The organism is Pseudoalteromonas simplex (assembly GCF_015278155.1).
GTDB classification, from domain to species: domain Bacteria; phylum Pseudomonadota; class Gammaproteobacteria; order Enterobacterales; family Alteromonadaceae; genus Pseudoalteromonas; species Pseudoalteromonas simplex.
The window spans coordinates 1-100,721 of sequence record NZ_JADILN010000012.1; the positions used below are offsets into that span (position 1 = coordinate 1).

The following is a 100,721-nucleotide window of genomic DNA, read 5'->3' on the forward strand; positions in this document are numbered from 1 at the left end:
ATAATACATCCTTAATTTTTCGAGTCAACACTTAATTTTAAACTTTCTTTTTAGACCGTTTTAAACCGAAGTTTTACTTAACTCTGTGTCACTTTGTTCAGCGCTTTTCATTGCTGCCCGCCGTGTCAGTGGATGCGCATTATAGGGAGATGGATTTTTAACGCAAGAACTTTTTGAAGGTTTTTTTGAATATTTTCAAATTAATCACATACCCACCAAATGCAAACAAGTTACCCACAAACACCTGTGGATAACTGATGTTTTTTAGCAGAATAACTAAACTCTCCTCGCTTGTTATGGTAACTTGCGCCGCAGATTTTCCACTCGCTCACAAGGCAAGAAAAATGACAGACATTATAAATAGTATAAGTGGTCTCCTTTGGGGTCACATTCTGGTTTACCTTTTAATAGCTGCGGGGCTATTTTTCACTCTTCGACTCGGTTTTATTCAATTCACTCAATTCCCACATATGATCAAAGTGATGTTTCAGAGCCGCCAAGGTTCTGGTGATGGCATTTCTTCATTCCAAGCTTTTTGTACTTCTTTAGCTGCGCGAGTTGGTACGGGTAATATGGCAGGTGTTGCCGTTGCACTTTATTTAGGCGGAGCCGGTGCAATTTTCTGGATGTGGCTTATTGCATTAATAGGTATGGCGACAAGTTTTGCCGAGAGTACCCTTGCTCAGGCATATAAAACGGTCGATGAAGATGGCAACTTTCGTGGTGGCCCTGCTTATTATATGGAATATGGGTTAGGTAAACGCTGGATGGGTGTGATCTTTTCTCTTTGCCTTATTCTTGCTTTTGGCTTGGTATTTAATGCTGTTCAATCAAACTCTATTGCTGCTGCATTTAATGTTGCATTTGGTATTCCAAACTATGTTGTAGGCATCGGCTTAGTATTAGGGTCAGGTATTATCATTTTTGGTGGCTTAAAAACTATTTCACGTTTTGCAGAAATGGTTGTGCCATTTATGGCGCTGGCTTATTTGTTAGTTGCACTTTATGTATGTGCCATAAACTATGATTTATTACCTAATGTATTTATGCATGTTATTAATAGTGCCTTTGGTATCGAGCAAGCGGGTGCGGGTGCAATAGGTTATGGTGTAATGCAGGCCATGATCCAGGGTATTAAGCGTGGCTTATTCTCTAATGAAGCTGGTATGGGTAGCGCTGCAAATGCTGCTGCAACGGCAACACCTAACCCACCGCACCCAGCCTCACAAGGTTATGTACAAATGCTCGGCGTATTTGTAGATACAATTATTATATGTACTGCAACTGCAGCCCTTATTTTATTATCACAACAGCTTATACCTGATTCAGGTGTGACTGGCATTGCGTTAACACAAGCTGCCCTTGAAGAACATGTTGGTAGCTGGGGTGCCACCTTTGTTGCAATTGCAATTTTGTTTTTTGCATTTACCTCGATTGTTGCTAATTATTCTTATGCCGAAACCAATTTATTGTTCTTAGAGCATAACCATGCATCGGGTATGTTGATCTTCCGATTACTGGTACTTGGTATGGTGATGTTTGGTGCGCTTGGAGAATTACCACTAGTATGGACCCTTGCCGATGTCTCTATGGGTCTAATGGCTATCGTTAACGTCATCGCTTTGTTTATGTTATCGGGCGTCGTTATTTGGCTCGCGAAGGATTACAACACCCAACGTAAGGCAGGTAAATTACCTACTTTTGATCCTTCGCAAAACAAAAAGCTAGATCAAACCATTCCTAAAGGCGCATGGCGTAAATAATCTAGTTAAGTAAATTCTTATTTAGGGAGCGTTTGTGCTCCCTTTTTTGTATTTGTTAACTTTTCGAAAACAGACAATATGAATGTAATTTGTTGCTCGTTAAGCTTTAACTCAAGCTTAGTAACAAGCTGATCTTTAATTTGCGCTTTTAATGCTTGTTTTTGCTCTGCGGTTAGTAATGGCTGCGATTGTTGCTGATAAGATTGCACAGCATTAAGCATATCCATCACCACGTCATTATCAAAATCGGTTAGCGCTGCTTTGGCATTACTAATTACTTGTTCTGATTTATCGAAGACGGTCGATACTTTATCAACAAGCACGCTCACCTCATGAATTTTAAGTACGTCGTTAATGTTCGACATAATAATCGCAACAGGAATAAGTACTAACGAGATCGCTAGACAAAGACCAAATACTGCGCCTACCCAGAACTGATTTAAGCCACGTTTAAATTGCTCCATTCTCTTTCCTTGATCCTATTTAGTGAATTCAGTAGTGCTGAAAACTTGAAAACGCATTTGCTTATTTAAAAAGACTAAGGAAACTATAGAGCTATTTTGGCAATAAAAAAATAGTTAGATGAGGTTAAAAAAAGAAATAAAAATGAAATAGAGAAGAGGTATTTTATATAAATGGTGCCCGGGGCCGGACTTGAACCGGCACGCTGTTACCAGCGAGGGATTTTAAATCCCTTGTGTCTACCAATTCCACCACCCGGGCATCGGGTCGCTCCAAAGAGCATGTGGAGTATTATATGGAGGCGGAACCCGGAGTCGAACCGAGGTAGACGGATTTGCAATCCGCTGCATGGCCACTCTGCCATTCCGCCTTATCGCTTCCAAATAATTGGAGCGGCACACGAGGCTCGAACTCGTGACCTCAACCTTGGCAAGGTTGCGCTCTACCAACTGAGCTAGTGCCGCAAATTTGTTTCTTTCAGTATTTTGTCCGTTGGTGCACAACCTTGGGGTTGCGATGATAACGTTCTGGCAACTGAACTAGTGCCGCAAATTTTTCTTTATCAAAATGGTGCCCGGGGCCGGACTTGAACCGGCACGCTGTTACCAGCGAGGGATTTTAAATCCCTTGTGTCTACCAATTCCACCACCCGGGCATCGGGTTTGCTATTTAAAGCAAGTGGATAAAGCTAATATGGAGCGGCACACGAGGCTCGAACTCGTGACCTCAACCTTGGCAAGGTTGCGCTCTACCAACTGAGCTAGTGCCGCATCATATTAACTCTAATATTATTTTTATAACTACATTTGGTATTGTAGTTAACCACAAAATGGTGCCCGGGGCCGGACTTGAACCGGCACGCTGTTACCAGCGAGGGATTTTAAATCCCTTGTGTCTACCAATTCCACCACCCGGGCATCGGGTTGCTCATAGAGCGCGTGGAGTGTTGAATGGAGGCGGAACCCGGAGTCGAACCGAGGTAGACGGATTTGCAATCCGCTGCATGGCCACTCTGCCATTCCGCCAAATTAGATAATTGGAGCGGCACACGAGGCTCGAACTCGTGACCTCAACCTTGGCAAGGTTGCGCTCTACCAACTGAGCTAGTGCCGCTTTCTTTATCTTGGGGGCTATGCCCTCTCAACACGGACGCATTCTACAGAGATTATTAAACGCGTCAATATAAAAAATGCTAGTTTTGAACTGTTTGCTTATTTTTTATCTAAAACGGTGTGTAATTAAACGTTTAGGATCAATTTTTGGTCAATTCTGACCATGCCGCTATTAAATACTGCAACATAGAACTAAGCGTTAAGAATGTTGCAATGTATAAAAGACCATAACTTAAGTAGATCATCCATGTATCAAACTGCCAAATCAAACCAATAATGGCTAGCATTTGTGCCGCAGTTTTAAACTTGCCCATGTTTGATACAGCTACGTTGTCACGTTTACCCTGCTCTGCCATCCATTCGCGTAAAGCAGAAATAACAATTTCACGGCTAATAATCACTAATGCCGGAATAGTCATATACAAGGTTTGATAATGACTCGATAAAGCAACCAGTGCCGCACACACCATTACTTTATCTGCAACCGGATCTAAGAACGCACCAAATGGCGTTGACTGATTTAAACGACGCGCTAGATAGCCATCAAGGATATCTGTGATTGACGCAAGCCAGAAAACAAACGCAGCTGCGAAAAACGCCCATGAGAAAGGCAAATAAAATATCACCAAAAAAATGGGGATAAGAAAAAGTCTAAAGGTTGTGAGTGTGTTTGGAATATTCCACATAACTACTTGGAGATGTCTTTTTTTCTATATTCGCACGAAGGCTACGCCTTGTCATGCAAATGATTAAATATCTTTTCAGCCATTTCAGGGCTGATCCCAGGAACTTGTTTTAATTGGTCTATATTAGCAGCTTTTACCCCTTGCATGCCCCCTAAATATTTTAATAATGCTTGTCGGCGCTTTTGTCCTACGCCGGTAATTTCTTCTAACAATGATTGTGTGCGTTGTTTTTGTCGTTTATTACGATGCCCTGCAATGGCAAAACGGTGCGACTCATCACGAATATGCTGAATTAAATGCAGCGCTGGTGCATCTGAATCAAGTGGTATTGTTTTACGTCCGCCATCAATTAATAGCGTTTCTAAACCTGGTTTTCGGCTAGTACCTTTTGCAACACCCACCAGCAATGGCATTTTATTATGCGGCCAGTTTTCAAAATATTGCTCAGCACGAGATAATTGACCTTTACCACCATCGATGAAGATGACATCTGGAATTTTTTCTTCATCGACTACTTTGTTGTAGCGTTTATTAAGTGCAAATTCCATCGCAGCATAATCATCACCGCCGGTGATACCAGTAACATTAAATCGACGATATTCTTTATTATTAGGCCCTTGCGAATCAAACACCACACAACTTGCTACCGTGTTTTCACCCATTGTATGGCTGATATCAAAACATTCCATGCGATTAATATCATCGAGACGTAATGTTTCTTTTAATTGTGCGTAACGTTTGTTGATTGAATCCTGCGTGCTTTGCTTAACACTAATGCTGTTAAGTGCATTTTTATTAGCAAGCTTTAAATACTGTGCCCGCTCACCGCGATTAGCAACTTTTAGACTCACTTTACGTCCAGAGATTGCCGTAAGCGCTTCGCTTAATGGCTCACTTTCTTCAATACAAAACGGTAAGATAATTTCTTTGGCAATGCGCCCCGTTGCACCGGGTGCTAAATAATATTGACCTAAAAACGAGGTTAGAATTTCTTCTTCACCGGAGTCTTTTGGTACTTTAGGGAAATAAGTTTTACTGCCTAGCACTTTGTGGTCGCGGATCATTAATAAGTGAACCGCATTTAAACCATTTAAATGCGCAAAACCCACTACATCCATTTCGGCATGATTACCTGAAATAGATTGTTGCTCCTGCATTTTTCGAAGCAACATGATTTGGTCACGGACTTTGGCCGCAAGCTCAAATTTAAGTTCTTTACTTGCTTGCTCCATCTTTGTGACTAAATCGGCGATAACTTCATGAGATTTACCCAGCAAAAACTTACGGACAAAATCAACTTCTTGTTGGTACTCTTCATCGGAGATTTTATTTACACACGGTGCTGAGCAGCGCTTTAACTGATATTGTAAACAGGGACGGCTTCTCGCTCGATAATAGGCATCTTCACATTGGCGAACCGGAAAAATTTTTTGCATTAAACGCAAACTTTCAGAAACCGCTCCCGCACTTGGGAATGGACCAAAATATTCGCCTTTAATTTTTCGGCTACCACGATGAAAAGCAAGTCGCGGGTGCTTATGATCAGTTAACAGAATATATGGATATGACTTATCATCTCGCAGCAAAATATTATAACGAGGCTGATATTTTTTTATTAGATTGTTTTCGAGTAATAAGGCTTCGGTTTCGGTGTTAGTCAGGGTGACTTCAATACCGCAAATATTACTGACTAAGACACGCGTTTTACTATCAGTTACATTGCTACGGAAGTAACTACTGACACGCTTTTTTAGATTTTTTGCCTTACCGACATAGATAACTTGCCCTTCACTATCAAGCATTCGGTAGACACCGGGCTCACTTGATAGTGTTTTTAAAAAACGGGCTGGTTCGAAATCAGACATTGAGCAAATTAATGCGAGCTATCAATGTCGATCATTTTATGACGAATTGCTAAATGGGTAAGTTCAACATCCCCCCCTACATTTAGCTTTTCAAACATGCGATAGCGATAGCTATTCACCGTTTTTGAACTGAGGTTCAAACGCTCTGCGATGTCTTGCGCTTTCTCACCTTTAGTGATCATCAGCATGATTTGCAGCTCACGCTCGGACAAACTCTGGAAAGGGTTTTCATCTGTTCGCCCACTTACCTGGGCAAGCGCAATTTGCTGCGCAATTTCAGGCGCAATATAACGTTGTCCTGCATTCACTGCACGAATGGCATTAACCATTTCGTCAGAACCGGCACCTTTAGTTAGATAACCGTGTGCACCGATTTGCATTACTTTACTTGGGAATGGGTCTTCACAATGCACAGTAAGCACAATAATTTTTACATCTGGGCAATAACGACAGATTTTCTTTGTCGCTTCTAAACCGCCAATACCTGGCATATTCATGTCCATCAACACGATATCTGGTGAATGTTGACGGCAAAATTGCACCGCTTCTTCACCGGTTTTAGCTTCACCCACCACTTTAAAACCGCGAACATCATCAAGTATACGTCTGATCCCTGTCCGTACAAGTTCATGGTCATCAACTAAAAGTACATTAATCAATGGAACACCCTCAAATAACCAAATAGCTGCTTTCGCACAATTTAATGTGCCACATTAGCACAGAAAAAGTGAAACGATAAATCAAAATATCGTTTCACTAATTAAATTTAAGCTGATGCTTTCTCGCTGAAACGATCAACCCATAGGGCAATGATACCATCACCTGTTACATTACAGGCAGTACCAAAGCTATCTTGTGCTAAATAAAGTGCAATCATTAATGCAACTGCACCTTCATTAAAACCAAGCATACTTGTTAAAAGACCCAATGCCGACATAACTGCCCCACCTGGTGCGCCAGGAGCAGCAATCATTACAACGCCTAGCATCATAATAAATGGCAACATACCAAATAACGATGGTACATCCATATTCGGTGATAAGAACATTACAGCCATTGCACATGTCACAATCGTAATTGTTGAGCCCGATAAATGGATAGTTGCACATAAAGGTACTGTAAAGTTAGCAACATCTTCTTTTACGTTATTTGCTTTGCTTGAGCGAAGTGAAACTGGAATTGTTGCTGCACTCGACATTGTACCTAAAGCAGTAAAATAAGCGGGTAGCATATTTTTTACAAGCTCTAAAGGATTACGCTTTAGTAAAAGGCCTGTAGATACATATAAAACAGTAAGCCATAGCCAATGCATAATTAATGCAGCTAGCAAAACAATACCAAATGTTTGCAGCGTATCAACCACGGTGCCAGCAACTGTCATTTCCGCGAAAACACCTGCAATGTAGAAAGGTAACGCAGGAATAATTACTTTTGCTAACAAGCCATCAATCACATCACGGCCCTGATCAGATACTTTCTTTAACGTATCAAGCTGTAACTGGCTCATACCAATACCAAAAATGAATGCCGCAGCAAGTGCTGTCATTACACTCATAAGAGGTGGGATTTCTAAATCAATAAAGCTGCCCACTTCGGTAGCAACTTCTGCTTCAAACGTTAAACCGCCATCAAACAATGGGATCATAGCGCTGACAAGTAAAAAAGCTAAGGTTCCAGCAATAACGGTTGAACCATATGCAAAGCCAACTGTTTTTCCTAACAAGTGGCCTGACCCTTTTGGTAAACCAGCAATACCTGATGCGATAAAAAATAAAATAATTAACGGGATGGTAAAGGTGATCAACTGACCTATTATTTCTTTTACTGTGTAAAGGAGTTCAACACCTGTTAGTGGCACATATAAGCCCACTAAAATACCGGCAACAATACCAGCAATTAATTTTAGAATTAAATTCATAACGATCACTTCAATTTTTAGGTGGTAATCTTTTACCACGTTTTAGTTTACTTTTGTTATAAAACAGCCAAATTAACGTTTAACTGCGCAAATTACCACCACAGCTTGTTAGAATCTAATTTGAACGTAAATATATGCGCCCTGTCGCGTTGCATTTGTTAACAAAGTTGCAAATTAATAACATGCTCGCAGTTTTGAATACCCGTATAGTGCTTATGTATAAATCAATGTTAAGTGCCGCTCTATTGAGCGTGCCTTTTACTACCTTGGCCACCAGCCAACCTGTCACCCTCCCTTTTATTGCGGAGCAAGCAACAATCGACGGCCAGCTCAATGAGCCAAGTTGGCAACGTGCCAAAAAAATTACCATAGACAACGTTACTTGGCCTTACGAAAACAGTAAAAGCCCAGTTACCACCCACGCTTATGTTTATGAGGATGGCGAAACACTTTTTATTGGCTTTGAAGCGAATGACCCAAACCCAGAACTTATTCGTGCTTTTTATCGTGATCGTGATGCCGCCTGGGATGATGACTTAGTTGGCCTAAAAATAGATTCATACAATAACTCTCAATTAGCCTATCAATTTTTTATTAATCCTCTTGGCGTACAGCAAGACTCAATAGAAAATGAACTAACCAAGCAAGAAAGCTCATCATGGGATGGTATTTGGGATAGCGTCGGTGTTATTCATGATAAAGGCTATACAGTTGAAGTGGCCATTCCATTACGCGTATTGAATTTTGACGACAGCGTAGCGACTAAAACGATGGCAATGGAGTTTTTACGCTTTTTACCGCGCAGTGAACGGTTACGTATCTCAAATATGCAGATTGACCACGGGAACAATTGTTGGATTTGCCAAATGCCAAGTTACCAAGGCTTTGAACAAGCAAAGCAAGGCAATAACGTAGCGATTATTCCATCTTTGGTGCTTGGCAAAAATGAGACCCGTGATATTGATGGCGCTCAAGTAGCTGATTGGGAGTCAGAGAACAATACTGAAGCCAGCCTAGATGTTAAATGGGGGATCACCCCAGATATCACCTTAAATGCGACGATTAATCCTGACTTTTCTCAGGTTGAAGCAGATGTTGCACAATTGAGTGTGAACAATAACTTTAGTTTATTCTTCCCTGAAAAGCGTGCCTTCTTTTTAGATAACGCTGACTACTTTGCCTCTACACTTAACCTTATTCATACCCGTAATATTGCCCAGCCAGATTACGGCACGAAAATCACCGGCAGCAAAAATGGTCATACATTTGCCGGCTTCATTGCCAATGACACGCAAACCAATGTGTTGATCCCTGGCAATTTAGGTTCATCTCTTGTCGCCCTAGACGAGAAAAGTGAAAACGGTGCCCTGCGTTATCGATACGATTTTGAATCAGGCTTATCACTTGGGTCAACTGCAACACACAGACAAAGTGATGACTATAAAAACACAGTTTATAGTTTGGATAGTAAATACAAACCAACAGTAAACGATGTGTTCTTAGTGCAAGTATTAAAGTCACAAACGCAATACAGCCAAGATTTTATCGACGAGTTATGTGATGGTGATAACTGCTCACAACCCGAGCAAGTGAGTTGTGAATTAAATGGTGACTGCGACTACAACGAAGGTGTACTTCGTGTTTTAAGTAAAGAACAGCAATCAGGTACTGGTTACTACCTAAAGTATCAACACGACGAGAAGTACTGGCGCGCATTTGCCGATTATAATTACCGCGATGCTGATATGAGAGCTGACTTAGGCTTTATCTCACAAGTTGATTTTAAAAAGTTTACGACTGGTGGCGAATACCGCTGGTATGGCGATAAAGGCAATTGGTGGAATCGCGCTAACCTATATGCTGATTGGGATATTACTCACAACGAAAATAATGAACTTCTCGAAAAAGAAGCACAAACCAGCTTTTCAGTCAGCGGCCCGTTACAAAGCTTTTTTGAGGTCTCTGTTGAGCATCGTAATCGCACTGGCCTTCGCCACGACAAATCACGTTTAGATATCGACGGCAACACCGACTTGTTTAGCGAAAATGGCGTTGGCTTGTACAGTGACTTTAAACCCACCGCTGGGGTATTTGCTTCTTTATATATGTACACAGGTAATGCCGTTGATTTAGCTAATAACCGCGTTGGTGATAAGTTCCATATACGCCCTGTGCTGAATATGAACCTTGGTAAGCATTTTGAAGTGCGTTTACGTCATACTTATGAGCAACTTGAAGCCGATGGCAGTGAAGTATTTACCGCCAATTTAAGTGATGTGCGTTTAACTTACCAATTCAACGTGAATAGCTTTTTACGCCTTGCAGTCATTTATACCGATTTAGAACGCAATCAGGCTAATTACATAGATGATGTTGATAGCCAATATAAAAAGTTAGCCACTCAGCTACTGTATTCTTACAAGCTGAATCCGCAAACTGTATTCTTTGCTGGTTACTCTGATAATGGCTATCAAGATGATGAGCTGTCATCAATGACTAAAGAGCAGCGCACGTTATTTGCTAAATTTAGCTACGCTTGGTTGCTTTAAGACCTTATCAGCGCACCTTTTGGTGCGCCCTCCCCTTACTTTGTTTGCTTGCTCCTAAACTATATTAATTCCAACTGAAACTCGCACCTTGAGATGGTTTGGGTATCTAAGCCTATTCGCTATATGTTATAGCCAAACTTTACTTTCGTTTTTTATTCACCACAGTAAAGTGTGACTATTACAGATCAATAGCCTAAGCTCATTGATCACGATTGAATAAATTGCTTCCAAGGGAACAGTATGTCTAACATTTTTGAAGATAATTCATTAACGATTGGTAATACACCAATTGTAAAGCTTAACCGCGTAACATCAGGTAATGTTTTTGCTAAAGTAGAATCACGTAACCCAAGCTTCAGTGTTAAATGCCGTATTGGTGCTTCAATGATCTGGGAAGCAGAAAAGTCAGGTGTCTTAACTAAAGACAAAGAGTTAATCGAGCCGACTTCAGGCAACACAGGTATTGCACTAGCATTTGTAGCGGCTTCTCGTGGCTACAAACTAACTCTAACTATGCCTAACACAATGAGCCTTGAGCGTCGTAAATTATTAAAAGCGTTAGGTGCTAACCTAGTTTTAACTGATGGCGCTAAAGGCATGAATGGCGCAATTCAAAAAGCAAAAGAAATTCAAGCAAGTGAGCCTGAAAAGTACATTCTTTTACAACAGTTCGAAAACCCAGCTAACCCAAAAATTCACTTTGAAACAACAGGTCCTGAAATCTTTGAAGCAATGGACGGAAAAATCGACATTTTCGTAGCAGGTGTTGGTACTGGTGGTACTATTACAGGTGTTAGCCGTTACCTCAAACTAGAGAAAGGCTTAAATGTACAATCGGTTGCTGTTGAACCAACTAACTCGCCAGTTATTAGCCAAACTTTAGCTGGTGAAGAAATTAAACCGGGCCCTCATAAAATCCAAGGTATCGGTGCAGGCTTTATCCCTGGCAACCTTGATTTAGAAGTTGTAGATGCTGCAGAGCAAGTATCAAATGAAGATGCCATTGCCATGGCTCATGAACTGATGAAAAACGAAGGCATTTTAGTGGGTATTTCTTCAGGTGCCGCAGTAGTTGCTGCAAAGCGCCTTGCTGAAAAACCTGAAAACGCAGACAAAAACATTGTGGTAATTTTACCAAGTGCAACTGAGCGTTACTTATCAAGCCCATTATTTGCTGAAGAGTTCAGCGATAAAGAGCTTGTTCAGTAATCACCAAGAATCTCTTAGTTTTTAAAAAGGATGCAAACATGCATCCTTTTTTATTATCCTAAATAAATAAAACTATTAATTTTACCGAGTTAACTTTACATCATGCTCATTTAGTCACACACTTTATTTTAAGTTCACTCGAAAAACTACAACAATGAAAAATATACTTTTAATTTTTATCCTTTTAAGTAGCAGCATTCTTTCCGGTTGCGGCTCTGAAGATGCACCAAAAGGTGAAAAAAACACCCCAGGTAATGTAGCGACCCTCTATTTTGATGCTTTGTATAACCAAAACGATTTAAATAAAGCGATGGAATACGCCACGCCGAAAATGGCGCGAATTATGAAATCTTATGGTACCGCTGGGCAGTTCGCTCGCAACTTAGTCAATATGCAATACGATGAAGTGGTGATTGAAGTCGATATGACTAACATGAGCTTGCGCGAACAGTATGGCGATAAAGCCAACATCAATTTGATTTTTACGGGTTATTTTAATGGTAAGAAAATTGATGATATGCGCAGTGTGAAAATGATGCGTAAAAAAGGCAATTGGTACATAGAAAAAATAAATGCCGATCCGTTTGCGCGATAATTGATTACTAAAACTAAAAAGGGCCTGATGGCCCTTTATTGTTTTAGAGTATTACTGCGAACTGATATTCGTATTACTCTTCGTCAAACTCTTGATGTTGACGTTGTGCAGGACGCGCTAAGATTTCAACATAAAACGATGTAAGCTCTTTTGCTTCAATATCGCTAATACATTTATTAATCTCTGCCACGTGAACGACATTGGCCTCATCCGCTGATTCACCAAACTTACAGTCAAACGCCCAATAGTCGGCACCTGCTGGGAGTGTTTTATTACGCTCACGTTTCAAGTATTTTTTTACTTCGTGCTTGGCTGCATCAACCATACGAGGGTATTTAATTTTCTCGTGGTTTAGCGTGAATGTTTTCTTCATTATAGTCCTAGTAACTTGGTTCAATGACAATGGCATTAAGCCATAGACTGCTATTATAACAAGCGCATCTTAATTTAGCTGTACTTTTTATTAAGTTTATTCATAGTCTATGACAATTCGATTAAGCCTCGAATGCTAAGCTGTCGCCAAATGCAGAGGTTGATGTATCGCCTCATTAGTAAGACTATCATAAAATGCGGCAGCGTCGATTTGTGGGCGCTCAACGGGTTTGTTTTTTTCATAAAAGCGTTTTCTAACTGCTGGCTCACAGTTATCAATCACTTCTAGCGGCACATGTTGCTTATCATCACGAACATTCAAAGGCTCTGGATTTAAGCAATGACGTAATTTTATATCTGATAAACCACCTTGCAATAGTCTAAATGCATTTTCTTGCCCAATTAGCATATCAAACTGTTCGGGAGCTAATGGTTGTGTAGGGCCAGCACCTAATTCAGTACGCAGAGCAGACTCAGATACTTCAGGATTGCTTAATTCAGTTTTTGGTAGGTGGAACTGGCTAAAATCGAGCGCATCATGAGAAAGCATTGCGAGTAATAAAGCAAACTCTCCAGAGCGGTGCTCGTGAACACTTTTATTTAGACGATTATCGAGTTGACTCTCTGTGAGCAACAAACCATCAATTTGCATAGTCTTTAGCCAAATAGTTTCTTGATTAACCAGTTATCGGCATTTATGCATTTTTCTTTAGTTTTTTTCTTTACTTAAATAATCAGTTTGCTATTATCAGCGCCGTTGCATTGGAGGGGTTCCCGAGCGGCCAAAGGGATCAGACTGTAAATCTGACGGCTCAGCCTTCGCTGGTTCGAATCCAGCTCCCTCCACCACTTTTCTTCTCAGTGAAGTGGGGCCAAATGCAATAGTAAAAATTTGTGTGGAGGGGTTCCCGAGCGGCCAAAGGGATCAGACTGTAAATCTGACGGCTCAGCCTTCGCTGGTTCGAATCCAGCTCCCTCCACCACTCTTACTCTTTCTAGCTTTACTCTTTCTAGCTTTACTCTTTCTAGCTTTACTCTTTCTAGCTTTACTCTTTCTAGCTTTACTCTTTCTAGCTTTACTCTCGCTAACTTAATCTACCAACTCAAACTGCTCCCATTCGCTTTTAACCATTGCTCTGCTTTTTTATAGTCTGGATAAAACTGGCTCACACGTTGCCAAAACTTAGCGCTATGATTCATATGTAAAAGATGCGCAAGCTCATGGACAACTACATAATCAATCACCCAGGTTGGCGCACTTGCTAAATGCAAATTAAAAGTCAGCTCACGGCGTTTGTTACAACTGCCCCAGCGACGTTTATAATGTTGAATTTTAAGCTTTGTAGGCAACGTCTCAGACATTTGCAAGCAGTAATCATGCACTCGCATTTCGATATAGCTCTCAAGCTTTTCATGCATAAACTGCTCAAGCAAAGCGAGGTAGTTAGCCTCTTGATGTTTGACACGTGATGATATTAGTAAGGTAAGCTGAGGCCGCGCATCTTGTTGCCAAGTGTTTTTCGGGCCTGTGCCGAATACTATTGGGACGTTTTGCCCAAACAACTTAATAGTGGCGTTTACTAATGGCAATTGGCGACGCTCAGCTTGCATAGATTGCTTTGCTATTTGTTCAGCGACCCAATCTTGCTTAGTGTTTAGCCAGGCATCTATTTCAGTTTGTGGAACATAAAAAGGCGCATACACAGTGAGTTTCTGCTCAGCAACTTTAATTGCCACGGTTGTTCTGCGTTTACTGCGCTTTAGGGTGTAATCCAACAAAAGTAAGCCAATTCAATTAATAAAAAAATGAGAGATTCCATTTTACCCTGCTAAATAGCTGCTAATCTATAAAGATGACTCACAAATAAGTTTTCATCCTTATGCCTGACAAACCATGTTGTAGTTATACCTCACCAACAGGTAACAAGTGCCAAGAAACAGATATGGGCTCTGGATTTTGCTTTTGGCATGATAGTAAATTTGATAAATCAGGGCTAGATCTAACCCAAAAATTAGAACGCTATGCCAAAAAAGGAGGCTTACTAGAAGGGTTACAATTAAAGCGAGCAAATCTTTCTGGGCTTAACTTAATCAAACAGGATGATGAAGAGGGCTATAACCTTTCTTACTGCAACTTCTATCGAGCAAATTTAACGGGCGCTCATTTATTTAATAATAAGATTGCTAATGCCTCACTAATGAAAGCTAACCTTCACAGTGCTAGTTTGCATTACTGTGACTTAAGAAATACCAACTTATTAGGTATCAAACTCAACGACAGCAGAATTGATAATATCGAGCTAGGCGACCAATTACTGCAAGAAACGGCGGCCATTAAAGCCCGCAAGAATAAGCACAACTCAGAAGCACGAGACTTATTCGAACAATCTGAAGAAATATACCGTAATTTAAGAAAAGCTTCTGAAAATCAAGGACTATTTGAGCTTGCCGGTAACTTTACTTATAAAGAATTGCGCATGCGTCATGCGCAATACCCTAAAGGTTCAAGTAAACAAATAACTTCAAGCTTTATCGATATGTTATGCGGCTATGGCGAAAAGCCTGAGAATGTCATTCGTTTTAGTTTGTCGCTTATTATTTGTTGTGCACTCTGTTATTTTTTATTTGGGGTGAATTATCAAGATACGCTAATAAGATTAGATTTTTCTAACTCTATTGAAGACAATTTATTTGCATTTCTAAATAGCATTTATTTTAGTGTTGTTACCTTTACGACTCTAGGTTACGGTGACATAACACCTATTGGTTTCTCTCGATTTATTGCAGCAGTTGAAGCATTTTGTGGGAGCTTTTCACTCGCTTTATTCGTTGTCGTATTCGTCAAACGCATGACGCGTTAACAGTATCTATTGATAAAAAGTGATGGATAAAAAACATGAATTTAAAACTAAGCATTTATAGCTAATATAAAATAATTAAATTCATTAATTTCACATCTTTTACTCTTAATAAATTTTAAATTGTATTAGACTGAAAGCACATGCAGCCTTTAACTTATTCTATGCTAGCAGAATTTTTTCTTACTGATCAAAGTTCAGATTTATTAATAAACGGTACCTACGACCCGACTCTAGTCCTTTTGTCGATTACCACGGCCGTCTTTGCCGCTTATTTTTCTTTACACCTTATTGATCTTGCAAATAAAACTAACTTTAATTCTTACCGTCAACTCGCCAATGGTACTGGCGCACTGGTTTTATCTGGTGGTATTTGGAGTATGCACTTCATTGGCATGCTGGCATTTTCACTATGCACAACAATTAACTACGATCCGACTTTAACATTCTTTTCGTTTGTACCGGCATTTTTCGCGTGTTTAACAGCATTTTCTTTTCTTCGGCGCAAGGGTAATACCCAGATCCCAAAAACGTTAAAGCTTCTAGTCAGTTCTGTATTATTAGGTGCAGGTATTGGCACCATGCATTATACAGGCATGGCTGCGATGCAAATGAGTCCATTGTTACGTTATGACCCTTGGTGGTTCGCTGCATCTATTGTTGTCGCTGTTGGGCTGTCATTCATAGGCTTATACACTCGCTTTCATTTGAGTGACCATTTTAAGCGTTTATCTAACTTTCAAAGTAGAATAATTTGCAGCATTATTCTCGGTTTTGCCGTTGCCGGTATGCATTACATGGGAATGGCTGCGACTCGCTTTGTTGCGACTTCGCCCCTCTTATCCGATAACGTTGATACATCACATATTGAACTTATTGCTATCTGCGTCGCGTTTGCCACCGTTTTATTAACTGCACTCGTAGGCATTATCAATGGAATGGTTCGCTATCGTATGCTGTTGGTGGAGAAATCTGCCGAAGAATCTCGTTTAGATGCTATTTTAAGTACAGCTATTGATGGCATTGTGACTATTAACATTAAAGGAAAAATTTTAAGCTTTAATAAATCTGCAGAAGCTATTTTTGGCTGGCAGCAACAGGAAGTTCTCGGACAAAACGTTAAAATTTTAATGAATGATGAAATTGCTGCACATCATGATGATTACTTATTAAATAGTGGCAATCATGAGCTTAAAAAAGTAATTGGCATCAACAGAGATGTTTGCGCAAAACATAAAGATGGCCATTTATTTCCTATTCGTCTTGGCCTTGGAGAAGTGAAACAACCAGGTGAAGAGACTCTATTTGTAGGGTTTATTACTGATTTAACTCAGCAACGCGCCCTGCAACAGAGTCTAGAAGAAAAAGAACTACAATATCGTACCTTGATGAATAATACACCCGGTGCTGTGTTTCGTTGTTTACTTGATAAAAACTGGACGATGCTGTTTATTAGCCCACGAGTCTTTGAATTAACCGGTTACACAGCACAAGAGTTCACATCAAACGAAGTAGCATTTGCAGATATCATAAATTCCAAGGATGAGCAGCACATAGCAGATGCCCTAGACGACGCCATCTCAAATTCTAACCAATACGCTGTTGAATATAGAATTAAACACCGTAATGGCCAAACAGTTTGGGTACTAGATCAAGGCACAGTTAACCATAATCCAGATTCCAACGACAAATGGATAGATGGCGTGCTAGTCGACATAACCTCACGTCATGAATATGAGGAGTCATTAAAGACAGCCAAGCAAGAAGCTGAAGCCGCTGCACAAGCCAAACAAGCATTTATGGCGAATATGAGTCATGAAATCCGCACACCAATGAACGCTATAATTGGCTTTAGTGATATTTTGATGGATAGCCCGCTTAGCAAAGAACAACAAAAGCATATAATTACTGTTAATAGTTCGGCCAGGTCATTATTACATTTGTTAAATGATGTACTCGACTCCGCAAAGCTAGAAAAAGGTAAATTAGATATCACGCTTGAACACTTTAATTTGCAGGCTCTACTAGATAATATCGTTTCAACCTTTTGGCTTGAAGCGAAACGAAAAAACTTACTTCTCGATTTAAAAATAGCCGAAAATGTTGCGCCAATATACATTGGAGATGATTCGCGTATTCGCCAAGTATTAAACAACCTAATTGGTAATGCGATTAAATTTACTGAAACAGGCTCTGTGACAATTAGTATCAGTAAAACGCAAAACAACCAGTTGTTTTTTGAAGTGCAAGATACAGGCATTGGTATCGCAAAACATAGACTAAAAGCAATTTTCCAGCCATTTGAGCAAGCTGATGGAACTATGACTCGCCGTTTTGGTGGCACAGGGTTAGGAACAACGATTAGTAAGCAACTAGTAGAGTTAATGGGTGGCAGCATTAGTGCTGTGAGCACAGAAAACAAAGGAAGTTGTTTCTTTTTCTCTTTACCTCTAAAAGAAGGTGATATTAATAAAGTTGATAAATTAAGTAATAATATCTTAAACCTGCCGCCTCTGAGAGTTCTAGTTGTTGACGATATAGAACAAAACCTCGAGTTACTGAATATTTTACTTTCTCAAGCTGGTCATGTTGTTACAAAAGCGAAGAATGGCTTAGAGGCTATCAGCGCCTTCGAAAAAAATAGCTTTGATGTAATTTTAATGGATATACACATGCCAGAGTGCGACGGGATTACAGCGTGTAAAGTGATTCGAGAAAAAGAGCAGCAACAACAACTCAAAAAAACCCCTATCATTGCCCTAACTGCCAGTGTTTTACAGCAAGACAAATTAACCGCAAAACAAGCCGGTATGAATGGCTTCGCTAATAAGCCCGTTGATATTCAGCAAGTTAACCATGAAATAGCAAAGGTTTTAGGGTTAGAAGTTAATACAATATCTCAACAACAGCCAGATAAATCTAAGCAGCATATCAACTATGCAAAAGGCCTGAAAATGTGGGGAAGTAGCGAAAAACTAAACTCAGAAATAGCAGCGTTTTTATCTGATCATTATACCAATATGATTCGTTTAAAAGAGCTTAATACTGATAGTTCTGAGGTGAAAACAATTTTGCACACTTTAAAAGGCGTTGCCGGGAATTTAGCGCTAGGAAAACTGCTACATTTACTTTCTCAAGCAGAGAATGAACTAAGAGGGACTCGTTTTATTTCACTCATCCATGCATGTGAAGATGAATGGCATTTTTTACGCTCAAAAATAGCCGAAACAAAAACTCAAGATCAACAAACATCAGTTACTATGATGCCTACGAGTGAGCTAAATAAAGCCTTAGTCACACTGCTAGAGCACGCAAAACATGCCGAAATTGACGATGACTTTTTGGCTCAAGTGGCGTCGAACACCCAGCCTGCTTTTAAACCGCAAATAAATGAAATTTGTGAACATTTTGACAATTTTGATTTTAATGCTGCACAGGAAGCGATTGAAAAATTGCAACGTGAAATAACTGCAAGTGAGGAGAAATCATGAGCGAACTTATTGAGCGCGAAAGAATTCTTATCGTAGATGATGAACCCGCTAACCTTAAAGTAATGCGTGAAGTATTAGGCAATGACTACCGCTTATCATTTGCGAAATCAGGTGAACTTGCATTGCAACTTATTAAGAATGAGCCGCCAAGATTAATTCTATTAGATGTGATGATGCCAGATATGAATGGCTTTGAAGTCTGTGAAATACTGAAATCTACACCAGAAACCGCTCATATTCCGATTATTTTTGTAACAGCTTTATCACATGAACAAGACGAATCAGAAGGCTTTGCGCTAGGTGCGGTAGACTACATTACAAAACCCATCAGCCCTGCAATTGTCCGAGCACGAGTTAAAACTCATTTATCATTAGTGCAAGCACAGCAATTACAGCTCGCTCATATTGATTTGATAAACCGTTTAGGACGTGCAGCAGAATACAAAGACACAGATACTGGTGAACACATTGCGCGTATGAGCCGTTACAGTAAAGTACTTGCACTTGCCTACGGAATGACTGAATTTCAAGCTGAGCAACTAAGACAAGCAGCACCGATGCATGATGTTGGTAAAATCGGTATTCCTGACGCCGTGCTTCTGAAGCCTGGGCGCTTGGATGAAAATGAATTCGAGCATATGAAGCAACATGCAACAATCGGGGCGAAGATTTTAGAAAACTCTAGTTCGCCTTTATTACAGCTAGCACACAAGCTGGCACTTGAGCACCATGAAAAATGGGATGGAAGCGGCTACCCTTATGGACTAAAAGGTGAAGAGATTAGTATTGAAGGCCGGATAGTGAGTATTGCCGACGTGTTCGACGCACTAACCTCAACAAGGCCATATAAAAAAGCGTGGTCTGTTGACCAAGCTGTCGAACTGCTCAAATCTGAATCTGGTAAGCACTTTGATCCGCAGTTAGTCGACTTATTTATAGGTCAGCTGGATGCAATTATAGAAATAAAAAATACATTCACTCGATAAATAGAGCCTCCTATCTGGAGGCTCTTTTATTACTAAGGTAAAGACTTAAGATCTATTTTAGGAATGTCTGTAGGGGTTCTTTCAAACTCGCTGCCATAAGGAGTGGGAGCGGAAAAAAAGCCTGTATTTTTTAGGTAAAACCCTTTCTCTGTCGTACCGCCTTGATAGTCAAAACGCGCATTTTTTTTGGCTGTGGCATCGTAAGTAAATTTAGCTTGGGTCACTTCTTGCCATTCCCCTCGCTCAGGTTTAGCCCATTGGTTTGTATAAATTGCACGACGTTCAAATTGCCCTGCCCCAGGTATGAAGTTCTCTAAAAATGAATAGGTGCCTTGATGATATATACTCGTCTTTGGGCGCCTGAAACTTGCAATTAACTGCCATTTTTCAACCATAGGATCATAAAAGTATGCTGTGAAATCAGTACTTTCAGTTCCTTCAACTGGCCTAATGTGAGTTAGAAAACCATATCGCGTGTCAGCTTTCCAATCGTATCGCATATAGCTTTGTCCGCCAGAGCCTTCATTGCCAAATTTACCTACATGCACATTTTTACCATGCTTTAAGGTCTGTATTCGGTACTCAGGTGGAATTAATGAAGGATCATCTGTTGAAAATGGACTCCAAATAGAGAATAACACTCTGCGCTCACTATCAGAGTTTACTTGTATACCAAAATAGCCCCCATCAAAACCATTCGCCATGTAATACGAGCCTATTGCATCGGCTCCTTTTGGCACTTCTATTTCGCTATAAAACCACGGGTAACTCATCGTTTGAGAAGGCAACGAGTATTGCAGGTGAACCGAAGGGCCTCGACGTCCCCAGTAAAAGTCATCTTTAACATAACTAACTTTACCTAAAGCCACTTCGCCGCCGATTTTAATCTCACTTATGGCTGGTAAAAGCGTTTCTGCTTGCTCTAATCCCGTGATGGTTAACTTTTGATAACCTAATTCATCAAGGTTAAATGTACCAACAGGTACGCTCATTGGTTGATTATTTTTTACTGTAACAATTTTGCTTTGCCCAGCTATCGAAACTTCAATTGTTGCAGGTTTGTCTTTCACAAAGGTTTGCAAAGAAACGGCTAACTCACCTGTTTTAGATGTGTAAAAATAAGTGCTTAAACTGCCTTGTTCAGCAAACCAATGGGTCACACCACTCTTGTCTATCAGCTTATCTGACAGCTCAACATTATTATCAATCCAACTGTTTCCTGCCACTGGAATACTGATCGTTGTTTCTATCTTTTTATCTTCTAACTGTAACTGCTGATTTCCACATGCGACCAAGGAGGTCAAAAAAAGTGATAAAACAGCCGTTTTTATTCTGTGATTGTTCATTTTCTTTCCCACAAAAAAGCACTATCCGTAATAACGAATAGTGCTCCTTAAAACAGTTTATGGATTTATACGAACAGAGAACTCTGCCGCAGATGCCCAAGCACCACCACCTTGCTCCTCAAGAGCAACAAATTTAACGTAACGCCCATTTGTCGCTGGAAGAATGGCTGATTTTACATCACCATTTGAAGCCCATTCACCTTGTGCAACAGGCTCACCAAATTCAGTTGCTGTTTCACTTACGTACACTTCATATTTAACTACAGTACCATTACCGCCACCTGGGCGAGGCGTGTAGTCAAATTGAGCAACCTCATAAGACTGCCCTAAATCAATAACAACGTCGTGTGGGTAAGTAACTGAACTGTCACTCCATGATGTATGCCAGTGCGTGTCAATATCACCATCGAACGCAAGCTCAAGTTCATTTCCAACCTCAGCTGCAGAGCTTGATGTTGCAGAAACGGAGCTCATGTCAATTGCTTGAGTTAAATTAACTCCCACATTTAATTCTCTTGCTGCCGCCCAAGGGTTACCACCGCGTTCTGCGAGTGCAACAAACTTAACAAAACGACCTGTTACATCATTAAACGTAACCGTTTTAACATCGCCATTATCAGCAAAGCTGCCACTTGATACAGGTTCGTCAGCAAAAGCCTGCTCATCTTCGCTTACATATAACTCATACTGCACCACTGTACCATTACCGCCACCATCTCGTGGCGCATAATCAAAGCGATTGACAGCATAATTCTCACCTAAGTCAATGACCACCTCATGTGGATAAACAACGGATGTATCATCCCAATTGGTATGCCAATGCGTGTCATCTTGGCCATCAAAAGCAAGCGCCAACTCATTGCCTGGTTGTGCAGGAGATGTTGATGAGTAGCTAAATGTCGTATTATCTAAAAGCGTACTATTTACTTCGACCGCTTCAGTAGCAGGCTCTTCAACAGGTTCATCTTCATCACCTGTGCCTGAACCATCAATAGGTTCATATACGTTGCCATCATCAATGCCGACTCGCAGTTCAGCAGCTGAAGCCCATGCACCACCACCACGCTCTTCTAAAGCGATAAATTTAACAAATCGGCCAGTCACAGGGCCAAAGACTTCTAGCTTCAAGTTAGTGTTATCAGCCCAGGTACCTGAATGAACTTTTTCACCATAATCAACTGACGACTCTGAAACATAAATTTCAAAGCTAACAATCGTTCCGTTGCGTCCGCCGTCTTGGCGTGGCGTGTATTCAAAGCGATTTACATCAACTGTTTCGCCTAAATCGATAACAACTTCATGAGGATACTCTTGCATATCATCACCCCAAGAGGTGTGCCACATGGTTGAATCATCGCCATCAAAGGCATATTTTAAGTCATTACCCGGTTGTGCAGGTGTGTTGCCCGTGACTACAAAATTAGCACTATTTAGCATGCCATTTTCTTCGCCATCATGTGTAGCTGTTAAACTCAAACCCTCAACATCAGAGCGTGCAACAACAAGGATTGTATAAGGCGTCTCTTTACGTACATTTACAGCAACGATGCAAGTTTCATTGCTCGTGCCACCATAGCCGATACATTCTGCATTATCAGGGTTAGCAGCTTCTTTTGCAGTGACATAAATATCTGCATCACCAGCATTACCACTTAGTTCTACGGTTAGTTTATTTGCAGAATCTATAGCCATGACCTCATACAGACGCGTTTCTCCTTTACTCATTGCGTCAATTGTCATAGCTTCACCACTAATTAAAGGCTCTGATTCAGTATCAAAAAGTACTGTATCATCATTATTTGTAAGTCCATCAGCTACAGTGCCTGTATAACTAGTAACTTTGCCAAGAATGTTTTCAAGTTGTAACTCAACCACAGCATCTGTTGCAATCGCGCTGAAACTTGCTTCACGCACTGATAAATCTTGCCCGCTACTAACTACCTCACCATTGACGATAACCGTGTACTTATACATAGGCGTAGATGTTGCCGGAATTGTCCAACGAATACTTTGAGTATCAATAGAGTCAATCGTTGCTGCCAAAGGGCTATTTTGCGGTGAGAAAGAAGAATAAGGACGAGATAATACATCTGCTGCTTCAATTTCATCAGGAGAAATACTGCCGCCAGAGCTCATCCGATAATATTCACTTGTTGATGTCGCATCATAGCTTTCATTGTATGCTGCAGTTGCTTCCTCTTGAATGACATTAAAATCTGCTTTAGTAAACCCAGCCCAAGAACCATCCAACTGACGTTTATGACCAGCGGTAAATAATGCAGTGCGGGTTTGATCGCCCGTCCCCAGCCAATCCTCTACAAACGAGCCTGTATTGCTATTAAAGTAGACATTTTCAACTGGGTAATCCATGGTGACTATATGTGTCCAAATACCCGTTTCTTTATCCATTGACCAATAGCCAAATTGCGTATGGCCATCTTTTTGCCAAACTTTAGCCACCAGCGTATACCAATGATCAGGCTGCCATCCAAGTTCAAAATTCCATGATTTTAACCCTGTACCTTCGCCACCAAAGTTCACTACTTTAGTACCTGCACCTTGATATGGTGCAGTGATAAGTTCACCATTTGAAGGATCCCACAAAGAAAATATAAAATTACGGCCATCGGGATGATCTTGTATGCCAGCATAACCGCCCCCTTCCATACCTGCGTTCCAATTTAGAACCGAATAGTATGTATAAGGTGTTAAACCTTTTGCTGGAATATACACATCTTGCATGATGATGTCCCCAGCCGCATTATCATTAAAGCGCAACCATACTGAAGGGGCTCGATCAATCGATCCTGGGGTTGCAACAACTTGCTTTCCTGTAGATCCTACTGAGCCTTCAGGCTCTTCGGTCCCGCAACCGAACAGTGTTGCTGTTATTACCGCAATACTGAGCACAGATAATTTATTTGTTAAGCTCATAAATTTACTCACTTATATTTATTCTTTTTAAATTAGGCAATACAACTATTGCCGTGAATTTATCTACTGCTATTAAAACCTGACATTTACCCCAAAGGTAAATAGGCGCCCAGCACTATCAAGTTTATGAACCTGATCAGAGCGAGAGATATAATGCCAGCCACGTTCATTGGTTAAGTTATTACCTGAAACATTTAAATTGATTGATTCAGTAATATCGTAACTAGCACTGAAGTCTAACTGGCCATAGTCTGCAACCCACTGCGGGCCGCCCCATGCATCTGCATTTGCAACATATTCATCGCGCCAGTTATAGGCAAAACGTAATTGAAAGTCATCCGTCTCGTAGTACACGACTGCGTTATAAGAATGCTCGGACATTCCTTGATAAGGAAGGCCAAGGCTTCTAAAGTCGTATTCAGGATGATCTTGAGGAACCTGATCATACCCTGAGTCAACATAGGTGTAGTTAAGTTGTACCCCTAAATTATTAAATGGCGCTGGAAGTAATTCCGTAAAGGCATGCTGATAGGCAATCTCATAACCTTCAATGGTACCTCCACCGTCACCATTGATAGATGACTGTACTTTGAAGGTTTCTCCATTGATATCTATTGATCCATTTTCACCATTTATGACAAATGACTCGATATCTTTATAAAAATAAACAGCAGTGAGTGCACCATTCTCAGAAAAATACCACTCAAGAGCTAAATCTGCTTGATTAGCACGAAGCGGTTCGAGTCCAGGATTTGAGGCGTGATATTCCATTTTATTGAAGTTGATGTAACTCCAAGCCTTGAGTGATTGGATACTTGGGCGAGTAATTGCTTTTGAAGCTGTTGTTCTAAGTAATAAAGTATCTGTTAAATTTAGTTTTAGATTTAAACTTGGTAATACATCCGTATACGTATCCTCAAATTCCACAATATCTTGATAATCTTCAACTTTACCTTCGTAGCTTGGATTACCTTGTTTATCAGGAACAAATACAACTTTGTCTAAATTAAGTGAATAACCTTGGCTACCTACAGTTGTTTCAATAGCCCGAACACCTAAATTTAAAGCATAAGGAAAGCCAAAAACTTTGTCTTCTATATTCACGGATGCGTAAATTGCATTGGTTTGCTCATTTACTTCATATGAGTCTTTAGGGCGCGGAAGCGCTTTAATTAACTGATTAGCAGCTTCCGGACTAATAGATTCATAAAATGCGAATAACTCATCGTAGTCAAAACGAGGCCACGGATTAGGGTGCTGACCGGGTTCACCTTTAAAGAAGTTCTCAAAGTCACCATCAATTAACACACTTTCAGGGAGTCTAAATAGGTCAAAGCCGTTAATATTTTCAACTGATGAGTAATCTACGCTGAAGTGATCATAACGTTCAGAATCAAGTTGCGCTCCAGCATTACTAAATGCACTGGCATTTTCTGACGAATTAACATTTGTGGTCTTCGTTTGATCGCCAATATTTAAACCAAAATCGATTGATTTGATCCAATCAACATTTGGCATCCACTGTGCGTCAATACGAAGTTCATTTACGACATCTTTAACACCTGTTCCACTGTTATAACTGTAGTGGGCGCCAAAAGGAGAGTTCGCAGTTAAGTTAGGAGAAATTGATACATCAGGTAAAAGGTTATTACCTGATTTATCTAGCATAATTTCATCAACAAAACCACGTGCTACAATGTATCTATTGTGACCATCATTTTTATTTTCTGAACTCGAGTGCGCAACATCGAATGCAACACTAAAGTTATCAGCAACAAACCATTTTGCATTCACGCCAACTTGATACGTTTCGGTAACTCGAGGCGACGATACATTAAGTATTTCAGCCATCGCTCCAGTACCAAATAAAGTCATTTTATTAACTAAACCCTCATCATTAAAACCAACATCTTTAACGCCAGGTATGCCTTCGGTCCAACTTTCATCATATGTAACAAACGAAATTTGCGACTCTGTTGCATCCGTTTTATATGATGAATAAATGCTATCAAAATTCATTTCAAAGTCAGAGTTCGGGATCCATTGTAATGCTAAACTTCCGCCAATACGCTCACGAGTATCTTCTTGGTTACCATAACGCATATAGCCCGGTATGATTGAGCCCCACTCGTTATCAACTAACGGATCAAATGCCCCATCACCATTCACATCTTGGCGAACCGTAATATCTGACTCCGTTGTTTCATTCCAAAAGCCTTCACCTTCATAACTGTCGATCCTTAAAGTTCGCTCAGAATAAACTGCAGTGAAAAGGGCACCAAATGTGTCGTCGAAAAACGTGTCGCTTAATAGAAATGAAGCTTGAGGTGTTACATCTTCGGTTCGATCTTCGTAAATACCTTTTATAGAACCTGATGCCGTGAAGCCATCAAAATCCATCGGTCTACGTGTTTTGATATTGATAACAGATCCAATTCCACCTTCTTGAGTGTGTGCAACGGGAGACTTATATACTTCAACGCCACCTAACAGCTCAGCTGCAATCAAGTCGTAATTAAAGTCACGGCTGCTATGCTCTGAAGCCATACGTCGGCCATTTATGGTTGTAATGTTATAGTCCCCACCTAAACCACGCACTGTGACATTTTGCCCTTCTCCGGCATTACGCGTAATCGTAATACCCGAAATGCGTTGTAATGCTTCGGCTACGTTTTGGTCAGGGAACTTACCGATATCTTCAGCAACAATTGCATCAACAACCTGTATTGAGTTTTGCTTAATAAATAAAGATTCTTTCAAACTGTTACGAATACCGCGAACTTCAATTACCTCAACAGCATCATCGTCAGTCTCTTTTAGTTGTGGGTCTTGCTCATTTGCCGCTAATGCGACTGCTGACGAGGTCGAAAGTATCGAACCTATGAGCAAGCTTAGGTATTTCTTATTGTAATTTACCATTGCACTTCTCCGAATTAGTTATTCCATGAAAGAACATCTGTAGATGTATAACAATTAATTTACACCTTTCGAAAGAAAAAAATCAATAGAAAACACAATAAAACTTTCATTTTCTTTTAATTTAATAGTCGCATTTTTATCGCTAGATAAAAAACTAGTTAAAAATCAACACTCAATCAATATGGAACTAAAGGGAAAATATTTGGACTTAAATCGAAAGTCTTCGAAAAAGGAACTACGTAAGTAAGGTACCTCACCAGAAGCAGGATAAGCATAAAGTAACAAAATTGAATCTATTATCAGCTGAAGCAGCCATTTTTGACTGACAAGAGTTGGACTTTCAACTTCAACATGATTCTTTTTAATTTTTACAAATAAAACAACAAAGTGAATTTGAAATACTTTGAAAGACTGATAATCTAATTTGAAATATTATGAAACAAAATTAAGGTAAATCAATTTATGATTAACTTAATAAATAACCGTGTTAGTTTAATCAAACGAATATTAATCGTCTGTCTTTGGTCTAACTGTGCCTTTGCAGCACTTAGCAATGATTGGGAAAATCCAAAAGTTGTCGGAATAAATAAATTACCCGCTAGGGCAAGCTTTTTTCCCTATACCGTTGCAAATTTACAAGCGCCAGATCAAGCGCAAAACTATTTGAATTTAAATGGTATCTGGCGTTTTCATTTATCTAAGAACCCCGCATCAAGATTGAAAGACTTTGAGAGCCCTACTTTTAATGATAGTGATTGGTCAACAATCAAAGTGCCAGGAAATTGGGAGTTGCAAGGTTATGATCGTGCTATATACGTTAACCACCCCTACGCTTTTGCGAAAAACCCGCCTTTTATTCAACAACACGACAACCCAATTGGCCATTACCGTAGAACATTTAATTTAGATGAACTGTGGACTGATAAGCGAGTAATTCTACATTTTGGCGCCGTTAAATCAGCGTTCTACCTTTGGGTAAATGGACATAAGATAGGCTATAGCCAAGGAAGTAAAACCGCTGCAGAATTTGATATTTCTGATTATGTAAAGTCAGGGTCAAATACACTGGCAGTTCAGGTGTTTCGCTGGAGCGATGGTAGTTATTTAGAGGCTCAAGATTTTTGGCGGATCTCCGGCATTCAGCGTGATGTATACCTGTACTATACACCTAAAGATTATATTGAAGATGTGTTTGTAAATGCCGGCTTAGTTAATAACTACAAAGATGGAAATCTAAACCTTGCTGTTGATTTAAGCCCATCAAATAAAGAGCAGACACTGCAAATTCAGCTCAAAAATCCTAACCATGAAATCATTTTCGAAACCCAGCAAACTTTAGCCAAAAAAGAGCTCAGCCAAACAGTTCAATTCAACAAACAATTTAAAAATATAAAAGCCTGGTCTGCTGAATCGCCCACTCTTTACGAATTAAGCATATCACTTTTTGATAATAAGAAGCTGTTAAGTCAATACGTTAAGAAAAAGATTGGCTTTAGAACCTCAGAAATTAAAAATGGCCAACTGCTTATTAACGGCCAAGCTATTTTGATCAAAGGGGTCAACCGGCATGAGCATGACCCTATTACAGGGCATGCCGTTTCCCGAGAAAGCATGGAATTGGATATAAAACTATTCAAGCAATTCAATATTAATGCCGTGAGACTCGCTCACTATCCTAACGATCCTTACTGGTACGAATTATGCGATAAATACGGCATTTATGTGGTTGATGAAGCCAATATTGAATCACATGGCATGTATTATAATTTGGCAAAGGGCCACACATTAGGAAATAACCCCGACTGGAAAAAAGCCCATCTTGCACGAATTTCAGCCATGGTCGAACGTTCAAAAAACCATCCTTCAGTAATTATTTGGTCACTTGGCAATGAAGCTGGTAATGGCTACAATTTTTATCATGGTTATGAATGGGTAAGATCTCGCGACCCATCTCGTCCTATCCAGTACGAACGCGCTGTTTTTGAATGGAATACCGATCTCTATGTACCCCAATACCCTACTCCGCAATATCTAAAAGAGTATGCAGAGTCAAACCCTGAGCGCAGTATGATCATGAGTGAGTATGCGCATGCTATGGGCAATAGTGTGGGTAACTTTGCTGACTTTTGGCATCAAATACGTAAGTACGACAAGTTACAAGGTGGCTTTATCTGGGACTGGGTTGATCAAGGTATACAAACCACCACCTCTGAAGGCAAAACTATCTATGCTTACGGTGGGGATTTTGGTGTTCCAGGCACTCCTTCAGATGGTAATTTTCTTTTAAATGGTATTGTTTTACCTGATCGCACACCGGAACCTGCTCTATATGAAATTAAAAAAGTTCATCAATCTGTTTTGTTTTCTTTCAATGACAAAGAGTTAACTGTATTTAATGAAAACTTTTTCAAAAACCTCAACCATTACCGTTTAAATTGGCAATTGATGAGCAATGGTAAGGTGTTTAAAGAAGGCCGCATCAATAAACTTGAAATATCACCACAGCAATCCGCTAACTTCACGCTTAACTATTCAATTCCAAAAGAAATCAATGATGAAGTATTTTTGAATGTAAGTGTAGTGACGCGGCTTGATGAGCCACTAATAGGAAAAAGTTTTGAAATCGCAAAAGAGCAATTTTTAGTACAAACAGCACGTGCGAAAGAACAACAAACTGATTTAAGAAAACTCAATGTTTATCGAACTGTTACCGATAGCGAGATTATTGGTAATAACTTTGTAGTAAGATTTAATCACGCGCGAGCAGAGTTAACAGGCTATCGCTTTAACGAGGTTGAATTAATTAAAACACCTGCCAGAGCCAACTTTTGGCGCGCTCCTACTGATAATGACTTCGGCGGAAATTGGCAAGATAAGTTAAGGGTTTGGAAATACGCCTCAGACCGTCAACAGCGTACAAAATTCACTTTAGTAGAAGCAGAAAACCAAGTTGTTGTTACCACTGAGTTTGATGTGCCAGATGTTTCTGGAAAATTAAATATTATTTATATCATCACAGCTGATGGCAAAGTAAAGGTCGATTACAAGTTCAGTTCATCTATGCAAGATATGCCTATGATCCCTCGCGTCGGTATGAACTTGGAATTATTTGCCGAGCTTAACAATATTACCTACTTTGGCCGGGGACCACAGGAAAATTATCGTGATCGACATACCGCAGCACATGTTGGTTTATATCACTCTAAAGTGTCACAGCAATATCATCCTTACATCAGACCGCAAGAAAGTGGCTATAAAACGCAAGTACGCTGGCTTCACTTGACCAATCAACAAGGTGTAGGATTAAAAATTACTGGTGCACCTCATTTTGGTATGAGTGCTTTACACTACAGGATCAGTGATCTAGACCCCGGCATGCGACGAAGCCAAACACATTCCGGTGAACTTCAGCCTCGTCCACTCGTTTCACTGAATATTGATTATGGGCAAATGGGTGTTGGCGGCGTTAACAGTTGGCATACAACAGCACTGCCAGAATACACGCTGACAGCCTCAGAGTATGAATATAGCTTTACTCTGCAAGGAGTTAACATAAATTAAAATGTTGGATAAGGGCTCTTTTGAGCCCTTATCTCTTATATGGTTTCAATTACTTATAAACAGCAATCTCTGCTGCACTTGCCCAAATACGACCATTAATTTCACTTTGTGCGACTAAACGAATATACCGCGCAGTAACAGGTACAAACTGTGTTTGCTTGATTTGTGTATTCGCAGCCCATGTACCAACAGCGATGGGTGAGCCAAAGTTGATACCATCGTCACTCACATACACCTCATAGTCTGCAATAGTGCCGTTTACGCCAATGGTTCTTGGTAGATAGGTAATTTTTGAAAAGCTTTGCGGGTTACCTAAGTCTATATCAACCGAGTGAGGGTACTCAGGCACTGTGCTGCCAGACCAATTCGTGTGCCAAATGGTGGCTGGATTATTATCAAAGGCGTAGATAACTTCTTCGCCAAGCTCTGCCTGCGAGTCGCTACTCACAACAAAGCTCGAACTATCAAGTTTTCCAGTGTGATATAGCTCAATCTCTGCCGCACTAGCCCATACATTCTCGTTTACTTCTGACAAGCCAACCAATTTTATAAAGCGCGTTTGCGTATTATTCAGTGCAACCACTTTGCCTTGTTTGCTGGCATCCCAAGTACCCGCAGCAACTAATTCATCATAGGTTACACCATCATGACTTACATACACTTCATAGTCTGCAATTGATCCATTTTCGCCCACAGCGCGTGGCGTATAATGAAGCTCTGATAACTCATAGTGTTTACCAAGATCAATGATGACATCGTGAGGGTAACTAGACACTTGTGGAGTTGACCAACTGGTGTGCCACAGCGTGGTTTTGTCTCCATCAAATGCGTTTGCCAATTCATGATAAGGCTCTGATTGCGAGTTAGAACTTACCGTCAATGTGGCGCTGTCGATCAGGTAGTGTTGTGCTGACGTATTATCAATCGTGACAGTCGCTGAGTGCGAAACTGTTCGACCGAAAATATCTTCGAGGGTAATGATAACGTTGTCATTTTCACTCGCAATAATATCTACTTGGCGCTTTTCTGGTTGGCTTGCTGATGCAACGAGTACGTTGTTTATCATCACAGAATAGCTAAATTGAGGGGTGCTCGTTTGCGGCACTTGCCAACTTACGCTTCGCGTAGTGGCATCAGTGATGGTGAACTCAATATTAGGTTGATTGGGGGTATCCGCTACATTGTTTCTTGTTAACGGAAAAAGTGAATTTCTCCCGCAAAACGCTGTCAAGTTACCATATGCATCCCTACAGGTTTGATTGCTAATACTTAACGTAGGTGAGGTTGTCCCGCCAGTTGTCATAGTAAAATAACTTGGGTTTGCGCTTGCATCATAGTTATTGTCGTAATTACGTTTTGGTTGGTGTTGGACAACACTAAAATTTGCAGAATCAAAGCCAATCCAGCTACCATTTTCGAGCTTTTTATGGCCATTTTTGAGCCTCACAGTTCTCGCGTTTTCGCCGCTATACCACCAATCTTCAACAAATGACCCTGTTGTCGTTTCAAAACGTACATCAGCTACAGGGTAATCCATGGTCACCAAGTGCGACCATTCTCCAGCAGCCTGATCATGCACCCAATAGCCGAAATGAGTATGTGAACCTACCGGCCATGCCTTTGCCACTAAGGTATACCATTGGTTAGCTTGCCACCCTAAATCAAAGTTCCATGTTTTTAGCCCTGTACCCTCACCGCCAAAATTTTCAGATTCCGTACCATGACCAAGATAGCGGGCTACAATTGGCTTTGAAGAGCTGCGCGGATCCCATATGGAAAATATGTAATTGCGCCCATCAGGGTGATCTTGTATGCCAGCATAGCCCCCACCTTCTATGCCCGCATTCCAGTTAAGCACTGAATAGTAGGTGTACTTAGTAAGTCCATTGCTAGGCACATACACATCCTGCATGATCGTGTTACCGCGACCTACATCATTAAAGTTAAACCAAATCGACGCGGCCCTGTCTTCAACCGTATTAGCTTGGGCACTCCAACTACTCAACATACCGACTACTGCCAATTTTATTGTCATTTTTCTCATGCTAGCTCCTGTAAGTGATAAAACTTAATTTCTAGATTCTGTGGACTTATCCTTTAGTAGCAATAAAGAACCAAAAAATATAAACCACCGAGTAATTAAGGTTCAAAAACGAAAGAATCGCAATTAAAAAACATAAAATGAAAAATATCGAATGAAAATGAAGCTAATTGAAAGTTAATAACAACGTAAAAATGAGTGAAAAAGCCGTATGAAGGATAGTGAAAAATGTATTGCTTGATTTTTATAAGGCGAAGTGGCATGAAGGTTAAAATACACTATGAAAAGTGCATTTATTAAAACCTTTAGGTAAGAGCTGATTTTATAGCTTCATAATCATGAGAGGTTATTTCATGGCTGTTACCAGCACAATCTTTAAAGTACATTGAGTAAGTAACACCATGATCGGCAACAACAGTTTTAATCTCAAGCTGAGCTAGATGCTCAAGCCATGCTAAAAACTGTGTTGCATTTGCGCCAAAAGCAATACCTTTGCTTCTACCGTCAGCTTCAAACAGTGCCAAACGAATTGTTTTTGCTTGATCTTCTAAGGTTAAAGGGCCTTTTCCCTCATCCCAAAATGCAAGTTCCGGTATCACATTAAAACCAAGTACTTGTTGATACCATTTTACAGCAGCCGCTAAATCATCAACATTTAAGTGGCAATGATCAACACCACACAAAGCTGGAATAGCCATGTTACTCACCTATTTCTGTTTTTAACTGCTCTAAAAAATCGAGCATGTAATCTGTACGTCGTTTGGCTTCATCTTTTGCTGATGGCGTGTTCATACTCTCACCAATGTGTAACAGCTTAATAAAAAAGTGATCGAGGGTGTATTTTGTATCGTCAGGTTCGCGGTTTAAACAAAATGGATCGTCTTTATGATACAGATAGCGACCAATTGAGCCCCCTACTTTCATGCAGCGGCTCACCCCGATTGCACCTAATGCATCCATTCGGTCTGCATCTTGCACAATTTGCGCTTCGACACTTTGTACTTTGATATTGGCACTAAAGCTATGTGCGGCAATAGCATGATGAATAGCACTAAAATACTGCTCAGGATAATTAATTGAGGCTAAAAAACTTAGCGCTTTGTCTGCGGCCATGGTCGATGCTTTTGCCCGATCTGGGTGGTTCTTTGCAACCGCAACACAATCATGTAACCAAGCTGCGGGTAACACCACGGCCATTTCTGCCTGCTCGGCAATACACAATTGTTTTGCAACCCTCACTACTCGTTCGATATGACTAATATCGTGTGCGACATCGGCATGGAGTAAAGACAAAATAAAGTCTCGACATTGAGTTTCTAACGCTGCAAAGTCTATTTTTGGCTGCATATACTGGCTATCACCATTTACTGATTGAAATTATGCTTACTTTAGCGTGGTTGCTAGATTTGTTCAAAACATTCATTGTATGTTTGCCAGTGCTTCATTAAACTATGCCCCCTTTTGTTTGACGCGAGAATCCCTATGTCATCTGCTATTTACCTGCAAGCTGGACGAGAAAAATCATTAAAAAGAAAACACCCATGGGTGTTCTCAAAAGCCATTAAAAAAGTAAAAGGTAAGCCAGGACTAGGTGATACTGTCACTATCTATGACAATGACGGCAAGTTTTTAGCCATTGCAGCTTACAGCCCGCAATCGCAAATTCGCGCTCGCGTATGGAGCTTCGATCAAAACGAAGTAATTGACCAAGCATTTTTTGAAAAACGTTTACGCCGTGCCTATGCTGCGCGTGAACAGGTGATCAGCGAAGGCGGTTTAACGGGTTTTCGTTTAAGCGCTGCTGAGTCTGACTACTTGCCAGGCATCACTATCGATAAATTTGATAATGTATTGGTGTGCCAACTACTTAGTGCCGGTGCAGAGCGCCATAAAGGTGAAATTGTTGCTGCATTAATGACTATTTTTCCAGGCTGCGATATTTATGAACGTTCAGACGTTGATGTACGCACTAAAGAAGGCCTTGAGCCAATCAAGGGAATACTTTGGGGCAAGGAACCAACTGAGCCAGTCATCATTGAAGAAAATGGCTTAAAACTCGAAGTAGACATTCTAGAAGGCCACAAAACAGGTTTTTACTTAGACCAACGTGATAGCCGTGCAGCCCTTGAGCGCTTTGTTAAAGACAAAACGGTGTTAAACTGCTTTAGCTACACAGGTACTTTCTCACTGTATGCTTTGCGTGGTGGTTGTAAGCACGTGACTAACGTTGATGTGTCACAGCCAGCGCTCGATACAGCAAAGCGTAACGTTGAACATAACAACCTTGATTTATCGAAAGTTGATTTCGTAAAACAAGATGTTTTTAAGTTGTTGCGCCAATACCGTGATGAAGGTGTGCAATTTGATACTATCGTTATGGATCCACCAAAATTTGCTGACAACAAAGCGCAGTTAACCGGTGCCTGCCGTGGTTATAAAGATATTAATATGATTGCGATGCAAATCTTAAAACCAGGTGGAACCTTACTTACATTCTCGTGCTCTGGATTAATGGAACAAAATTTATTTCAAAAAGTGGTTGCGGATGCAGCCCTTGATGCAGGTAAAGACTTGTTGATCATGGAACGACTAAACCAAGCTGCCGACCACCCGATTGCTGGCAGCTACCCAGAAGGCTTTTATCTGAAAGGCCTGATCTGTAAGGTTTACTAATTAAAACTTACAATTTCTAACCCAGCACTCAAGGAGCCATCTTGCTCCTTGGTTGCCCGAATTACACGGGCTGTTGCATCAAATGAAGTAATCGCCGTGCTAGTCGAAGCAATTAGCACCCGATAAAGACTACCAATTTCTAAAACTTCATCAAGGTGTATTGCCAACCCTGTTGCACTTAAGTCAGTACACGTAACCTGAATTTCTTCGCCATTAACTGCATCTAATGGGATCAGTTTTGCAGGGGTATGAATTTGCATGCGGCGAAAATCGCGTTTCTCCTCATGAAACATATGGCCTCCTATACCAGTGTTTTTATTTTTTCTATTAATGTTTTAACAGAAAAAGGCTTCACTACATAGGCGTCGCAACCGGCATCAAACCCCGCTTTTTGTTCAAGCTCGGTTTCAAGACCAGACACCATGACAACAGGAATTTGCGCTGTTTCTGGGGTGTTTTTTAGTAAGCGGCACGTATCATAACCATCTAAGCCTGGCATACAAACATCGAGCAGTATAGCATCTGGTGGCTCCGCAATGGCAGACGTTAAACACGATGCGCCTGAATTTGCATAACTTAACGAAAACTCATTTCCAAGGCTTGCTTTGAGCATTTCAAAATTAAAATATTCATCATCGACGACCAAAATAGTTGGTCGCGGTCGATTTACCGCCCGTTCAGGAACTGAGATTGGTCTTTCCTTTTCAATGCCCACATAACCTCCTTTTAGCATCTGTGTTTTAGCGTCAAGCAAGGAGGTGACACCTCCATTGCTCATTCCTTAGTATTATAACTCAGATTCTTTAATTGCGTTTAAAACACGTTTAGCAGATACAGGATAAGGTGTCCCTAGTGTTTGTGCAAATAAAGAAACACGTAACTCCTGTTGCATCCAAAATATCGCACTGATCTCTTCAGGAATTGGCATTCCCTTAGGGATTTTGTTCGCTAGTTTTTGATATTGCTCGGCTACTTTTTCAAGCTCAAGTACACACAACCTATCGCGGTTAGGGTCAACAGGTAGCTTTTCTAAGCGGCGTTCAATGGCTTTTAAGTAACGAATTAAATCCGTCATCTTTGCTGCCCCATGCTGGCTAACAAAGCCTTTGAACACTAAGCTTTGTAACTGTGATTTAATATCACCGTGCGCTGTTATCATGGTTAGATCAACGCGTCCTTTCATCCGTTTATTTAAGCCATGTGCAATACTTAGCACTTGCTCTACTTGGGTGGCAATCTCAACCACCGTGTCACCAAGCTCACCACGAATTTGCTCTTTCGCTTTTACAAACGCATCTGCAGTGCGGATGTTGCCATATTTAGTTAGTAGGCTATCGACGGCTGCAGCGATACAGTCATCAATTAAGTCATTGACCTTACCAAACGGATTAAAGTACAAACCTAATTTAGATTTATTCGGTAAATTTTGCTGTAAATACTTAATCGGTGATGGCACATTTAATAACACTAAGCGACGTAAACCTTGTTGGTGCGCCTGCTGAGCTTTGTGTTCATTATCAAATAACTCAACCGCTGCTGAGTCTTTTTTATCCACCAGCGCTGGAAACGCTTTGATTTCGTATTGACCTTGCTTTTTCACGTAAGAACTTGGTAACTCACCAAAACTCCACTCGGTCAAATCAGCTTTCTCTATGCCCTTGTCGGCTACTTTCGATAAGGTATCCGTTACCTTACCTTGTAACTGAGCTTTTAGTTTAGATAAATTTAAACCGCGAGCGAGTAACTTATCGTGTTCATCGCGTACTTCAAACTGTAAGCGTAAATGCGGAGCAAGGGTTGATAAATCCCATGCATCTGGCTCAACACGCACACCTGTCATACGTAATAAGCGCGTGCTAATTGCATCAATTAAGTTGCCTTGCATCGGCTCGATTGCAGCAAGTACCGCATCGGCGTAGTTTGGCGCAGGCACAAAGTTGCGACGGATCGTTTTTGGTAGCGACTTGATAAGCGCACAAATTAATTCATGTCTAAATGCAGGAATATGCCAATCAAAGCCAGTTTCTTGCACTTGGTTTAACAGTGCTACCGGAATTTGTACCGCAACACCATCAACGGCTTGCCCTGGATCAAAGTGATAAGCTAGTGGTAACAACAAGTTCTCTTGCTGCCAAGTATCTGGGTAATCAAACTCAGTGACATGATCGGCACCATGCTGCATTAATTCTTCTCGAGACATGTGCAAAAAGCGCTTATCTTTTTGTTTTTGTCCCTTCCACCACTTATTAAACGCAGCACGATTATTTACATCTTGCGGAATTTTCTTGTCGTAGAATTCAAATAAGGTTTGTTCATCAACCAAGATATCACGGCGGCGAGATTTATTTTCAAGAACCTGAATATCTTCAATTAACTCTTGGTTATAGTGTAAAAACCCTTCATTTTGACCCAGTTCTTGCTCTACCAACGCCGAGCGAATAAACAACTCGCGACTTACTTTTGGATCAATATTGCTATAAACACAGCGGCGCTTATTAACAATTAATAGGCCATACAGGGTTTGCTGTTCAAACGCGATAACTGCACCCGGCTTTTTCTCCCAATGCGGTTCGCTGTAGCTGCGCTTTACTAAATGCTGTGCAAAGCCTTCAACCCATTTTAGGTCTATGCGTGCGTTGATCCGCGCATAAAGTTTGCTGGTTTCAACAAGCTCAGCCGACATAATCCATTTTGGGCTCTTTTTAAATAATCCTGAGCCTGGAAAAATATGAAACTGGCTATTGCGTGCGCCTTTATAAATTTGTTTTTCATCTTTAAAACCAATATGACTTAGCATACCGCTTAATAAAGATTGATGGATTCGTTCGCTATCAGCAACATTGGTAGTGGCCTTCATGCCCATTTCATTACACACCGTTGATAGCTGATAAACAATATCTTGCCATTCGCGGATCCGCATATAGGCTAAAAAGTCTTTTTGGCATAACTTTCTAAATTGGCTATTGCTCAATTCAGATTGCTGCTCTTCAAGGTAATTCCATAAATTTAAAAAGGCGATAAAATCTGAATCTGGATCGTCAAAACGGCCGTGCTTTTCATCCGCTGCACCGCGTTTTTCTTGTGGTCGCTCTCTTGGGTCTTGAATCGACAATGCCGCAACAATAATGATCACTTCACGCAGTGCACCTAAGCCATCGGCAGTCAGCACCATTTTCGCTAACCGTGGATCAACCGGTAAACGGCTTAAGCTTCTGCCTGATTTAGTAAGCTCAGTCTTTTTATGACGTTTAGCTGGCTTAATGGCTTCGAGTTCTTCAAGTAGCGTTAAACCATCGTTAATATTTCGGCTATCTGGCGCTTGCACGAACGGGAACTGTTGCATGTCGCCAAGCCCTAAACCAAGCATTTGCAAAATAACAGAGGCTAAGTTGGTGCGTAAAATTTCAGGATCAGTAAACTCTGGACGCGAATTAAAGTCTTCTTCGCTATATAAACGAATACAAATACCCGCTTCAATACGACCACAGCGGCCTTTTCGCTGATTGGCACTGGCTTGTGAAATTGGCTCAATCGGTAATCGTTGTACCTTGGTACGATAGCTATAACGGCTGATACGCGCGGTACCTGGGTCGATAACATAGCGAATACCCGGCACCGTTAGTGATGTTTCAGCCACGTTGGTGGCTAAAATAATATGACGGCGGCTATGCGGCGCAAAAATTCGGTTCTGTTCAGCGTTTGATAAACGCGAATATAGCGCTAAAACATCGGTGCCTTTGAGGTTTCGCTTTGATAACGCATCGGCGGTATCACGAATTTCTCGTTCACCGTTCATGAAAATTAGAATATCGCCGGGACCTTCATCACACAGCTCATCAACGGCATCAAAAATACCCTGCAATTGGTCACCATCCGCTTCCATCTCGTCTTTATTGATTTCAGTGGTTGGTCTGTAACGAACCTCTACTGGGAAAGTTCGACCTGATACTTCAATGATGGGTGCATCGTCAAAATGTTTAGAAAAGCGCTCAGGGTCAATTGTTGCTGAGGTAATAATAACTTTTAAGTCAGGACGTTTTGGCAGTAAATTTTTTAAATAGCCTAAGATGAAATCGATATTCAGACTACGTTCGTGGGCTTCATCGATGATGATGGTATCGTACTGATTTAGGTATCTGTCTTGTTGAATTTCAGCCAGCAGAATACCGTCTGTCATCAACTTAATGTAGCTATTGTCAGAGACTTGGTCACTAAAGCGAATTTTAAAACCCACTTGTTGACCTAGCTCGCATTGCATTTCTTCTGCAATACGATTCGCGACACTTCGAGCCGCGAGTCGACGAGGCTGCGTGTGGCCAATGTATCCATCAACACCGCGGCCAAGCTCTAAACACATTTTTGGGATCTGCGTCGTTTTACCAGAACCTGTTTCACCGGCAATGATCACCACTTGGTTATTGGCAATCGCCTGTTTAATATCATCTTTCTTTTGGCTAACAGGAAGTTGCTCTGGGTAGGTCACTTTAGGTAAGGCAGTCAAACGTTGCTCGCGCAATTGCTGCGAACGGCTAATATCTTCAGCTATTTTTTGCGCTATGCTCGCTTGCTTAGTTTCATCGTTGATTTTTTTGATGCCATGAAGGCGTTTTTTGAAGATGAATTGATCTTTGCGTAAACACGTTTTTAATTCGCCAAACAGCGGACCTAGGTTAACCACCCGATACCCTTATATTTCTTAACCAATAGACTGATATTGTATCAAATAATCTATCAGGTGGTCATGGCTTTATTTAATCCGTTCGGTTGGAATTGGCATTGCACACACATCGATAAAATTGGGGCTTTCAACAAACCACGCTTCTACTCGGTTTTTACGTGCTTCGATAAGGGCTTTAAATGCATTTGAGTCTGTTTTCATTACCCGAAATTCACTGTTATCAGTGTCTTTAATATCTGCTAATACTTGCATATCGGTGATGGGGTTAAATGCCTGACCTTCAGTGGCTGTACGCTGCAATAAATTAAAGTGTTCCATGCCTTCTAAAACACGACCAAACACGGTGATATTACGGTCTAAATAGCGCTGGCTATTGCCAATGGTTACATAAAATTCGGTACCACCCGAATTGATATCATTATCGCGGGCCATGGCAAAGACCCCTGGGCAATGTACTTGCCATGTTTCTGTTTGGCTTTGGTTTTGTGCCACAGCAAAGCCATTTAAAAAGCCCGTTTTAGTGGCATAGCCATCAGGCCCTTTAAGCTCTGTAATCGCTAAAGGCGTCTTTGTGCGTAGATAAAACTCAGCAGGTAACCCTTTTTTGGCATTTTTAACGGGTTTACTTTCGCTAGCATCCCCGCCCTGCGCGACAAACCCTTCAACAAATCGATACACACTTAGGCCTTGGTAAAACCCTTCTTTGGCAAGCTGTCGCATGTTATTTGCGTGAATGGGCGCTAATTCATCGTTTAGTTCGATATAAGCCGCCCCCGTAGGTAAGGTTAATTTAATGACGTTTTCGGCACTGACTTCTCGCCACTCACTGCTACTTGCGGTCATAATGATTTCGCCAGCAGAACGTTTTTGACTAGTTTCTTTTGCATCAACATCAATTGGTGCAGCTAAGAAGGCACCAAGGCATAAGGTTAATAGACTTAATTTCATTATTATTATCTTTTAAGTAATTGACAATTCAGCCTATTAACTTAAACCTAAATAAGCAAGTAAAAGCGATGTTTGATCACAAGCGTAGGTATTAGTCCCAATCAAACTTGTAAAGAATATCAACATTTTGATTCAAGCCACTGGTCACCTCAATATACAGTTGCGACAGCAGTTGATAGCGAACCGCCACTTCACTTAGTGAATCAAAAATGCCGACACTGTATTTCACTTGAATACCCGGAGTAACATAGCCTGATATTTCAACTTTGGTGTCATCGCCACTACCACTTGAACTTAAGCTGACATCTGACAAACCAAAGCTTTCGCCAATCTTAGAAACCATTCCTTCACTACGGTTAACACCTTGGGCAAGCAATAATTGAGTGAGCATCGCATCGGTCGAGCTATCTCCTTCATCAAGAGGTTGCCCATTTAATAAATAAGCCAATGCTTGTGCTTGATCCATCGCAGGCTCTGAGAATACTTTTAACGAAGGTTGTTCAACATTACCTGTTAAGGTAATACCTGCAATCACACCATTCGAGGTGTTATCAGGGTTACGAATTGCCTTAATATTTAGGTAAGGCTTCTCAATTGAGCCGCTAAAACCAACTTGTCCAGTTCGGATTATCAAATCTTGACCAAAAGCGCGATAGGTGCCCTGAACAAGGTTCAATTCACCCGTTGCTATCATCGGTGTAACTTGGTCCATGCTGATGTTGATGTCGCCTTCAACTTTCGACTGTAAGCCAAACGAGTCAACGCGCACATCATTTTCAACCAACACCTTTAAGTTAATAGCATAATCAAAAGGGACTTTTTCTGACTGTTGCTGCTCAATATCAACAATGACTTCATCATCGCTGACTTGCACAGCACCTTCAGGCAGCTCTTCAATGGCGATACGCCCCCATGGCACGACGACTTGGCCATCAAGATTAAACGCATTATCTTTCAACGACATAGTTAAATCTGGAGACACTTTAAAGGTAACATCTTGCTGAGCACGAACAAAAAACTCTTTACCATTTAACTTCACATCAACGTCTGGTAGTTCTTGCTGCCAATCAATCCCACCTGACAAATCGAGCGCGCCTCCTTCAGCATCTTTGAGCTCCCCCTTGAGCGTTGCACTTTGATTATTAAAGGCAATGTTCACATAAGAGTTTTGCAGCGATACAGGCAAGGTTGCCCCTTCAAGATTGATTTTTTCGACATCAAAGTCACCATTGAGTAATGGTTCTTTCAAGGTGCCTGCAATAGCTAATCGGCCTTTAATGTCGCCTGTTAATTGCTCAAGTGACGAAATAAAAGGCCGTAAGTTTGTTAACTCAATTTTCTCAATAACCAAGTCGCCCGCTAAGTTCTGCTGATTTTGAATATCATCAATGTTTAGCTCGGACGTCACTTTACCTAACACAGAGGAGTCAAGGGTAGCATTAAGTTTACCAACTTGCGCGTCACTCATTGCCGAGACCTCTAAAACCTCGACTGGTAATTTATAAACATTTGCCCCATCAATTAAAGATGCTTCTAGCTGCTGAGTTTTGATATTGGCACGGATGGTTTTTAATGCGCCATTATTCCAATTAGCAACAAACTCCCCGTTTGCATTGCCAGTTACTTTCAAGTTATCGGGTAAGAAGTGTTTAAATTCAGCAATAGATAACGCAGCAAGCTGTGCATTTAACTGACCTAATTGTTTAGTTTGCTGCAAGGTCTCAAAACATAGTTTTGAGTTATCGCTTTGCCAGCAATGCGCGCCTACATTAAAGTCAAAGGTTTTGGTATTCACTTGAATATTAACTGGCTTATTAGTGCCAAAACGCACCTGATTATCAGTAACAAGAATTTGACTTAATGCACCTTGCCAAGTTTCTTTATTAAATTTACCGTCAACATCGAATGATGCCTTGCCTTGATCTGCATCGAGTAAAAAAGTTAAATGGTGATCTGTTTTATCGCCACTGGCATCTAACTCAATTTGATTAATTTTGTGCTCTGCGATCGATGCGGAATCAAGCACCAGTGATACATCCGTTTGCCAGTTTGCGGCGTAATCAAATTGCCCTTTTAATGTTAAACCGTCAACCTGAATATCTTGATAACTCAAGGTATTCAGGACTAAACTTAAATCAACAGTAGGCTCAAGACGCTCTCCACGCAAACTCAGATCAGCAAAGCCCTTGCCTTGCATAGGCAAAACATCTTGATCACTTGCATCTAAACGCAATTTACCGTCGACACGCCATACTTTATCCACCTGTCCCGATAGCGCAATTTCATTTTTACCGCTTTTTATTTCAAGTTTTTTAAAACTTGCATGCAAGCTACTATCAAGCTCAAAATCCGACAACAAAGTCACTGGAATTTGATTCACAGAGCCATTTAATTGTGTGTTATCTAACGCAAGCTGCCACTCACCTGCCTGTAAGTTAAATGAACCATTGAATTCACCAGATAAATCACTACTAAGAGCATCCGTTAAATATTGGGCTTTTAAGTGGCTTAAAGCCCCTTTAAATTCGCTTTTTACCCCATTCGACCAATCAACAGATGCGTTAATATCTGCTTTACTGTCATTAGCATTGAGGCTTAATTGCTCAAGTTTTGCATTTGTTAAACTACCCTGTAATTTTGATTTCACAGTCATCGCAGGTAATGCGTCTAGTTGCGTGACTAAACTCAAATCGACAGCATAAGCATCGGCATGGCCTTTGGCTTTTAAATCAAAGTCCGATAATTGCAGCTGCTGTGTGTCTGTGGCAATTTGCCACTTTGCTATCTGGCCTGTTAAATCAAATGGGTAATTTGTTTGTTTTAGATTCACAGCCCCTTTTAACTGTGCAGGGTATGTTCCTTGCATTACTAAACTTAACTTTAAATCCGCAAGCGGGCCTGAAAGCGACAAATTAGCTTGATGTTCAGTGCTTTTTACAGACACGGCCCCCTCAATAGTGTTTTCACCAGAAAGCTCAGCCGTTAAATTAGTATGCAATTGCCATTGCTGATAGCTTGCAGCAAGCTTTTTAAGATTAATATCGCTCTCTTTGGCTAAGGCAACCAATTCAATATTTTCAATAAGCTGAGCCTGTTCTGCGCCATAAGGGGTAATGGCAACTTTACTTATTTGAAATTGCTTTAGCTCAACATCAATCGGGACCCTAATATCAATTGCGGGCAATGCTGGCAACTCAGTTAATGGGGCTGATTTAGGCTGCTCTTTTGTTTCGTGCAGCATTACAGCAACATCAGCAATAGTCAGTGTATCCACTGTTAAATCCGATGCTTCGCCGCGAGCACTTAAGTTTAGTTTGTTGACTGTTACATCGGCACTCGGGTGCGCTAGATTAAAGCGATTAATTGCAACACGCTTAACAACGACCTTCATAGGTAAACTAATTTGTGTGACTTGCTCAACATTAGGTTCTGTTTCAGTGCTCTGCTCAGTTGATGCAGCCTGATTTTTAATATTTAAATCAATCGATTGGGCGCTTAAATTATCAAGACAAACCCCATCACAACGCCACCAAAATAAATCAATTTTTAGCTGCTTTGCATCAAACTTGATGCTTTGATTTTCAAAGTGAACATCAAACGCATCGTTATATAAAAAACGACCAGATGGCAACTTGATTGATAAGCCATCAACTAACTTATTCGCCGTGAATGCAATAAAGTGATTACCAGGCGCGGTGAATAACAAACAAAACACAATAACTAGCAAACTTGCCAGCGTAATTAATAGAACCTTGGTTATCTTTTTTAACATCTTCATTAGATTTCAGGCCCTATGGTAATACTTAATCGGGTACTTTTACTTTCTTTTGTTAAACCCCAAGCATGGTCGATACGTACAGGACCAACCGGTGTTAAATACCGAAAACCAAAGCCAGCACCGACTTCGACGCGGTCGCTAAAATCATTTGTTGCGGTACCACTATCGACAAATAAAGCTGCTCGCCAATGCTCGGCAAATTGATAGTTATACTCAATTGTACCGCTTATTAAGTATTTACCACCAATTAAACGACCTTGTTCATCTTCAGGTGAAATAGATTCATAAGCAAAACCACGGACACTTTGATCCCCCCCCGCATAGAAGCGAAGCGATAACGGTACGTCATTAATATCTTCAACCAGCATGGCACCTAAATTAGCTCTTAAGTACAGTAAATGACGATCGGCGAAGGTATTCAACCATGCGTTTTGCAGTTGTAAACGTAGGATATTAGTTGAAGACATCATGTCCTCTAACCCAAATTCAGCTGACAGCAGCCATTGGTACCCCTCATAAGGAGTCGTTCCGCCCTCAGTGTCTTTTTTCGCGTAGCTGATACCCGGCATCAACATTTTTGCACTTTGTTCTTCTTCTCCAATTCGGTAGGTTTCATAATCACGGCGGATAAATGCGGTTCGCACCCAATCATCTTCGGTTAGCCACTGGCGCTGTAATTGGCCAGTTAAAATTTTACTGTAAAGGTCATTTGTTACACCATCTTCGAGTTTATAGCCTAACGAAAAACGCCAAAGATCATCATTAGGGTCGTCTACTGGGACGGTATAACCTAGCGAAATATCTTGCTGCCTCTCTGACACATTTAAGTTGCTTTCAAGATAATGACCGTCTTCCGTTATCCATGGCTTAGTCCATTTAAAGCGAACTTTTGGGCCAAAATCTGTATTAAAACCGCCACCCACTTCATAGCTATTGGCTGGTTTATGTAATACGTCAACATTAACAGGCACTTGGTTGTTTTTACGTTTTGCAATGTCTGCATACACACGGACACTGGCAAAATAAGGGGTGCTCGACAGTGCTAAGTTGTAATCAGAAATGTCAGTCGCTTTATATGGCTGACCTTGTTTAAATTCAGCCAGCGAGCGAATGTATTTTTCAGCCGGGGTCTCAGTACCAATAGTGATATCACCAAACTGATAACGAGGCCCAGTATCGACATTAAAAATAATCTTTGCGCTATTATTTTTTAGCGATACCGCCAATTTATGCTCATGCCATTTTGCATCAAAATAACCTAAGTCTAATAGTTGGCTTTCGATGCGCTTTCTCGCGGCCTCATATTTGCCGTGATTTAAAAAGTCACCTTGTTTGATTTTGATGCTGTTGACGGCAGACATAAATTCGGCGTCATCTTTACCGGCACCTGTAATGGTTACATTGATATCTGCGATTCGAGTAACAGGACCACGCTCAACATCGACAATTAATAGCTGTTGTGCGTTATCAAAACTAATTTTGATAGTCGGCTTATAATAACCAAGCGCTTTTAAACTCATTTCTACTTGGCTTTTAGCATGACGCTTTAATGCCTTTGAGGTTTTTTCATCAATTAGTTGCTTAATGTAAAGCTCAACGTTTTTTTCGAGCTCACCACTGATCCCCTGAATTTTGTAATCTTTAATAACAGTTGAGGCACTAATCGCGTGCTGGCTGTATGAAAAGCAGAAAAAAACAAAGACAAAAAAGAAATGCCGAGTATACAAAAAATATCCTTACTTTTTTGGAAGAGTCATAATCTAAAATGAGTACAAAAAGATACTAGCACAGTGCCATAGCCACTGACATAATTGAAATGTTAAAATTAGTACGCGTTAAACAATTATTTTCGCTACAATAGCGGATAATACCTAGATTTATAATGAACGAGCGACTAAATGCACTTCCCTAATGACGAAAACGGTCAATTATTAGCTGAAATTGCTGACGCTGGTGTTGATTTAACCAGTATGCAAACTATCGATTTCTATATTCTTTTTGAACAAAAGCCTGAAGCAGAGAAATTTGCTAAAGCGATAACAAGTGATGAGCTTGCCCCTTCAACAGAATTAACCAAGTGCCCAGATACAGGGGTGTGGGAAGTCATTACCCGTGTGAAGATGGTGCCAGAACACACCTTACTTAGCCAAACAGAACAATACTTAGAAAGCATCGCTAATGGCCATAATGGATATGGCGATGGCTGGGGTTTAATGGCCGAAGAAGAATAAGCCACTCCTACATCTCGTAAGGGGATCAACTTAGTTGATTCGCCTTACGAAAACTGCCCTGATAATCAAAAAGCTTTTCTGCCACTTTCCAACCGTATTTTTTATTTTTACGCGCAATCACAAAATCGGGTGCAAGTAGTTGCTGTTGTAAATTAACAACCTGCTCCGCGCTTTGCCAATCCATTGGGGTAAAACCGGGTGCTGCTCGTTTACCAAACTGCTTATTAAAAATAAATCGCCCGGTGTCATTTGCTAAGTTAAAAACCTCATCACAACTAGCTCCATCTTCATCATAGTAGCTAATTTTAAGTAAACCTTTTGCGAGCAACTGTGCCGACAAACCACTACACCTTAATACCAAAGCATCTTTTAAATTAAGCGCTTCCCGCAGTTTATCATCAGGGTCTGCCATCATGGCACCACAAGACTGACACTGCCTTGCTGCAATGTCATTTTGCTCACCACACTGCTCACATTCTTTAAAACGAAAACGATAATCACACTGTATTTGCTCTTCACCATCGTCCAGCAAGCCTTGGCAGCGCCTACCAAAATGCTCAATCACTTTGCCTTCGCCATCTGTTTTACCCCAAAAAATATTCGCAAATCCACAGCCAGGGCATAGCACTTGAACTGGCTCATTATCACTTTGCGCTTTTTTACTCCCTACCTCTGGGTAGAACAAATCAAAGCCATTACCAGCATAATCAATAACTAAGCAGTCTTTTTTTCCTTCGCTTAAACGAAGGCCTCGACCCACTATTTGTTGATATAAACTGACAGATTCGGTGGGCCGTAAAATCGCAATATAATCAACGTGAGGGGCATCAAAGCCCGTCGTGAGTACGGATACATTAACCAAATACTTTATTTTTTTGGCTTTAAATTGATTAATAATTCGATCACGCTCGTTATTATCAGTATCACCGGTGATAAGTGCCGTACTACCCTCAGGTAAGTAGCCAGTAATTTCTTTGGCATGCATCACGGTTGCAGCGAAGATCATCACACCATGACGCTGTTCACTGTACTCTATTACTTGCTTGATAATGGCTTTTGTCGCGCGCGTGCTGTCTTTTAATAACGCGTTCATATTCTCAATGCTGTAACGACCAAATGAATCACTCGGCAGTGATGAAAAGTCATAATGGCTAATAGCTGCATCGACTTCATGAGGCGGCGTTAAATAGCCGTTCTTGATCATATAGCGTAGCGGTAACTCAAAAATACACTTTTTAAATGGTGCGTCTTTATCACCTCTAACAAAACCATGATAGTGATGATGGTAAACCCAACCCATCCCCATACGAAATGGTGTTGCGGTTAAGCCAAGTACTTTAAGATTGGGGTTTTGTTTTTTTAGACTCGTTATCACCTGCCCGTACTGACTTTGTTCATCACCACTGACACGATGACATTCATCAATGATCAACAAAGAGTAAGCATCGGTAAGCTTATCGGTATTACGTGCCAATGATTGCACACTCGCAAAGGTCACTTGCTCCGTTAATGACTTTTGTTTTAATCCCGCAGAAAAAATACTTGCCTTAAAGCCAAAGCTAATATACTTCTCGGCGTTTTGTTCTACTAATTCTTTAACATGCGCAAGCACCATTATTTTTTGTTTGGCAATACGCGCAAGTTCAGCAATAACCAGGCTTTTTCCAGCCCCTGTTGGTAACACAATTAGTGCTGCGTCATCTGTTTGTCGAAAGTGAGCAACCGTGCGCTCTACGGCCTCTTGTTGGTAGGGTCTGAGTACGTACTTCATGTTATCGGACTATAATCGACATAAAAAAGGGAAGCATACGCTTCCCCTGGTATTCTTTAAAGCAAAAAATTAAGCAAGGTGTTTTGTTAAATCGACACCTTGGAATGCTTTAGGTCGTTTACCACGGCCTGTCCATTCTACAATTTCGCCATTAAATTCGATGCGGTACTTCGGTTTTACCTTAGTGCGTTTGTCTGTTGTTACTACATCCTGTAGATCTTCTAATGTAAGTCCTTTTTCTTTTAGTAAATCGAGTACCTCTTTTTTAGCTTCTTGCTGTTGAGTATATTTCTCGATAGCTGTGTCGATTAGCTGTTTTGCTTTTTCTAATTCAGATAATGACGCAGATTTTACAAAAGATCGGATTTCTTTCATTGAGAGCTCTCTTTAATATTAAAGTTAAGTAAAATGTATAAACATGAGTTAGTATATGCCCTATTCATAAAATAATCTATTCGACTCTAATTCTTTATCCTAACTTTTTATTATACCCATGCTCTGATCTGAACAATGACGTCTTTTAACTCAGTAATTAAATCAATAACAATGGCAGTATCATGATTATCAATAAACGTCTTTTCCGTATCTACAATTAGTTTTGAGATAGGTGGATATTGAAGCATGACAAGCGCTCCTTTCAGTTTATGAATAGCAGCAGACACTTTATCCAACTCATCACTATTGAGGTGACCTTCTAACGTACTCAAATCATCCTGCAAACTATTTATAAATACCTCTGCCAACATTTTTGCATCACTTTCGTTACCAAAAACATTAAGCCAATGCTGTATATCTTTGATCCCTTCTAAACTTACATTCTTACTCTCTGTAATAATGTTTTCATCGTCTTTATTAAGATCAATAAATTCTGCAAGCCGATTATACAATTCATTAAGTTTATACGGCTTAAACAAAACACTGTTCATGCCTGAGCTGAGAGCTTTATTTAAACAGGTCTTAGAGTCATCTGCAGTAAAACCGATAATTGGCAAGTTTTGGAATTTTTCTATCGTCCTGATCTGTTCGGCTAACTTAAAACCATCTAAGTGAGGCATATGGCAATCTGTTAAGAGTAGATCAAAGTCCCCTTCTTCAAGCGCCCTTAAAGCAGCTAATCCATCCTCGACCATTACAGCTTTTATACCTAATTTTTGACATTGTTTTTCAAGTAATAATTGATTAGTTTTATTATCTTCAGCAATTAAAATCTGGCCATATAAATGCGCTTTATCTGGGCTAATTATATCTAAGGTGGTATGAATATTATTAAGTAGCTCTCGTAATGAATCGGGATAAAGTGGTTCGATAGGTAGTAAATGACAATTACAATCATTTACTTGTTGAGTATTTCGGCTTGATGGCACAATAGTATACTTAGCAGCAATGCCTGCTTTTTTAGCACGCCACTGCTCTCCTAGTAACTCAACCATGTATTGCTCATCAATAATTAAATTTTCAGTCTGACTAAGTTCAGATAACTCCAAGGGCCAATCAAGTATGGTATGTTTGACTGCCATGGTTCCAAGCAGCCGGACCAGCTCTTCACTTTTACTACAAACAATCCAATACCCAGATGATGTGCTTAATTGAGGCTTTTTAGTATGTTGCAATGGGATAGATAAATAAACATGCGTCCCCTTGCCGTATGTGCTAGACAAAGTGATACTGCCTTGCATCGCGTCCACCAGCTGTTTTACTAGCGCTAAGCCTAAGCCTGTTCCGCCAAATTGGCGTTGAAAAGAGTTATCGGCTTGCTCAAATGGTTTATAGATTTGAGCAAGCTCTTCAGTTGTCATCCCCTTACCGGTATCTGTAATTGTGATATTTAACAACTGTTTCTCAAACTTTACCTCGCAAGTTATTGAGCCCTGACTTGTGAATTTAACTGCATTACTTAGTAGATGTGATAAAACATGCATTAAATGATTAATATCAACCGATGTCGATGTGTAAGCAGCAGTCAGCCAATTTAAATTGAAATGAAGTCCCTTCTGTTTAGCCTGATGTTCATGTGCTCGTAGAATGCGACACAAATGAGTTTCCAAATCAACATTCTCAACCACTACTTCGATGTTACCCGTACTAGTGTCTGCAAAATATAGAATATCATCAACTAAACCTTGTAGTTTAGTTACTGAAACCTCAATGTGTTCGATTAAAGTAGATTGCTCACTGTCTACTTGTGATGATTTTAAAAGCTCAATAAAACCATTTACCCCAGATAAAGGCGTCCTTAATTCATGACTCATCGTCGCAATAAAACGACTTTTAACTAAATCAGCTTGAAGCGCCTGTTGGTTGGCCTTATTTAATTCAACTTGATGATGTTTGAGTAAGCTAATATCTAATAAGATACCATTCCACCTAACCCCTTGTTGTATATCATTGCCTTTTGTTTGTGCATTGGCAATATAACGACACCAAACTTTTTGGCCAAGATTATTAATTCTAAACTCAATATCAATCATGCCTTTGCGCCTACTTGCTTGCTTAAAGGCTTTAGCTATTTGCACCCGGTCTTCATCAACAATACAAGGGGAAATACATCCGGTCATACCGCGGCTATTGAGTTGTCTTGATGTTACTCCCAATAAACTTTGCGCCCCTTTGCTAATATAGGTATAACACCCTTCACCATTATCATAATATTCATACTGAAATACCCCGCCAGGGATAGTATCAGTAATCGTTTGTAATAATTGTTGAACCGCTTGGTTTTCCCTTTGAAGGTTATGATGTTCAGTCAAATCAGTGATGACGGTCATAATCCCTGCCAACTGACCATCAACTCCAAGATATGGCTTTTTAGTGTAGAGAAGCTCAAGCTTCTTTCCTACTTTATTGGTAAAGTTCATTTGACGATTAAAAACTTTTCCAGAGTGCAAGCTTTGCTTATTCTGCGTCAATAACTGGCTAACTTGTGCTAACTCGTCACGTAAATACCGTTTTTTTTCGTCCCATAAATGAGCAAAATTATCCTTATAGGCTTTGTTCCACATTATCCTTTTTTGCTCAGAATCTTGTATCACTACCATTGTAGGTAAATCGTCGATGAGCTTTTGAGTAAAGTTCAATTTACTTAACGCAACTTGCTCAGCCTCTTTTCGTTTTGAAATCTCACGGTTTATGGTAATCCGCCAGCTAACAAAATAAATAATCGAAATACAGATAAGAATTAAGGTTAAAATTGCAGTTGTATTAACGGTGGTTTTGTCATATCCACGCTCGATATTAAAAATACCATGGCGATTGACAATATGATTGAAGTCATTGCTCGTTAGTGTTTTGAAAAGGCTTTCAAGTAAACTGACTAATTCAGTAAAGTTTTTATTCACAAGGAAATAGATCGGCTGATTATATCGGTATTTAGGGTTGATATAAAATTCGCCTATGTAAAACTGATTCAATTGATATGCCGCAATGCTTTGCGGTAAGATAACACTATCAATCGTGTCGTTCCTCAAAGCATAAAAAAGTGTCACAATTGAGCTAAATGACACCGTTTCTAAATTCTCAGCACTTGGCAGCTTCTTTTTTGGATCTGCAAACAGATCTATATAACCAATACGCTGAGTTTTACTCGAACGTTTAGAAATTAAAACCATTTCTACGCTTACGTGCGGCGGTAAAGCAATCAAAACACCTTCATTAATTCTTGTTGGTGTCATCGTCGGAATGAGATCGATCTTATTCGCTAAAAATAATCTTTCTAATTCTTTGGAATTTGCAGCAGGGATATATTTAAACTGGAACCCACTTCGTTCAGATAGTAACTCAAGGGTATCATTTAAATAGCCTGTAGCTTCGCCAATTTGATTTGTGTCATTAATTGGAAACAAACCATCAATAAACGAGAACGTAAGTAAATAATTATTGTTGCCTTTCACACTTACTTTATTGAATTCACGTTTGAATTGACTATAGGCTTTTGCGGCCAAATATTCTTCACTTGCCGAACTTTCCCATAATTGTTTCGTGGTTGGAGAGATAGATGCTAAAAAAGAATTAACTTGATTACGTAAAGCCGTTTTCTGTTGGTTGAACATGACATGAAATGTTTCACTAGAAAGCCAGATAGGACTTACAACTTTAAGACCGTCTTTACCACGGTTTTTTAACTGATGAGACAAAACTGAATAATCACCTAAAAAAGCATCAAATGAGCCATCGGCCACTTTTTTAAACGCATCATCTGGTTTTATAAACCGACTTATATAAAGCGCACCATTTTCAGCTAGATATTCGCAATGCGAACTCCCAGTGATACAAACCCATCGTAAACTAGCAAAGTTCTTTAAGGCACTATTTGCAATAGATTGATTTACAACTATTCCACGTGGACCTTCCATAAAGGGTGTTGAAAATAAATAATGTTTTTTGCGCTGCGTAGTTTTATTCAATCCAACCGCAAAGTCTATTTCACCAGCTTTAAGTCCGTCCAGAAGCTCGTCAAGACTGTCGTAAACTCGGTACTCTAAATCGGCACCAGCTAAACGCGCTATTTCGTTACTGTAACCAACAATTACACCAGTATATTGACCATTTGCGTCTTGGGTGTGATAAGGAAAAAAATTATAACTTACGATACCCGCTTTGAGTTGCGTCGCAGAAGCAATACAAGAGAATAAAAGCGTAATAGCATAGAGGTAAAAGAGAAATCGTCGTTTCAGAACTAAACCAAGCAAAAGTAAATAACTAGCTACATTCTAGCAGTGAAATTTAAATACTCAATTTTTGTTTAAAACTAGCTACTATAAAAATTAACAAATAGAAGATTCGATACAGACGTACAGTCGCCATTCGAATAAAGATTGCGTTAATTATTTAAAAATAGCATGCGCATATTTTCCACCTCTAAACTATTGCAAAAGCCAATGGGTATGAAGTAAGAAATAATCAAGAGCAGTTAATTAAACTAAAAAAAACCCACTTTAGTCAGTGGGTTTTTATTTTTATTTACACATTAAAAGCTTTGTGAGTATCGGAAGTACAATTGACGACCAATATCAAAGCCACCGTAATATGAATAAGTAGAACTTGGGCCTGAGTACATAATAGGACCACGTTTATCAAATACATTGTTAGCACCAATAGAAAGCTTAGATTCCCATGGCGTATTATAAGTGAACTGTAGGTCGTTAAATGTAGTAGAGCCTACTTTATTTTTAGGCACAACTACACCATTAGTCCAATCACGTTGGAAGTTTGGATCACTACAACGGTCTTCAAAATAACAGTCCTCACGCATTGAAGAGAAATAACGCATCGCCCAGTTTGCACTGAAATCTCCATACGTCCAATTCAAGCCAAAGTTAGCACGTGTTCTAAATGTATCTCCATGACCTACATCTGATTCAACTTTAGTTGTTGGATCATTTGTCGATTTTGAATCATATTTTAGTAAGTATGTGCTATCTAGAGTTGCACGGAAGTCACCAAAACCAGTTTCAAATGCATATGCTAATGATAGATCAATACCTGATGTTTCAGTGAAACCAGCATTGCGCGTACCATATGTTAAATCGTTAACAATTGAGTTGTTCGGATCACGTGAAAACATTGCACATCGTGATTCATCACCGCCAATATAACAATCTTTTAAGATCTCATTTGGTGAGTCAGAAACTACCGTGTCAGTGATTTTAATACTCCACCAATCAAGGATGATATCAAGGTTTTCAACATAACTTGGGTTGTAAACAAAACCAACGGTTTTACTGACAGACTCTTCTGGTTGTAACAGTGGATTTGAACCACTATTGAATGGCACTGGTGTTTGAGCTGCAGGGCCAGTCGTCGGCACAAAGCCTTGTTGTAACTGACGGTAATCAGCTGGTACATCTTGTAAACAGCGCGCAGAGCCAGCTGCTGTACCATAAACTGAATCACATGGATCGATAAAGCCTGTTGTAAAAGTTTGAGAACCACCACCATACAAGTTACTAATTGTTGGAGCTCGGAAGCCTTCAGCCCAAGTACCGCGAACCAATAAATCATCAGTTGGACGCCACTCAATGCCTACTTTACTGTTCGTTGTATCACCAAAAGTACTGTAATCTGAGTAACGAGTCGCAAGACTAACGTTTAGAGACTTAGCACCAACAACATCAGATAAAATAGGAACATTTAACTCTGCGTAACCTTCAGTAACATCGTAACCGCCACCCGTTGCACCAGATGCAAGAGTAGTACTTTGACCGAGTTGCGCTAGTGCATCAGGATTATACTCACCCGACTCTTTACGATACTCAGTACCAACAGCGAAAGTTAATGAACCTGCAGGTAACTCTGCAAGTAAACCACTTATGTTAGCAAAGTACATTGTTGTTTGAGTTTCACCACGATAATGCAGTGTAGGATACAAGAAGTCTTGTACATCAGGATCTGCTAGCGAGTTTTCAACAGGCCCTGCACCGAAGCCTGCTAAAGGATTCCACGCAACACACTCAGCTGATGAAATTGGATCATCTTCAGTACCACACTGAACTTCTCCCGATGCGTTTAAAAATGAAGGGCCAGTAGCGGCTTCAATAGCAGGCTTATAGAAGTTACCGTTGTCTACTTGAACAGTTGTGCTCTTGCTGTAAACACCACCAACATCCCAGTCAAAATAACGATTAGCTAACTCGAAAGAGCCTTCTAATGCGGCAGTAAAACGTAAAGTATCTTGATTACTTTCAGTTGTACGTGGAACTTCCCAACCACGACGAGTAAATGAAACATCTTCGCCAACTGGGTTAAAATAGCTATCACCACTTAACACAAAGCCATCTGACGCTGATTGATATGGATAACCTGCTACCTGACGTAACGCTTCACGTTCACTATATCCGATATCACTTGTAAAACTAACACTATCAGTAATATCGTAGTTAGAGCTGATATAAAGAGAGCGTGCACTTAAAGGCGTTTCTAAATGCATTTGGTCAATTGAATTACTTGAACCATTTTCATAAGTTTGCGGTTCAAAATCGTCAAAAGATGAAGCATTGCCTGGGCGCTTAGCAACCCACCATTGATCATTATAATAAAAACGACCATATTGACCCACTAAAGTACGGTTATTTGGAATATCATAACCTGGATATGATACTTCTGAGAAAGAACGGTCTCTCGCCCATACATCACTTTCATCACGCCACTCAGCACCTAAAGTAATTGAACCCTTTTCTCCCGAAAAGCCAGTGACCATACTAATGTTTTTCTTCTCACCATCACCATCGTCATAGCCACCGCCGTATACTGTGAACTCAAGACCTTCATAGTTTTTACGAGTGATAATATTAACAACACCAGCCATTGCATCTGAACCGTACATTGCAGACGCGCCATCTTTTAACACATCAATACGTTCAACCATTCCCATTGGAATAGCCGAGATATCTTGATAACCAGAGGTAGTAATACCCAAACGCTTACCATTGATTAAAACTAAAGTACGGCTGGCGCCTAAGTTACGAAGGTTGACGTAGTTACCACCCACATTCTCACCAGACACTAATGGCTCAGAACGACTGATTGGCGGTGAACCAGCTGCAGACATATTTTCAATCAAATCAATAACAGATGTGAAACCTTGATTAGCAATATCTTCACGACTTATTGTTTGGATTGGTTGTGCTGTTTCAAGGTCAGTAGAGCGAATACGTGACCCCGTTACTTCGATACGCTCTACTTTTTCTGCACCTTCATCTGCAGCTACTGCAGAAACTGAAAATGCTGACGTTGATGCTGCGCCAAAAGCAATTGCTAAACGCACTGCTTTTGAAACTTTATTATTTAACATTTGAATCTCCCTGGTCATATCCATGTTATGACTCTATTAATTTATTTAAACCCATAAAAGGTACTAGTACCCTTTAAGGGAATTAAATACTAATAGTATGGAGAGTTTTTGGTCAACAGCTTTTTAACTCATTATTTTCAATGTAAATTTTTTAAACAAACAACATCCCACAATTAGAGATAATAAGTTTACATAATTTAAAACCACTCATTAACAAATAAAATTAAAAGCATAAAAAGCAGGTGAAAATGGTTTTTTTATAGATATAAAATAAAATTTTTAGATTTACTATTCATGTGAAGAATTAACAAAAAAGACTTTATCGCATTAAAAAAATTAAAAAATAATTACCAAATTGTTTAAACCCAGAAAAGGCAATTACAAACTTAAAAGTGGTTGCAAAAAACCGTAAATTGTAAACAAAAAGAAAAGGGGTTAACAGCAATGTGGTTTTTTAAATCTACTGATAAATGAGCTTTTGTCAGTATGATTATTTCAAGTGACTTTCGAGTTATAAAAACTTACATACTCCTAAAATCAAGAGAGCAACAGTCAAGAAAGCAACCACATGGATAGGAAGGAAAAAACCTCATAAGATTTATGTGGTGAGCAAATGAAACAACCATTTAAAAATTCATCATACTGGTATTTAAAAAGTAAAAAAAAGCCACTCTAAGAGCGGCTTTTAAATCGTTTAAGTTACTAAATTAGAACTTGAATGTTGCACGTAAATAAACAAAGCGATCCATGTTAACGTCATACTCTGTTACAGAGAAGTTGTTAGTTGAGATAGCTAAGTCATTATTTAGGTACTCAGGAGATGGCTCTTTTGCAAATAAGTTTTCAATACCTAGAGTAAACTTAGTATTATACGCATCCATCGAGTAACCTACTGAAACATCGTGTACTGTGTATGAACCGATTTCTGCCGCCATACCTGGGTAGAAAGGTGTGTAGCCTAAAACGTCATAGTAGTTTTGCATACGATCTACATAGCGAGTTTGCCAATGAGCATCAAAGTCACCTAGTGCCCAATCAAGTGCGAAAGTACCTTTATACTCTGGGTAACCAGCATCACCATATTGGATACCAACTTGGTCTTCACCATCAAACTCATTTGTCATTACGTAAGAAACGTCTAATGAAGTACGGAAACTACCATATTCAGTTTCGAATTTATACGCAGTATAGAAATCGATACCTTCAACATTGTAAGTACCAGAGTTTTGCAGGAAGTTACGTAAGTCAGTTACGTTACCATTAGCATCACGGTCGATGTAGTCACAAGATGCTTCATTATCACCTGTAGCACATTCATTAAGAATACGTGAAGCACCATATCGACCGATAGAGTTAGTTACTTCGATGTCATAATAATCAACAGTAAACTCTAAACCTTCAATTGCGCTTGGGTTATAAACAAAACCGAATGTTTTAGACTCTGATTCTTCCGGTTTTAGATCCGGTGAAGAAACATTCGTGATACGGATTTGAGTATTAGCTTGGGCGTAACCATTTGGTACACCAGCACAGCCAGGTAAATCAGGAGTAGACCCATCTACTGAGTTACACGGGTCAGTAAGTGTAGGATATGAATCCGAGTTACCAGCGTATAAATCAGAGATAGATGGAGCACGATAACCTTCAGCCCATGTACCGCGTAACAATAGATCATCGATAGGACGATATTCAACACCAACTTTAGCTGTTGAGTTGCTACCGTATGCACTATGGTCTGAGAAACGAATTGCAGGAGAAATTGATAAGCCATCGATTACAGGAATTGAAAGCTCCACATATGCTTCATCAAGACGGAAGCCACCAGAAGTTGCATCACGTTGGTTACCTGAAGTTTCACCGCTTTGTGTTAATGGATCTGGAGTGTCATAGCCAGATTCTTCACGGCGCTCAAAACCAACAGCCATACCAACAACACCAGCTGGAAGCTCAAAAGCATCGCCTGCAAAGTTTAATGTGTAATCTTTCAGTTCAAGACCTTCACGAGAAACACTATCAAAAGTAACATAATCGATCATTTCTTGAGTTAGTGAACCTGCTCCGCCAAATAGATTTAGAGGCACACAAGAAGTCGCAGCATTACAGTTATCGCCTAAAGCTTGGTTGATACGAGTCAGGTTTAATAGACCTGTAGTATATACATCTTGGCTATTCTTACCATAGATGTAAGATGCATCCCAAACCCAAGAAGTGTCGCCGATACCACCTTCAAGACCGACCATTGCACGGTATGTAGTATCATTTTGACGATAAATACGGTTACCAGCTTCAACAAAACGACGTTGACCAGCAAACGGGACATAACCTTCTACACCAGAGCGCGCAGCATCACCATAAAGTGTTTCACCAAATGGGTTATAAATGTTGTTTTCATGAATATCAACACGGCTGGCAGCTGCACCAAAAGATGCACCTATAGTCAAAGGCATTGCCGCAAGTAATTGAGATGATTCACGATTAGTCATCATGAAATCTGAAACAAAGCGAACATCGTCGCTGATGTCATAGAAAGCTTGAACGTAGAAACTATTACGCTCTTGCGGTGTAACTAAATAGTTTTCTGGAGCGTAGTTGTATACATCACCGTCACGATCACGGAATGAATCAAGACCAACAGATGAACCGGCACCATTAGGTACTAGATCAAAACCTGCATTTGATTCACCAGCATTGTTCTCAGTGTAACCTTGTGCAATTAATTGATTACGAAGATCAGAGCTAATAGAGTTAGAGTTCAGGCGAAGGCGGCCTTTTTCTGTAGTAGAGCTGTTACCCATAGAAGAAATGTCACGGTCACCTGCCCAGATTTCTTGTTGAGTTACGTGGCTTAGATTTAGCATTAAACCACCACGTTCAGAAGTAGTACCAACAGTCAAATCAGCAGAGTACTGACGACCATCGTTGTACTTCATATTTTCACCGCCATAAAGAGATAGCTCAACACCATCGAAATCACGGCGCGTGATGATATTTACAACACCAGCAATTGCATCTGAGCCGTAAATAGCTGAAGCACCATCTTTAACTACCTCAACACGCTCTATTGAGGCAGCAGGGATTGAGTTTAAGTCAACAGTTGAGCCTAAAGAAGAAACCCAGCGCTTGCCGTTAACTAATACTAATAAACGTTGTGCACCTAAATTTCTAAGGTCCATATTGGTAGCACCATTACCACCGTTATTGAACGCTGTGTTTAACGCAGCACCAGCTGCAGGAATTTGTTGAAGAATATCACCAATGCTTAATTCACCGGTTGCTGCAAGATCTTCACGGCCAATTACTAAAACAGGGCTCGCACTTTCTAAATCGGTTCTTTTAATACGTGAGCCAGTTACTTGAATACGTTCTACTTTTTCAGCGCCTTCTTCAGCAGCAATCGTGCTTGCTGAAAATGAAGCGGCTGAAGCTGCACCAAAAGCAATCGCTAAGCGAACTGCTTTCGAAACTTGATTATTTAACATTTGATTCTCCCTGGTCATATTCATGTTATGACTTTATTAATTTATTTTTAACTCTAATGGGCCACAAATAACCCTTTAGAGGTAACAAATACTAATAGCAGGCAGAACTTTTGGTCAACTTTTTTTTAACCTTTGTTTATAAAGAAATTTTATAAAGTTCACATTTAAAAAACAATCCAAAAAACTTGTAACTTTAATGTTTTTGACAATTGCAAAAAGCAGCACAATAACCACTTAAAAACCAATGAAACTGAAAAAAAGATGCAAAAAACACAACCAACCCAAATTATTAATTTCACTTTTTAGAATAAAATAATTATACAAAAAAAGAATACACTGAACTAGAAAAGTAACATTGATTTTCTAAACACGCTGTTTATTTTGTCTTTAAGGATTATCATGAATTACATTTACTTCCATGAATATAAGTAGCGAGAATGTTGCAACTTTCATAACCAAGAAGCTGACCACCCTCCACTTCAATACTTAAAGCTTTTAATTGTTCTAAAATATTTTTTGTGTTTTTAGCAGCTGCAACTAACTCAGAAAGTCTTTTAATTAACAAATCAAGTTCTTCCATAAATAAACGATAAGCTTCTTCAAAGTCTAAATTCCCGTGTATATTTTGAAGTAAGAATTCTATAAAAGCTGGAAGGTTTGTACCTTTCAACGCTTCTTGCTCATACTTAAAATGAGTGATTACCTTAGCTTCAATCTCTTCAACAATTTGCTTTGATAGTAAAAGATTAGAAGAACGAACCGATTTGACGAGCCTTATCAAGTGATTTTCAATATCACTTTTAATGAAGTTTGCGGCCTTTAAAATTTTTTTGTTTGGTTTAACAATTATAGACTCTGGATGATGACAAACAAATGTGAAAGATCCACCACTTGAAAGTACACGATAGATTTCATCAATACTTTGACTAACTTGACTATACTCTAATGAAAATTGCGCTATTACATTGGAAAATACATTATCATTGAATGGTAAGCACTCGACCGAAGTCTTAGCTAAAAAGGTACCATTAATGCTTTGGGTGACACCTTTGTGCATCTCAGCTTTGTCTATTCCATAACAATTAAACTGATTATTATTTTGAATCAGTTCTATCAAAGCGCCATTTCCAGTACCGACATCAAGAACAGTTGAGTTTTCTCCAAATTTTTTAGCTGTAGCCTCCCAAAATTCCTTTAACTCACCTTCATAATTCTTTTTAAACCCACTCCCGAAAGACGTTAAGTGACCTCCGCTCCAATACTCGGACCAATGACTACTCATTATTCACCCAACTTTAGCTGTAATTTTTTATATATGGTCATTTTATAAACTTACTAATAAAGGCCTCAGGGTACTTAAAAAGCCCCTAACGGGGCTTAAAATTTAAAGTGATTAGTATTAGAAGCTTATGCTATAACCAGCAAATACTTCACGACCAATATGACCTGCATAATATAAAGTATCGTCATTCCAAAACCCGTCATCATCTTTAACAACACCTTTGTCGAACAAATTACGTGCGCCTAAAGTAAATGTGCCAAATGATTCTGTGTAATACTTAATATTGATATTATGTGTTACATATGTTGGATCGTGATTCTCACCTTTGTAACGGAAGTTTTCAGGGTTACCGTCACCTAGGTCAAGATACTGATCTTCATATACCGATGAAATCAGGTCAGTTGTCCATGCAACAGATAAGTTATCCATCGAATAATTAATGTTAAACTGCGAGCGCCAATCAGGTGTACCTGGCATACCTATGAAGTCTTGAGAAGGTCCTGAAAAGTAAACATCCCCAGCAGATTCAAGCAAGTAAGTTGTTGTATTTCCGAAGGTAAAGTCACCAAAACCTGTTTCAAGTTTATACTCTAAATTTAAGTCTAAACCTTTTCTAGACATATATGCGCCATTTTCAGAACGTGTAATCACGTCACCTAAAACAGCACCATTTTCGTCACGCTCTAACTTAACACCTGGGTATTTAGCCATCAGGTCATCAAGTTGACCCCCAACTTCAGCATTAATTAAAGACTGTACAGTAATAGATGAGATTACGTTTTCAACCTCTAAAGAGAAGTAATCTAGCTTTACTGCAAAGTTCTCAATACCTGAATAAACAATACCCGCATTGATATATTCTGATTCTTCAGGACCTAACTCGTCATTACTTTGAATTAAGTTATCAAACTGACGAGATTTACATTCTGAGGCAGAAATTCCTTGAGCTTCACAAGCTACATAATCTGTAGCACTTGTTGCACTAAACGAAGTTGCTGCTAGCAATTCATCAAGAGATGGAGCGCGGAAACCTTCTGAATATGAAGCACGTAATAAGATGTCATCTGTTGGGCGATACTCTAACTTAACGCTTGGATTAGTTACTGAACCAAAATCGCTGTAGTCATCGCGACGCAAAGCTGCGCTAACGATTAAATTATCAGTGAATGGCATTGAAATTTCATAGAAGAAAGCTGTTGTGTCACGCTCACCCATTGCTGAGTTACCTGCTGAACCACCTATAAGACCAGCTTCAGATTGTGCATCATACTGCGAATCAAACTGTTGATCGAAATACTCACCACCAAAGTAGTGCTGGATCTCACCGCCTGCTAATTCACCTAAAGCAAAACCAACACCAAAGAAGTAATGATCCATTTCGTTTTGGTTTTCTGTATAAGTTGTTGAACGAAGATTATTAATACCTTCTTCAGAACCTAAATCAATGCCATATTTCTCATTGTAAGCTAAACCTGAATAGCTCAAGTAGTAACGACCTACTGAACGGTAGTCTAATTTAGCTTTATGATATGCGAATTCCCAATCTATTGAGTCACCTGCGATACCTTTTAAACCAATCATATAGTCTTGCTGGTAATCTGTAACAAGACCATCGCGATTACCGATACCGTACCAGCGGAAGTAGCCAGTTACTTCTTCATCATATGGATTGTGCTCATTTCCAGCAGCCATATTATTCCATTTAGCTGCAGGCGGAGCGTAACGACCAAATGAGTCATTTCGGCTAAGCATAGCACGCGCATATAACTCAATATCGTCCGTTATATTATAGTTTGAGCTAACCATAATTGAGTCTTTGTTAGTCGAGGCCATGTTAGCTGACACATTAGCGTATGCATAGCCACACACCTCACCGCCACCAACACCACCAAGAAGTGAGCCTTGGTCTAATACCCCAACAAAACCAGGTACAGAACTTGCTAACTCATCACATTTCGCTGAAGCAACAAAGCCGTCAGGGCCTAAAATAGTTGCGCCATAATAACTTACACCAACTGTTTCATCATAAATTGAAACTAGGCCATCACCATTAGTATCTTCCCAAGAAGCAGCTGTATACTCACGATCTTTATCGAATATTGCGCCTTGCTCTTGATGGTCATAGACAAATGTAATGTTACCCTTTTCAGAGCTTACACCAAACGAAACTGACATTTGTTTAGTATCGGCACCTTCATTTGATGGACGACCGAATTGAACATCAAAAGATGCACCTTCAAAGTCTTTTTTAAGAATGATGTTGATAACACCCGCAATTGCGTCTGAACCATAAATAGCAGAAGCACCATCTTTTAGAATTTCGATGCGTTCAACTGCAGCCATTGGAATCGAGCTCAAGTTAGCTGCTGAACCACCTAGAGAAGGTGAACCGGCAACACGTTTACCATCAACAAGTACAAGAGTACGATCACTACCAGCACCTAATAGACTAACTGTTGATTGCGACTGAGCTGAAGAGCCTGAGCTTGGAACAAATGAGCCGAAGCTGTTAGAAGTTACACTGCGTAGAGCATCCGCAACTGAGATACGCCCCTGCTCTTCAAATTGAGCTGTTGTAATCACTTCAACTGGGCTAGCGCCCTCAAGGTCTGTTCTTTTGATACGTGAGCCAGTAACTTCAATTCGCTCAACCTTTTCAACCTCATTTTCATCAGCAGCAACAGATGATGCAGAAAATGCAGCTGTCGATGCAGCACTAAAAGCAATCGCTAAGCGAACAGCCTTAGAAACTTTATTATTTAACATTTGATTCTCCCTGGGCCACATAGTGTGGCTTTTTTTAGCATAAGCTTGTTTATTATTTGTTACCACAACTGTACTGCGGCCAACAAATAATAAACAAATCAAAATAAATTTCCAGAGTTTTATTAATAAAAACACAACAAAAAACACAACAAAAACCCAAAAATTAACAAAAAAGAATTTGTTAAACTGAAACAACTACAACATAAACATGAGGTTAAGGAAGGAGATACAAAAAGAATATCAAATGAGAATTATCTGACCATTGGGCTGAAAGGGATTGTTACAAACTAAATCATTAACAATTACCCTCACAATTGGTAATAACTGCTTATTGACATAAACTAAATAGTCATAATTATATTTACCCATGTAGTACTCGACACCCTGAGTTGTATAAACATATTCAATTATTTGACCACGCTGAAATGCAAAATGTGGGTTTTCAGCTAAATACTGCTTAGCTGCTTTTGCATGAGGAGGGATGTTTTTTTGATAATCAGCTAGGTGCCGGCCTAATCGTTTGCGATACACGAGTAATGAGTCAAACTCTCCCGCATAGAGTTTTTTAACGTACCTATCAAAGGCTTGTATTATTAATTCTTGACTGTAATTTTCGGAGAATAAAATCTCAAATAATTCTATTTGAAACTTGTGGGCAAGCTCTGTCCAATCACTCCTAACGGTTTCCATACCTTTGAAGACTAATTTTGAGGTGCCATCTTTTTCGACTTTTCCTACATAGCGCTTTTTAGACCCTGTTGTTTTTCCTCTAATTGTGGGCATAAAAAATGGGCTATAATGGGTTTCGTACTCGATCTCTAAGAAACTGTCTATTCTATAATCTTGCTGTAATACACGCTGCCAGCGTTTGTTAATTTTTCTTGCCAGTACCGTACCAATTTCATTACAGTTTAGTGAATTTAGATCATCATCAAGCTTAACAAAAGTCGAATCTGTATCACCATAAATGACTTCATAACCCCACTCTTCAATCCATTGCTTGGTTGTTTGCATAATTTCATGGCCGCGCAAAGTAATTGAACTCGACAATCGCGGGTCATAAAAGCGACAACCTTTCGAGCCAAGTACACCATATAAACTATTCATGATGATTTTGATTGCTTGAGAGAGCATAGGTTGTTTTTTGTCTTTTGCTATTTGTCTGGTCACTGACAGCTCACGAATAAGCTCAGGTAAATGATGCGCAGTGCGTGAAAAGTGCGCCTGATTAAATCCTTCGATTGCATTATCTGGACTTTTTAAACCTTCAATAAGACCGAGAGGGTCTATGCAAAATGTTCGCATTATTGACGGATAGAGACTTTTGTAATCAAGCACCAAAATATTCTTATATAGGCCAGGCTGCGATGACATGACATAACCACCAGGGCTATCAAAACTTAAGCCATGATCGCCTAAATTAGGGGCTACATAGCCACTTCTATGCAGTAACGGCAGATAAAGGTTAGTGAAGGCTGCAACTGAGCCGCCCATTCGTTCTAATTCAAGCCCTGTAAGCTGGCTTCTTACAACTGCAAAATCAAGTAACTTAAGTTTCTCAAAGATCCTCATCACTAAAATACAATCTTGCCTGTTGTAGTTAGCAAGAGACAGTTTGTCTTCATTAAACTGGCGAATAATTTCTTCAAGACGATTATCTGTATTTATTAGCTTCTCTTCGCCAAGCTCAATACTCGCTACATTGGCAAGACTAAAACTATCGTAATGATAAGTAGCGTTTTTTAAGGTATCAATACCATCAACAACTACGCGTCCTGGTATTGTAAGACGGGTAAAATTACCTTGCCGCAGCTGCATTTTTTCTTTATTGCGGCCAAGCGGCAATTCGACACCGAGTGCTTCTGCACGGGCATGTAACACGCTGAAGTCAAACTCAATCACATTCCAGCCAATAATCACATCAGGGTCCACAGTTTCAATATGTATACAAAGCTGATTGAGTAAATCAATTTCATCTACACACCAATGAAGATTAAATTCAAGTTCACTGGTATCTTGTGGCTGGCCTATCATCAATACGGTATCTATATTTGCCCCAACTAGACCTATTGAAAATAGCACTCCTTCACCATTACATTCTATATCGAGTGACAAACTTGAAAACTGCGGTGTAAAATCGCTATTTTTTTTGAACTTAGTATCCGTTAAAACAGGATATGGGTGGCTTTTTATTTGTCTTCCTTGAGCCCAAACTGCCCCTTTAATGAAACGTTCCATTAAAAATCTACCTATAGGACGAATATCATCTTCATATACTTTTATATGCTGTGCTTTGAGTCGTTTCGCAGCATTGTAATAGTGCTTTAAAGAAGAAAAATAACAAGAAACAACTTGTTCCTGCATAAAGCTCTTCAGTGCCACAGGTTTCATTTCACAAAAAATACCATGCTCTGAAAATACTCTATTCGCAGCGTCTATTTGTGATTCATTAATAAAGAACACTGCTTTTTGTGGTGTGCTTATTAATTTAACTGGCCCTTGCTTAGATAAAATCCACACCACAATCGAAATACCCTTAGCACTATCGTAGCATTGCGTGGAGAGAATAAAGCCGGAGGCTAACTGCATGTAATTAAACCTTTTTAATATAATTTAGGCATATCAGTTAAGCAAAGCTAAGTTGATTAACTAATTAAAGTAACAAGTCGCTTGTAGTTGCCCAGTTAAATCTCTAAAATTCATTACTGTAATTATATACATACTTTAGGTTTTCTGGGCATGCTTTCTGACTCTTTAAAAAAAACAATTCGGCAAATTCATAAGCATGTTGCTGATAACCTCACCGATTACCGCCCTCGAAGCAGTCAAAACTATTTAGTTGCCGAGATAGCAAAAACATTGGCTGGCGAATATCACAAGAGCCAACGAATTTGTGTAATTGAAGCAGGCACCGGGACCGGAAAATCGTTAGCGTATTGTTTAGGGGCATTGCCCTTAGCGATGGCCAAGAAAAAGAAATTAGTGATTTCGACGGCAACCGTTGCTCTACAAGAACAGTTAATTAGTAAGGAGCTGCCTTTTTTTAAAGAGCACTCTGGCCTCGACATCAAGTTTGATTTAGTGAAAGGTCGACAGCGTTATATTTGTGCACAAAAACTGAGTGCCGCCGTCAATGGTGACAGTCAAACGCAAATGGAGTTTATGCCGACCCTATCATCGCCCCTTTCAGATATGGAAACCAAATGCTTAAAGCAACTTTATGATGCTTATTCAAAAAAGCAATGGCAAGGCGACCGCGATAGCTGGGCTGATACAATTCCTGATAAAGTGTGGAATTTAATTGCTTGTGATAAGCATTCATGCCAACGACAAATGCGCGCTCATCAGCTCTGCCCTTTTCATATGGCACGTCAGCGTCTGATGCAAATGGATGTGCTAGTGATCAACCATTCTCTATTACTGGCTGATCTTGATTTAGGTGGCGGTAAGATTCTACCAGAACCTGACGATACGATTTATGTTATCGATGAAGCACACCATTTAGCGCACATCACCCGCGACTTCTCTTCTGCCGCAGCAACCATTAAAGGCACCATAGACTGGCTCGACAAGCTGGTTAAATTTGCCGGCAAAATGGCCAATGTGCTCGTAGGTCAAAAAGCGATTGGGCAAAATTTTAAGCTCAGTGACAGTATCAATGATGCCGGTAAAAACTTAAAAGTAGTGCGTGATATTCTTGATAACGCAGACTTTAATTATAACAGTGATGACACCTATCGTTTTGAACATGGTGAAATCCCAGCATCTTTACATGCCAAAGCAAAAGATATTAGCGATGCCACCCTTGATGCCCTAAGAGCACTCAACAAGATGCACGATACCTTAGTGCAAGACGTAAGTGATGGCGATATAAAACCTTATGTGGCCGATCCAATCCTGGCTGAAAGTGGTCAGTACATTAATCGTCTAGAGTTATTAAACAAGCTGTGGTTTAGTTACGCCACAAAAGGCGAAGGTATTCCCCATGCGCGCTGGATCAAACGCTTAGAATATAAGAACCATCACGACCATTTACTTAGTGATTGCCCTATTGAAGTTGGCTATTACCTTAAAGATAAATTATGGAATCAATGTGCAGGTGCCGTGCTTTGTTCAGCCACCTTAACTGCATTGGGTTCATTTGATCACTTTGCTTATGAATGCGGTCTTGCCAAAGAAGAAGGCGTAAAATACATAAAAGTCCCTTCTCCATTTGATTACCCTAAACAAGCGACGCTGCATATTCCTGCAAGTCATATTGAGCCAACCGATAAAGCGTTTAGTGATCACTTAGCTGAGCAATTGCCCAAATTCCTTGATGATAAAAAAGCAAATTTAGTGTTATTTGCCTCTTATTGGCAGATGGATCATGTTGTTAAAGCATTACGTAGCAAAGGAATTGAGGTCTTAGTGCAAGGAGAAATGTCTCGTGAAGCCCTGCTTAAAAAACATAAAGCCAATGTGGATTTAGGCCGTGCTAGCTATTTATTTGGCACTCAAAGTTTATCTGAGGGTCTTGATTTACCAGGTAAATACTTAGAAAACCTAGTAATTACAAAAATTCCATTTGCGGTGCCTACCTCACCAATAGAAGAAGCGCAGGCCGAGTTTGTGCAAAGTAAAGGTGGCAACCCGTTTCTTTCGATAACCGTACCTGATGCGGCAAAGAAATTAGTACAAAGCTGTGGTAGACTGCTGCGCAAAGAAAATGATCAGGGTCGCATTACTATCCTTGATCGCCGACTAGTGACCAAGCGATATGGCAAAGCCATGCTCGATACCTTGCCACCTTTTAAAAGACAAATTGATTATTAATGTTTGAATTAGCTTTAGACCCAACAACCTGGGCACTATTATGTGCAGTTGCACTAGCAGCCGGCTTTATTGACGCAATTGCAGGCGGCGGTGGCATGTTAACGGTACCTGCACTATTAACCGCAGGTTTGCCGCCTCACCTCACATTAGGTACCAATAAACTTGCAGCAAGTTTTGGTTCATTGACAGCCAGCGTAACGTATTTTCGTAAAAAGTTGTTCAACCCACGGTTTTGGGCTGCGTCCATTTTAGCAACAGCCATTGGGGCGCTCGTAGGTACTTTAGTGGTAGATTACTTAAGTATTGAATTTTTAAATAAATTACTACCGGTGGTGATTATTTTAGTCGCTTGTTACAGCTTATTTGGCAGTTTAAGTACAACTGAGCATAACGAGTTACCAGAGCTTGATAGTAAAACTAAAGTTAAACAGTGGCTGCAAGGGCTTGGACTTGGGTTTTTTGATGGTTTAGCAGGCCCCGGCACTGGCACATTTTGGACCGCATCAAATAGCCTTTTATATAAAATGAGCTTATTGCTTAACTGTGGTCTTGCCCGCTCAATGAATTTTGTTTCAAACTTTATTTCATTGATCACTTTCGTTGCACTTGGCCATGTAAACTTTCTACTTGGTATCACAATGGGTTTTTTCTTGATGCTTGGAGCATGGTTAGGAGCACATTCTGCAATAAAGTTTGGTAGTAAAATGATCCGCCCAGTGTTTAACACTGTGGTTATAGTGTTAGCATTAAAGTTAATCTATGAGGCTTATTTATAAATGCAATCGACTGCTTTTGATAAACTACGTTCACAAATTGAAAGACTCAAACAATTAGCCACACAATTTGATAAGGGTAATTTATTTGCTAAAAATCGCTATATGCAAGCCCAGCCAAGTTTGTTTGATAAAGCCGTGTTTAGTACGAAAAGTATGATGCTGGCTGACTATGTAACCGAAATCGAAGATGAGCTTAACAGCCTGCCGCCAGCTGAGCATCGCCATGCTTATCAATATGCGCTTGAGCGTATTGCCATTCAAGTCGAAGCGGTATTCAATGTAATCAAATCAACCCCAGTATGGGCTAAAGAAAATAAATACAGCTTTAAGCCGAAAGCTAAGCCACAAGTTTATAAGCAAGCAGTAAAAAAAATCATGCAGTCATCCCATGAACTGTATGACGAACTAAAACAAACCCATGAGTTTGAACGCCGCTTAGTTTTGATGATCGAAGAGCGAAAACTTAAGCTCGACGCTGCAAATGCACAGCAAGCAACCGAAATTAATAAAGAAATATTAGCTTTACATGCAAGACTTGGCCGTTGTCGAAAGGCTATTTCAGCCACTGAAGACAAAATTCAGCAAGTCGAAAAGCAACAGCTGAGATAATGTTTTACTATCATCCAAATTATTCAGCGTTAACTTTACCCGAGCGTCACCGCTTTCCCATTGATAAATACCGCATGTTAAAACAGCTTGTTAGCAACTTTATTGATGAGCAGCATTTTATTACCCCACAACAAGCCACTAGAGCGCAGCTTGCTCTGTGCCATAACCCCGAGTATATCGACGCTTTTTTAACTGGTAGCCTTGATAGCAAAGCAATTAAAAAAATGGGCTTTCCTTGGTCCACTGAGTTGGTTGAGCGAACACTTTACTCTGTTGGCGCAAGTATTCAAGGCGCTGAGTTTGCTTTGCAACAGGGTGCTGCTTTTAACCTAAGTGGTGGTTATCATCATGCTTTTACGAGCTATGGTAGTGGTTTTTGTATTTTTAATGACTTAGCGATAGCCGCAGCACACTTAATTAATACCGAGCAAGCCGACACCGTATTAATTTTTGACTGTGACGTCCACCAAGGGGATGGCACAGCCGAAGTTACACAAGCACATCCCCAGATCATTAGCTGCTCAATTCATTGTCAGCAAAACTTCCCGCGTATTAAACAGCAATCAAACTACGATTTTGCGTTAGAGCATGGCACTACAGATGATGAATACCTAGAAACAGTCAAACAAGCTTTAGCCTTAACAATTAGACTCCACCAGCCAGATATCATTTTGTATAACGCCGGCGCAGACATCGCAACAGATGACGAATTAGGACACTTTCAAGTGAGTTTAGAAGGCGTGTATCAGCGTGACCATTTTGTATTAAACCAAGCCAAGGAAGCAAAAATCCCAGTGTTTTCAGCCATGGGCGGTGGCTACCAACGAAATGTAAGCCGTTTGGTTGAAGTTCATAGCCAGCTTTATAGGGCAGCTGTCGATTTATTTTAAAGCTTGGTATACACTAAAAGTGACTTTTAAATAAGGCTAACTTTGTATGAAATTGCATGACGACATTCATAATTACTATGAAAAATTGGTTGTCGAAGACATCTCAAAACGAAACTTAGAAGCGACCTATAGTGATGATGTTATGGCAGATTTATGCTGCACAGTATTAAATCAACTGCCTGCTCGTTACATTCGCTACGATGTCGATATGGAATTTTATTTACCGCAAAAAGAACGTATTAGAATGGAGCAACAAGTGCAAACAGCTATTGATGTAGCGATCAGCCAAGTCGCTAAGAAAAAGGAATTGCAAAAATGAGCAGTGAGTTAGAAGGTGCGCCTAACTATATTAAAATTGCTGTTGACCTTATTATGCTATTAGAGCAAAACGATGTCCCCGCCGAAGATGTATTAGCAGCTTTAGAAATCGTTAAGTCTGATTTCGAAAAGAAACTTCCAAAATCAACCGATTAATAGTCCGAAAATGGCGAGTATTAGAGCAGAAATTTGTTATGCTCAGGTTTTATAATTCAAGAATGTAAAACCATGTCATTGCCAAGTTTATTACGCTTATTCATCCTTGCTGCTATTTGGGGCGCTTCCTTCTTATTTATGCGCATGGCAGCGAATAGCTTAGGCCCTGCAGTATTAATTGAGTTAAGAGTTGGCTTTGCTGCAATTACACTGTTTATTTTTGCGATGTACTTACGAAAGCAACTCGCTTTCACGACCCACAAAAAGCATTTTTTCATTATTGGCGCACTTAATTCCGCCCTTCCCTTTTTATTGTTTGCCTATGCAGCGCAAACAATTAATGCCTCAACCTTATCCATATTAAATTCAACGACCCCTATTTGGGGTGCCATCGTTGGTATTGTATGGAGTAAAACGAAACCCACCAAAAGTATGTTACTTGGCTTGCTATTAGGTTTAACGGGCGTAGCCATTTTAGTAGGGCAAAATAGCCTGATTATCGACACGCAAGCAATCACAGCAATTGTAGCTGCATTGTGTGCCTCGCTCAGCTATGCCATTGCATCTCATTACACAAAACATGCACCTAAGTTATCTGCTTTCGATAATGCCCATGGCAGTATGTGGGCGGCAAGTATTATGGTTCTACCACTTATTTTTGTTATTCCTGCCAGAGAAATTCCAAGTAATGAGGTGATGCTTGGTGTGGTGGCACTCGGTGTGCTATGTACTGCGGTGGCATATATCCTGTTTTTCCGTTTGATTGATGACATTGGCCCAACCTCTGCGTTGACTGTTACCTTTTTAATTCCATTATTTGGCATTGTTTGGGGCAATTTAATTTTAGATGAGCAAATTGGACCTAATACCTTGGTTGGCGCATTGTGTGTTATCGCGGGTACCATGCTGGTCACCGGCTTTATTCGTATCAAGCCATTTTTAAAACGAAACACCTTGTAACAGAATCACCTTTGCAATTAAAAAATCAGGCTATAATCTATACATAATTTTTAAATAATAAGGAGAGTGCTATGTCAGGGACAACCATGGTGGTATTGATTGTCTTGATTTCTGTGGGTTCAGGTGTGATTTATGATATGTATAAAAAACATTTAGAGTTTAAATCTCGAACATTAAAAGACAGCAAAGAAGCGAACGAACATGTCGCTGCAGTAACAAAAGAGCTTGTAGAGCTAAAAGAGCGTGTGCAAACGCTCGAAGCCATTGTTACTGATTCAAGCTATAGCGTAAAACAAGAAATTAATAAACTCTAATTAAGTTAGCTCTTATTAAGTTAATAATGCACTGTATTGTTCAAGCACAGGCTGATAGTAATCGGCGTCTTGATTTAACATACGTTGGTAATGAGCACATAACTGCTTTAGATAAGCTTGGTGCTCTTTACTTGTTAGCTGCCACATTTGCTGGCCAACTCGAGTGATCGACTGCGAAGCAGACGCACTCATGGCAATAACTTCATAAAATCGTTTGTTTTCACACACCAACTGCTCAGATACGAGCCCCAATGGCAGTGTCTGCAAATAGCTGCGAACTTGATAACTGTGATGTACAGGGCAAACAATAAAGTCGATATGCGTATTTGGCTGTTGACTAACAATCCGCGCTAAAAATCGCACTAACAACTCACCTCCCACCCCCGCAATAATAACAAGGTGACGCTTTTTAGGATCTGGTGAAATCATTGCCACATCTTGGCAATGTACCTGCCAACGGCCGCGTTGCTCACTTGTGGCAAAACGTTCGAGTTTATCACTTAGTACCTGCATCAGCTCAGGCACAATATCAACGAAATGTATAAGCTGGGCTTTATTTTGCTGTAATAGCTCAATCCCTAACAAACCGTGATCGCAGCAACAATCCCAGATTTCGTCATACCCAGAATCAACCACATCAACAATGGCTGAAAGTCGTTTACTCAGTGCCATTAGTTTGCTGTTTTATAGACTAACGCTTTTAAGCTGCGATCACTGTCAACCTCAATAAAGCCATCAGTAGGAGCTAGTCGCTCAACAAAACTAATTGCCCCTTGGGTATGATCGCTAATGAGATCTTTAAACGCCTGCTCAGATAGCTCAGGGCTATTTGCACACAGTAACAACTGGGTGTTTTCATTTAGCAGCTCAGGTAAACGACGTAGGATTTTTTGATAATCCTTGGTCAATATAAAACTGCCTTTTTGAAAACTCGGCGGGTCTACGATGATCAATTCATACGGTGCTGATTTTTTAAGCTTACCGAATGATTTTAGAATATCGTGCGGGAAATAACTCACACCTTGATCAAAACCATTTAGCTGATGATTTTGTTTACCTGTTCGCAGCACCCCTTTATTCATGTCCATATTAATAACTTGGTCTGCCCCCCCCTGCATTGCTGCAACAGAGAAGCCACACGTGTATGAAAATAAGTTGAGCACTTTTGCATTTTTACTATTAGCTTGAACAAACTCCCGGCCACGGCGCATATCAGGGAAAATCCCAGTATTTTGGCGACTCAATAAATCGACTTTAAACTTAATACCATTTTCACTGACATGGTGCTCTTGGGGTAATTCACCATGCATAAGCGCGTTGCGGGTGTTAATGCCGCTACGTTGTTGGTAAACCAATGCACCGACAAGCGCTGGCGCATTCTTTTGCGCCCATTGCCACAGGGTATCAGTTAATTGCGCAAGTACTTGTTCATCTATTTCTTGATATGAAACTAAAAAGAGTGCTGGCGGATAAAAGTCTAAGTTTATGTGGCTCAGCTCAGCGACTGAGTGACCACGGCCATGGAATACACGACATAATTCATTAGCAGCAAGTGGCGCCTCTGCTAAAGCATTTAAAATGGCAGAAAAATCGTTTGTCATCATCTTTAGTTAATTAACTGTTGTTGTAATTCGTGAATTTCATCACGCACAGACGCCGCTTTTTCAAACTCAAGATCGCTAGCATAAGCATGCATTTTCGCTTCAAGAGCTTTGATTTGGCTGGCAATATCTTTCGCGCTGAGCACTTGTTTAGACTCTTTACGCACTAACTTAAGGTTGTCTTTCGGGCTTGCTTCTTCGCCCACATCCATAATGTCGGTAATACTTTTAACCAGTGCTTGTGGCTCAATACCATGTTCAAGGTTATAAGCTTGTTGTTTTTCACGGCGGCGGTCTGTTTCATCAATGGCTTGTCGCATTGAATTAGTGATGCGGTCGCCATACAGAATTGCTTTACCATTTAAGTGACGCGCAGCACGCCCTATGGTTTGAATAAGTGAACGAGTCGAACGTAAGAAACCTTCTTTATCGGCATCAAGTATCGCCACCAGTGAAACTTCTGGCATGTCGAGACCTTCTCGCAATAAGTTAATGCCCACTAACACATCAAATACGCCAGCACGTAAATCACGGATAATTTCAACCCGTTCAACAGTGTCGATGTCTGAGTGCAAATAGCGCACTTTTACGTCATGGTCGTTGAGATAGTCAGTTAAATCTTCTGCCATACGCTTAGTTAACGTGGTCACAAGTACCCGTTCGTTCACTTCAACTCGTTTATATATTTCTGATAGCAAATCATCAACCTGGGTGCCCACAGGGCGTACTTCAATTTCTGGGTCAATAAGCCCGGTTGGACGAATGACCTGCTCTGCAACCTCCCCTGATGAGCGCTCAAGCTCAAAGTCACCAGGTGTTGCCGACACATAAATAGTTTGCGGCGCAATGGCTTCAAATTCTTCAAAGCGTAATGGGCGGTTATCTAACGCTGATGGCAAGCGAAAGCCATACTCAACAAGATTTTCTTTACGGCTTCTATCGCCTTTATACATAGCACCAATTTGCGACACAGTAACGTGTGATTCATCAATAATCATCAATGCATCATCAGGTAAGTAATCTAATAATGTCGGCGGTGGATCGCCCGGTGTTCTGCCAGATAAGTATCGCGAATAGTTTTCGATGCCAGAGCAATAACCAAGCTCGGTCATCATTTCAATATCGTACTGGGTGCGCTGAGCAATACGTTGCTCTTCCACAAGTTTGTTGGCACTGAGTAACTGAGCTCGGCGGTCTTTAAGCTCATCTTTAATTTTATCAATGGCATCAAGAATTTTTTCACGGGGTGTTACATAGTGGGTTTTTGGATAAATAGTCGCACGTACAATATGCTTTTCAACTGCTCCTGTAAGCGGGTCAAAAATACTTAAGCGCTCAATTTCATCGTCAAACATCTCCACACGCACAGCGTAAGTATCCGATTCAGCAGGAAATATATCGACCACTTCGCCACGTACGCGATAAGTACCGCGGCTAAATTCAATATCATTGCGTGTATATTGCAATTCAGCAAGCCGACGCAGCATATCGCGCTGATCGACGGTTTCACCTACTTTTAGTAAAAGCATCATCTTCATGTATGAGTCAGGGTCGCCCAAACCATAAATAGCAGACACCGAAGCCACAATAATGGTATCACGTCGTTCAAGCAGCGCTTTGGTGGCACTTAAACGCATTTGTTCAATGTGCTCATTAATAGACGCGTCTTTTTCAATAAAGGTATCGCTGGCAACAACGTAGGCTTCTGGCTGGTAATAATCATAATAAGATACAAAATACTCAACCGCATTATGAGGGAAAAACTCTTTCATTTCACCGTAAAGCTGTGCAGCGAGTGTTTTGTTGTGTGCCATAATAATGGTTGGCCGATTCAAATCATTAATGATATTGGCCATGGTGAAGGTTTTACCGGTTCCTGTAGCCCCTAATAATGTTTGATGTGCAAGCCCAGCCTCTAGGCCATCTTTTAACTGTGCAATGGCCGTTGGTTGGTCACCACTTGGCTGAAACTTAGAAACTAGTTGGAAATGGTCGCTCATGAATGACACTCCTTCATATATGACTCACTTAACCCATCAACTTCTTTGATAAACCATTTATAGGCAACCATTGCAGTAAATAAGTTACCAATCGCGGCACCAATAAATAAACCAGTTAAACCTGCAATTTCGCTGCCTATATAAGCAAAAGGTACATAAAAAACAAACAGACGTACCACACTTAAAATCAGGGCATTCATTGGTTTATGCAAGGCATTAAATGAAGAGTTAGATAAAATAATCACCCCCTGCAGGCCATAACTCAGTGGTAAGATATAAATGAATAACTTAATCACATCCATTACCGCTTGCTCTTTACCAAATACATCCGCGATAAAGCCAGAGGTTAACAGCAGTAAAATATAAATAGCGAACTGCCAAATCATCACGAATTTCAAGGTTTTTGAGTAAGCTTCTTTAACACGTTCAAACTTACCTGCCCCAAAGTTTTGACTTACAAATGGTGGTAAGGTCATTGATAAAGCAAGCACCACAAGGCTTGCGATAGATTCAATGCGACTGCCTACACCAAACGCTGCAACCGCCTCAGGGCCATGCTTAGCTACTAATGCCGTCATGACCGCCATCGCTATTGGCGTCAACATATTTGCGCCTGCCGCCGGTAAACCTATTTTAAGAATTTTACGAACTGAACTAACTGCTGTTTGCTGACCAGCATGCAGGCTCAACAAACCGTTCTTAATTGCCAGAATATATAAAATAATAATTACTGCAACCGCCCAAGCAATAACACTCGCAATAGCAGCCCCTTGTATACCTAAGGCTGGAATTGGCCCAAAACCAAAAATTAGTACCGGATCTAAAATAGCATTTATCAGCCCCGCTCCACCCATAACAATACTTGGCGTTTTGGTGTCGCCGCTGGCTCTAAGCACTGAATTGCCAACCATAGGGGTAATTAAAAATACACTGCCGATGAACCACACGCTCATGTAGTCATGAATAAGTGGCAAGACTTGCTCACCTGCGCCTAATAATTTAAAGATAGGCTCAATATACAAATAACCTAAGGCAGAAAGGCAAAACACCATTACAACCGACACCAATAATGACATACTGGCATCAAAACGAGCTTCATCTAAATTATCACTTCCGAGTGCTTTAGCAATAACTGCGGAGGTACCTATCCCTAAGCCGATTGCTAAACTAATTACAGTAAAGGTAACTGGAAAAGTAAAACTTACTGCGGCTAATGGCTCAGTGCCTAACAAACTGATGAAGAAGGTATCGACTAAATTAAACATCATAAGAGTGATCATTCCGAAAATCATAGGAATGGTCATTTTTTTTAAGGTCGGCAGAATTGGGGAGTTTAAAAGATCAGGTTTAGTTTTGCTCTGCGGTTTCACGCTCATAAGAATTCTTGGCCTCTTTATATGAGCCTATAAGTTTAAAGCATCCTTCACTTGCAAGCTATGCTTTATTGACAGAATCAAAATCGATGTACAAAACTATAACTTTTGACGCTTTGACATAAAAATAACCACTAACCCTTATAAAAAACAATATAAAAACAAATTTAATAGCTTTATTACAATTAAATGGCACTATTCGCTGTTTTTTTACACAATAAATAGCATCATTTCATCGTCACGAATAAATTTACTTATCAATTCAGCATCGCTTCAGATAAAAACACTAACACATTGATTTAAAATGAATTAAAAAAACTTAATTAAACACTTGAAATTGCTGGAGCGCCCTAAAATCCTAGTACTATAGCTGTTCTTAAAGTTTAATAAACAGAGTTATCCACAGAAACCGTGGATAACTCTCTAGAAGCCGCAAATATAAAGGCTTTGAAGACTAGCTTGAAACTGATAAAACGAATAATAGTGAAGTATCCCGTTTTGACCCTTTTGTAAGCTTCTAGAAAAGAATGTGTAAAAAATGCTCTCCCCTTAATGGAAAGCCAGCATGAAACATAAAACACGACAACACACTATTCAGTAACTAACTGATATGTATACCTAAAAATAAATTTAGTCATCCTCGACAAACAATGATGTCGATGTGCTTCATAAAAAAAGATGGAATATTCGCCATCTGTAGTAAAAAAATACAAGAAAAAAATAACACCTAAGGATGGCCTAATAAAAACTCTTAGGTTTGATTTTCTCAATCACAAGAAATTATTGCATAAGTGATGATTTCCTCACTTTAATAGAGAATATCTGAGCAAAGAATGGTTTTTTATATTTTCAATTTGGTACTACTGCTTAAAAAGAATGCAAAAAAGTCATCTTTTCGACATAGCTAGTCTTCTAAAAAACAAAAAACGCTGCGCTTTTCAGCTACATTTTGCTCAGATCGAACATAAAAACATCGAATAAGCTTCTTTTTTGAATTTATGAAGTTTTTATGTTGACACTTTGCAATGCTGTCATTAATATTTCGCCCCGTTGAAAGGCATGACGCTTCCCCCTTAGCTCAGTTGGTTAGAGCGACGGACTGTTAATCCGCAGGTCCCCCGTTCGAGTCGGGGAGGGGGAGCCAAGTTTTTCAATCATAAACGATTCCCCCTTAGCTCAGTTGGTTAGAGCGACGGACTGTTAATCCGCAGGTCCCCCGTTCGAGTCGGGGAGGGGGAGCCAAGTTTATGAATATGATTGTTCCCCCTTAGCTCAGTTGGTTAGAGCGACGGACTGTTAATCCGCAGGTCCCCCGTTCGAGTCGGGGAGGGGGAGCCAAATCATAGCACCGCACTACTCTATTTAGTTCCCCCTTAGCTCAGTTGGTTAGAGCGACGGACTGTTAATCCGCAGGTCCCCCGTTCGAGTCGGGGAGGGGGAGCCAACTCTACGAATATATTAAATTTTATCTCTTTTTTGCCTCACCGATTGTATTAGACTTTCCAGCGCTTATACACTACTCTAGTGTAAGTTATTTATATGCTTTGATATAAAATAGAATTCACTATTATTAAACCGATCAATCAAGGAATTGATTCCTTCCTTTTAGGCTTTTAAAAGATAAGAAACATGGCTGGTTTTAAAAAACTCATATTCGTACAACTTATTTCTTGGCTACTATTCGCATTATTAGGCGGATATTTTATTGCAATTAGTTTTGACAGTGCAGTAAGTGATGCCCAGCAAAAAGCACAGCGTGTAGTTAATGCCTATATAAACTCACAAACTATTGAACAGCTGGCACCAGAGAAACTTAGGCAAGCACTTTCTGATGGCAGTACTTTTTCTAAATTTGTAATCCGAGATCAAACTGGCAAAGTTGTTACAATGATAGAGTCTAGTCAGCCCCTCCCCTTGTTTGCTGAATTAGTTAATAATTCATTTAACTCTATCCGGCCTCAATTTGCAGTGAACCAGACATCTGACATAAAAATTGAATTTACGATCAATGCTCATAACCTAGCAACTCTGCTGCAACAAGCGATGTTTATTGTCATTTTGATATCTGGATTGATTGCATTATTACCAATTATTTATATGAACAGTATGTTCCGTCGCTTAAACAGAAAAATAAGCACAACAGTTGCTGATATTGTCGATATATACATAAATCAGAATCAAGTAAGCGACGATATTGAACAAGCTATGGACACTTCAAGATTAAAGAAGCTAAGCAAAGATTTAATTCCTTCGTTCAATCGTCTGTCACACTTTTTACAAACTAAACACGATGATATTCAAAATAATGCGCTAAGTATTAAAAAAGAAGCCTATAAAGATGTAGTCACTAACCTTGGCAATCGTAATATGTTTGTAGAGTATTACGAAAAAAATATTGAGAATGCAGAAAAAAGCACCTTTGGTTCACTTGCTATGGTGCGTTGTAGTGAGCTACAAACAATAAACCAAACACGTGGTTACCAAAAAGGTGATGAATACGTAAAAGGTGTGGCCGATATTATTAAACATATTAGCGGCACCTATACAGGCAGTCAGGTTTTTCGTTTAAATAGTTCTGATTTTGCTGTGGTACTGCCTAATACCCCACTTAAAGAAGCTGAACGCTTTGGCGATAACTTACAATCGCGTTTTACTCAGTATCAGCAAAACCAAGAATTAAGCTCAGTTGCTAACACAGGTATAGTTGGATACGAAAAAGGTAAGCCGCTTGGTGAGTTATTATCAATTGTTGATAATGCAATGAGCATGGCGCAATCAAAACAAGCAAATGCATGGCATGTACAGCGTGAAACTGATTTAGTTAATAACGCCAGCGCAGGTTTTGGTAACCAAAACTGGCGTAAAGTCATTACCGAAGTGATCGAATCGAAACGTGTGCACTTGGTTATGCAGAACATTATGCCAATAGGTAAAAGTGTTAAAGCCTATGCTGAGATTCAAGTTCGTTTCAAAACTGCAGAAAACCAAATGCTGCCAACGGCCTCTTTTCTTGCAATGGCAGAAAAGCTAGAAATGGCAATGGAAATTGACCGTTTAATTATCGATACCACTTTAGAGAAGGTTAAAACGCGTAATTTCTCTGAAAAATTCTTTGGTATTAATGTTACTGCATCAAGCGCTCACAATGATCAATTTGTGATCTGGTTAGAGCGCCGATTACTTAAAGACAGCAATATCGCCTCTAAGCTTATATTTGAAGTCAGCGAGTTTGGATTACAACAAAACATTAAAGCAAGTAAACGCTTTATCGATATGGTACACCGCGTGGGTGCACGTATTACCGTAGAGCGTTTTGGTGTGGGTTTAACGTCATTTAAATTCTTTAGAGACTTAAAACCAGACTTTATCAAAATGGACGCAAGCTACACCCGCGGCCTTGAAGAAGATAAAAACAACCAATACTTTATGCGTTTAATGGTTGATCTTGCTCATCGTATTGGTGTGAGTGTATTTGCTGAAGGCGTCGAAAGCCAAGAAGAAAAACATATCATCGAAACACTGTGTTTAGATGGTGTGCAAGGCTATTACATCGAAAAGCCAAAAGATATCTAACCCCTCTTTAAGGCCCAAAAAACCTTACTATTTTTGGGCCTATTCCAGCTATACCCAAGCCACCTCAAGATGCAGAATTCAGCGTTTCACAGGTGCTTAATATCAAGGCGTTACTTTGCAAGAATGGCAGTCCCTTTTAAGAAGTAACAACGATGAGAGTAAGTGCCTGTGAAACGCCCAAAGGGTTGGTTTAAAAGCGATTTATACTGCGTTATTGATTTTAACAATAGAACCACTATTATTTGCAATCAATGCCTTGCCTAAATCGCTTTTAATTCCAACTGAAACTCGCATCTTGAGGTGGATTGGGTATATTAACTTTGCTTTAACACTTTAATCGTAAACAGCTTTGTTAATTTTAGCTATTCGTCCCTCATGTGTTGTGTCGGCCCCCATAAAAAAGGATAATAGAGCCGTTTTTATTCTCGTGAGGCACGCATGACAGAGTATGTCTTGTTATTGATTGGCACTGTGCTAGTCAACAACTTCGTTTTAGTTCAATTCTTAGGTTTATGCCCGTTTATGGGTGTATCGGGTAAGTTAGATACCGCGATTGGTATGTCTTTAGCCACAACCTTTGTACTTACACTTGCCTCCGTGACCAGTTATCTGGTGAATCATTATATTTTGATCCCGCTGGATATCGAATTTTTGCGTACCATGAGCTTTATTTTGGTTATCGCTGTTGTCGTGCAATTTACCGAAATGGTGGTGAGAAAAACCAGCCCGACACTTTATCGCTTATTAGGGATTTTCTTACCGCTTATTACCACTAACTGTGCTGTTTTAGGTGTTGCCCTACTTAATATCAAAGAAGACCACTCATTCTTACAATCGGCCGTGTATGGCTTTGGTGCCGCAGTGGGTTTCTCTATGGTGTTAATACTGTTTGCCGCATTACGTGAGCGTTTAGCTGCGGCTGATGTCCCTGCTCCTTTTAAGGGTGCTTCAATTGCGATGATCACCGCAGGCCTTATGTCGATGGCCTTTATGGGTTTTACAGGATTAGTGAAGTTTTAATATGACCTTGTTTTATGCTTTGATAGCGTTAGGTTCATTAGCGCTAATATTTGGTTTAATTTTAGGTTTTGCCGCCGTTCGTTTTCGCGTTGAGAGCAACCCTATTGTTGACCAAATTGATACCATTTTACCGCAAACACAGTGTGGCCAATGTGGCTACCCTGGCTGTCGTCCCTATGCAGAAGCAATTGCCAATGGTGACGAAATCAATAAGTGCCCACCAGGCGGCGAAGCCACGGTAAAAAAACTCGCTGATTTAATGGGTGTAGAAGCAAAACCGCTGGCAGGCGGTGAGCAAGCAGATCCTGTTAAAACCGTTGCCTATATTCGTGAAGATGAATGTATTGGCTGTACCAAATGTATTCAAGCCTGCCCTGTTGATGCCATCGTTGGCGCAACCCGCCAAATGCACACTGTATTAATTGATGAATGTACCGGTTGTGACTTATGTGTTGAACCATGCCCTGTAGACTGTATTGATATGCTGCCTGTAAAAGAAACTAAACAAACCTGGAAATGGCAATTAAACGCAATCCCTGTGACTCAGGTAGATTAGGAGCACAGATGGAAAAGTTAATAGATCAAATTAAACAAGGCAAAGTGTGGTCTATACCTGGGGGCATTCACCCACCGGGTCAAAAGCTGCAATCAACAACACAAGCCATTGCAAGACTGCCACTACCAGACAAGCTCGTTGTATCTCTAAAACAACACATTGGTGCTAACGGCAAACTTATTGTTGAAAAAGGCCAGCAGGTTTTAAAAGGCCAAGCATTAACTAAACCAAGCGGGAATTGGTCTGTGCCTGTGCACGCGCCAACATCAGGGTTGATCAGCGATATTTGCCCAATGCCCTCTGCTCACCCGTCGGCGTTGACTGAACTTAGCGTTATTATTGAACCTGATGGTGAAGATAACTGGTGCGAGCTTAATCCTGTAACTGATGCCAAAACTCTTTCCCATGATGAGCTTGTTGATATTATTCATCAAAGTGGTATCGCAGGTATGGGCGGCGCAGGTTTCCCAACCTATGTAAAAGCAGATACCCGTAAAGCCATCGAGTTTTTAATTGTTAATGCCGTTGAGTGTGAACCTTATATCACCGCTGATGACATGCTAATGCGCGAACATGCCGATGGTATAATTGCCGGTATTGAATTAATGCAGCAGCTGTTAAGTCCACAGCTGACAATTATTGGTATTGAAGATAATAAGCCCGATGCTATTGCTGCCATGAAACTCGCAGCACAGCATAACGACAGCATCATAGTGCAAACAGTGCCAACGGTTTACCCTTCTGGCGGTGAAAAACAGCTAATTAAACTGCTAACGGGCAAAGAAGTCCCAAGTGGTAGTATTCCTGCCGATATTGGTATGTTGGTGCAAAATGTCGGTACTTTGTTTGCGGTAAATCAAGCCGTACATGAAGGTAAGCCTCTTATAGAGCGTGTAGTAACGGTAACCGGTAACACCATTCATAAACAAGGTAATGTGTGGGCTTTACTAGGCACTGAAATTAAACATTTATTAGACTGCCAAGGCTTTTCTCCGGTTCCACAGCAACGTGTGGTTATGGGCGGTCCAATGATGGGCTTTACCCTGCCAACCGTGCGTATTGGTGTCGTTAAAACGACAAACTGTATTTTAGCGCCAGATCACCAAGAACTTGCTGAGCCGGGTGATGAAAAAGCATGTATTCGTTGTAGTGCCTGTGCTGACGCCTGCCCGGCATCATTGTTACCTCAGCAATTGCAATGGTTTGCCAAGTCTAAAGAATACGACAAACTCAACGAGCACAATTTATTTGATTGTATTGAATGTGGCGCCTGTGCTTATGTTTGCCCAAGCGAAATACCCTTGGTGCAGTACTATCGTGTTGCTAAAGCTGAAATCAAAGAGCAGCAAGCAGAGCAAATCAAAGCAGAGCGAGCAAAAGAGCGTTTTGAAGCACGTAAAGAGCGCTTAGAGCGCGAACAAGAAGAGCGTCAAAACCGCCACAAACGCAAGCCGGCTGCTAAGTCAGATGGCGAAAAACAAAAAGTGGCTGATGCACTCGCCCGAGTTAAAGCTAAATCTGATGATAAAGACAGTAAGTCAGCTGTCGCTGCAGCTATTGCCCGTGCGAAAGCGAAAAAGCAAGGTGCAGAGATTGAGCCTGATAACTCTGAAGTGGCTAAAGAACGTGCAGCACGTAAAGAACAAGCACGTAAATACAAAGAGCAAAAAGCACTAGAGCAAGGTGAAGAAGGCGTCGATAAAGACGATAAAAAGTCTGCTGTTGCTGCCGCTATTGCCCGCGCTAAAGCGAAAAAAGCCGCACAAGCTACAAAAGAAAACGCTTCTGCTGAAACTGACGCTGCGCCAAAAGATGACAAAAAAGCTGCTGTTGCAGCTGCTATCGCTCGTGCTAAAGCGAAAAAAGCAGCACAAGCTGCTGAGAATCAAACTGAAGCTGAAGAAGATAGCGCACCAGTTGATGACAAAAAAGCAGCTGTTGCCGCTGCTATCGCCCGTGCTAAAGCGAAAAAAGCAGCACAAGCTGCTGAGAATCAAACTGAAGCTGAAGAAGATAGCGCACCAGTTGATGACAAAAAAGCCGCTGTTGCAGCCGCTATCGCCCGTGCTAAAGCGAAAAAAGCCGCTAAAGAGCAAGCACAGAGTGTCGATTCTTCAGAGCAAATAAATGATTCAAATGATGAGGCAGATGCTAAGCCGCAGTCTGATGCTCCTGAATCTAGCGAAGATAAGAAAAAAGCCGCCGTTGCTGCCGCTATCGCCCGTGCTAAAGCCAAAAAAGCCGCTAAAGAGCAAGCACAGAGTGACAATTCTTCAGAGCAAATAAATGATTTAAATGATGAGACTGATGCCAAGCCGCAGGCTGACGCTCCTGAGTCTAACGAAGATAAGAAAAAAGCCGCCGTTGCTGCCGCTATCGCTCGCGCCAAAGCGAAAAAAGCCGCTAAAGAGCAAGCACAGAGTGACGATTCTTCACAGCAAAAAAATGATTCAAGTGCTGAGGCAGATGCCAAGCCGCAGGTTGATGAAACTGAGTCTAGCGAAGATAAGAAAAAAGCAGCGGTCGCTCGTGCCATTGCAAGAGCTAAAGCGAAAAAGTTACAACAAGAAGGAAACGATAAGTCATGAAACTAACCATGGCGAGTTCGCCGCATAATCATAGCCATAAATCATTAAACCGATTAATGATGACAGTGATTGCTGCGTGTATTCCAGGCTTAATTGCGCAAGTTTTCTTCTTTGGTAGCGCTGTGTTAATTCAGCTAGTTCTCGCGCTGATTACAGTTAGCGCCTGTGAAGCCGCTGTTTTACTGCTTCGTAAACGCAAAGTTTGGCCAACACTTAGTGATGGCAGTGCGTGGTTAACGGGCGTATTACTGGCGTTGAGTATTCCGCCTTTAGCGCCTTGGTGGATCATCGTAATTGGCTGTCTCTTTGCAATTGTTATTGTAAAACAGCTTTATGGCGGCCTTGGCTTTAACTTATTTAACCCTGCTATGGCAGCTTATGTATTACTGCTTGTATCGTTTCCGGTGCAAATGACCAGCTGGTTACCTGTTAGTGATTTACTTGCATCTCAGATCAGCTTCTCACAACAGCTGTCTGTTATTTTCAATGGTTTTACCAGCGCTGGATTTAGTGTCGATCAATTACGAGTAGCGATTGATGGCACAACCATGGCAACACCGCTTGATACCGTAAAAACAGATGTCGCCCATCACTTAACGGTGGCTGAGAGTATGAGTAAGCCTCTTTTTAATGACTGGTTTGGTCTTGGCTGGGGCTGGGTTAACCTCGGCTTTTTAATCGGTGGCCTTTATTTATTAAAAGCTAAAATCATTAATTGGCATATCCCTGTTAGCTTTTTAGCCTCATTGGCCGTGTGCAGTGGTATTGGTTATATTGCAGCTCCTGGCACAGAGCCGGGCGTGGTATTTCATTTATTCAGTGGTGCAACCATGTTAGGGGCATTCTTTATTGCTACCGATCCTGTTTCTGCATCAACAACGAATAGAGGTCGTTTAATTTACGGCGCGTTAATTGGTCTACTTGTTTACTTAATTCGTACTTTCGGTGGTTACCCTGATGCAGTGGCATTTAGTGTATTGCTATTAAATATGGCGGTACCTTTAATTGATTACTACACGCAACCACGTACTTACGGCCATGGGGTGAAATAATGATCCTTTCCTCAATGACTAAAAACGGCACTATCCTTACTGCATTTGCACTTATTACCACAGGCACTGTAGCCCTGACTCATAGCCTGACTGCTGAGCGTATTGAAGAGCAAGAAAAGCAACAGCTTGCAGAGCAGCTGCAACAAGTACTTGATGCCCATCATTATGACAATCAACTGTACAAAGATTGTGTTGTAATCACCGATGAGCGCCTTGGCCCACGTCCAGAGCAAATAATCTACCGCGCCTACAAAGATAATAAGCCGTATGCTTTAGTAATGCGCCATGTAACACCAAGTGGTTATAGCGGCGATATCAACTTATTAACGGCGGTGTTTGCCAATGGTGAAATAGCGGGTGTTCGTGTAACTAAGCACGAAGAAACACCGGGCCTTGGCGATAAAGTTGAGGTCAAAAAATCAGACTGGATCACTCTTTTCAAAGGGCAAAATGTACTGAGTGAAGATGATAGCCGCTGGGCTGTTAAAAAAGATGGTGGCCAATTTGATCAATTTACTGGCGCAACCATTACACCGCGTGCCGTTGTCGGCTCAGTAAAACAAGCTGTGCTGTTTGCCCAAGCTGAATTTGATAATCTGTTTGCTGCACCAAACATCTGTCAAGGAGCCAAGTAATGAGCCAAGTTAAAACCTTATTTAAAGATGGTATGTGGGCTAATAACCCTGCCCTTGTGCAGTTATTAGGCTTGTGCCCGCTACTTGCTGTTACTTCGACGGTTACCAATGCATTAGGCCTTGGTTTAGCAACTTTATTGGTACTGGTTGGTTCTAACGTCACTGTTTCAATTGTGCGTAACTGGGTGCCTAAAGATATTCGTATTCCTGTTTTTGTGATGATCATCGCAGGCTTTGTAACCATCGTGCAGCTAATGATGAATGCCTATACATTTGGCCTTTATCAATCATTGGGGATTTTTATTCCGCTTATTGTTACCAACTGTGCCATTATCGGTCGCGCAGAAGCATTCGCTTCTAAAAATACAGTACCACTTTCAGCCTTTGACGGACTGATGATGGGACTTGGCTTTATGTTAGTTTTAGTGGTGCTAGGGGCAATGCGAGAGCTTATTGGTCAAGGTACGCTATTTGATGGCGCCGATTTATTATTAGGGCCATGGGCTGCTGCACTTCGAATTGAAGTATTCAGTTTTGATAACCAATTTTTATTAGCAATTTTACCACCGGGTGCCTTTTTAGGGCTTGGTTTATTGATTGCTGCAAAAAATGTCATTGATACACAAATAAAATCTAAGCAAGTTGTTACTCCAGAAGCAGAAAAAGGCCCTAGAGCCCGAGTAACAAGTTTAACTTAAAGGAGAGCACGCACCGTCACTGCGTGCTTTACGCCACCATGAATAAAGAAAAACGCTATGAGATCTTATCTCGTCTACGTGAGCAAAACCCGCACCCAGAAACAGAGCTTGAATATTCAAGCCCGTTTGAGTTATTAGTTGCGGTTACCTTATCAGCACAAGCTACAGATGTGGGTGTTAATAAAGCAACCCGTAAGCTATTCCCTGTTGCTAACACGCCTCAAGCGATTCTTGATTTAGGCCTTGAAGGCCTTCGTGATTACATCAAGACCATTGGTTTGTTTAATTCTAAAGCCAATAATGTCTATAAAATGTGTGAGATTCTGGTCAATAAACATAACTCAGAAGTACCAGAGAATCGTGAAGCGCTCGAAGCATTACCGGGGGTTGGCAGAAAGACCGCGAATGTTGTTTTAAACTGTGCCTTTGGCTGGCCGACTATCGCTGTAGACACCCATATCTTTCGCGTTTCAAACCGCACTAAGTTTGCCATGGGTAAAGATGTGGTTGCTGTAGAACAAAAACTAGAAAAAGTGGTACCTAAAGAATTTAAGGTCGATGTACACCACTGGTTAATCCTGCATGGCCGTTATGTGTGCACAGCTCGTAAACCTAAATGCGGCAGCTGTATTATCGAAGATTTGTGTGAATTTAAAGAGAAGACAGAGTAATTAAGTATTATTGCTGACCTGCATTAGCTTGTTAGATGTAGTTGAACCTTCATTTGTTGATGCAGAATTCTCACAATGAAAATATCGTTGGCTCTTTTTTTAAAAAAGATGTAGTGCTTTCTAAATATATACCGAGAATATCCTGGCTTGATATCGCTAACATCTTGAGCAAGGCTCGGCTCAGTAGACAAAGCCATTAGCGTTTCATGAATTCCAATTAAATAGTTTTCTGCTTGAGAAACACCGAATTCAATTTCGGTGTACTGAAAAATACGCTCCAAGTCATACTGAGCTTTATTAGAGAGAATATATTTAGCCATTCGCTTTAAGTTTTGTTTTTGGATTTGGATATAATATCTAAAACCGTTAACTCACTCTCACCACTTAGCTCACCCTCTACTAATGCCATTCTAATAGCATCTTTTTCACTCTGATTATGGCGGATCAAATCGCGGATATAATCACTTGCATTTGAGAATCGACCTGACTCAACTTGGGCATCAATCCATGAGCGCATTTCATCTGGAATAGAGATATTTAAAGTTGCCATAGTTAATTCCTGTATATTTACAGTCTTTGATTATGGCAGATATTGGCAAACATTGGCAACAAATATGGTCGATATGCACCAATGGTTAATCCTTGATAGGCACTATATGTGTAACGTTCTTAACCTTTTCTATCACACCCTTTGCGCATTGTGCCTAACACAGGGTTTGGCACAATGTTCCTAGTCATTATCGTGGGTTTTGGCTCACCTGCTTTTTAATAAATTCTCGCGTATCTCTTAACAGCGCCACTCTTGCTGGTTCGTGAACATACATCATGTGACCGCCGTGATAATAGTGATAGTCAATTTTATCAGCGTATATACCGTGTCTATTTAAGGTGTATTCAGCATCAAAAAATGGCGTGACAATATCGTAATAACCAGAGGCGACCATCACTTTCATTTGTGGATTGCTGCGAAGCACATAAGATAAATCTGGCGCTGTATTGACGTACCTTGGCTCCCAGCCTTGTCCATCAGGAGCTGTGCGCCAGCGCCAGTTATCTGATAACTCAGGATCGCCTGGGTTTAGGTATTTTCTTTTCCACTGTACGTTTAAATCTGTGCGAATGTATTTCATCAGTGCCGCTTTATATGCTGGCCCTATCACTTTTGACGCGTCTTGCTTAGGAGCTGCTGTTAAATCGTCTCGTTCATCAAGCTTATAACGTCCATCAAGAAAGCCTACTGCGACGCCCTCATCACGCAATAACTCTTTAGCGAATCTAAAGGCATTAATGCGTAAATCAACCTGCTCAATATATTGTTTGCTTAGCCCTGTATAACGGTGAAGGCCGTCAACAATTTGCTTTCGGTCAGCTTTACTAAGGGCATTCCCCTTAAATAAGGCTGGTAGTAATTCATCAACTGCAAATTGTCGGCTCGCATCAATAAACGCTTCAAAATCTCCAGATGTGTCTACTTTTTTATGATACCAAGCGGTTGCAGCAAGTGTGGGTATGTAAGTGATGTAAGAAATGATGTTGTCATCAACATAAGGGCTTGAACCTTGATAGTCTAAAGCTTGTGACACAAAAATAATGCCATTTACATTAATCAGGTGTTTATCCATCAGTACTTTAGAAACCGCTGCTGCTCGAGTTGTACCATAGCTCTCTCCCAATAAAAATATTGGCGCATTCCAGCGGTTTTCTTTTGTTAGCCACTGGGCAATAAAATCAGCAATAGCAGATGCATCCTGATTCAAGCCCCAAAAGGCTTTGCTGTCAGTGTCACCTAAGGCGCGCGAGTAACCTGTACCAACAGGGTCCACAAACACCATATCAGTCACATCAAGTATCGTCTCAGGCGCATCTTTTAATTCGTAAGGAGCCAATCCAGGAGCCGTTGCATCGCTTGGTACCACGACTCGTTTCGGACCATAAGCGCCCATATGTAACCAATTAGACGATGAGCCCGGGCCACCATTCCAGATAAATGTTACGGGTCTGTTCTTGTTGTCATCTGCAGCTAGGTAATCAAACGAAAAGATAGCAGCTTTAGGCTCTTCGTTTTTGTTTAACAAATAAGTTTCACCGGCTACAGCTTCGTATTTCAGCTTTGTACCATTAAAGGTGCCTTTATGCTGGGTCACAAATTTAGTGGCTTCGGGTATCGACTTTTTATTGTTTGAATCTGAGACTTCATCTGCATTAACTGCGCTCGTACAAAACGCAAACAATGTAGAGATGACTACAGTTTTGAAATTGGCAACATACGCCATGTTTTATTCTCCCTAGCATGTTTATCTTTATTTTTATCTGTATCTGGCTTGAGTGCTTTTATCGCTGAGTGCTCAATTAACCTTTTACTTAAGCATTACTTTTACAGTAAGAACATGTAATTTCAACTATCTGCGATTAACACGAAAAAAGTATAATCAGTATCGGAACAAAAAATATCAGCGTAATCATTTCACAAGCTTCCATCCTTTCGTTATGCTGTTGAGTAATGTGAAATTTTTTATATGAGTTGCTATGTTACCTTTACTTCGTATCTTATTAATTGAACAAGATCCTGCCACCTTAAAAGAGCTTTCAACGAACCTAGAAAAAACAATCCCTAATTTTGAACGAAGTGATGTTGATATCGACATTATCGAGTGCATAGAGCTCAAGCAGGCGTTGAAATATGTAGAGGAAGATGGCGATATTCAAGCTGTAGTACTTAGTTGGGATGTACTGAACAATGGCGAGCGCACCTATAGCCGTTTTATCGAGCAATTAAAAGGCATACGCCTAGAACTGCCTGTTTATGTTATTGGTGACGATACGAAAGGCTTGGAGATAGTCAACGAGTCAGAAGAAATTGAATCTTTCTTTTTTAAAGATGAGGTCATTTCAGACCCCGAAGCAATCTTGGGCTATATGATCAATGACTTTGATGACCGTTCAGAAACGCCATTTTGGACCGCCTACCGTCGTTATGTGGGTGAATCGAACGATTCATGGCACACACCTGGTCACAGTGGCGGTGCTAGCTTTAGAAATTCTCCGTATATTAAAGACTTTTATCAGTTTTATGGCCGTAACGTATTTGTTGGCGACCTGTCGGTTTCTGTCGACTCGCTTGGCTCATTATCAGACAGCACCAACACCATAGGCCGCTCTCAAGAATCAGCGGCGGCAACATTTGAAGTAAAACATACCTACTTTGTTACCAATGGGTCATCCACTTCAAATAAGATTATTTTGCAAACTTTACTACGTAAAGGCGATAAGGTGATCATCGACCGAAACTGTCATAAATCAGTACATTACGGAATTTTGCAGTCGGCTAGTTTACCTATTTACTTATCGAGTATTTTAAATCCTAAATATGGTATCTTCGCGCCCCCTTCACTGGCTGACATTAAGCAAGCGATTGAACAAAATAGCGATGCTAAATTATTGGTTTTAACCGGCTGTACCTACGATGGTCTGCTTAGCGATTTAAAACAAGTGGTTGAATTTGCACATCAGCACGGTATTAAAGTGTTTATCGACGAAGCGTGGTTTGCTTACTCGCTTTTCCATCCAAGTTTACGCCACTACTCAGCTATAAATGCTGGCGCAGACTATGTTACCCATTCGGCACATAAAGTGGTTTCAGCGTTCTCTCAGGCGTCTTACATTCATGTTAACGACCCTGATTTCGATGCCGATTTCTTCCGTGAGATCTACAGTATTTACGCCAGTACCTCGCCAAAATATCAGCTCATTGCCTCGCTGGATGTATGCCAAAAGCAATTAGAAATGGAAGGTTATAAATTACTGAATGCCCTGCTGAATCACGTTGCTGAGTTTAAGCAGCAAATGGCGTCACTGAAACATATTAAAGTGCTCGACAAACAAGATTTCATGGATATATTCCCACATTTTAGTGGCGATAACATGGGTCACGACCCGCTGAAGATCCTTATCGATATTAGTGAGTTACCGTATTCATTAAAGGATATTCATAAATTCCTATTAGATGAAATTGGCCTTGAAATCGAAAAATACACACACAGCACCATTTTAGTTTTATTGACTCTTGGTGGTACACGCTCAAAGATCATTCGTCTTTACAATGCGCTGAAGAAACTTGATAGCGGTAAAGTAAAACTTGCCACTTCAATGAGACGCACACGCCTACCAGAGAATCTACCTGCTATAGACTTAGCCTGTATTCCTAGTGATGCGTTTTATGGCGAACGTGAATCTGTGCCAATTAGCAAAAGTAACAATCGAATTTGTGCCGGATTAGTGACGCCTTACCCTCCAGGTATTCCGCTTTTAGTGCCGGGGCAACATATCACTAATGAGCATATCGAATATCTTAAAGAGTTGGCAGGTCAAGGCCTGACAATTCAAGGGAGCTTTGATGGCGAAATTTATGTACTTAAAGGTAAAGTGAAAAGCTAAGCTTTCACTTATACCGCAAAAACCTCATTGTTATGCAGCAATCCCTATTCATTGCTGCATAACGTCACCGTTTTCATATTAAACGCTTTGTCTCAATGCTACTGTGCATGCAATCGAAATAACTTATAATCCATTTTTAATAATTTTAATGCGCAGCGTTGTACCATGCTGCGTTATTGAAATTGTGCGAATTTAAAGACAAGAAAGAGGATGCTTAAAATGCGCTTATTACACACAATGCTTCGCGTTGCTGATTTAGAAAAATCAATTGAATTTTATACGCAGGTATTAGGTATGAAAGAGCTGCGCCGTGCAGACAACGAAGAGTACCGCTACACCCTTGCTTTTGTCGGTTATGGTGACGAAAAAGATTCGACTGTGCTTGAGCTTACTTATAACTGGGATACAGACAGCTATGATTTAGGTAATGCATACGGTCATATCGCTATCGAGTTTGATAATATTTATAAAGCCTGCGAAGACATTAAAGCTGCTGGCGGTAATGTGAGTCGTGAGCCGGGTCCTGTAAAAGGCGGCACAACTGAAATTGCATTTGTTAAAGACCCAGATGGTTATGCAATTGAGTTAATTCAGAAAAAAGATAACAACACTTTTTGATTCATACCGGCTATTTCGGCGATTGCTGAGATAGCCATTTTGCGAGTGCTTTTTCAAGTTCAGCAAAATTAATTGGCTTTGCGATATGGTCACTGATACCAATTTTTGCGCTTGTTTCGATGTCGTCTTTCATCGCATTAGCACTGACTGCAATAATCGGCGTATCAAAATCTGGCCTTGCAAGTAAGTTTTCGCTGGCAGTTAATCCATCCATCACCGGCATTTGAATATCCATTAAAATCAATGCGTAGTTTTGTGTTAGGGTTTTCTCACAGGCAATTTTTCCATTTTCTGCCAATTCATAATTTAGACCTAATTGAGTTAAATACTTAGTGATAACAATTTGGTTAATCGGGTTATCTTCAGCAATTAATATTGGCTTGTCGACGGCTTTAAAATCGAACTGAGTGTCTTCATCTGATTGGTGTACTTTTGCACTAGCGTCCTGTGGGTTTAGTGATTTAAAATTAACATTAACCGTAAACTCGGAGCCTTTGCCAAGCTCACTGTCGATAGCAATAGTGCCACCCATCAAATCAATCATTCCTTTACTGATGGCAAGCCCAAGACCGGTCCCTCCATATTCACGAGTTGTGCTAGTTTGCGCCTGAACAAAAGGATTAAACAAGGCCGTTATTTTATCTTCAGCGATACCTATGCCTGTATCTTTTACCGATAACACGACGGCTGTCTGGTGTTCATCTCGGCTTTGCAGAATAAGCGAAAGAACGATCTCTCCTTGATGGGTGAACTTAACGGCGTTAGAAAGCAAGTTAATCAGCACTTGTTTAACACGTATTTCATCACATTCAACATTCAGCGATTGTAATGGGGAGACGTCAAGCCGGCAGCCAACTCCTTTGGCATCACAACTCGGTTTGAATAGTAAGATAAGGTCATGGCAAAGCGCGACTAAATCACATTGTCGCGACTCGAGCTCTATTTTATTGGCCTCTATTTTTGAAAAGTCGAGAATATCGTTAATCACGGTTAATAACACATCACTACAGTTATTAATTTGCCTTACAAACTCTGCTTGCTCTGGTGTTAGCGTGCTTTTATTGAGTAGCTGCAAAAAGCCCACAATACCATTCATTGGAGTGCGTATCTCATGGCTCATATTGGCTAAGAATTGGCTTTTAACTTGCTCAGAGCGCTCAGCGCGAAGTTTTTCTAATTGCAATGAAGTAATTTGTATATCAATGATATCAGCCATGCTGCTGAGCGAATCTGCAATATCTTTAAACTCTTGATAATGAAAATCGTCGGTATCTTGTTTGTAATTACCCAATGCATATTCTCGGCTAAGAGTAGTAATGCGATTTAGCGGGTTATGGAGCCGTGCCGTCAACCAACGCACTAAGATAAATGAAATAATAGAGAGTCCGACAATTAACAATCCTGCCAATATGGCCGTTTGCTTTACAGCGCTGGTGTATGTGGTTTTTGCTTCATTAATTTGGAACTGTAAACTGGTTGGCTTACCTTTAAAATAAACATTACTGATTGAGGCCTGCCCCATTAATTTGCCGTTATCGCCAGCATCGCCCACGCTATATAAAATGTTACCTTGTGCTGTAATTTGTACCTGCTTACCCGCTTGATAAACCGGTTGTTCATTATGTATTGCAAGCCACTTTAACGCCTCTGATAAAGGCACAAAAGACACTAACACGCCCGTTTTAATTATTGGCTCACTGAGAGAATCTTGCTCATGTAACAACTTAGATGTAATTGCCAGTAAAGCACTTTGTTTTGCCTGCAAAGGTGCGAGTAGCTCAGTGACTTGTGGGTTATCGATAATTTGAATTGTGTTTTGCTCTGTTGATGTTTGAGCACTGTTGAGAATGCTTTTAGTGAGTTTATAGTTCAAATTTAAAGAAGTAATCGGATACCCTTCAACTATAAACCCCTGATTATCAATAACAATTGATGCGTTAATTTGTGGGTTTTGGGCAACAAACTCTTGTAACTGCACAAGCGCGAACTGTGAGTACACCACTTTATTTGGCAGCTCAGTTATCGCCTTAGTGCTACTAAGTAATTGGCTATTTTTCTCAAGCTTAAATAAGAGTTGTTCAAGACTGGCTGCATTATTTCTAGCTTGCCATTGCAAACTCGTATTTGCTTGGTCAATTGAGCTTAAATAGAAACGCCCAATCATCAAACCTGCAAGGATCAGTAGGGGAATAATAACCAGTAGTAATACACTGATAAATAAGGCGCGGCTAAAGCGTGGACTACTCATTCATCCCCTTCATTGGCAATCGAACGCTCTGCCAACCCTTGCATAAAAAGCCCCGCTTGCTCAGCAGTTAGGGCACCACTGCCATAGCGAATAAATCCTTTATTTAATACTTCCCATACGATGATCATCGATGCGGTTGAAGGCATCGCTTTTGTAAATTGCATCGCTTCAATTAAGGTTGCTAACTGTGTGCCTTGTTGTGATTTTAAACTATTTAACACCTCTGTATTGACGGGGATATCTTGAAGCTTTTGCCAAATCATTGTTTGAAATTTTTCTGCTTGAACCAATTTAGCAAATTTGATCAAATTGTCTTTATTAACGCCATTTAAGCCATCATTTGGAAATGCCAACACAAAGGTAGAGTAATAAGGCTGCATATACTCACCATTAAGTTTCGGCAATTGCTGCACAGCTAAATTATCACCAAGCGCTTGCTCATACGTTTTTAATGCCCAAGCTCCATCGATGGTGAAGGCAGCTTGCTGCGCTTTAAATGCATTATTTGAGCAAGTGTAATCGCACTGTCTATCAACCAGATTTTGTTTATTTAAATCCCAAACAAATTTGAGAGCCGATTGCATTGCTGGTGTATTAAGCTGAACATGGTTATCTACAATTAGGTCGCCATTAAAAGCCGATAAGAACGGGATAAACCAATACATTTCCATAAAACTCCATGTAACGAGTTTCACTTTTTCAGGCAATGATGATTGAATTCGGTATATATCCTGCCAATTTTCTATTGGCTCTTTAACAAACTGCTTATTATAAAAAAGTAACAGGTGATTGCCTTGAATGATGGGTATACCTAAGAGCGTGTTGTTTAGCTTTGCAGTTTCTAAGGTTCGCTTGTCTGTGGTATCAGCTATGAGTGAGTCTGGGATAACGCTGTAGTTGGCATATTTATCAAGCCCTAAATGATCAGCAGGTACAATAACAACGTCTGTAGAGGTGCTGGTACTGGTATTTTGCACCAGCCTGACTTTTAGCGCCTTTTGGTCAACCAATACAGAATTAACCGTCAAGCCACTTTGCTCAGCAAGTGCACTTAACAGCTCATTAAAGTGCTCATGCTTCATGGTATGGGCTAGGTTTATCGTTGCTGCATAGCAATCAAACGTCACTAGTAGCAACGCCACCCAAAATACTCGCCACACGCTTACATCTACTCAAAAAGAATTGAAATTACACTTTAGTTAAGCATATATGTCTTAAATTGCCTAGCCTAATCAAGGGTTTTCTTAAACCTAAATGCAGCCACAGCCAAGCCCAAAATTGTAAAGGCTAACAGCCAAAGTAAATCACTGCTCATGCTTATTAGATTGACATCTTTTAGCACGATTCCACGTATTAACCTCAGGTAATGCGTTGCGGGTAGGCACTCAGCAAGCCATTGCGCTGCCTTTGGCATGCCTTCATAAGGAAATACAAAACCTGATAATAATATCGAGGGTAACAGAATGAAAATTGTCATTTGCATTGCTTGAAGCTGATTTTTAGCGATGGTTGAAAGGACTAAGCCAAGCACTAAACTGGCACATATAAACGCAAAGGTTGCGACAACCAATGCGACTAAACCACCTCCAAAAGGAATATGAAACAAGAGCTTACCCATACCTAGTATAATAAATAACTGAATAAAACCAATGAAGATATAAGGCACCACTTTACCAATCATTAATTCAAGTGAGCTTAACGGTAAGGTGATTAAGAGCTCCATATTACCTCGCTCTTGCTCTTTAACAATGGCTGCAGAGGTAAACATAATCATCGTCATGGTTAAAATAACAGCAGCTAAACCTGGCACAATATTCACTGCAGAGCGTTGCTCTGGGTTATAAAATAAGGTCGTCTCAAAGGTCGGATACGTTCTATTCGCAGGCTTATCGAGAAGCTCTGCAAGCGGCATATTGCGCAGCGATTTTATGCTCGACGCGACCATTGTATCTGAACCATCAACTAACCAATGCGCAATTGGCCTGACTAACGACTCATTACTGCCATCAGGCAAACCAAAACCCACTGTTGGGTGCTGGGCAAGTCGGTTTGCCACATCGTGGGGTATAAACAGCACAGCCCGCACTTTCGCGCTCGCGATTGCTGTTTGTGCCTGCTCTATACTGTCGTAATAATCTGTCACTTTAACCACATTTGTCGCCGATACTGTTTGTACTAAAATGCGACTGAGCGCAGTTTGACTATGATCGACCACTGCAACAGGGATATCTTTAACGTTGGTGTTAATAGCGTAACCAAATAGAATCAGTTGGATAAGGGGGATCATCACCACCATCGCAAAGGTCATTCTATCGCGACGTAATTGTAATAATTCTTTGCTTACAATTGCTTTTATGCGGCTTAATGAAGTCACAATACTCATTGTCGGCCCTGCCCTGTGCAGGTGACAAACACGTCTTCAAGGCTTGGACGCACACTATTTACTTGCCACGTATCCTGACAAAATGATTGCTGTTTTATGAACTCAACGGGATCTTGAACATCTTTTTTTACTAATACTCGCAGCTGTGCACCTAGCTGAGTGGCTGAAATAACATGGTCGATTGTTGCGAGCTGTTTTTTTAATTCTCTGGTTTGCGCCCCTGCGATTTCTACAACATGAGCGTGCATGTCTGTCATTAATTGCTTTGGAGAGCCATCCGCGCGTTTAATACCAGATTCTAAAATGGCTAAACGATGACAACGCTCGGCTTCATCCATGTAATGAGTGGTCACTAATATCGTGGTACCGGCATTACTTAAATCAAACAGTGTTTCCCAAAAGTCACGGCGATTTTGTGGATCGACTGCCGATGTTGGTTCATCAAGAAATAAAATTTTCGGTTTATTAATCACTGCAGCAGCTAATGCTAAGCGCTGCCGTTGGCCCCCACTCATACTTCCGGCCATTTGATCGACTCTTTGATCAAGGCCATAGGTATGGAGCAATTCGTCAATTCTTTGTTGCTTTTGCTGCTTTTTAAACGGGTAAAGCGCCGCCATGAACTTTAGGTTTTCAAGTACGGTCAAGTCACTATAAAGTGAAAACTTTTGCGTCATATAACCGAGTTGTGTTCTGAGCTTTTCAGCATCTTTTGGCAGACTCAAGCCAAGCACATTGATATCACCTGAGGTTGGCTTCAATAACCCTGTAAGCATACGGATTGCAGTCGTTTTACCACAGCCATTAGGGCCCAAAAAGCCATAAATTTGCCCTTGCTCAACGTCTAGATCAAGGTTATCAATCGCTTTTAAGTCGCCAAATTGTTTTACCAAACCTTTGGCATGGATCACCGATTCAGTCATGGCATAATCACTTGAGCAGGTACGCCTGTCGGTAAATTATTTTCACTTGTGGGTAGTGTTACCTCAGCAAGATACATTAATCGCGCACGTTCTTCCTGATTAAGGGCATAAAAAGGCGTGAACGCAGGCTCTGTGGCAATCCAGGTCAGTTCACCCTGTATATCTTTATCTATGCCATCGACACGAACCGTAAGTGTCATGCCCTGATTGAGCTTGGCACGATATGGTTCAGGGATATATACGCGCGCATAAGGTGCGCTGTTTGCTTGAACGATAACGACTGGGCTGCCTTTGGTAACTCGCTCACCTACGTGCCAAGGTAAATTATCGACCCTGCCAGCACGCATCGCTTTAATTGTCAGGTCTGAGAGGTATTTTTGCTGTACTTTTAGTTCTGCTTCTGCCGCCTGAACTTGCGCTTTCGCACTATTAATATCTTCAACGCGAGAACCATTTGTTAATTCATTTAAGTTCTGCTTTGCTGATTCTAAATTAGCGAAAGTCTCATCGCGTGCAGCGGTTGCACTGTCTAAGGTTTCTTGGCTTGCGAGTTTATCTTTAACTAAGGTTTTTGCACGGCGAAAATTAGCTTCGCTTTGCGTATATGCAGCATTGGCTGCTGCTACTTTGGCTGATGCGGCAGCAACTTCTTCGGGGCGAGCACCATTCAAGGTTTTTTCAAGAAATGCAGTGGCTTGAGCTAATTGAGCTTGTGCTTTAGCAACAATCGCTTGTTGTAGTTCGGCATCAAACTTTGCAATCACCTGCCCTTTTTCGACCAACTGGCCTGCTGAAACGGGTAAATCGATCAGTATTTCGTTAGTCGTTGCAGGATGGATCACACGCTCACGCTCAAGCGTTCCTAGCGCTACTCCCTCATTTGAGTCTGAGCAAGCAGTAATGACTAAAGAAATTAGTATGAGTACAACACGTTTAGCTAACATTTTAATTTCCTTATGGTTAGCTGATGAGTTGCTAGATACTATAAAGTATTAAAATGATCTGTAAAAGTGATCTATAGGAATTAAAGTTTTAGAAATATATGGAGTCTATATCGTAAAGATATATGGAGAATAAGGAATCTTAAGTTGAAAAATCTTAGTTATATTTGAAATGATATTTAAAAGATAGTCTTTCCAACACATTACTTACTTAAAGTAAGTGGCGTCCCCAAGGGGATTCGAACCCCTGTTACCGCCGTGAAAGGGCGGTGTCCTAGGCCTCTAGACGATGGGGACACAAAATGTGTCACTAGGACAACTGAATAGTTAAACTCGATTCAGACGAGCTTTTAATAACACAACACTTAAAGTAAGTGGCGTCCCCAAGGGGATTCGAACCCCTGTTACCGCCGTGAAAGGGCGGTGTCCTAGGCCTCTAGACGATGGGGACACAAAATGTGTCACTAGGACAACTGAATAGTTAGACTCGATTCAGACGAGCTTTTAATA

68 protein-coding genes and 16 tRNA genes are annotated in these 100,721 nt (G+C 40.4%); 34 read left to right on the forward strand and 50 right to left on the reverse strand.

Features of this window, described 5'->3' with window-relative positions; genetic code table 11:
- Positions 1–344 precede the first annotated feature (344 nt).
- Complete coding sequence (locus IRQ78_RS17510) at positions 345–1,763, forward strand: alanine/glycine:cation symporter family protein (protein ID WP_194442807.1); 1,419 nt, start codon at positions 345–347, stop codon at positions 1,761–1,763.
- Positions 1,764–1,780: 17 nt separating this feature from the next.
- Here the strand turns inward: IRQ78_RS17510 and IRQ78_RS17515 are convergent, their stop codons facing one another.
- The 13 genes from IRQ78_RS17515 to IRQ78_RS17575 form a co-directional block, all read right to left on the reverse strand.
- Positions 1,781–2,227, reverse strand: a complete 447-nt coding sequence (locus IRQ78_RS17515; protein ID WP_194442808.1) for a hypothetical protein — start codon at positions 2,225–2,227, stop codon at positions 1,781–1,783.
- 172 nt (positions 2,228–2,399) lie between these two features.
- A tRNA-Leu gene (locus tag IRQ78_RS17520) sits at positions 2,400–2,486 on the reverse strand.
- A gap of 35 nt (positions 2,487–2,521) precedes the next feature.
- Positions 2,522–2,595, reverse strand: a tRNA-Cys gene (locus IRQ78_RS17525).
- 18 nt (positions 2,596–2,613) lie between these two features.
- Positions 2,614–2,689, reverse strand: a tRNA-Gly gene (locus tag IRQ78_RS17530).
- A gap of 104 nt (positions 2,690–2,793) precedes the next feature.
- Positions 2,794–2,880 (reverse strand) — tRNA-Leu (locus tag IRQ78_RS17535).
- 39 nt (positions 2,881–2,919) lie between these two features.
- A tRNA-Gly gene (locus tag IRQ78_RS17540) sits at positions 2,920–2,995 on the reverse strand.
- Between the two features lie 60 nt (positions 2,996–3,055).
- Positions 3,056–3,142, reverse strand: a tRNA-Leu gene (locus tag IRQ78_RS17545).
- A gap of 34 nt (positions 3,143–3,176) precedes the next feature.
- Positions 3,177–3,250 (reverse strand) — tRNA-Cys (locus IRQ78_RS17550).
- A gap of 12 nt (positions 3,251–3,262) precedes the next feature.
- Positions 3,263–3,338 (reverse strand) — tRNA-Gly (locus IRQ78_RS17555).
- A 139-nt stretch (positions 3,339–3,477) separates the two neighbouring features.
- Entirely contained in the window at positions 3,478–4,023 is a 546-nt protein-coding gene (pgsA, locus tag IRQ78_RS17560) for a CDP-diacylglycerol--glycerol-3-phosphate 3-phosphatidyltransferase (protein WP_063707169.1), read from the reverse strand.
- Between the two features lie 41 nt (positions 4,024–4,064).
- The gene (uvrC, locus tag IRQ78_RS17565; RefSeq protein WP_166339742.1) at positions 4,065–5,888 is read right to left on the reverse strand and encodes an excinuclease ABC subunit UvrC; all 1,824 of its coding nucleotides are present in this window, start codon (positions 5,886–5,888) and stop codon (positions 4,065–4,067) included.
- 8 nt (positions 5,889–5,896) lie between these two features.
- Positions 5,897–6,547 (reverse strand): UvrY/SirA/GacA family response regulator transcription factor, encoded by a 651-nt coding sequence (gene uvrY / locus IRQ78_RS17570; protein WP_054553647.1) that lies wholly within the window; start codon positions 6,545–6,547, stop codon positions 5,897–5,899.
- A gap of 107 nt (positions 6,548–6,654) precedes the next feature.
- A complete protein-coding gene (locus IRQ78_RS17575; protein ID WP_054553767.1) occupies positions 6,655–7,806 on the reverse strand; it encodes a dicarboxylate/amino acid:cation symporter in 1,152 nt (383 codons plus the stop codon).
- 215 nt (positions 7,807–8,021) lie between these two features.
- Here IRQ78_RS17575 and IRQ78_RS17580 point away from each other — a divergent pair, with 215 nt between their 5' ends.
- The 3 genes from IRQ78_RS17580 to IRQ78_RS17590 all read left to right on the forward strand — a co-directional run bounded on the left by IRQ78_RS17580 (position 8,022) and on the right by IRQ78_RS17590 (position 12,159).
- Positions 8,022–10,355: a carbohydrate binding family 9 domain-containing protein gene (locus IRQ78_RS17580; RefSeq protein WP_194442809.1), complete on the forward strand. Its 2,334-nt coding sequence runs from the start codon at positions 8,022–8,024 to the stop codon at positions 10,353–10,355.
- Positions 10,356–10,595: 240 nt separating this feature from the next.
- Positions 10,596–11,564: a cysteine synthase A gene (gene cysK, locus IRQ78_RS17585; RefSeq protein ID WP_054553648.1), complete on the forward strand. Its 969-nt coding sequence runs from the start codon at positions 10,596–10,598 to the stop codon at positions 11,562–11,564.
- 154 nt (positions 11,565–11,718) lie between these two features.
- Positions 11,719–12,159: a hypothetical protein gene (locus tag IRQ78_RS17590; protein ID WP_138618601.1), complete on the forward strand. Its 441-nt coding sequence runs from the start codon at positions 11,719–11,721 to the stop codon at positions 12,157–12,159.
- A 73-nt stretch (positions 12,160–12,232) separates the two neighbouring features.
- On the opposite strand, the gene IRQ78_RS17595 is transcribed toward IRQ78_RS17590, so the two are convergent.
- Positions 12,233–12,532: a DUF6172 family protein gene (locus tag IRQ78_RS17595; protein WP_054553650.1), complete on the reverse strand. Its 300-nt coding sequence runs from the start codon at positions 12,530–12,532 to the stop codon at positions 12,233–12,235.
- Between the two features lie 135 nt (positions 12,533–12,667).
- The gene (locus IRQ78_RS17600) at positions 12,668–13,183 is read right to left on the reverse strand and encodes a VC2046/SO_2500 family protein (RefSeq protein WP_054553651.1); all 516 of its coding nucleotides are present in this window, start codon (positions 13,181–13,183) and stop codon (positions 12,668–12,670) included.
- Positions 13,184–13,295: 112 nt separating this feature from the next.
- On the opposite strand from IRQ78_RS17600, the gene IRQ78_RS17605 reads away from it, so the two are divergent.
- Both IRQ78_RS17605 and IRQ78_RS17610 read left to right on the forward strand, forming a co-directional pair.
- Positions 13,296–13,380: transfer RNA gene (locus tag IRQ78_RS17605), tRNA-Tyr, on the forward strand.
- 49 nt (positions 13,381–13,429) lie between these two features.
- Positions 13,430–13,514: transfer RNA gene (locus tag IRQ78_RS17610), tRNA-Tyr, on the forward strand.
- Positions 13,515–13,626: 112 nt separating this feature from the next.
- On the opposite strand, the gene IRQ78_RS17615 is transcribed toward IRQ78_RS17610, so the two are convergent.
- Positions 13,627–14,307 carry a M48 family metallopeptidase gene (locus tag IRQ78_RS17615; RefSeq protein ID WP_194442810.1) on the reverse strand — a complete coding sequence of 227 codons (681 nt, stop codon included), beginning with the start codon at positions 14,305–14,307 and terminating at the stop codon, positions 13,627–13,629.
- Between the two features lie 104 nt (positions 14,308–14,411).
- Between IRQ78_RS17615 and IRQ78_RS17620 the strand changes: the two genes are divergently transcribed.
- The 3 genes from IRQ78_RS17620 (at position 14,412) to IRQ78_RS17630 (ending at position 19,866) form a co-directional block, all read left to right on the forward strand.
- On the forward strand, positions 14,412–15,392 hold the full coding sequence (locus IRQ78_RS17620) for an ion channel (RefSeq protein ID WP_054553653.1): 981 nt from the start codon (positions 14,412–14,414) through the stop codon (positions 15,390–15,392).
- Between the two features lie 161 nt (positions 15,393–15,553).
- Entirely contained in the window at positions 15,554–18,880 is a 3,327-nt protein-coding gene (locus IRQ78_RS17625; protein WP_194442831.1) for an MHYT domain-containing protein, read from the forward strand.
- A complete protein-coding gene (locus IRQ78_RS17630; RefSeq protein ID WP_054553654.1) occupies positions 18,877–19,866 on the forward strand; it encodes a response regulator in 990 nt (329 codons plus the stop codon). The genes IRQ78_RS17625 and IRQ78_RS17630 overlap by 4 nt, the downstream gene beginning before the upstream one ends.
- A 32-nt stretch (positions 19,867–19,898) precedes the next feature.
- Here the strand turns inward: IRQ78_RS17630 and IRQ78_RS17635 are convergent, their stop codons facing one another.
- From IRQ78_RS17635 to IRQ78_RS17645, 3 genes are all read right to left on the reverse strand, one after another.
- A complete protein-coding gene (locus IRQ78_RS17635) occupies positions 19,899–21,212 on the reverse strand; it encodes a DUF3472 domain-containing protein (RefSeq protein ID WP_194442811.1) in 1,314 nt (437 codons plus the stop codon).
- A gap of 57 nt (positions 21,213–21,269) precedes the next feature.
- Positions 21,270–24,146 (reverse strand): discoidin domain-containing protein, encoded by a 2,877-nt coding sequence (locus tag IRQ78_RS17640; protein WP_194442812.1) that lies wholly within the window; start codon positions 24,144–24,146, stop codon positions 21,270–21,272.
- A gap of 72 nt (positions 24,147–24,218) precedes the next feature.
- On the reverse strand, positions 24,219–27,065 hold the full coding sequence (locus IRQ78_RS17645; RefSeq protein WP_138602118.1) for a TonB-dependent receptor: 2,847 nt from the start codon (positions 27,063–27,065) through the stop codon (positions 24,219–24,221).
- Positions 27,066–27,527: 462 nt separating this feature from the next.
- Between IRQ78_RS17645 and IRQ78_RS17650 the strand changes: the two genes are divergently transcribed.
- Positions 27,528–30,626 carry a glycoside hydrolase family 2 TIM barrel-domain containing protein gene (locus tag IRQ78_RS17650; RefSeq protein ID WP_194442813.1) on the forward strand — a complete coding sequence of 1,033 codons (3,099 nt, stop codon included), beginning with the start codon at positions 27,528–27,530 and terminating at the stop codon, positions 30,624–30,626.
- Positions 30,627–30,675: 49 nt separating this feature from the next.
- Here the strand turns inward: IRQ78_RS17650 and IRQ78_RS17655 are convergent, their stop codons facing one another.
- From IRQ78_RS17655 to IRQ78_RS17665, 3 genes are all read right to left on the reverse strand, one after another.
- On the reverse strand, positions 30,676–32,670 hold the full coding sequence (locus IRQ78_RS17655; protein WP_194442814.1) for a DUF3472 domain-containing protein: 1,995 nt from the start codon (positions 32,668–32,670) through the stop codon (positions 30,676–30,678).
- A 302-nt stretch (positions 32,671–32,972) separates the two neighbouring features.
- Positions 32,973–33,365, reverse strand: a complete 393-nt coding sequence (locus tag IRQ78_RS17660; RefSeq protein WP_054553660.1) for a VOC family protein — start codon at positions 33,363–33,365, stop codon at positions 32,973–32,975.
- Position 33,366: 1 nt separating this feature from the next.
- A complete protein-coding gene (locus tag IRQ78_RS17665; RefSeq protein ID WP_054553661.1) occupies positions 33,367–34,014 on the reverse strand; it encodes an HD domain-containing protein in 648 nt (215 codons plus the stop codon).
- Between the two features lie 135 nt (positions 34,015–34,149).
- On the opposite strand from IRQ78_RS17665, the gene IRQ78_RS17670 reads away from it, so the two are divergent.
- Positions 34,150–35,340: a class I SAM-dependent methyltransferase gene (locus tag IRQ78_RS17670; RefSeq protein WP_054553662.1), complete on the forward strand. Its 1,191-nt coding sequence runs from the start codon at positions 34,150–34,152 to the stop codon at positions 35,338–35,340.
- Here IRQ78_RS17670 and IRQ78_RS17675 read toward each other — a convergent pair.
- The 6 genes from IRQ78_RS17675 to IRQ78_RS17700 form a co-directional block, all read right to left on the reverse strand.
- Complete coding sequence (locus IRQ78_RS17675) at positions 35,337–35,633, reverse strand: PilZ domain-containing protein (protein ID WP_054553663.1); 297 nt, start codon at positions 35,631–35,633, stop codon at positions 35,337–35,339. The genes IRQ78_RS17670 and IRQ78_RS17675 overlap by 4 nt on opposite strands.
- Positions 35,634–35,641: 8 nt before the next feature.
- Complete coding sequence (locus IRQ78_RS17680) at positions 35,642–36,049, reverse strand: response regulator (RefSeq protein ID WP_268795048.1); 408 nt, start codon at positions 36,047–36,049, stop codon at positions 35,642–35,644.
- 78 nt (positions 36,050–36,127) lie between these two features.
- Positions 36,128–40,018 carry an ATP-dependent RNA helicase HrpA gene (gene hrpA, locus IRQ78_RS17685; RefSeq protein WP_194442815.1) on the reverse strand — a complete coding sequence of 1,297 codons (3,891 nt, stop codon included), beginning with the start codon at positions 40,016–40,018 and terminating at the stop codon, positions 36,128–36,130.
- Positions 40,019–40,087: 69 nt separating this feature from the next.
- Positions 40,088–40,966: a peptidylprolyl isomerase gene (locus IRQ78_RS17690; protein WP_138602109.1), complete on the reverse strand. Its 879-nt coding sequence runs from the start codon at positions 40,964–40,966 to the stop codon at positions 40,088–40,090.
- Positions 40,967–41,057: 91 nt separating this feature from the next.
- Complete coding sequence (gene tamB / locus IRQ78_RS17695) at positions 41,058–44,744, reverse strand: autotransporter assembly complex protein TamB (RefSeq protein WP_194442816.1); 3,687 nt, start codon at positions 44,742–44,744, stop codon at positions 41,058–41,060.
- A complete protein-coding gene (locus IRQ78_RS17700; RefSeq protein ID WP_054553667.1) occupies positions 44,744–46,471 on the reverse strand; it encodes an autotransporter assembly complex protein TamA in 1,728 nt (575 codons plus the stop codon). The genes tamB and IRQ78_RS17700 overlap by 1 nt, the downstream gene beginning before the upstream one ends.
- A gap of 171 nt (positions 46,472–46,642) precedes the next feature.
- On the opposite strand from IRQ78_RS17700, the gene IRQ78_RS17705 reads away from it, so the two are divergent.
- A complete protein-coding gene (locus tag IRQ78_RS17705; protein WP_194442817.1) occupies positions 46,643–46,975 on the forward strand; it encodes a ribonuclease E inhibitor RraB in 333 nt (110 codons plus the stop codon).
- 25 nt (positions 46,976–47,000) lie between these two features.
- Here the strand turns inward: IRQ78_RS17705 and IRQ78_RS17710 are convergent, their stop codons facing one another.
- The 8 genes from IRQ78_RS17710 to IRQ78_RS17745 form a co-directional block, all read right to left on the reverse strand.
- The gene (locus tag IRQ78_RS17710) at positions 47,001–48,746 is read right to left on the reverse strand and encodes a DEAD/DEAH box helicase (RefSeq protein WP_194442818.1); all 1,746 of its coding nucleotides are present in this window, start codon (positions 48,744–48,746) and stop codon (positions 47,001–47,003) included.
- A gap of 69 nt (positions 48,747–48,815) precedes the next feature.
- The gene (locus IRQ78_RS17715) at positions 48,816–49,121 is read right to left on the reverse strand and encodes an H-NS histone family protein (RefSeq protein WP_054553670.1); all 306 of its coding nucleotides are present in this window, start codon (positions 49,119–49,121) and stop codon (positions 48,816–48,818) included.
- 110 nt (positions 49,122–49,231) lie between these two features.
- The gene (locus IRQ78_RS17720) at positions 49,232–53,431 is read right to left on the reverse strand and encodes an ATP-binding protein (protein WP_194442819.1); all 4,200 of its coding nucleotides are present in this window, start codon (positions 53,429–53,431) and stop codon (positions 49,232–49,234) included.
- A 278-nt stretch (positions 53,432–53,709) separates the two neighbouring features.
- A complete protein-coding gene (locus IRQ78_RS17725; RefSeq protein ID WP_054553672.1) occupies positions 53,710–56,532 on the reverse strand; it encodes a TonB-dependent receptor domain-containing protein in 2,823 nt (940 codons plus the stop codon).
- Between the two features lie 707 nt (positions 56,533–57,239).
- Positions 57,240–60,011 (reverse strand): TonB-dependent receptor plug domain-containing protein, encoded by a 2,772-nt coding sequence (locus IRQ78_RS17730; protein WP_054553673.1) that lies wholly within the window; start codon positions 60,009–60,011, stop codon positions 57,240–57,242.
- A gap of 397 nt (positions 60,012–60,408) precedes the next feature.
- Positions 60,409–61,293, reverse strand: coding sequence for a class I SAM-dependent methyltransferase (locus tag IRQ78_RS17735; protein WP_194442820.1), 885 nt, complete (start codon positions 61,291–61,293; stop codon positions 60,409–60,411).
- A gap of 117 nt (positions 61,294–61,410) precedes the next feature.
- Entirely contained in the window at positions 61,411–64,059 is a 2,649-nt protein-coding gene (locus IRQ78_RS17740; RefSeq protein WP_161804355.1) for a TonB-dependent receptor domain-containing protein, read from the reverse strand.
- 240 nt (positions 64,060–64,299) lie between these two features.
- On the reverse strand, positions 64,300–66,648 hold the full coding sequence (locus IRQ78_RS17745) for a DNA polymerase II (RefSeq protein ID WP_194442821.1): 2,349 nt from the start codon (positions 66,646–66,648) through the stop codon (positions 64,300–64,302).
- Between the two features lie 150 nt (positions 66,649–66,798).
- On the opposite strand from IRQ78_RS17745, the gene dinG reads away from it, so the two are divergent.
- From dinG to IRQ78_RS17785, 8 genes are all read left to right on the forward strand, one after another.
- The gene (gene dinG / locus IRQ78_RS17750) at positions 66,799–68,874 is read left to right on the forward strand and encodes an ATP-dependent DNA helicase DinG (protein WP_194442822.1); all 2,076 of its coding nucleotides are present in this window, start codon (positions 66,799–66,801) and stop codon (positions 68,872–68,874) included.
- Positions 68,874–69,650: a TSUP family transporter gene (locus tag IRQ78_RS17755; protein ID WP_054553678.1), complete on the forward strand. Its 777-nt coding sequence runs from the start codon at positions 68,874–68,876 to the stop codon at positions 69,648–69,650. Before dinG ends, IRQ78_RS17755 begins: the two co-directional genes overlap by 1 nt.
- Positions 69,651–70,259, forward strand: a complete 609-nt coding sequence (locus tag IRQ78_RS17760; protein WP_054553679.1) for a primosomal replication protein — start codon at positions 69,651–69,653, stop codon at positions 70,257–70,259.
- Positions 70,256–71,149, forward strand: a complete 894-nt coding sequence (locus IRQ78_RS17765; protein WP_194442832.1) for a histone deacetylase family protein — start codon at positions 70,256–70,258, stop codon at positions 71,147–71,149. Before IRQ78_RS17760 ends, IRQ78_RS17765 begins: the two co-directional genes overlap by 4 nt.
- Positions 71,150–71,195: 46 nt before the next feature.
- Positions 71,196–71,468: a late competence development ComFB family protein gene (locus IRQ78_RS17770; protein WP_138602087.1), complete on the forward strand. Its 273-nt coding sequence runs from the start codon at positions 71,196–71,198 to the stop codon at positions 71,466–71,468.
- On the forward strand, positions 71,465–71,623 hold the full coding sequence (locus tag IRQ78_RS17775; RefSeq protein WP_082389283.1) for a YbaM family protein: 159 nt from the start codon (positions 71,465–71,467) through the stop codon (positions 71,621–71,623). Before IRQ78_RS17770 ends, IRQ78_RS17775 begins: the two co-directional genes overlap by 4 nt.
- Positions 71,624–71,695: 72 nt before the next feature.
- A complete protein-coding gene (locus tag IRQ78_RS17780) occupies positions 71,696–72,583 on the forward strand; it encodes a DMT family transporter (RefSeq protein WP_054553682.1) in 888 nt (295 codons plus the stop codon).
- A gap of 71 nt (positions 72,584–72,654) precedes the next feature.
- The gene (locus IRQ78_RS17785; RefSeq protein ID WP_054553683.1) at positions 72,655–72,897 is read left to right on the forward strand and encodes a hypothetical protein; all 243 of its coding nucleotides are present in this window, start codon (positions 72,655–72,657) and stop codon (positions 72,895–72,897) included.
- Between the two features lie 15 nt (positions 72,898–72,912).
- On the opposite strand, the gene IRQ78_RS17790 is transcribed toward IRQ78_RS17785, so the two are convergent.
- The 4 genes from IRQ78_RS17790 to IRQ78_RS17805 are packed head-to-tail and all read right to left on the reverse strand — an operon-like array spanning position 72,913 to position 77,874.
- The gene (locus IRQ78_RS17790; protein WP_194442823.1) at positions 72,913–73,569 is read right to left on the reverse strand and encodes a tRNA (adenine(22)-N(1))-methyltransferase; all 657 of its coding nucleotides are present in this window, start codon (positions 73,567–73,569) and stop codon (positions 72,913–72,915) included.
- Positions 73,569–74,498 carry a class I SAM-dependent methyltransferase gene (locus tag IRQ78_RS17795; RefSeq protein WP_194442833.1) on the reverse strand — a complete coding sequence of 310 codons (930 nt, stop codon included), beginning with the start codon at positions 74,496–74,498 and terminating at the stop codon, positions 73,569–73,571. Before IRQ78_RS17795 ends, IRQ78_RS17790 begins: the two co-directional genes overlap by 1 nt.
- A gap of 5 nt (positions 74,499–74,503) precedes the next feature.
- Positions 74,504–76,498 carry an excinuclease ABC subunit UvrB gene (uvrB, locus tag IRQ78_RS17800; protein WP_054553686.1) on the reverse strand — a complete coding sequence of 665 codons (1,995 nt, stop codon included), beginning with the start codon at positions 76,496–76,498 and terminating at the stop codon, positions 74,504–74,506.
- Positions 76,495–77,874, reverse strand: a complete 1,380-nt coding sequence (locus IRQ78_RS17805) for an MATE family efflux transporter (RefSeq protein WP_054553687.1) — start codon at positions 77,872–77,874, stop codon at positions 76,495–76,497. Before IRQ78_RS17805 ends, uvrB begins: the two co-directional genes overlap by 4 nt.
- A gap of 1,064 nt (positions 77,875–78,938) precedes the next feature.
- On the opposite strand from IRQ78_RS17805, the gene IRQ78_RS17810 reads away from it, so the two are divergent.
- The 12 genes from IRQ78_RS17810 to nth all read left to right on the forward strand — a co-directional run bounded on the left by IRQ78_RS17810 (position 78,939) and on the right by nth (position 88,664).
- Positions 78,939–79,015: transfer RNA gene (locus IRQ78_RS17810), tRNA-Asn, on the forward strand.
- Positions 79,016–79,036: 21 nt separating this feature from the next.
- A tRNA-Asn gene (locus IRQ78_RS17815) sits at positions 79,037–79,113 on the forward strand.
- 19 nt (positions 79,114–79,132) lie between these two features.
- Positions 79,133–79,209: transfer RNA gene (locus IRQ78_RS17820), tRNA-Asn, on the forward strand.
- A gap of 29 nt (positions 79,210–79,238) precedes the next feature.
- Positions 79,239–79,315 (forward strand) — tRNA-Asn (locus IRQ78_RS17825).
- A gap of 185 nt (positions 79,316–79,500) precedes the next feature.
- Positions 79,501–81,444, forward strand: coding sequence for an EAL domain-containing protein (locus tag IRQ78_RS17830; protein WP_054553688.1), 1,944 nt, complete (start codon positions 79,501–79,503; stop codon positions 81,442–81,444).
- A gap of 438 nt (positions 81,445–81,882) precedes the next feature.
- Entirely contained in the window at positions 81,883–82,464 is a 582-nt protein-coding gene (gene rsxA / locus IRQ78_RS17835; RefSeq protein ID WP_054553689.1) for an electron transport complex subunit RsxA, read from the forward strand.
- A gap of 1 nt (position 82,465) precedes the next feature.
- Positions 82,466–83,020, forward strand: a complete 555-nt coding sequence (rsxB, locus tag IRQ78_RS17840) for an electron transport complex subunit RsxB (RefSeq protein ID WP_054563643.1) — start codon at positions 82,466–82,468, stop codon at positions 83,018–83,020.
- Between the two features lie 8 nt (positions 83,021–83,028).
- On the forward strand, positions 83,029–85,608 hold the full coding sequence (rsxC, locus tag IRQ78_RS17845; protein WP_194442824.1) for an electron transport complex subunit RsxC: 2,580 nt from the start codon (positions 83,029–83,031) through the stop codon (positions 85,606–85,608).
- Entirely contained in the window at positions 85,605–86,660 is a 1,056-nt protein-coding gene (gene rsxD, locus IRQ78_RS17850) for an electron transport complex subunit RsxD (protein ID WP_194442825.1), read from the forward strand. Before rsxC ends, rsxD begins: the two co-directional genes overlap by 4 nt.
- Positions 86,660–87,295 carry an electron transport complex subunit RsxG gene (gene rsxG, locus IRQ78_RS17855; protein ID WP_194442826.1) on the forward strand — a complete coding sequence of 212 codons (636 nt, stop codon included), beginning with the start codon at positions 86,660–86,662 and terminating at the stop codon, positions 87,293–87,295. Before rsxD ends, rsxG begins: the two co-directional genes overlap by 1 nt.
- Positions 87,295–87,993, forward strand: coding sequence for an electron transport complex subunit E (locus IRQ78_RS17860; RefSeq protein ID WP_187490358.1), 699 nt, complete (start codon positions 87,295–87,297; stop codon positions 87,991–87,993). The genes rsxG and IRQ78_RS17860 overlap by 1 nt, the downstream gene beginning before the upstream one ends.
- Before the next feature lie 38 nt (positions 87,994–88,031).
- Entirely contained in the window at positions 88,032–88,664 is a 633-nt protein-coding gene (nth, locus tag IRQ78_RS17865; protein ID WP_054553695.1) for an endonuclease III, read from the forward strand.
- 23 nt (positions 88,665–88,687) lie between these two features.
- Here nth and IRQ78_RS17870 read toward each other — a convergent pair whose 3' ends face one another.
- The 3 genes from IRQ78_RS17870 to IRQ78_RS17880 form a co-directional block, all read right to left on the reverse strand.
- The gene (locus tag IRQ78_RS17870) at positions 88,688–88,984 is read right to left on the reverse strand and encodes a type II toxin-antitoxin system RelE/ParE family toxin (protein WP_138602595.1); all 297 of its coding nucleotides are present in this window, start codon (positions 88,982–88,984) and stop codon (positions 88,688–88,690) included.
- Positions 88,985–88,989: 5 nt separating this feature from the next.
- Positions 88,990–89,214, reverse strand: a complete 225-nt coding sequence (locus IRQ78_RS17875) for a type II toxin-antitoxin system ParD family antitoxin (RefSeq protein WP_054553697.1) — start codon at positions 89,212–89,214, stop codon at positions 88,990–88,992.
- A 187-nt stretch (positions 89,215–89,401) separates the two neighbouring features.
- Positions 89,402–90,937 carry a S10 family peptidase gene (locus tag IRQ78_RS17880; RefSeq protein ID WP_194442827.1) on the reverse strand — a complete coding sequence of 512 codons (1,536 nt, stop codon included), beginning with the start codon at positions 90,935–90,937 and terminating at the stop codon, positions 89,402–89,404.
- Between the two features lie 253 nt (positions 90,938–91,190).
- Here IRQ78_RS17880 and IRQ78_RS17885 point away from each other — a divergent pair, with 253 nt between their 5' ends.
- Together IRQ78_RS17885 and gloA are read left to right on the forward strand one after the other, a co-directional pair.
- A complete protein-coding gene (locus tag IRQ78_RS17885; protein ID WP_054553700.1) occupies positions 91,191–93,098 on the forward strand; it encodes an aminotransferase class V-fold PLP-dependent enzyme in 1,908 nt (635 codons plus the stop codon).
- 219 nt (positions 93,099–93,317) lie between these two features.
- On the forward strand, positions 93,318–93,716 hold the full coding sequence (gloA, locus tag IRQ78_RS17890; protein ID WP_194442828.1) for a lactoylglutathione lyase: 399 nt from the start codon (positions 93,318–93,320) through the stop codon (positions 93,714–93,716).
- A 10-nt stretch (positions 93,717–93,726) separates the two neighbouring features.
- Here the strand turns inward: gloA and IRQ78_RS17895 are convergent, their stop codons facing one another.
- From IRQ78_RS17895 to IRQ78_RS17925, 7 genes are all read right to left on the reverse strand, one after another.
- A complete protein-coding gene (locus IRQ78_RS17895; RefSeq protein WP_194442829.1) occupies positions 93,727–95,964 on the reverse strand; it encodes a HAMP domain-containing hybrid sensor histidine kinase/response regulator in 2,238 nt (745 codons plus the stop codon).
- A complete protein-coding gene (locus IRQ78_RS17900) occupies positions 95,961–97,124 on the reverse strand; it encodes a sugar ABC transporter substrate-binding protein (protein WP_054553702.1) in 1,164 nt (387 codons plus the stop codon). Before IRQ78_RS17900 ends, IRQ78_RS17895 begins: the two co-directional genes overlap by 4 nt.
- 68 nt (positions 97,125–97,192) lie before the next feature.
- Positions 97,193–98,341 (reverse strand): ABC transporter permease, encoded by a 1,149-nt coding sequence (locus IRQ78_RS17905; protein WP_130166761.1) that lies wholly within the window; start codon positions 98,339–98,341, stop codon positions 97,193–97,195.
- Positions 98,342–98,343: 2 nt separating this feature from the next.
- Positions 98,344–99,270, reverse strand: a complete 927-nt coding sequence (locus IRQ78_RS17910; protein WP_062567026.1) for an ABC transporter ATP-binding protein — start codon at positions 99,268–99,270, stop codon at positions 98,344–98,346.
- Entirely contained in the window at positions 99,267–100,214 is a 948-nt protein-coding gene (locus IRQ78_RS17915) for an HlyD family secretion protein (protein ID WP_194442830.1), read from the reverse strand. The genes IRQ78_RS17910 and IRQ78_RS17915 overlap by 4 nt, the downstream gene beginning before the upstream one ends.
- A gap of 218 nt (positions 100,215–100,432) precedes the next feature.
- Positions 100,433–100,508: transfer RNA gene (locus IRQ78_RS17920), tRNA-Glu, on the reverse strand.
- Between the two features lie 78 nt (positions 100,509–100,586).
- Positions 100,587–100,662: transfer RNA gene (locus IRQ78_RS17925), tRNA-Glu, on the reverse strand.
- Positions 100,663–100,721: the final 59 nt, after the last annotated feature.

Excerpts from the sequence above, each read along its gene's own strand:
- IRQ78_RS17510 (WP_194442807.1), top strand. The coding sequence starts at position 345 with ATGACAGACATTATAAATAGTATAAGTGGTCTCCTTTGGGGTCACATT.
- IRQ78_RS17515 (WP_194442808.1), bottom strand. The coding sequence starts at position 2,227 with ATGGAGCAATTTAAACGTGGCTTAAATCAGTTCTGGGTAGGCGCAGTA.
- pgsA (WP_063707169.1), bottom strand. The coding sequence starts at position 4,023 with ATGTGGAATATTCCAAACACACTCACAACCTTTAGACTTTTTCTTATC.
- uvrC (WP_166339742.1), bottom strand. The coding sequence starts at position 5,888 with ATGTCTGATTTCGAACCAGCCCGTTTTTTAAAAACACTATCAAGTGAG.
- IRQ78_RS17575 (WP_054553767.1), bottom strand. The coding sequence starts at position 7,806 with ATGAATTTAATTCTAAAATTAATTGCTGGTATTGTTGCCGGTATTTTA.
- IRQ78_RS17580 (WP_194442809.1), top strand. The coding sequence starts at position 8,022 with ATGTATAAATCAATGTTAAGTGCCGCTCTATTGAGCGTGCCTTTTACT.
- cysK (WP_054553648.1), top strand. The coding sequence starts at position 10,596 with ATGTCTAACATTTTTGAAGATAATTCATTAACGATTGGTAATACACCA.
- IRQ78_RS17590 (WP_138618601.1), top strand. The coding sequence starts at position 11,719 with ATGAAAAATATACTTTTAATTTTTATCCTTTTAAGTAGCAGCATTCTT.
- IRQ78_RS17595 (WP_054553650.1), bottom strand. The coding sequence starts at position 12,532 with ATGAAGAAAACATTCACGCTAAACCACGAGAAAATTAAATACCCTCGT.
- IRQ78_RS17600 (WP_054553651.1), bottom strand. The coding sequence starts at position 13,183 with ATGCAAATTGATGGTTTGTTGCTCACAGAGAGTCAACTCGATAATCGT.
- IRQ78_RS17620 (WP_054553653.1), top strand. The coding sequence starts at position 14,412 with ATGCCTGACAAACCATGTTGTAGTTATACCTCACCAACAGGTAACAAG.
- IRQ78_RS17625 (WP_194442831.1), top strand. The coding sequence starts at position 15,554 with ATGCTAGCAGAATTTTTTCTTACTGATCAAAGTTCAGATTTATTAATA.
- IRQ78_RS17630 (WP_054553654.1), top strand. The coding sequence starts at position 18,877 with ATGAGCGAACTTATTGAGCGCGAAAGAATTCTTATCGTAGATGATGAA.
- IRQ78_RS17635 (WP_194442811.1), bottom strand. The coding sequence starts at position 21,212 with ATGAACAATCACAGAATAAAAACGGCTGTTTTATCACTTTTTTTGACC.
- IRQ78_RS17640 (WP_194442812.1), bottom strand. The coding sequence starts at position 24,146 with ATGAGCTTAACAAATAAATTATCTGTGCTCAGTATTGCGGTAATAACA.
- IRQ78_RS17645 (WP_138602118.1), bottom strand. The coding sequence starts at position 27,065 with ATGGTAAATTACAATAAGAAATACCTAAGCTTGCTCATAGGTTCGATA.
- IRQ78_RS17650 (WP_194442813.1), top strand. The coding sequence starts at position 27,528 with ATGATTAACTTAATAAATAACCGTGTTAGTTTAATCAAACGAATATTA.
- IRQ78_RS17655 (WP_194442814.1), bottom strand. The coding sequence starts at position 32,670 with ATGAGAAAAATGACAATAAAATTGGCAGTAGTCGGTATGTTGAGTAGT.
- IRQ78_RS17660 (WP_054553660.1), bottom strand. The coding sequence starts at position 33,365 with ATGGCTATTCCAGCTTTGTGTGGTGTTGATCATTGCCACTTAAATGTT.
- IRQ78_RS17665 (WP_054553661.1), bottom strand. The coding sequence starts at position 34,014 with ATGCAGCCAAAAATAGACTTTGCAGCGTTAGAAACTCAATGTCGAGAC.
- IRQ78_RS17670 (WP_054553662.1), top strand. The coding sequence starts at position 34,150 with ATGTCATCTGCTATTTACCTGCAAGCTGGACGAGAAAAATCATTAAAA.
- IRQ78_RS17675 (WP_054553663.1), bottom strand. The coding sequence starts at position 35,633 with ATGTTTCATGAGGAGAAACGCGATTTTCGCCGCATGCAAATTCATACC.
- IRQ78_RS17690 (WP_138602109.1), bottom strand. The coding sequence starts at position 40,966 with ATGAAATTAAGTCTATTAACCTTATGCCTTGGTGCCTTCTTAGCTGCA.
- tamB (WP_194442816.1), bottom strand. The coding sequence starts at position 44,744 with ATGAAGATGTTAAAAAAGATAACCAAGGTTCTATTAATTACGCTGGCA.
- IRQ78_RS17705 (WP_194442817.1), top strand. The coding sequence starts at position 46,643 with ATGCACTTCCCTAATGACGAAAACGGTCAATTATTAGCTGAAATTGCT.
- IRQ78_RS17710 (WP_194442818.1), bottom strand. The coding sequence starts at position 48,746 with ATGAAGTACGTACTCAGACCCTACCAACAAGAGGCCGTAGAGCGCACG.
- IRQ78_RS17715 (WP_054553670.1), bottom strand. The coding sequence starts at position 49,121 with ATGAAAGAAATCCGATCTTTTGTAAAATCTGCGTCATTATCTGAATTA.
- IRQ78_RS17725 (WP_054553672.1), bottom strand. The coding sequence starts at position 56,532 with ATGTTAAATAATAAAGTTTCAAAAGCAGTGCGTTTAGCAATTGCTTTT.
- IRQ78_RS17730 (WP_054553673.1), bottom strand. The coding sequence starts at position 60,011 with ATGTTAAATAATCAAGTTTCGAAAGCAGTTCGCTTAGCGATTGCTTTT.
- IRQ78_RS17735 (WP_194442820.1), bottom strand. The coding sequence starts at position 61,293 with ATGAGTAGTCATTGGTCCGAGTATTGGAGCGGAGGTCACTTAACGTCT.
- IRQ78_RS17740 (WP_161804355.1), bottom strand. The coding sequence starts at position 64,059 with ATGTTAAATAATAAAGTTTCTAAGGCTGTTCGCTTAGCGATTGCTTTT.
- IRQ78_RS17745 (WP_194442821.1), bottom strand. The coding sequence starts at position 66,648 with ATGCAGTTAGCCTCCGGCTTTATTCTCTCCACGCAATGCTACGATAGT.
- dinG (WP_194442822.1), top strand. The coding sequence starts at position 66,799 with ATGCTTTCTGACTCTTTAAAAAAAACAATTCGGCAAATTCATAAGCAT.
- IRQ78_RS17755 (WP_054553678.1), top strand. The coding sequence starts at position 68,874 with ATGTTTGAATTAGCTTTAGACCCAACAACCTGGGCACTATTATGTGCA.
- IRQ78_RS17760 (WP_054553679.1), top strand. The coding sequence starts at position 69,651 with ATGCAATCGACTGCTTTTGATAAACTACGTTCACAAATTGAAAGACTC.
- IRQ78_RS17770 (WP_138602087.1), top strand. The coding sequence starts at position 71,196 with ATGAAATTGCATGACGACATTCATAATTACTATGAAAAATTGGTTGTC.
- IRQ78_RS17775 (WP_082389283.1), top strand. The coding sequence starts at position 71,465 with ATGAGCAGTGAGTTAGAAGGTGCGCCTAACTATATTAAAATTGCTGTT.
- IRQ78_RS17780 (WP_054553682.1), top strand. The coding sequence starts at position 71,696 with ATGTCATTGCCAAGTTTATTACGCTTATTCATCCTTGCTGCTATTTGG.
- IRQ78_RS17785 (WP_054553683.1), top strand. The coding sequence starts at position 72,655 with ATGTCAGGGACAACCATGGTGGTATTGATTGTCTTGATTTCTGTGGGT.
- IRQ78_RS17790 (WP_194442823.1), bottom strand. The coding sequence starts at position 73,569 with ATGGCACTGAGTAAACGACTTTCAGCCATTGTTGATGTGGTTGATTCT.
- IRQ78_RS17795 (WP_194442833.1), bottom strand. The coding sequence starts at position 74,498 with ATGACAAACGATTTTTCTGCCATTTTAAATGCTTTAGCAGAGGCGCCA.
- uvrB (WP_054553686.1), bottom strand. The coding sequence starts at position 76,498 with ATGAGCGACCATTTCCAACTAGTTTCTAAGTTTCAGCCAAGTGGTGAC.
- IRQ78_RS17805 (WP_054553687.1), bottom strand. The coding sequence starts at position 77,874 with ATGAGCGTGAAACCGCAGAGCAAAACTAAACCTGATCTTTTAAACTCC.
- IRQ78_RS17830 (WP_054553688.1), top strand. The coding sequence starts at position 79,501 with ATGGCTGGTTTTAAAAAACTCATATTCGTACAACTTATTTCTTGGCTA.
- rsxA (WP_054553689.1), top strand. The coding sequence starts at position 81,883 with ATGACAGAGTATGTCTTGTTATTGATTGGCACTGTGCTAGTCAACAAC.
- rsxB (WP_054563643.1), top strand. The coding sequence starts at position 82,466 with ATGACCTTGTTTTATGCTTTGATAGCGTTAGGTTCATTAGCGCTAATA.
- rsxC (WP_194442824.1), top strand. The coding sequence starts at position 83,029 with ATGGAAAAGTTAATAGATCAAATTAAACAAGGCAAAGTGTGGTCTATA.
- rsxD (WP_194442825.1), top strand. The coding sequence starts at position 85,605 with ATGAAACTAACCATGGCGAGTTCGCCGCATAATCATAGCCATAAATCA.
- rsxG (WP_194442826.1), top strand. The coding sequence starts at position 86,660 with ATGATCCTTTCCTCAATGACTAAAAACGGCACTATCCTTACTGCATTT.
- IRQ78_RS17860 (WP_187490358.1), top strand. The coding sequence starts at position 87,295 with ATGAGCCAAGTTAAAACCTTATTTAAAGATGGTATGTGGGCTAATAAC.
- nth (WP_054553695.1), top strand. The coding sequence starts at position 88,032 with ATGAATAAAGAAAAACGCTATGAGATCTTATCTCGTCTACGTGAGCAA.
- IRQ78_RS17870 (WP_138602595.1), bottom strand. The coding sequence starts at position 88,984 with ATGGCTAAATATATTCTCTCTAATAAAGCTCAGTATGACTTGGAGCGT.
- IRQ78_RS17875 (WP_054553697.1), bottom strand. The coding sequence starts at position 89,214 with ATGGCAACTTTAAATATCTCTATTCCAGATGAAATGCGCTCATGGATT.
- IRQ78_RS17880 (WP_194442827.1), bottom strand. The coding sequence starts at position 90,937 with ATGGCGTATGTTGCCAATTTCAAAACTGTAGTCATCTCTACATTGTTT.
- IRQ78_RS17885 (WP_054553700.1), top strand. The coding sequence starts at position 91,191 with ATGTTACCTTTACTTCGTATCTTATTAATTGAACAAGATCCTGCCACC.
- gloA (WP_194442828.1), top strand. The coding sequence starts at position 93,318 with ATGCGCTTATTACACACAATGCTTCGCGTTGCTGATTTAGAAAAATCA.
- IRQ78_RS17895 (WP_194442829.1), bottom strand. The coding sequence starts at position 95,964 with ATGAGTAGTCCACGCTTTAGCCGCGCCTTATTTATCAGTGTATTACTA.
- IRQ78_RS17910 (WP_062567026.1), bottom strand. The coding sequence starts at position 99,270 with ATGACTGAATCGGTGATCCATGCCAAAGGTTTGGTAAAACAATTTGGC.
- IRQ78_RS17915 (WP_194442830.1), bottom strand. The coding sequence starts at position 100,214 with ATGTTAGCTAAACGTGTTGTACTCATACTAATTTCTTTAGTCATTACT.